At 66.4% G+C, this 115343-nt stretch carries 98 protein-coding genes (1 of these 98 cut by a window edge); 55 read left to right on the top strand and 43 right to left on the bottom strand.

The features are described 5' to 3' along the window. Both AC4D6D_RS16955 and AC4D6D_RS16950 read right to left on the bottom strand, forming a co-directional pair. Nucleotides 1–2896: the 5' portion of a TonB-dependent receptor domain-containing protein gene (locus AC4D6D_RS16955; protein ID WP_491328238.1), read on the bottom strand. Its footprint begins 107 nt before the window's first position; 2896 of the gene's 3003 nt are visible here — the first part of the coding sequence; its start codon is at nt 2894–2896; its stop codon lies beyond the left edge, outside the window. A 149-nt stretch (nt 2897–3045) separates the two neighbouring features. Further along, nucleotides 3046–4509, bottom strand: a complete 1464-nt coding sequence (locus tag AC4D6D_RS16950; RefSeq protein WP_491328237.1) for a S10 family serine carboxypeptidase-like protein — start codon at nt 4507–4509, stop codon at nt 3046–3048. 168 nt (nt 4510–4677) lie between these two features. Between AC4D6D_RS16950 and AC4D6D_RS16945 the strand changes: the two genes are divergently transcribed. Then, nucleotides 4678–5946, top strand: coding sequence for an aminotransferase class V-fold PLP-dependent enzyme (locus AC4D6D_RS16945; protein WP_491328236.1), 1269 nt, complete (start codon nt 4678–4680; stop codon nt 5944–5946). A 31-nt stretch (nt 5947–5977) separates the two neighbouring features. After that, nucleotides 5978–7498 (top strand): S10 family serine carboxypeptidase-like protein, encoded by a 1521-nt coding sequence (locus AC4D6D_RS16940; protein ID WP_491328235.1) that lies wholly within the window; start codon nt 5978–5980, stop codon nt 7496–7498. On the opposite strand, the gene AC4D6D_RS16935 is transcribed toward AC4D6D_RS16940, so the two are convergent. Together AC4D6D_RS16935 and AC4D6D_RS16930 are read right to left on the bottom strand one after the other, a co-directional pair. Continuing rightward, entirely contained in the window at nt 7499–8344 is an 846-nt protein-coding gene (locus AC4D6D_RS16935; protein ID WP_491328234.1) for a hypothetical protein, read from the bottom strand. Nucleotides 8345–8452: 108 nt separating this feature from the next. Further along, nucleotides 8453–9373, bottom strand: coding sequence for a LysR substrate-binding domain-containing protein (locus tag AC4D6D_RS16930; RefSeq protein ID WP_491328233.1), 921 nt, complete (start codon nt 9371–9373; stop codon nt 8453–8455). 106 nt (nt 9374–9479) lie between these two features. Between AC4D6D_RS16930 and AC4D6D_RS16925 the strand changes: the two genes are divergently transcribed. The 3 genes from AC4D6D_RS16925 to AC4D6D_RS16915 all read left to right on the top strand — a co-directional run bounded on the left by AC4D6D_RS16925 (nt 9480) and on the right by AC4D6D_RS16915 (nt 12793). After that, the gene (locus AC4D6D_RS16925) at nt 9480–10775 is read left to right on the top strand and encodes an N-succinylarginine dihydrolase (protein WP_491328232.1); all 1296 of its coding nucleotides are present in this window, start codon (nt 9480–9482) and stop codon (nt 10773–10775) included. 125 nt (nt 10776–10900) lie between these two features. Beyond that, nucleotides 10901–11821: a M14 family metallopeptidase gene (locus AC4D6D_RS16920; RefSeq protein WP_491328231.1), complete on the top strand. Its 921-nt coding sequence runs from the start codon at nt 10901–10903 to the stop codon at nt 11819–11821. Between the two features lie 183 nt (nt 11822–12004). Then, on the top strand, nt 12005–12793 hold the full coding sequence (locus AC4D6D_RS16915) for a MipA/OmpV family protein (RefSeq protein ID WP_491328230.1): 789 nt from the start codon (nt 12005–12007) through the stop codon (nt 12791–12793). A 49-nt stretch (nt 12794–12842) separates the two neighbouring features. On the opposite strand, the gene AC4D6D_RS16910 is transcribed toward AC4D6D_RS16915, so the two are convergent. The 8 genes from AC4D6D_RS16910 to AC4D6D_RS16875 form a co-directional block, all read right to left on the bottom strand. Then, complete coding sequence (locus tag AC4D6D_RS16910; protein WP_491328229.1) at nt 12843–14282, bottom strand: NAD-dependent succinate-semialdehyde dehydrogenase; 1440 nt, start codon at nt 14280–14282, stop codon at nt 12843–12845. 154 nt (nt 14283–14436) lie between these two features. Next, nucleotides 14437–14643 carry a hypothetical protein gene (locus AC4D6D_RS16905; RefSeq protein WP_491328228.1) on the bottom strand — a complete coding sequence of 69 codons (207 nt, stop codon included), beginning with the start codon at nt 14641–14643 and terminating at the stop codon, nt 14437–14439. Nucleotides 14644–14695: 52 nt separating this feature from the next. Continuing rightward, nucleotides 14696–17095, bottom strand: coding sequence for a DUF3772 domain-containing protein (locus AC4D6D_RS16900; protein ID WP_491328227.1), 2400 nt, complete (start codon nt 17093–17095; stop codon nt 14696–14698). 138 nt (nt 17096–17233) lie between these two features. Next, a complete protein-coding gene (locus AC4D6D_RS16895) occupies nt 17234–17626 on the bottom strand; it encodes a hypothetical protein (RefSeq protein WP_491328226.1) in 393 nt (130 codons plus the stop codon). 91 nt (nt 17627–17717) lie between these two features. Next, nucleotides 17718–17879 (bottom strand): hypothetical protein, encoded by a 162-nt coding sequence (locus AC4D6D_RS16890; protein ID WP_491328225.1) that lies wholly within the window; start codon nt 17877–17879, stop codon nt 17718–17720. 64 nt (nt 17880–17943) lie between these two features. Further along, the gene (locus AC4D6D_RS16885) at nt 17944–20943 is read right to left on the bottom strand and encodes a TonB-dependent receptor domain-containing protein (RefSeq protein WP_491328224.1); all 3000 of its coding nucleotides are present in this window, start codon (nt 20941–20943) and stop codon (nt 17944–17946) included. Between the two features lie 124 nt (nt 20944–21067). Then, nucleotides 21068–22063, bottom strand: a complete 996-nt coding sequence (locus tag AC4D6D_RS16880; RefSeq protein ID WP_491328223.1) for a glycosylasparaginase — start codon at nt 22061–22063, stop codon at nt 21068–21070. A gap of 259 nt (nt 22064–22322) precedes the next feature. Next, the gene (locus AC4D6D_RS16875) at nt 22323–24659 is read right to left on the bottom strand and encodes a GH92 family glycosyl hydrolase (protein WP_491328222.1); all 2337 of its coding nucleotides are present in this window, start codon (nt 24657–24659) and stop codon (nt 22323–22325) included. A 547-nt stretch (nt 24660–25206) separates the two neighbouring features. Between AC4D6D_RS16875 and AC4D6D_RS16870 the strand changes: the two genes are divergently transcribed. From AC4D6D_RS16870 to nagE, 5 genes are all read left to right on the top strand, one after another. After that, nucleotides 25207–25950, top strand: coding sequence for a copper homeostasis protein CutC (locus tag AC4D6D_RS16870; RefSeq protein WP_491328221.1), 744 nt, complete (start codon nt 25207–25209; stop codon nt 25948–25950). A 216-nt stretch (nt 25951–26166) separates the two neighbouring features. Then, nucleotides 26167–27213, top strand: a complete 1047-nt coding sequence (locus tag AC4D6D_RS16865) for an SIS domain-containing protein (protein ID WP_491328220.1) — start codon at nt 26167–26169, stop codon at nt 27211–27213. Beyond that, nucleotides 27210–28343, top strand: coding sequence for an N-acetylglucosamine-6-phosphate deacetylase (nagA, locus tag AC4D6D_RS16860; RefSeq protein ID WP_491328754.1), 1134 nt, complete (start codon nt 27210–27212; stop codon nt 28341–28343). Before AC4D6D_RS16865 ends, nagA begins: the two co-directional genes overlap by 4 nt. Before the next feature lie 28 nt (nt 28344–28371). Continuing rightward, entirely contained in the window at nt 28372–30966 is a 2595-nt protein-coding gene (gene ptsP, locus AC4D6D_RS16855; protein WP_491328219.1) for a phosphoenolpyruvate--protein phosphotransferase, read from the top strand. Continuing rightward, a complete protein-coding gene (gene nagE, locus AC4D6D_RS16850) occupies nt 30963–32687 on the top strand; it encodes an N-acetylglucosamine-specific PTS transporter subunit IIBC (RefSeq protein WP_491328218.1) in 1725 nt (574 codons plus the stop codon). Before ptsP ends, nagE begins: the two co-directional genes overlap by 4 nt. A 59-nt stretch (nt 32688–32746) precedes the next feature. On the opposite strand, the gene galA is transcribed toward nagE, so the two are convergent. Beyond that, nucleotides 32747–35677: a beta-galactosidase GalA gene (gene galA, locus AC4D6D_RS16845; RefSeq protein WP_491328217.1), complete on the bottom strand. Its 2931-nt coding sequence runs from the start codon at nt 35675–35677 to the stop codon at nt 32747–32749. Then, nucleotides 35674–36414: a GntR family transcriptional regulator gene (locus AC4D6D_RS16840; protein ID WP_334183702.1), complete on the bottom strand. Its 741-nt coding sequence runs from the start codon at nt 36412–36414 to the stop codon at nt 35674–35676. Before AC4D6D_RS16840 ends, galA begins: the two co-directional genes overlap by 4 nt. Nucleotides 36415–36592: 178 nt before the next feature. Here AC4D6D_RS16840 and AC4D6D_RS16835 point away from each other — a divergent pair, with 178 nt between their 5' ends. From AC4D6D_RS16835 to AC4D6D_RS16815, 5 genes are read left to right on the top strand one after another with little or no spacing between them, the layout of a single operon-like run. After that, nucleotides 36593–38989, top strand: a complete 2397-nt coding sequence (locus AC4D6D_RS16835; protein ID WP_491328216.1) for a beta-N-acetylhexosaminidase — start codon at nt 36593–36595, stop codon at nt 38987–38989. Between the two features lie 17 nt (nt 38990–39006). Continuing rightward, nucleotides 39007–41586 carry a beta-mannosidase gene (locus tag AC4D6D_RS16830; protein WP_491328753.1) on the top strand — a complete coding sequence of 860 codons (2580 nt, stop codon included), beginning with the start codon at nt 39007–39009 and terminating at the stop codon, nt 41584–41586. Next, the gene (locus AC4D6D_RS16825; protein WP_491328215.1) at nt 41586–44168 is read left to right on the top strand and encodes a glycoside hydrolase family 3 C-terminal domain-containing protein; all 2583 of its coding nucleotides are present in this window, start codon (nt 41586–41588) and stop codon (nt 44166–44168) included. The genes AC4D6D_RS16830 and AC4D6D_RS16825 overlap by 1 nt, the downstream gene beginning before the upstream one ends. Continuing rightward, on the top strand, nt 44168–45625 hold the full coding sequence (locus tag AC4D6D_RS16820) for a glycoside hydrolase family 125 protein (RefSeq protein ID WP_491328214.1): 1458 nt from the start codon (nt 44168–44170) through the stop codon (nt 45623–45625). The genes AC4D6D_RS16825 and AC4D6D_RS16820 overlap by 1 nt, the downstream gene beginning before the upstream one ends. A gap of 24 nt (nt 45626–45649) precedes the next feature. After that, complete coding sequence (locus AC4D6D_RS16815) at nt 45650–47581, top strand: alpha-L-fucosidase (protein ID WP_491328213.1); 1932 nt, start codon at nt 45650–45652, stop codon at nt 47579–47581. Nucleotides 47582–47605: 24 nt separating this feature from the next. Here AC4D6D_RS16815 and AC4D6D_RS16810 read toward each other — a convergent pair whose 3' ends face one another. The 3 genes from AC4D6D_RS16810 to AC4D6D_RS16800 all read right to left on the bottom strand — a co-directional run bounded on the left by AC4D6D_RS16810 (nt 47606) and on the right by AC4D6D_RS16800 (nt 50234). Then, nucleotides 47606–48355 carry a class I SAM-dependent methyltransferase gene (locus AC4D6D_RS16810; RefSeq protein ID WP_491328212.1) on the bottom strand — a complete coding sequence of 250 codons (750 nt, stop codon included), beginning with the start codon at nt 48353–48355 and terminating at the stop codon, nt 47606–47608. Continuing rightward, a complete protein-coding gene (locus tag AC4D6D_RS16805; RefSeq protein WP_491328211.1) occupies nt 48355–49188 on the bottom strand; it encodes a hypothetical protein in 834 nt (277 codons plus the stop codon). The genes AC4D6D_RS16810 and AC4D6D_RS16805 overlap by 1 nt, the downstream gene beginning before the upstream one ends. A 119-nt stretch (nt 49189–49307) precedes the next feature. Then, a complete protein-coding gene (locus AC4D6D_RS16800; protein ID WP_491328210.1) occupies nt 49308–50234 on the bottom strand; it encodes a LysR family transcriptional regulator in 927 nt (308 codons plus the stop codon). 145 nt (nt 50235–50379) lie between these two features. Between AC4D6D_RS16800 and bdcA the strand changes: the two genes are divergently transcribed. From bdcA to AC4D6D_RS16785, 3 genes are all read left to right on the top strand, one after another. Continuing rightward, a complete protein-coding gene (gene bdcA, locus AC4D6D_RS16795; RefSeq protein ID WP_491328209.1) occupies nt 50380–51093 on the top strand; it encodes an SDR family oxidoreductase in 714 nt (237 codons plus the stop codon). 345 nt (nt 51094–51438) lie between these two features. Further along, entirely contained in the window at nt 51439–52167 is a 729-nt protein-coding gene (locus AC4D6D_RS16790) for a DUF1134 domain-containing protein (RefSeq protein ID WP_491328208.1), read from the top strand. A gap of 225 nt (nt 52168–52392) precedes the next feature. Next, a complete protein-coding gene (locus AC4D6D_RS16785) occupies nt 52393–53571 on the top strand; it encodes an amino acid aminotransferase (protein ID WP_491328207.1) in 1179 nt (392 codons plus the stop codon). A gap of 207 nt (nt 53572–53778) precedes the next feature. On the opposite strand, the gene AC4D6D_RS16780 is transcribed toward AC4D6D_RS16785, so the two are convergent. The 6 genes from AC4D6D_RS16780 to AC4D6D_RS16755 are packed head-to-tail and all read right to left on the bottom strand — an operon-like array spanning nt 53779 to nt 57780. Beyond that, the gene (locus AC4D6D_RS16780; protein ID WP_491328206.1) at nt 53779–54396 is read right to left on the bottom strand and encodes a riboflavin synthase; all 618 of its coding nucleotides are present in this window, start codon (nt 54394–54396) and stop codon (nt 53779–53781) included. Between the two features lie 2 nt (nt 54397–54398). After that, nucleotides 54399–55385, bottom strand: a complete 987-nt coding sequence (gene ribD, locus AC4D6D_RS16775) for a bifunctional diaminohydroxyphosphoribosylaminopyrimidine deaminase/5-amino-6-(5-phosphoribosylamino)uracil reductase RibD (RefSeq protein WP_491328205.1) — start codon at nt 55383–55385, stop codon at nt 54399–54401. Then, entirely contained in the window at nt 55382–55873 is a 492-nt protein-coding gene (locus AC4D6D_RS16770) for a hypothetical protein (RefSeq protein ID WP_491328204.1), read from the bottom strand. The genes ribD and AC4D6D_RS16770 overlap by 4 nt, the downstream gene beginning before the upstream one ends. A 33-nt stretch (nt 55874–55906) precedes the next feature. Then, complete coding sequence (locus AC4D6D_RS16765) at nt 55907–56632, bottom strand: M48 family metallopeptidase (RefSeq protein WP_491328203.1); 726 nt, start codon at nt 56630–56632, stop codon at nt 55907–55909. Nucleotides 56633–56635: 3 nt separating this feature from the next. Beyond that, nucleotides 56636–57178, bottom strand: a complete 543-nt coding sequence (locus AC4D6D_RS16760) for a YcgN family cysteine cluster protein (RefSeq protein ID WP_491328202.1) — start codon at nt 57176–57178, stop codon at nt 56636–56638. Continuing rightward, nucleotides 57166–57780, bottom strand: coding sequence for an SCO family protein (locus tag AC4D6D_RS16755; protein ID WP_491328201.1), 615 nt, complete (start codon nt 57778–57780; stop codon nt 57166–57168). The genes AC4D6D_RS16760 and AC4D6D_RS16755 overlap by 13 nt, the downstream gene beginning before the upstream one ends. A gap of 100 nt (nt 57781–57880) precedes the next feature. On the opposite strand from AC4D6D_RS16755, the gene AC4D6D_RS16750 reads away from it, so the two are divergent. From AC4D6D_RS16750 to AC4D6D_RS16725, 6 genes are all read left to right on the top strand, one after another. Next, nucleotides 57881–58513: an ankyrin repeat domain-containing protein gene (locus AC4D6D_RS16750; RefSeq protein ID WP_491328752.1), complete on the top strand. Its 633-nt coding sequence runs from the start codon at nt 57881–57883 to the stop codon at nt 58511–58513. An 8-nt stretch (nt 58514–58521) separates the two neighbouring features. After that, a complete protein-coding gene (locus tag AC4D6D_RS16745; RefSeq protein ID WP_491328751.1) occupies nt 58522–59175 on the top strand; it encodes a COQ9 family protein in 654 nt (217 codons plus the stop codon). A gap of 225 nt (nt 59176–59400) precedes the next feature. Then, the gene (locus tag AC4D6D_RS16740) at nt 59401–59640 is read left to right on the top strand and encodes a FeoA family protein (RefSeq protein ID WP_147217665.1); all 240 of its coding nucleotides are present in this window, start codon (nt 59401–59403) and stop codon (nt 59638–59640) included. After that, complete coding sequence (gene feoB / locus AC4D6D_RS16735; RefSeq protein ID WP_491328200.1) at nt 59637–61481, top strand: ferrous iron transporter B; 1845 nt, start codon at nt 59637–59639, stop codon at nt 61479–61481. Before AC4D6D_RS16740 ends, feoB begins: the two co-directional genes overlap by 4 nt. A gap of 82 nt (nt 61482–61563) precedes the next feature. Further along, nucleotides 61564–62163, top strand: a complete 600-nt coding sequence (ssb, locus tag AC4D6D_RS16730; RefSeq protein ID WP_491328199.1) for a single-stranded DNA-binding protein — start codon at nt 61564–61566, stop codon at nt 62161–62163. A 377-nt stretch (nt 62164–62540) separates the two neighbouring features. After that, nucleotides 62541–63164 carry a carbonic anhydrase gene (locus tag AC4D6D_RS16725; RefSeq protein WP_491328198.1) on the top strand — a complete coding sequence of 208 codons (624 nt, stop codon included), beginning with the start codon at nt 62541–62543 and terminating at the stop codon, nt 63162–63164. Here AC4D6D_RS16725 and AC4D6D_RS16720 read toward each other — a convergent pair. Next, the gene (locus AC4D6D_RS16720) at nt 63128–64342 is read right to left on the bottom strand and encodes a sensor histidine kinase (RefSeq protein ID WP_491328197.1); all 1215 of its coding nucleotides are present in this window, start codon (nt 64340–64342) and stop codon (nt 63128–63130) included. The two genes, AC4D6D_RS16725 and AC4D6D_RS16720, sit on opposite strands and share 37 nt — an antisense overlap. A gap of 295 nt (nt 64343–64637) precedes the next feature. Between AC4D6D_RS16720 and AC4D6D_RS16715 the strand changes: the two genes are divergently transcribed. From AC4D6D_RS16715 to AC4D6D_RS16640, 16 genes are all read left to right on the top strand, one after another. Continuing rightward, nucleotides 64638–66998 (top strand): FdhF/YdeP family oxidoreductase, encoded by a 2361-nt coding sequence (locus tag AC4D6D_RS16715; protein ID WP_491328196.1) that lies wholly within the window; start codon nt 64638–64640, stop codon nt 66996–66998. Between the two features lie 12 nt (nt 66999–67010). Further along, complete coding sequence (locus tag AC4D6D_RS16710; RefSeq protein ID WP_491328195.1) at nt 67011–68399, top strand: cytochrome ubiquinol oxidase subunit I; 1389 nt, start codon at nt 67011–67013, stop codon at nt 68397–68399. Beyond that, nucleotides 68396–69403, top strand: coding sequence for a cytochrome d ubiquinol oxidase subunit II (locus AC4D6D_RS16705; RefSeq protein WP_491328194.1), 1008 nt, complete (start codon nt 68396–68398; stop codon nt 69401–69403). The genes AC4D6D_RS16710 and AC4D6D_RS16705 overlap by 4 nt, the downstream gene beginning before the upstream one ends. Before the next feature lie 131 nt (nt 69404–69534). Beyond that, on the top strand, nt 69535–70365 hold the full coding sequence (locus AC4D6D_RS16700) for an alpha/beta fold hydrolase (RefSeq protein ID WP_147217647.1): 831 nt from the start codon (nt 69535–69537) through the stop codon (nt 70363–70365). A 142-nt stretch (nt 70366–70507) separates the two neighbouring features. Then, on the top strand, nt 70508–72901 hold the full coding sequence (locus AC4D6D_RS16695; protein WP_491328193.1) for a TonB-dependent receptor: 2394 nt from the start codon (nt 70508–70510) through the stop codon (nt 72899–72901). A 96-nt stretch (nt 72902–72997) separates the two neighbouring features. After that, nucleotides 72998–74053 (top strand): serine hydrolase domain-containing protein, encoded by a 1056-nt coding sequence (locus AC4D6D_RS16690; protein ID WP_491328192.1) that lies wholly within the window; start codon nt 72998–73000, stop codon nt 74051–74053. 163 nt (nt 74054–74216) lie between these two features. Continuing rightward, a complete protein-coding gene (locus AC4D6D_RS16685; RefSeq protein WP_491328191.1) occupies nt 74217–74498 on the top strand; it encodes an STAS domain-containing protein in 282 nt (93 codons plus the stop codon). Continuing rightward, nucleotides 74495–74863, top strand: coding sequence for a response regulator (locus AC4D6D_RS16680; protein WP_313438372.1), 369 nt, complete (start codon nt 74495–74497; stop codon nt 74861–74863). Before AC4D6D_RS16685 ends, AC4D6D_RS16680 begins: the two co-directional genes overlap by 4 nt. Further along, on the top strand, nt 74860–76848 hold the full coding sequence (locus tag AC4D6D_RS16675; RefSeq protein WP_491328190.1) for a chemotaxis protein CheA: 1989 nt from the start codon (nt 74860–74862) through the stop codon (nt 76846–76848). Before AC4D6D_RS16680 ends, AC4D6D_RS16675 begins: the two co-directional genes overlap by 4 nt. A gap of 5 nt (nt 76849–76853) precedes the next feature. Then, the gene (locus tag AC4D6D_RS16670) at nt 76854–77369 is read left to right on the top strand and encodes a chemotaxis protein CheW (protein WP_491328189.1); all 516 of its coding nucleotides are present in this window, start codon (nt 76854–76856) and stop codon (nt 77367–77369) included. Nucleotides 77370–77383: 14 nt separating this feature from the next. Next, complete coding sequence (locus AC4D6D_RS16665; RefSeq protein WP_491328188.1) at nt 77384–79069, top strand: methyl-accepting chemotaxis protein; 1686 nt, start codon at nt 77384–77386, stop codon at nt 79067–79069. A gap of 66 nt (nt 79070–79135) precedes the next feature. After that, a complete protein-coding gene (locus AC4D6D_RS16660) occupies nt 79136–80926 on the top strand; it encodes a methyl-accepting chemotaxis protein (protein ID WP_491328187.1) in 1791 nt (596 codons plus the stop codon). Further along, nucleotides 80923–81414, top strand: coding sequence for a chemotaxis protein CheW (locus AC4D6D_RS16655; RefSeq protein WP_491328186.1), 492 nt, complete (start codon nt 80923–80925; stop codon nt 81412–81414). Before AC4D6D_RS16660 ends, AC4D6D_RS16655 begins: the two co-directional genes overlap by 4 nt. Before the next feature lie 91 nt (nt 81415–81505). Next, complete coding sequence (locus AC4D6D_RS16650) at nt 81506–82318, top strand: CheR family methyltransferase (RefSeq protein WP_491328750.1); 813 nt, start codon at nt 81506–81508, stop codon at nt 82316–82318. Between the two features lie 4 nt (nt 82319–82322). After that, complete coding sequence (locus AC4D6D_RS16645) at nt 82323–83411, top strand: protein-glutamate methylesterase/protein-glutamine glutaminase (RefSeq protein ID WP_491328185.1); 1089 nt, start codon at nt 82323–82325, stop codon at nt 83409–83411. Between the two features lie 38 nt (nt 83412–83449). Then, nucleotides 83450–85192, top strand: a complete 1743-nt coding sequence (locus tag AC4D6D_RS16640) for a hypothetical protein (RefSeq protein WP_491328184.1) — start codon at nt 83450–83452, stop codon at nt 85190–85192. An 87-nt stretch (nt 85193–85279) separates the two neighbouring features. Here the strand turns inward: AC4D6D_RS16640 and AC4D6D_RS16635 are convergent, their stop codons facing one another. The 8 genes from AC4D6D_RS16635 to AC4D6D_RS16600 all read right to left on the bottom strand — a co-directional run bounded on the left by AC4D6D_RS16635 (nt 85280) and on the right by AC4D6D_RS16600 (nt 92744). Beyond that, a complete protein-coding gene (locus AC4D6D_RS16635; protein ID WP_491328183.1) occupies nt 85280–85759 on the bottom strand; it encodes a Ros/MucR family transcriptional regulator in 480 nt (159 codons plus the stop codon). Between the two features lie 173 nt (nt 85760–85932). Next, nucleotides 85933–87108: an MFS transporter gene (locus AC4D6D_RS16630; RefSeq protein ID WP_491328182.1), complete on the bottom strand. Its 1176-nt coding sequence runs from the start codon at nt 87106–87108 to the stop codon at nt 85933–85935. Nucleotides 87109–87211: 103 nt separating this feature from the next. After that, complete coding sequence (locus tag AC4D6D_RS16625) at nt 87212–87877, bottom strand: hypothetical protein (RefSeq protein WP_491328181.1); 666 nt, start codon at nt 87875–87877, stop codon at nt 87212–87214. Between the two features lie 99 nt (nt 87878–87976). Beyond that, the gene (locus AC4D6D_RS16620) at nt 87977–89026 is read right to left on the bottom strand and encodes an NAD(P)-dependent alcohol dehydrogenase (RefSeq protein ID WP_491328180.1); all 1050 of its coding nucleotides are present in this window, start codon (nt 89024–89026) and stop codon (nt 87977–87979) included. A gap of 138 nt (nt 89027–89164) precedes the next feature. Then, complete coding sequence (locus AC4D6D_RS16615; RefSeq protein ID WP_491328179.1) at nt 89165–90073, bottom strand: LysR family transcriptional regulator; 909 nt, start codon at nt 90071–90073, stop codon at nt 89165–89167. 40 nt (nt 90074–90113) lie between these two features. After that, a complete protein-coding gene (locus tag AC4D6D_RS16610; protein ID WP_491328178.1) occupies nt 90114–91229 on the bottom strand; it encodes a zinc-binding dehydrogenase in 1116 nt (371 codons plus the stop codon). A gap of 37 nt (nt 91230–91266) precedes the next feature. Then, nucleotides 91267–91764: a DNA-deoxyinosine glycosylase gene (locus AC4D6D_RS16605; RefSeq protein WP_491328177.1), complete on the bottom strand. Its 498-nt coding sequence runs from the start codon at nt 91762–91764 to the stop codon at nt 91267–91269. Continuing rightward, nucleotides 91761–92744 (bottom strand): MBL fold metallo-hydrolase, encoded by a 984-nt coding sequence (locus AC4D6D_RS16600; protein ID WP_491328176.1) that lies wholly within the window; start codon nt 92742–92744, stop codon nt 91761–91763. The genes AC4D6D_RS16605 and AC4D6D_RS16600 overlap by 4 nt, the downstream gene beginning before the upstream one ends. Before the next feature lie 140 nt (nt 92745–92884). Here AC4D6D_RS16600 and AC4D6D_RS16595 point away from each other — a divergent pair, with 140 nt between their 5' ends. The 3 genes from AC4D6D_RS16595 to AC4D6D_RS16585 are packed head-to-tail and all read left to right on the top strand — an operon-like array spanning nt 92885 to nt 94241. Next, nucleotides 92885–93160: a metal/formaldehyde-sensitive transcriptional repressor gene (locus tag AC4D6D_RS16595; RefSeq protein WP_491328175.1), complete on the top strand. Its 276-nt coding sequence runs from the start codon at nt 92885–92887 to the stop codon at nt 93158–93160. Nucleotides 93161–93171: 11 nt separating this feature from the next. After that, nucleotides 93172–94074 carry a CDF family Co(II)/Ni(II) efflux transporter DmeF gene (gene dmeF / locus AC4D6D_RS16590; protein ID WP_491328174.1) on the top strand — a complete coding sequence of 301 codons (903 nt, stop codon included), beginning with the start codon at nt 93172–93174 and terminating at the stop codon, nt 94072–94074. Continuing rightward, nucleotides 94071–94241: a DUF1289 domain-containing protein gene (locus tag AC4D6D_RS16585; protein WP_491328173.1), complete on the top strand. Its 171-nt coding sequence runs from the start codon at nt 94071–94073 to the stop codon at nt 94239–94241. Before dmeF ends, AC4D6D_RS16585 begins: the two co-directional genes overlap by 4 nt. A gap of 6 nt (nt 94242–94247) precedes the next feature. On the opposite strand, the gene AC4D6D_RS16580 is transcribed toward AC4D6D_RS16585, so the two are convergent. Together AC4D6D_RS16580 and AC4D6D_RS16575 are read right to left on the bottom strand one after the other, a co-directional pair. Further along, a complete protein-coding gene (locus tag AC4D6D_RS16580) occupies nt 94248–94934 on the bottom strand; it encodes a response regulator transcription factor (RefSeq protein ID WP_491328172.1) in 687 nt (228 codons plus the stop codon). A 204-nt stretch (nt 94935–95138) separates the two neighbouring features. After that, complete coding sequence (locus AC4D6D_RS16575) at nt 95139–96155, bottom strand: LLM class flavin-dependent oxidoreductase (RefSeq protein ID WP_491328171.1); 1017 nt, start codon at nt 96153–96155, stop codon at nt 95139–95141. A gap of 207 nt (nt 96156–96362) precedes the next feature. On the opposite strand from AC4D6D_RS16575, the gene AC4D6D_RS16570 reads away from it, so the two are divergent. After that, a complete protein-coding gene (locus AC4D6D_RS16570; RefSeq protein WP_491328170.1) occupies nt 96363–97406 on the top strand; it encodes a phosphatase PAP2 family protein in 1044 nt (347 codons plus the stop codon). Here AC4D6D_RS16570 and AC4D6D_RS16565 read toward each other — a convergent pair. Then, nucleotides 97370–98398: a bile acid:sodium symporter family protein gene (locus tag AC4D6D_RS16565; RefSeq protein WP_491328169.1), complete on the bottom strand. Its 1029-nt coding sequence runs from the start codon at nt 98396–98398 to the stop codon at nt 97370–97372. The two genes, AC4D6D_RS16570 and AC4D6D_RS16565, sit on opposite strands and share 37 nt — an antisense overlap. Before the next feature lie 97 nt (nt 98399–98495). On the opposite strand from AC4D6D_RS16565, the gene AC4D6D_RS16560 reads away from it, so the two are divergent. From AC4D6D_RS16560 to AC4D6D_RS16545, 4 genes are all read left to right on the top strand, one after another. Further along, a complete protein-coding gene (locus AC4D6D_RS16560; protein ID WP_491328168.1) occupies nt 98496–99356 on the top strand; it encodes a LysR family transcriptional regulator in 861 nt (286 codons plus the stop codon). A 165-nt stretch (nt 99357–99521) separates the two neighbouring features. Beyond that, nucleotides 99522–100487 (top strand): methionine ABC transporter ATP-binding protein, encoded by a 966-nt coding sequence (locus tag AC4D6D_RS16555; protein ID WP_491328167.1) that lies wholly within the window; start codon nt 99522–99524, stop codon nt 100485–100487. Further along, nucleotides 100484–101149, top strand: coding sequence for a methionine ABC transporter permease (locus AC4D6D_RS16550; RefSeq protein WP_491328166.1), 666 nt, complete (start codon nt 100484–100486; stop codon nt 101147–101149). Before AC4D6D_RS16555 ends, AC4D6D_RS16550 begins: the two co-directional genes overlap by 4 nt. An 8-nt stretch (nt 101150–101157) precedes the next feature. Continuing rightward, on the top strand, nt 101158–101955 hold the full coding sequence (locus AC4D6D_RS16545; protein WP_491328165.1) for a MetQ/NlpA family ABC transporter substrate-binding protein: 798 nt from the start codon (nt 101158–101160) through the stop codon (nt 101953–101955). A 3-nt stretch (nt 101956–101958) separates the two neighbouring features. Here AC4D6D_RS16545 and AC4D6D_RS16540 read toward each other — a convergent pair whose 3' ends face one another. Continuing rightward, nucleotides 101959–102357, bottom strand: coding sequence for a hypothetical protein (locus AC4D6D_RS16540; RefSeq protein WP_491328164.1), 399 nt, complete (start codon nt 102355–102357; stop codon nt 101959–101961). 180 nt (nt 102358–102537) lie between these two features. Here AC4D6D_RS16540 and AC4D6D_RS16535 point away from each other — a divergent pair, with 180 nt between their 5' ends. Further along, nucleotides 102538–103137, top strand: coding sequence for a hypothetical protein (locus tag AC4D6D_RS16535; RefSeq protein ID WP_491328163.1), 600 nt, complete (start codon nt 102538–102540; stop codon nt 103135–103137). A gap of 153 nt (nt 103138–103290) precedes the next feature. Here AC4D6D_RS16535 and AC4D6D_RS16530 read toward each other — a convergent pair whose 3' ends face one another. Continuing rightward, entirely contained in the window at nt 103291–103824 is a 534-nt protein-coding gene (locus AC4D6D_RS16530; protein WP_491328162.1) for a YceD family protein, read from the bottom strand. Continuing rightward, nucleotides 103821–104336 carry a ubiquinol-cytochrome C chaperone family protein gene (locus AC4D6D_RS16525; protein ID WP_491328161.1) on the bottom strand — a complete coding sequence of 172 codons (516 nt, stop codon included), beginning with the start codon at nt 104334–104336 and terminating at the stop codon, nt 103821–103823. The genes AC4D6D_RS16530 and AC4D6D_RS16525 overlap by 4 nt, the downstream gene beginning before the upstream one ends. Before the next feature lie 169 nt (nt 104337–104505). On the opposite strand from AC4D6D_RS16525, the gene AC4D6D_RS16520 reads away from it, so the two are divergent. From AC4D6D_RS16520 to AC4D6D_RS16495, 6 genes are all read left to right on the top strand, one after another. Beyond that, the gene (locus AC4D6D_RS16520; protein WP_186829936.1) at nt 104506–105000 is read left to right on the top strand and encodes an outer membrane protein assembly factor BamE domain-containing protein; all 495 of its coding nucleotides are present in this window, start codon (nt 104506–104508) and stop codon (nt 104998–105000) included. Nucleotides 105001–105148: 148 nt separating this feature from the next. After that, nucleotides 105149–105718, top strand: a complete 570-nt coding sequence (gene hslV / locus AC4D6D_RS16515) for an ATP-dependent protease subunit HslV (protein WP_334184565.1) — start codon at nt 105149–105151, stop codon at nt 105716–105718. Nucleotides 105719–105731: 13 nt separating this feature from the next. Continuing rightward, the gene (gene hslU / locus AC4D6D_RS16510; RefSeq protein ID WP_491328160.1) at nt 105732–107030 is read left to right on the top strand and encodes an ATP-dependent protease ATPase subunit HslU; all 1299 of its coding nucleotides are present in this window, start codon (nt 105732–105734) and stop codon (nt 107028–107030) included. Nucleotides 107031–107132: 102 nt separating this feature from the next. Then, nucleotides 107133–107531, top strand: a complete 399-nt coding sequence (locus tag AC4D6D_RS16505; protein WP_491328159.1) for a GFA family protein — start codon at nt 107133–107135, stop codon at nt 107529–107531. Between the two features lie 26 nt (nt 107532–107557). Beyond that, nucleotides 107558–108235, top strand: coding sequence for a phytanoyl-CoA dioxygenase family protein (locus AC4D6D_RS16500; RefSeq protein ID WP_491328158.1), 678 nt, complete (start codon nt 107558–107560; stop codon nt 108233–108235). A 25-nt stretch (nt 108236–108260) separates the two neighbouring features. Next, nucleotides 108261–108461: a DUF1737 domain-containing protein gene (locus tag AC4D6D_RS16495; RefSeq protein ID WP_021235064.1), complete on the top strand. Its 201-nt coding sequence runs from the start codon at nt 108261–108263 to the stop codon at nt 108459–108461. Nucleotides 108462–108696: 235 nt separating this feature from the next. Here AC4D6D_RS16495 and AC4D6D_RS16490 read toward each other — a convergent pair whose 3' ends face one another. The 5 genes from AC4D6D_RS16490 to AC4D6D_RS16470 form a co-directional block, all read right to left on the bottom strand. Further along, nucleotides 108697–110517 carry an ABCB family ABC transporter ATP-binding protein/permease gene (locus tag AC4D6D_RS16490; protein WP_491328157.1) on the bottom strand — a complete coding sequence of 607 codons (1821 nt, stop codon included), beginning with the start codon at nt 110515–110517 and terminating at the stop codon, nt 108697–108699. 74 nt (nt 110518–110591) lie between these two features. Next, nucleotides 110592–111617: a retropepsin-like aspartic protease gene (locus AC4D6D_RS16485; protein WP_491328156.1), complete on the bottom strand. Its 1026-nt coding sequence runs from the start codon at nt 111615–111617 to the stop codon at nt 110592–110594. A 65-nt stretch (nt 111618–111682) separates the two neighbouring features. Continuing rightward, a complete protein-coding gene (locus AC4D6D_RS16480; RefSeq protein WP_491328155.1) occupies nt 111683–112591 on the bottom strand; it encodes a beta-1,6-N-acetylglucosaminyltransferase in 909 nt (302 codons plus the stop codon). 3 nt (nt 112592–112594) lie between these two features. Further along, on the bottom strand, nt 112595–114046 hold the full coding sequence (locus AC4D6D_RS16475; protein WP_491328154.1) for an oligosaccharide flippase family protein: 1452 nt from the start codon (nt 114044–114046) through the stop codon (nt 112595–112597). Nucleotides 114047–114051: 5 nt separating this feature from the next. Then, entirely contained in the window at nt 114052–115044 is a 993-nt protein-coding gene (locus AC4D6D_RS16470; RefSeq protein WP_491328153.1) for a glycosyltransferase, read from the bottom strand. Between the last annotated feature and the right edge of the window lie 299 nt (nt 115045–115343).

Below are 115343 nucleotides of genomic sequence, written 5' to 3'. Positions count from 1 at the left end.
GCAAGGTGATCCGGCCCGCCTCGACTTGCGCCGAGATGGAATGGGTCAGGTTGCTGTCGAGCAGGGGATTGGGGTTGGTTTCGACCGTGGCGTCGTAAGCCGCCCGGGTCTTGTCGAGGTAGTAGGCCTGGTAGCTCACGCGGACGGGGCCTTTGGTCCAGTCGAGGTTGAAGCGGCCTTCCCAGGTCGGCTTGAGGTAGGTGTTGTCGGTGCGGATGAAGTTCTCGCCGGTGACAGACGTGGTCAGCAGCGTGTTGTGGGTGGCGTTCACGCCGAGGTGGAAGGCGCCGACCCGCCCGGCCTCGAAGCTGTAGTCGACGGCATAGACTTCGCCGCGATACTTGATCACGCCCGCGTTGAAGGTGGTCGTCGTCCCTGCGAGGATCGTGCCGCCGGGGCTCACACCGTCAGAGGCGGCAATGCGGCTGAAGGCATTGCAGACCGCCGGGTCGGGATCGGTGTTATCGTAGCAGGCGGCGGTGAAGTCCTCGGTGGTGAAGGCCGAGAGGCCGTCCTTGAGGTCGATCTCGATACGGTCGGCACTGATCGTCAGGCCGGGGATGAATTTGGGCTGGAGGACGATGCCGTAAGTGAAAGTGTCCGAGATCTCGTTGCGCAGGTTTGCGTTGCCGCCCGTGGTGATCGTGGCGCGCTCGAAGTTCTCGGCCGGGTCCTGGAAGCGGGCGAGGCGTTCGGCGGGGCTGAGACCCGCATTGGTGCCGTCCGCTTCCACGCCGTAGTTCGCGTTGGCGGTGAAGGCGGCCAGGCAGTTGGCGTAGCGGACGGAAGGGTTGGAACCGCTGTTGATGCGGTCCGCGTCACAGGGATCGTAGCCGACCGAGCCGAGCGAGGTCGTCGTCGGGGCGAACAGCATCGCCAGTGTCGGCGCGCGGAAGTTGCGGCTGCGGCTGACGCGCAGGGTCACGCCGTCCGCCGGCTGCCAGCGCAGGCCGAGATCCCAGACCTTTTCCTTGCCTGCAATCGAGTTATCGACGAGGCGGCCCGCCGCACTTGCTTCCAGCATGCGCACGATCGGTACATTCATCGCGCTGTCGATCAGCGGGATCAGCAGCTCGCCGGAGAACTCGTCGGTATTGTAACCGGCGGACTGGGCGACTTCCAGAGTGCCGCCGCCGAACAGGCCCTGCCGGTTGGCCGCGAGCGGGGTGTAGGACACCTGTTCGTCGCGGTGCTCGTAGGCGAGGCTGAACTTCACGGTGCCGCCGGGCAGATGGACCACGTCGCCGCCGAGCGTGGCGAGGAAGTCTGTCTGTTCGTTGCGATAGTCGAGACCGGCGCGGACGCTCACGTACTTCTGCGCGGCGCTGGAGACATTGCCGTCACCGAACGGATTGATCGGTGCGCAGGCGGCGTCGTTATTGGCGAGGTCGGCATCGGCATTGATGCCGCAGACGATCTGGCCGCCCGAGAGCACGGCGTTGATGGCGTTCGCGTACTTGGCGTTGTCCACTTCCCAGCGGCGCTGCGAACCGTCGACGCGGGCATAGCTGCCCGAGACCGACCAGTAGAAGTTGCGGCTGCCTGCCGAGAATTCGCCGTCGACGCCCAGCAGGGCGCGGTAGGTGTCGGTCTTGTAGCGCTGGAGGTTGTCCGGCGTCAGGTCGTTGAAGTACTTCGACAGGAACAGCGGCGCACCGGCCGCGAAGGCCGGACGGGCTGCCGAGAGCGTCGCCTTGGCCTGGTCGGTCAGGTAGGGATTGTTGATCGTGAAGATCACCGGCCCCGCATACGTGCCGTAGTTCAGGATCGTGCGGCTCTGGCCCTGCGGGATTTCGGTGCCCTCGGTATGGGCATAGAGAAGCTCGGTGCGCAGGGTGATCGCATCGGTCAGATCGTAGTGCGCGATCAGGTTGCCGGTGAAGCGCTGGACGCCGGTGCGCAGGCCCGCGAGATCGCGGTAGGAGAAGCCCTGACCGCCGCTGGAGAAGGGAATGCCGACATCGGTGCCGGGGTTGTAAGGCACGACATTGCCGGTGGAATCGAACTGTAGCGGGGTGCCGTTGGACTGGGTGAGGAAACGCGTGAAGGGCGCGGGCGTGTTGAACAGCACGCCGTTGGTGTTGAACTCCCAGAAGTGCGCGTCGAGCAGTTCCTTGACCGAGGGGATGCCGTCGCTCGGCCCGGTATCGGCGGGGTTGCTCACGGTCAGGCGGCCGAGTGCCGAAAGCGGGCGATCCGCGAACATCAGCGACGGCGACCTGGCATAGTTCACGTCGATGGCGACATTGCCACGTCCGTCGGCGAAGTTCTTGCCCGCCGTGCCGCGCAGGCTGTAGGTGCGGTAGTCCCCGCGCGAGGAGATGCCGTTCTGGGCGTCGAGTTCGAGGCCGTCGAAGCTTTCCTTCAGCACGTAGTTGACGACGCCGGCAATCGCGTCGGAGCCATAGACGGCGGCGCCGCCGCCCTGGACGACCTCGACACGCTCCAGCAGGCCGAGCGGGATGATATTGGCATCGACCTGCGCGTCGCCGAGGCCCGACGAGCTGGTAACCATGCGGCGGCCGTTGAGCAGCGTGAGCGTGCGCCCGGCACCGAGGCCGAAGAGGTTGGGGAACTGCTGGCCCGAGCCGCTGCCTTCGCCGCTGCCGTCGGCCTGGTTCAGCATCGGACTGTTCGAGGTGAGCTGGTTCAACGCGTCCGAGGCGCTGATATAGCCGCGATCCGCGATCGTCTGGCTGTCCACCACGGAGAGCGGGGCGGTTTCGTCCGATGCGTCACGGCGGATGCGCGAGCCGGTGACCACGATGTCCGTGGCGGCCTCTTCGGCTCCTGCCGCAAGGTCTTGCGCAAAGGCCGGCGCGGCGAGCAGCGCAGTGGCGGCGGTGGAAACCAGAAGCGCCTGTAGACCGGCCCTCCCCATGCGTGACTGGATCATCGAACTACCCCTCATAGCTTTACGCGTTTTCAATCCCTGGAGGCGAACTTAGCGCAAGGCGGCGGCGAGGAGGTTGCGTTGTAGGATGTCTCGACAGGCTCGTTTGAATTGAAATTTCATGAGAGGAAGATGGAGGGAAATTTTTAGCCTCACTTCCGCATCTTCGGTGCATTGCGGAAGAAGGTTGAGAGGTCTCTTGTGAATTGCACGGCCTCTGCCGGTTCCTCGTACATCATGTGCCCGCCGCGATAGCAGTGCGCCGCGATCCGCACCGCGAGCGCCTGCGGAAAATCGGCAGCGGCCTGCCGGTTGGCGGCGCAGCCGTTGAGGGAATCGTAAAGGCCGGTCGCGACCATGACCCGCATGGCCGGGGCCTTCTCCATCGCTCGCAGCACCCAGGGCTGTGAAGCGCTGGGCGGGCCTTCCCCTGCCATGGCGCGTGCGAGGGACTCCTTGGTGATCGCAGACTGATCGTATTGCCAGTCGTTGCCTACGGGCAGTTCCGGGATCTCGATTCCGGCATACCGGCCTTGGCGATAGCCCAGCGTGTTTCGGTAGAACGCGAGGATTGCGGCATCTCCGGCCTTTTCATCGGTCGAACTTGCGGTACCGGGCGCAGTGCGGCGCATGTCGAAGATGCCGAGTGTCTTGCCTTCGGATGCCAGCAGTCTGGTGCGAAAGTCGCGGGGCGAGACCCAGAGCGTCTGCGTGTCGATCGCGGCCGGTGCGAGGCCGGTATAGCGTGCGAGACCGGCCACGGCTTGCGCACGGGCGCCATTGTCGAGCGCTTCGGGGCGGGCGAGGGCAGGATACCAGACATCGCGCGCCCATTTCTCGGCCGCGGCGAGGGTCCTGGTCGGGTTCGCCGACAGGGCAGGATCGAGTTTGCCGAGGGCAAGCGCGGTGGCCGTGCGATTGGGCAGGGTCAGTGCCCGCATCAGCGCGCGGTCGCGCTCCTCGCCCATCGGGATGCCGCCCGAGACCAGCGCGATCCCGGCGACCGGTTGGCCTTCGTCGATCAGGATTTCCGCCACGCTCGCCGCGCGCCAGGTGCCGAAGCTTTCGCCGACGAGATAGACCGGCGAACCCTGACGCCCTCGATTCCGCAGGAACGTCAGGATGAAGGCGGCGGTAGCATGGCTGTCGGCGAGGGTGGCATAGAGCCTCTTCGCCGCTTCCGGCGAAGTCGCCCGGCTGAAGCCGGTTCCGGCCGGGTCGATAAAGACCAGATCGGCGGCGGCCAGCGGACTGTTCGGATTGTCCGCCAACTCGGCTCCGCGCAGCGTTTTCGGGCCGAGCGCATGGAACTGGAGCAGGCGGGAATCGGCACCGGGGCCGCCGTTCCAGATGAAGGCGATAGGCCGGGCTTCTGGACGCGCGGTCTTTGCGAAGTAGGCGGTGTAGAAAAGGTCGGCCTGCTTTGCGCCCTGGCCGTCGCTGATCGGTATCGTCCCCGCGCAGGCGGCATAGTCCCGTTGCCCGAGCTTGGCCGAAGCACCTGCTTCATCGGCATGGCACGATCTCTCCGCCGCCTGCGCAGGGGCCTGGGGGCAGGCTGCAAGCGCGGCAAGCGTGAGCGCGGTTCCCAGCAGGCGGACAGGTTTGGTGGGCATGGCGGGCCTTTCGCGGTTTCTTCGGTGCACTCTAGTCGAGTTGGACAGGCAAGATTATGCGCGAACACCTGGCGGCGCTCCATTCCGTACCGGGGCGGCGGGAGAAATCGCGGCGAATTTGCCGAAATGCGCAATTCTTATGCGCAAGTCTTTGCCTAGGATGCGTAAATGCTCCAGCGATCCGATTCGACTTCCGAGTCCGCTTTTTGCCGACGCGCCGTGCTGCGCGGATCGGCGCTGCTGCCGTTAGTCCCTGCGATGACGGGAGAGGCGCTCGCCGCTTCGCCCGCATCGGCCGTTTCTCTCGCGCGGACGGGCGATTTCGCGCCGATGGCGAAAGTCTATCTCGATTCCGGTACGATGCACCCGGTGCCGCTGCCCGCCAAGGCTTCGGTCGATGCCTATTTCCAGTCGCGTGCGGAAATGCGCGAATGGTCGAGCCACGATACGGAGATGCGGATCAAGGCCGCTTTCGCGCGCCTGATCAACGCCGCGCCTGAAGACCTTGCCTTCGTCCAGAGCACCACTGCCGGTGAGCAGTCGATCGTCGACGCGCTCGACCTGCCTGCCGCGAAAGGCAGTGTCGTCACCGACACGCTGCATTTCTTCGGCTCGTTCTGGCTCTACGACCAACTCGCCAGGCAGGGTGTCGACGTGCGCTGGATCCGGCCGACCGGGGGACGCATCGATCCCGATGCCTACGAGAAGGCGATCGGCCCCGACACGCGGCTGGTCAGCCTCTCGCTGGTTTCGACCTACAACGGTTTCGAGCACGACCTGAAGCGCATCTGCGAGATCGCCCATGCCCGTGGCGCTCTGGTCTATGCCGACATCATCCATGCGGCGGGCACCGTGCCGATCGACGTCAAGGCAAGCGGCGTCGATTTCGCCGCGACCGCCAGCTACAAGTGGCTGATGGGCGACTTCGGACTGGGCTTCCTCTATGTCCGCCCGGACCGCCTGGCGCGCCTCAAGCGCAAGCGTTTCGGCTATTATCAGCTCGATGGCTTCAAGCCGCATGTCTATCCCTATGACGAGCCCGGCGAGACCATCGCCGACATGACGCCGCGCGCCGATGCCGAGGGCCTGTTCGCCATGGGCACCCATTCCCACGCGGTGATGGCGCAGCTCGACTGGTCGCTGGCGAAGCTGCTCGAACTCGGCGTGGGGCGGATCATGGCGCACCGGCAGCCCCTGTTGCGCCGCCTGCACGAGGCGCTGCCTGCCAAAGGCTACGAGGTGGTGACGCCGCGCGACAGTCGCAGCCCGCTGTTCACCTGCGTGCTGCCGGACGCGCACGGGAAGCTGTCCGAGCCGCTGAACCGCGCGGGCGTGGCGATCACGCTCAGCCGCAACCGGTTCCGGATCTGTCCTTCGTGGTTCAATTCGCTGGACGACATCGAACGCCTGATCGCTGCCCTGCCGACGTTATCCTGAGCCCACTTCCTCCTGATCGGAACCAGACGCCATGTCCGCCAAGAAGACCGTTTTCGTGCGTTCCAGCCTGCTCGCTCTCGCTGCCCTTCTGCCTTCGGCGCCGCTGATGGCGCAGGATGACAGCCTGCCAATGCCGCCGGTGTTCCTCAAGGCCATGGAGCCGATGGTGGAGCGCGAGGCCGCCAGCGACCGGGTCGTGCCGACACGTCATTCCGGCACTTTCGGCGGCAGGAAGCTGGCCTATGACGCGATCGTCACCGAAACGCCAGTCGCCGATGCCAAGGGCCGGACGGCAGCGGTGGTGGTCACTTACGCCTATGTCGCGCGCGGCGTGAACGGGGGGAAGGGGGCGAGGCGGCCGGTGCTGTTCTTTTTCAACGGCGGTCCGGGAGCCTCGTCCTCGCCGCTGCACATGAATGCCTTCGGGCCACGCCGCATCGTCGGCAAGGGCGACGCGGCGCGGCTGGAAAACAATCCGCACAGCCTGCTCGACGTTGCCGATCTGGTGTTCATCGATCCTCCGGGAACGGGCGCGTCGATGCCTGTCAAGGGCGCCGATGCCGCCAGCCTGTTCTCGGTCTCGGGCGACGCGGCGGCGGTGGCGGACGTGGTCCAGCGCTGGCGCCGGGCCAATGGCCGCGGCGATGCGCCGTTCGCGCTGGTGGGCGAGAGCTACGGCACCGCGCGAGCGGCGGCCATGCTCGATGCCGAGGGCAAGGCCGGGCTGCCGCTGCCCGACGGCGTGGCGTTGTTCTCACTTTCGCTGGGTGACAACGACGGGCCGGTGATCTCCGACGTCTCGCTGCTGCCGACGCTGGCTGCCGTCGCCTGGTATCACGAGGCGATCGACCGCAAGGGCAAGTCGGTAGACCAGCACTTCGCAGAGGCGCGCGCCTTTGCCGGGAACGACTATGCCCGCGCGCTGATTGCCGGGGCCTCGCTGCCCGAGACCGAGCGCGCGAGGGTTGCTGCCAGAATGTCGGAGCTGATCGGGCTTCCGGCCGCCGGACTGGAAAAAGACGGTCTGCGACTGGACCGGCAGGCCTTCATGCTCGGCCTGCTTTCCGCCAAGGGGCTGCGCACCGGCCAGCTTGACGGTCGCGCGACCCGCGCCATTGCGGAATCGAACATGCATCCGCCGTTCGACGATCCCTCGATGACGCTGGGTGCGGAAACCGGCCATCTGATTGCCGACTACATCGGCAAGGATCTCGGTTATGCGCTACCGAGTGCCTATCGCACGCTCAATCTCGGCATCAACTTCAAGTGGGACTGGGGACGCGGCGAGGTCTACCGAACCGTTCGCTTCGCGCCGTTCCTTGCCAAGGCCATGGCCGACAAGCCGGGCATGAAGCTGATGACGGTGGGCGGTATCTACGACATTACCACCCCGGTCGCCGCCGGACAGTTCGCGCTGGACCATGCCGGGATCGGGCTTGATCGCCGCACCTCGAAGACTTACGCGGCGGGCCACTCGGTGTTCGAGGACGAGGGCGAACTGGCCCGTTTCGCGGCGGACATGCGCGTCTGGGCAGGGACGCTCGGCAATTGACTAGTCCGGGCTGCCTGCCTGCTTTTCCCGTACGATGGACCTGGCGATATAGTCTCGCTTGGTCATCGGCCAGAGATCGCCGCGGCCTGAGTAGAGTCCTTTGAGGTAGCCCCGGTCGAGCGCCGTGAGTCCTTCCGGCGCCCGGCTGTCACCTTGCGGCGTGAACAGCGAGAGGATCGAGCTTGCACCCAGTTCGGCGCGGCTGCGGGCGCCGGTCAGCGCGCGCATTGCGGCGTAGTCGGCGATCTGCATCAGGTTGCGATCCGCAACGGCGTCTCGTTCGATCAGCACCGTCGCGCTGAGAATGTCGCGCCGGATGGGCATCGAAAGCCGCGTCGATGTCGAGACTCTGAGGCTCGGCGGGTTGTTCGGAGTGTCCTGGCTCTGCAGGTCGCCGTCGCGGCTTTTCACCGCCACTTCGGTCCAGGCGCGGGCCTGACCCGCTTCCCCGACGATCCGCCGGATATCGGCGCGGGACTGGCTGGCGACCGCGCGCGATCGGTTCTGGTGCAGTCGCTGCACGGCGGCAGGGGTGTCGGTGTCGAACACCACCATCAGGTTCGGCGCGCAACCGGGTGCGCCGGTGCGCAGGCCGACCGATGCGGCGATCTCGCTGATCCGGTCGACGATGACTTGCGCCGCATCCGCCGGAAGCCCGGCGCTGCCGACGCAGACGGGATCGGTGTAGCGGGCCAGCGGCTCGTCATTGGGCTGCGAGACAGGCTCGATACGGTTTACGAATTGCTCCGCGAATTCCGAGGATGCGTCCGGCGTTACGGCGATACCCGGATCGACGCCACCTGCACCGGCCTGCAACAGGGCAAGAGCAAAGAGAGAAATCGCCAATGTCGAGCCTCCGGGATCTGGATTTACACGAATCGCGTGAAGCGAAGGGTAGATGAATATGTTCCATGATGCCGGAGCCTGTCGATCGGAAATTCGATTAAATCTCTGCTACTGCTTGATTTCCTGTGCTTCATCCGATCGACATTCCTGGGACAGCCAGTGGCGGAAGCATGTCAGTGCCTGGGTCTGGCGCGGTGCTTCGGGCCAGGCGAGCCAATAGCTGCGCTGTTCGGTCAGGGGCGCATCGACCGGGATGACGAGTTCGCCGCTTTCCAGTTCGGGTTCGATCAGGAAACTCGGGATCAGCGCAGCGCCGCCGCCCGCCTTCACGGCCTGCGCCAGCATGAGGAAATGGTCGATGCTGGGCAGGGCGTCGATCTCCGGTCCCGGCCTGCCGAACGTAGCGAACCACCGCGACCAGGCATCGCGGCGCTGGGACTGCACGAACAGGGGGATGCGCAGGAAGTCCTCGGGCGCGGCAATCCCCTCAAGATCGCGAAGGGTCGGGGAGACGACGGGAACGACGCTCTCGGGAAACAGCAGGTCGTGCCGCGCGCCGGGCCAGTCGGGGGCACCGACGTGGATCGCGGCATGGAACGGCTCGCGGGCGAAATCGAAGATGTCGGCGCGGGCGGTGATGTTGACCACGAGTTCGGGGTGCTTGCGGCTGAGGCGGGGCAGTCGCGGCGCCAGCCAGCGCATGCCGAAACCGGGGAGGACGGCCAGTTCGACGACATGTTCGGACTGGGGCTCCATCAGTCGTCCGGTCGCGCGCCGGATGGCGTCGAGGGCGGGCGTGAGGTCCTCGTCGAACTGTCGCCCTGCGGCATTCAGCGCGATCCGGCGGCCGTTCCGGTCGAACAGGGTGACACCGAGCCATTGTTCGAGGTTGGCGACATGGCGGCTCACCGCGCTTTGCGTGAGGCCCAGTGCCAGCGCCGCGCGCGAGAAGGAGCCGAGCCGGGCCGCCGCCTCGAAGCAGTGCAGCATGGCCATCGGCGGCAGGCGGCGGCGGTCGTCATGTTTCATTCCGAAAACTCACAAGCTCATGCGCGGTTTTGGGCTTTTTACGCGAAAGAAAATCTCCGATCATGCCAAATCTGCATGAAGGCCCTTGAAGGAAATGGCGGAACCGATGCGCGAGATCAATTTCGACGGGCTGGTCGGCCCCAGCCACAACTACGCCGGGCTGTCGCTGGGCAATATCGCTTCCGCCAGCAATGCCGGCGCGGTTTCGGCGCCGCGAACGGCGGCCTTGCAGGGCGTGGGCAAGATGCGGCGGATGCTGGCACTCGGCCTGCCGCAGGGGCTGTTGCTGCCTCATGCCCGGCCCGATACCGCTTGGCTGCGAGAGCTGGGCTTTGCGGGCGATGACGATGCCGTGCTGCGCAAGGCCTGGAGCCGGGAACCGGCGCTGCTGCGCAATGCCTTCTCGGCTTCGGCCATGTGGACGGCAAATGCCGCCACGGTCTCTCCCGCGCCGGGCACGGCCGACGGACGCTGCCATTTCAGCGTCGCCAACCTTTCGACGATGCTCCACCGCAGCATCGAGCACGCGCAGACCTTGCGCCAGCTTCGCCTCGCTTTCGCGGACGAGCGTTTCTTCGCCGTGCATCCGGCGCTTCCCGCCGGTCTTGGCGACGAGGGCGCGGCCAATTTCATGCGGCTGGGCACCGGCCATGCCGGGTGCGGGCTGGAGGTCTTCGTCTATGGCGAGCGACCGGCAGGCGGCGGCGCTGCCTTCCCGGCCCGCCAGCACCGCGCGGCCAGCGCCGCCGTCGCCCGCCGCCACGGGCTGTCGGCGGTCGAACTGGTGCGGCAGAGCGAGGTCGCCATCGCGGCGGGGGCGTTCCACAACGACGTGGTGGCAGTCGCCAATGAGAACGTCCTTTTCACCCACGAGCAGGCTTTTGCCGACCGCGATGCCGTATATGACGCCGTGCGCGAGCGCGTGCCCGGCGCGGTGATCGTCGAGGCTCCGGCCGCGCGGATCGGTCTCGACCTGGCGATCCGGACCTATCTATTCAATTCGCAGCTCGTTACGCTGGCGGGCGGTGAGATGGCGCTGATCCTGCCGCAGGAAGCCCGCGAAGCACCCGCCGTGTGGGACTGGCTTGAGGAAGTGCGGGCGGCGGAAGGCAATCCGATCCGCCGTCTCGAAGTCGTCGACGTGCGGGAATCGATGCGCAACGGCGGCGGTCCGGCCTGCCTGCGCCTGCGCGTCGCAGTGAGCGAGGAGGCCCATGCCGCGATCGATTCGCGCTTCCTGCTCGACGAACGCGTCTGCGACCGGATCGAGGCGGTGATCGAACGCGAATGGCCGGAAAGCATCGCGCCGGACGATCTCGGCGAGCCGGACCTCTGGCACCGCTGCCGCAGCGCGCGCGCGGCCCTGTTGTCCGCATTGGGCTTCGCGGCGGGAGAATTGTGAGCGCAACGCGGCCGGGCAGAACGCGACAGGGCCTCCTGCGCGGCGGCGTTCTCTCCGCTACAGGGAAGTCCACGGGCGATTCCGGAAGCGGGACGTCCGACGTGCAACCTGCCAGCGAGAACGCCATGACCGACACTGCATTCTATCCGATCGGCACGCCCGGCCAGCCCTGGGGCGAGGCGGAGCGCGACGCATGGCGCGCGCGTCAGATTCGCCGCCGTCGCTACGACGAGGACGTGGTGCCGCGCATCGAGGCCCTCGCGCAGCGCTATGAGCGGATCGCCTATGGCGCGCTCGACTATGCGGGGGAGCGTTATACGCTTTTCGCCTTGCGCAGCCTTGCCTACGATCCCGCCTTGCCGACCGCGCTCGTGACCGGCGGCGTGCACGGCTACGAGACCAGCGGGGTGATGGGCGCGCTGGAATTCCTCGAAAAGCGTGGGGGCGACTATGCGGGCAGGGTCAACCTGCTGGTGGCGCCTTGCGTCAGTCCCTGGGGCTACGAGCGGATCAACCGCTGGAACTACGATGCCGTCGATCCCAACCGTAGCTTCCGCGCGGGCAGCGAGGCCGGTGAAGCGGCGGCGCTGATCGATCTCGTCGCCGCGCAGCCGGGGCCGTTCCTTCTCCATATCGACCTGCACGAGACCACCGACAGCGACGAAGGCGAGTTCCGTCCCGCGCTCGCCGCGCGCGACGGCAAGGTCTATGAGCCGGACGTGGTGCCCGACGGTTTCTATCTCGTCGACGATGCCGAAAATCCGCAGCCGGAGTTCCAGCAGGCGATCATCGCGGCGGTGGCGAAGGTCACGCATATCGCCCCGCCGGACGGCAACGGCGACATCATCGGCACGCCGGTGGTCGCGCATGGGGTGATCGAGTATCCGCAGGCGCGCTATGCCATGTGCGCTTCGGTGACCGGCGCGCGCTTCACGACGACCACCGAAGTCTATCCCGACAGCCCCCGCACCACGCCGGAGGAATGCAATGCGGCGCAAGTCGCGGCGGTCTGCGCGGCGCTGGACCACGCGCTGGCGCAGGCGTGAGTTCGTTACGGTGATTTCATGGAGCCGCCACGCAGGGGCAAGCCGTGGCCTGCGAAAGCGGCACCCATGGTCATCCTGTACAGACGTCCGCTGCGGCGCAAAACCGCGATTGCTGCATTTCATGCGTTAGCGGTCTGCGCCGCCGCGGCGGGGCTCTGCGCCCGGCCCGCCGCGGCGCAGGACGTGTCCGGCCGACCGGACGACCTGAAGATCGGCGGCGACCGGGTTTCAGTGGGACTGGGCATCGCGTCCACTCCGACTTATGTCGGGTCCGACAGTTCCCGGATCGTGCCGATGGCGGCGATCCAGGGGGAAGTTTCCGGGATCAGCATCAATACCCAGGGGACGGCGATCTATGTCGACGCGGTGCCGTCCACCGGCAAGCCCGGCTGGAAGCTGGAACTCGGCCCTCTGGCGGCGCTGCGACTGGAGCGGACCGGGGCCTTCGGCAATCCGGCGGTGCGCGCGCTGGGCAAGCTCGACAAGGCGGTGGAACTGGGCGGTTCGATCGGCGTCCAGCGTACCGGCGTCCTGACCAGTCCCTACGACACGCTCTCCCTCAGCATGTCCTGGCAGCACGACGTGGCGGGCGCCCATTCCAGCTATGCCGCCAGCCCCGAGATCGATTACGACACGCCGTTGTCCGAACATGCCTTCGTCTCGTTCTCCGCTTCGGCGGACTATGTCGGACGGGGGTTCGGGCGCTATTACTACGACGTGGACGATGCGGGCAGTCTGGCGAGCGGGCTTCCTGCCTACGACGGGGCCGACCGGGCCGGGTGGAAGGACTGGAACCTAAGCACGATGGCCGTGCATTCGATTTCCGGCAACCTGCTCCACGGCGTGGGAGTCTTCGTCACCGGCGGCTATCAGCGGCTGCTCGGCGCCTATGCGCGATCGCCGCTCGTTGCCGATGTCGGCAACCGCAACCAGTGGAGCGGCGCGGTGGGGCTGGAATATACGTTCCGGTGATGCGCGGAGGGAAGAAGAGCCGCCCCTTGCGGAGCGGCTCTCCGGTCAGTCAGACGTTCGCGATCACGACGGCGCGGGTGTTGAGGTAGTTGTCCAGCGCTTCGGGGCCGCCTTCGGTGCCGTAGCCGGAATCCTTGATCCCGCCGAAGGGCAGTTCCGCCGTGGAGGCCGCGGGCGTGTTCACCCAGAGCATGCCCACTTCGACGCGCCGGGTCAGCAGGTCGGCATTGGCCAGCGAGCGGGTGAAGGCATAGCCCGCCAGTCCGAACGAGAGGCGGTTGGCCTCGGCGATCGCCTCTTCCAGCTTGTCGAAGCCGCGAATGCCTGCGACCGGGCCGAACGGCTCGTCGTTGAACAGGCGGGCGTCGAGCGGCACGTCGGCCAGCACGGTGGGCTGCCAGAAGTTGCCCGCCTCGCCAATGCGCGCGCCGCCTGCGAGCACGCGGGCGCCGCGCGCCACGGCGTCCTGCTGGAATTCGGCCATGGCGGCAAGGCGGCGGTCGTTGGCGAGCGGACCCATCTGGGTGCCCTCGTCCAGACCGTCGCCCACGACGACGCCCTTGGCCAGGTCGGCCAGAGCTTCGGCGAACTGTTCCTTGACGCTGTTGTGGACGAGGAAGCGCGTCGGCGAGATGCAGACCTGACCGGCATTGCGGAATTTGGCGCGACCGGCGCTACGCACCGCGAGGTCGATATCGGCATCCTCGCAGACGATGACCGGGGCATGGCCGCCGAGTTCCATCGACACGCGCTTCATGTACTTGCCCGCCTGCGCGGCGAGCAGCTTGCCGACCGGGGTGGAGCCGGTGAAGGTGATCTTGCGGATCACCGGGCTGGCGATCAGGTACTCGGAAATCTCGGCGGGATTGCCGTAGACGAGGCCCAGCACGCCCTCGGGAATGCCTGCGTCCTGGAAGGCGCGGATCAGGGCGGCGGGGCTGGCCGGGGTTTCCTCGGGCGCCTTGACGATCATCGAGCATCCGGCAGCGAGACCGGCACCGATCTTGCGGACCACCTGGTTGATCGGGAAGTTCCACGGCGTGAAGGCAGCGACCGGGCCGACCGGGTCCTTGATGACCATCTGGCGCACTGTGATGTCGCTGCGATGCGGGACCAGGCGGCCGTAGACACGGAAGCCTTCCTCCGCGAACCAGTCGATGATGTCGGCGGCGGCCATGGCCTCGCCCTTGGCCTCGATCAGCGGCTTGCCCTGTTCCTGCGTCATCACGCGGGCGATCTCGTCGGCGCGATCGCGCATCAGGGCGGCGGCCTTGCGCATGATCGTGCTGCGCTGGGCGGGGGTATAGTCGCGCCAGATTTCGAAACCGCGATCCACGGCCTCCAGCGCAGCATCGAGGTCGGCGCGACCGGCATGGGCGACGCGCCCGATTTCCTGTCCGTTGGCGGGGTTCTCTACCGGCAGCGTCTTGCCATCGGCAGCATCGCGCCATTCGCCGCCTATGAAAAGCTGGGTATCCGGATAGGCCATTCAAGAACTCCTTTGCGCATAGCCGGTGAACCGGTCGGTCCGGTCATATTGGGAGCCTCAGGCGTGCCCGCAACCGGATGGGCCATCATTGGACCGTGCGATTGGAGTTCAAGGGTTTGCTCTTTTTGCATCTTCCTCGATGCAAACGAGAACGTCAGGACGGTTTCCCGCTCCGGCGCTTCTCGGCGATCTTCTTCGCGGCATAGCCGCCGAGCGCCGCCGCGGCGATCCCGGCCAGCCCGAAGCGGCGCAGCACGGCCGCGGCCACGACCCCGGCTATCGCCCCACCGGTCTCGTCCACCCCGGATACATGCTTTGCGATGCGCTTGCCCGCGATTCCGCCGATGATCTTGCCCAGCATATCGTGATCTCCTTTGCCGAAAATAGCGCGCGACGCGGCCGATGGTTCCGTCTCAGGCAGCGGGGTCGGAGGCTTCCGGCGGTGTAAAGGACAAGTGCTCGCCCGGTGCGAGTTCGAGGCGCTGCGCGGCGGTGCCGATATCGATCCCGGCCTTGGCAAAGCGCCTGAGCAGTTCGATGAAGATCCGGCTGCGGGCGCGGTAGACCTCGCGCGGGGAGCCGACATGGGCGAAGCAGTTGAAGAAGACCCGCCCGTCGGTGATGGAATCGATGTAGGCGGCTGGCGCGGGTGCTTCGATCACCGCGCTCTCCCCGGCGAATGTGCCGAGGACAATGCCCAGCACGGTGTCGATATCGGTGCCCAGCGTGACCGAGAACTGGATCTGGATGCGGCCGAGCGGGCTGGAAAGGGTCTTGTTCAGCACTGACTTGGTGATGAGTTCCGAATTGGGAACGATCAGCGTCGAATGGTCGGCCAGGGTGATTTCGGTGGACCGCACGCTGATGCGCTTCACGTCGCCTTCGTCGGTGCCGACGCGGACCCAGTCGCCGATCTTGATCGGGCGTTCGGCCAGCAGGATGAGTCCCGAAACGAAGTTCTGGGTGATCGCCTGAAGGCCGAAGCCGATGCCGACCGAAAGGGCGGAGAGCAGCAGGGCGATGCGTTCCACGCCGATGCCGAGCGAAGCCAGTGCCCAGATGATCGCCAGCGCAATGCCGACGTAGCGCGCCACCAGACTGGCCGAGTTCTGCGCCGATCCGTCGAGGTCGGTGGCGGGCAGGTAGCGCTTCTCCAGCCAGCTCATGAAAGCGCGGACGAGAGCGAGGCCGATCGTCAGCACGACGATGGCCCGCAGGATCGCGCCCGGTGAAATCGCCACCCCGCCGATGTCGATGCCTTGCGCCGCCGTGGCGACACGGCCGAAGACGCTGCCGATACCCTCGCCGCCGCCGAAGGGCTGCATCATCAGGGCGAGCGCCAGCAGCACCAGCGTGAGGCGCAGCACGCCGGAAACGAGTACGCCGAACTGGTCGACCAGGCTGCCGCGCAGGCCGACACTGCGGACCAGCGCCACGCCGAGCCGGCTGTCGCGGCTGAACAGCAGGGTCGCGGCATCGTCGGCAGTGCCCAGCAGCAGATAGAGCGCGCCGCCGACCATGCCGAGCCAGATGACGATGCGCGCGGTGAACAGGCTGAGACTGACGTAACCCAGCGCAAGGGCGAGCAGGGCGAGGATCACCAGCGCCCATGTCACCAGCGTCACCATCGCCAGGCCCGCGCCGGTCGGCTGGTCGCCCTGCTCCTCGCGGGCGGCGCGCGCCGCGCGCATCCGGCCCAGCACCAGCAGGAAGGCGCCGATCCACAGCAGATGGAGCAGGGCTTCCACCATCTGCCAGGCGCCGATCGTGGCGCGGCTGACATCGACGGACTTGTTGAAGGACTCGACCAGAATGCTCGCGAAAGCGATTCCCGCCAGGATCCAGGTCAGCGGGCGGATCTTCGCGGCGGTCTCGTCACTGATCGGGACGATGCGCCAGGACGCCTGCCCGCGCATCAGCAGCGCGCCGGTGAGCGAGGCGGTGAAGGCGGCAAAGCCCGTCGCCGCCACGAAGCCGCCGGTCAGGTCGCTCCATCGCTCCGGGAAGAGGCCCGCCCAGCGAAAGCCCTGCACGAGCGTCACGGCGGCGAGCAGCGGTGCGATCGTGCCGACGACGATCCGCCAAAGTGCGAAGACCGAGCGGCGGATGCGGTGGCCCGGTGCGCTGCCGATCAGATGGCGCTGCCCAAGCTTCCGCGCGGCCAGGCGCAGCGGGAACAGCAGCAGGAAAGCGAGCACCATGCCGAGCAGTGCCTGCCAGGGCAGGCCGCCGCGCCCGTGCCTGGCGATCTGGTCGACGCCCTGGGACAGGAACAGGTCCACCTTGCGCAAATCGCGGGGGAAGGCGTCGAGCAGGTCGCCCCAGAAGGTCGGGGCGAGGGGGGAATCGATGCGGGTGGTCAGCGTCTCGTTGAGCTGCTCCGTCTGGCTGCGATCCATTTCGTCGATCAGCTGCTGCGCTTCGACATCGGCGAGACGGCCGCGCTTGATCGCGGCATCGACTATCGCCCGCTCACTGGCGAGGCGCTTGCGCTGCTGCTGGATTTCGGGGGCTTCGGTGACGCCTTCGGCGACCGGGCCGAGGCCGGCGATGCGCGCGTCGACGAGCGCCAACTGGTCGTCGAGCTGGCTTGCCGACGACTTCGCGGCCTGTTGGGCCGCGACAGCCCTGGCCCGGAGGTCTGACCTCTCGTCGGACGAAAGCTGGTTGTCGAGGCCCCGGTCGATCGTGCGCAGTTCCGTTTCGGCCTGCACGATCTGGGTTGCCGGATCGACGGGCGGCGCGACCTGCGCCGCGGCAGGCAGGCTCGCTGCGGCGACAAGCAGGAGAATCGCACGGAAAAGGAAGCGCATCTGCAAAGTATCTCTAAGGCGAACAGCGAAACCTGCGCCAAAGCATGGGTGCATGGCAAACACCAGACTCACGCGTCGCGCAGGCCCCGCAATACGACTTGATGGCGTTGGGGTACGACGAGAAACCTGTGGTGGGGCTTATTCGAAGCCCCAGTCGTCGAGCGCTACTCCGGGCGTCCCGGTTTTTGCGGCGGCCTCGGCGCTGCCCCTGGCCGCCACGCGCAGGACCGCATCCTCGTCCGGATGGGTGAAGGACATCAGGCAGGTGCCGTCCGCGCAGCGGTCGAGTTCGGGAAGCGCCTTGCAGGCCTGGGCACCGGCGCTTTCCGCGCAATCCTCGCTACCTTCCGCCTGCCAGCCTGCGGCGAGCACCTGCTTGCGGAACTGGGCATAGGCCATGCCCTTGCGGGCCTTGGCCTCGAACCCGCGAGCCGCTGAGCCGTGCGCGGGTGCGCGATCCTGTGCGGCGGCGGGCACGCCGCTCGTCATGACGAGCAGCCCGGCGAGAGCGAGTAAAGGTCTTGCGCGCATCGATAACTCCTGGCTGTCGCAGAGAACTATCTCCGCTTGGCACAAAGGAGCCGGTTTTCAAAGCACTGGAAGGTGATCCGCGATGCGGGAATCAGAAGTCCGGATCGAGGGGCGCCACGGCGCGAAGTTCGAAGCGCCGGCGGTTGGCGGATATCTTGTCTTTTTCGGTATTCGGTTTCTTGGCGACCTGTTCGGTCGAATGCACGGCATCGGAAGGTCCGCTGTCCCGTGCGGTCTGCTTGTCTGGATTCATGATATCTCTGGAAGGCGTTTTCCCGAGCCGGAACGCGTGGGGGCGTTCCGGCTCGGGATCACGATCAGAAGTTGACGGTCGCGCCGACTGCGATCTGGCGGCCGAGCGAGTCGTAGCGGGCCGAGAGCGTATTGCTGCGCGACAGGCCGTAGCCATACGAGTTCGGCAGCAGCGGCGGGCGGCGGTCGAGGATGTTGTTCGCGGAAATGCGGAACGAATAGGCCGCATCGACGCGGAACGTCAGCGCGAGGTCGAAGTAGTTCTGCGCGCCGAGGCGGTAGAACGTCTCGCGCTCGCTACCCGGCTTCCAACCCAGTGCCGGATCGCCCGAGTTGCTCACGTTGGTCAGCGAGCCGACATAGCGCCAGTTGAGCGAGGCGTTGAAGAAGCGATCCTCGGTCGTGTAGGTGGCGCGCAGGCTGTGGGTCCACTTGGGGATCAGCTGGCCGCAAGTGCCGCCGTAGTATCCGGCACAGTTGTACTTCGGCAGGATCGGCGAATCCTGGCCGCCCGCCAGCGTCGTCAGCGAGCCCGCGAAGTCCAGCGCGAGGGTGCCGTACTTGCCGAGACCGGTCGAATACTGGCCCTGGAAGTCCCAGCCATGCGACTTGCTCTTGTAGTAGTTGGTCGTGCCGCCGCGGATGTAACCCGCGGTCGGGTTGGTGCTCGGGTTGCTCGACAGCGTGCCATCGGCATTGCGGACGAACATCGAGCAGAAGAACTCGCTGCCCGTCTGGAGGCAGCCGTTCGAGAAGTAGTCGTAATCGTTGTAGCCGATCGAATCGTTGAGATCGATCAGGAAGCGGTCGGCCGAGATGACGAGGCCGGGCAGGAACGACGGCTTCAGCACGACGCCGAAGGTCTTGGTATAGGCGGTTTCCGGGTTGACCGTATAGCCGCCGCGGCGAACGGTGCAGCCCACGTCGGTCGGACAGACCAGGGTCGGGCTGCCGTAGAGGCTGTCGGCCAGGCCGGTCGCGGCGCAGACTTCACGCGATGCGGCGGGTGCGCCGTAGACGGGAACCTGCTGGCCATTGGCACCGGTCGTATAGGAGACGGTCGGCGCGCAGATGTCGTTGAAGGTCGGCGTGATCCGATCATAGCTGATGTTGGAGCCCTGATAGGCTTCCACCACCGTCGGCGCACGCTGGGCCTTGTTGATCGAGCCGCGGAAGGTGATGTCCGAGATCGGCGACCAGATCGCCTCGGCCTTCCAGGTCGAGAAGGTATCCGGGTTGGAGCTGTACTTCGACAGGCGGAACGCGCCATTGAACTGGAGCAGGTCGGCGAAGGGCTTGTGCTCGATGATCGGAACCTGAACCTCGACGTTGCCTTCCCAGGCGTTCTGGGAGAGGTTGCTGTTCGACCCACCCCAGTTTTTGCGCCAAACGTCGTCGGCGTAGCTCTTCAGCTTGTCCTCGCGGAACTCGGCACCCAGCGCAATGGCCACGCCCTGTTCGGCCCAGGGCGACTGGATGCCGTAAGTGCCCAGATCGCCCTGTACGGTTGCAACCGCGTTGTAGAGGGTGTTGATCGTGGTGCTGGTGCCGAACTCGGTCAGGTAGTCCAAGAGCGCCTGGCCGTTGGTGGCCGAGTTGGCGCTGAAGGCGTCGAAGGGAAGGCAGCCGTCCGCCGAGCCCGAGGCGCACTGGAGCTGGCCGTTTACGTTGACCACATTGAGCGCATTGTTGACACGCTCATAGTTGGGTCGGCCCCAGGTCGTGTCCATGCGATTGCGGGCGTAGACGCCGCCCACGTCGTAACTCCAGCCCTGCGCGAACTGGCCGCGTACGCCAGCGGTCGCGCGCAGCCCCTGGTTGAGGTAGGAATCCGATATGGGGCGTGCATTGTTGAAGCGATAGCGAACGTCGAGCGGAGCGAGAGTATCGGTGCCCGCACTGGCGCCGCAGATGGTCTGCGCCTGCGAGGCTGACATCAACGGATTGTTGCAGTTGACGAGGTATGTCTTGCCTTCGCCATAAGTCTCGGCATTCAGCACGCGGGCCGGATAGGGATTGGAAGAGCGGTCGCGGAACCACATGACGCTGCCGTAGAGTTCGGCGGCGTCGGACAGTTCGAAGGAGGTAAAGCCGCCCGCATTCCAGCGCTTGTCGGCGCGTTGGAATGAGTAACCGTCGTAGGGATTGGCGGCATAGGCGTTGCCATAAGGCAGGAGAGTGCGGGAGCCGTCCGGATTGTTGACGAACTGCTGGCCGTTGGCTGCTCCCGAGCGGGGCGAAATGTAGCCGTAGGGCGTATAGGTCGACACCGAGCAGCCGAGGGGGCCGTCTTTGCCGGTCTGAATCAGTTCGCAGCCTGCCGTCTCGCGCGCCGAGAACGGCACCAGGTCCGCCTCGCGGTAGTTGGCATAGCCGCTGATGTGGAAGCGGCCGTCGAACAGCTTCTTGCCGAAGGTCAGCGAGATGTCGCTGCGCCCGCCGTCGATGGCGGTGCCGCGCGCGGGCTGGTCGAAGCCGTACTGGCTGGCGACGTCCGAGATCAGCGTGCGCTTGTTCTTGTGCAGGTAGAAGTTGTAGTTGCCGTTGAGCTGGATGCCTTCGAAGTCGTCATCCATGATGAAGTTGACGACGCCCGCGACCGCGTCCGAGCCGTAGACCGCCGAGGCGCCGCCGGTCAGCACGTCCACGCGCTTGATCAGCGAGGTCGGGATCATGTTGGCATCGATGCCGTTCATGGTGCCGACGCGCTTGCCGTCGACCAGGACCAGAGTGCGTTCGAAGCCGAGGTTGCGCAGCTTGATGCGCTGGCGGCCGTCGGAGTCCGAATAGTTCTGCTGGCTGTCCGGCGAGATCTGGGGAATGCGGTTCAGCACTTCCTCGATGTTGACCGCCGCCTGGGCGCGGATCGCATCGTTGGTGACGGACGTGATCGGCGCGGCGGCCGTGGAGTTCGGACGGTTGATGCGCGAACCCGTTACGACGATCGAGCCGGAGGAACCGGCACCCGCTTCGGCATCGGCCGGCGCATTGTCCTGCGCCAGCGCCGGGGTGGCGAGGCCGGTGATGCAGGTCGTGGCCAACAGAATTCTGGTAATCTTCCTCATGCGATAGCCCTTTTCTTCCCTGATACGTTGTGGGCCCGAAGCGTTTTCGGCCCGAATTTAGGTTGTCTTGATCCGTTGCCGGTCGTTACCGGCATGTACTCTTGCGTCGCTTGCAGGCGCGCGCTCAGGTGCGGCGGAGGCTTTGCGACGGGTGGACCGTGGTGCGTCCGCTCGCGTCGGTCACCGCGTAAGTGAAACCGGGCTGGATCGCGAAGGCGCCGACCTCGCCGTCCTTGTCGATCGCCAGGAAGGCGACCTGGGCGTCCTTCACGGCATCCCCGCGCAGCTTGACGATGTGCTCCACTGCCTCGCGGCAGGCCGCCATGGCCGACATACCCATGCGCATCGAACCGACGACGCGCGCCGCTCCGGCGATGCGGGTCACTTCCTCGCCGACGCCGGTGGCAGTGGCGGCGCCGACGCCGGGTTCAACCAGCAACCCGCAGCCCGACTGGGGAGAATCGCCTACGCGTCCGCGCAGCTTGAAGGCCATGCCCGAGGTGGTGCAGGCACCGGCAAGACGGCCGTCCGGGCTGCGTGCAAGGATGCCGATCGTATCGTGATCCAGGGCCGAGCCGCGCTGGTTCTCGATATTGGCGATCGGCTTGTATTCGGCTGTCTTGAGCCATTCCTTCCAGGCCGCTTCCGCTTCGGGCGTCAGCAGGTCCTGCGAAGCGAAGCCCTGCTCGCGGGCGAATTGCGCGGCGCCTTCGCCGACCAGCATCGTGTGCGGGGTTCGCTCCATGACGCGGCGGGCGACCGAGATCGCATGGACATAGCCTTCGAGCGCGGCGACGGCGCCTGCATGGCCGCGATCGTCCATGATGATGGCGTCGAGCGTGACATGGCCGTCCCGGTCGGGATAGCCGCCCATGCCCACGGAATGATTGGAAAGGTCCGCTTCCGGGACCTGGGCACCTGCTTCGACGGCGTCGATCAGCGTGCCGCCGGCTTTCCAGCGGCTATAGGCGGCGGCGTTGGCGGCGGCACCGAAGTCCCAGGTGGAAACCACGAGTGCTGTCTTGCCCGCATTCTTCGCAGGAGCCGCAGCGCGTGCCGTTCCGGCGACGGCCGCTCCGGCCAAGGCAAGCCCCAAGGTATCGCGACGCGAAATTCCCATGCCCATTCGTCCCAAGCCAATGCGACCGCTTCGATGTTCGGCTGCTGAAAGCGGCCCGCCCTTCCCGAAGCTTGCCCTGAAACAAAGCTGTCATAGGTATTAAATAAATTCAATTCCAAAAATCAAATTGGCATTACATTTTTGCGATTGACCCTGAAATATGTCGCAAATTGGTCTCACGCGCAGTGCGAAAGCAGCAAAAAACCCGCCGGAAGAGGCGTCTCTCCCGGCGGGCTTCGCAGCGTGGTCGTGTTTTGGTTCAGCCCTGTCGCGGCGGTCGATTCCGGAGGGCCTGGCCGAAGGACGGCTCCGGCACGTTCTGCATGTGGAAGGTCAGCCTGCCGCCCTTCATGAGTTCCTCGTGGCTGATCCAGCTCCGGTCGTGCGCTTTGCCGTTCCATTCGACTCGGCCGTAGTAGGGCCGGTCCGAGCGGTTGCCCGGCGCGCTGACGATGAGTTCGCGCCCGTTGCCGAGGCGCACACGGGCTTCCTCGAACAGCGGGCTGCCGAAGATGTAGATGCCGCTGACCGGATCGACCGGATAGAAGCCGAGCGCCGAGAGCACGTACCAGGCGCTCATCTGTCCGCAGTCGTCGTTGCCGATCACACCCGCCGGTCTGTCGCGGTACATCAGTGCGAGCAGGCGGCGCACCATCGCCTGGGTCTTCCAGTGTGCGCCGGTCCAGGCATAGAGATAGGCGACGTGGTGCGAAGGCTCGTTGCCGTGGGCATATTGCCCGACCATGCCGCTGATGTCCGGCGGCGCGTTCTTCGGCAGGGTCGAGGGCGCGTTGAAGAAGGCGTCGAGCTTGGCTTCGAGGCCCGCCGGGCCGCCCATCGCCTCGGCCAGGCCGTGGACGTCGTGCTGGTTGAGGAAGGTCGCCTGCCAGCCGTTGCATTCAGTGAAGTCTCGCCACTTGTCCCAATGGCCCAGTTCGACCGGATCGTAGGGTTCGGTCCAGGCACCGTTGTCGAGGCGCGGGCGGGCGAAGCCGGTTTGCGTGTCGAACACGTTTTTCCAGTTGCCCGAGCGCGCCTTCAGCCGCGCCGCATCGTCCGCGGCGCCTGCCGCTTTAGCGATGTGTGCGGCGGCATAGTCGTCGTAGGCATATTCGAGCGTACGGCTGACGCTTTCGAACACCTTGTCGGCGGGAACGTAGCCCTTGGCGTCATATTCCGGAATGCCGCGGGAATTGTCGAGCACGGGCATCGTGAAGTCGAACGCGCGGCGGCGGATATTGGGCCAGGCGGCGGCGTAGTCGCCGGGGATGCCCTTGGCCATGGCCTCGGCCAGCACCGGCACCGAGTGCCAGCCCATCATGCAGCCGGTCTCCACGCCCTGAAGCGGCCAGACCGGCGGGCCATAAGGGCTTTGCTGGGTCTGGCGGATGAGATCGGCGACGAATTCCTCGACCCGCGCAGGCCGGATCAGCGTCTGCAAGGGGTGGAAGGCGCGGTAGGTGTCCCAGAGCGAATAGGCGCTGTAGGCCTTCTCGCCGGGGGCGAGCTGGTGCACCTTGCGGTCGAGGCCGATGGTGCGCCCGTCCACATCGGAGAACAGCGTCGGCCCGATGGCGGCATGATAGAGCGAGGTCGCCATGATCGTGCGCTGTTCGGCGTTGCCGCCGCTCACCGCGATATGCGACAGCTCCTCCGCCCATGCCCGGCTGGCGGCCTGACGATAGGCGTCGAAGTCGAAGTGAGTCGCTTCTGCCGCGAGATTGGCGCGGGCGCCTGCGACGTCCACCGCCGAGACGGCGGTGCGCACGATGATCGGCGCGCTTGCGGCATCGTCGAAGTGGACGGCGGCCTTCAGGCGGCGGCCCTTGACCTGCTTGCTGCCCTCGGGTTGCGGCGCGTCCTTGTCCCCGAAGAATTCCACGCGGCTCGGCGGGCGCGAGAACTGCATCGCGAAATAGATGTGGCGGCCCTTGGCCCAGCGGAACACCCGCCGCTGGCCGGTCAGCGTGCCGTCGGCGTCCAGCGCCATTTCCGCATCGTCGATCAGCGGATACTTGTCGGACGAGTCCTGCACGAGGTGCGAGAGGTCGATCAGCAGGTGGGCCGAACTATCGGCTCCGCCTGCCGGGTAGACGTGCCGCTGGATGCCGGCGCGCAGCGTTGTTGTGAGTTCGCTGGTGACGCCGTTTTCAAGCTGGACGCGGTAATAGCCCGGCTCCGCCACCTCGTCGCTGTAGCGCAGGCGATAGCCTTCGTCGGGGCGGTCCAGCGGTCCGGGCTGGAGGCGCACTTCCCCTCGGCAGGGCACGACGAGCACGTCGAGCATGTCGCCGATACCGGTGCCGGACAAGTGCGTGTGGGAGAACCCGAGCAGCGAGGCATCGCCGTGGTGATAGCCCGAGCAGGTATCCCAGCGTGCGGTGTCGGTATCGGGGCTGAGCTGAACCATGCCGAAGGGCAGGGTGGCGCCGGGGAACGTATGGCCGTCGCCGCCGGTGCCGATGAAGGGATCGACTCTCGCGGCAGGCCCGGTTTCGGCGGCAATCGCACGGGTTGCCCCGGCTGGCACGGCGGCGGCCAGCAGGGCAAGGCGGCAGGAGCCTGACATCAGGCGGCGGCGGCTCAAGGCGGTCATTTCCGGCATCCCAGTTTATATAGGGCCCGTTTCATGAAGCCCCGTTTTATAAAAGGACGGCGCCTGTCCGCAGGGTCAAGAACCCTGGGACAGGCGCCGGCCCGTGTGCATGCAGGTCTTAGTGAGGAGGAGAGGGACCTGCACGCCTTTGCACGGGACTTAGAAGCTGAATTGGGTCGTTGCGGCCAAGGGCATCGCGCGCAGGGATTTCATCGTCGTTCTCCTCATGGTCCGAAATCCGTGCCGAACCGGCGACGAATCCCGTGAATGCGCGCCGACTTGTCCTGTTGCAAGGCCAATATCATACCAATATCGCGATTTAATGTCACCAAAATAGGTTATTTTGTCCATTGGAATTTTTTTTCCGTATCCGATGGTCCGTGATTTGACGCTCCGTCCTGCGGAAAAGCGTTGCAGCTGGCTTTCGCCGGGCTATCCGTCGGACAGGGCATGGGGTGGTGTGGCAGGCCAAAGTATGTCCAATTCGCGTTCTTGCGAATCGCCCTGGCGTGAACCGTGCAGGGCGGAATGAGAGGAGAATCGGCGAATGCTTGAAGTCTGTGTCGAGGATCCGGCGGGCATTGCTGCAGCGGTTGCGGGCGGCGGCGATCGCATCGAGCTTTGCAGCGCGCTGGCGCTGGGCGGTCTCACGCCGCCCCGGTCGCTGGTTCGCCTCGCTGCGGCGGCGCCGATTCCCGTGCATATGCTCTGCCGCCCGCGCGAAGGTGATTTTGTCTACGATGCCCGCGAAGTCGCGCAGGTGCGGGACGATATCGATCTGGCGGCGGAGGCCGGTCTTGCGGGAATCGTGATCGGCGCTGGGTCGTCACGCGGGTTGGACCTTGGGATTCTGGGCGAGTGGCTGGACCATGCCCGAAGCGCCGGGGCCGCGCGGGGCGCGCGCCTGTCACTGACCCTGCACCGGGTATTCGATTTGCTGGACGATATGGAAAACGGTCTGGAACAGGCGGTGGCGATGGGTTTCGATCGCATCCTGACGTCGGGCGGTGCGGTGCGGGCGCCCGAGGGCGCGCGAATGCTGGCGCATCTTCAGGAACTGGCGGCAGGCAGGATCGTGATTCTTGCCGGGGCCGGCGTCTCTGCCGAGGCGGTTCCTGTATTGCGCGAGGCTGGGGTCGTCGAATTCCATGGCTCCTGCCGGAAAGTGGGCGGCGTGGTCGATGTCGCTGCAATGGCACGACTGGAGGAACTGGGCTTCCAGAAAGCGGCGAGGGCGGTCACGGATTCGGGCGAAGTGGCCCGTCTCAAGGCGGCAATCGCCCGGACGTGAGGCTCCGGCGGCAGTCGCTGGCATCCTTTCCTCTTCGGGCAAGTCCGCAGAAGGTGCGGGAGAGGAAAGAAAATCGCCGCACCTGAGCGAAACCAATTGCGCATCGCTTGGAGTTCGGGAATACCAATATAGAACTTATACCGATATTGGTAAGCAGTCGTTCCGGTCCGGCGCTTCTTTCGCCGACCGGGTTCGATATGCAGGAGAGCCCTAGACATGCCGTCCGACGCCGCAAATCCTTCGCTTTCCCTGATGGCTCGCGAGGCCGCCGAGGCTCCGCAGGCCGTGCGCAGCTTCCTGCAGAACAACCGCACCGTTCTGATGAAGCTGGCCCAGGATCTGCGCGACGATCCGCCCTCGGTGGTCGTTACCTGCGCGCGCGGCTCGTCCGACAATGCGGCGACTTACGCCAAGTATCTGATCGAGACGCTGGCAGGCGTGCCGGTGTCCTCGTCGGCGCTCAGCGTCTCCTCGGTGTTCGGCGCCGAGATGCAGCCGGGCCGGGTGCTGGTGATCGCAATCTCGCAGAGTGGCCGCAGCCCGGACCTGCTCGCCGCCGTCGAAGCGCATCGCCGGGCCGGGGCCCGCGTCGTCGCGCTCGTCAACGACGAGACCGCGCCGCTGGCCGATCTGGCGCACTGGGTGCTGCCGCTCCACGCCGGTCCCGAAAAGTCGGTGGCGGCGACCAAGTCCTATATCGCCTCGCTCGCCGGGGTGGCCGCGCTGGTGGCGCACTGGACCGGCGATGCCCCGCTCGGCCTCGCGCTGGAGCGCCTGCCGGAAGGGCTGGAAGTGGCTGCCAACACTGCGCCCTTCGATCTCGTCGGCCAGCTGTCGCAGGCGAACAATCTCTTCGTGATCGCGCGCGGATACGGTTTCGGCATCGCCCAGGAAGGCGCGCTGAAGCTCAAGGAAACCTGTGCGCTCCACGCCGAGGCCTATAGCGCCGCCGAAGTGCGCCACGGCCCGATGACGATCATCAACGAAGGCTTCCCCATCGTCGCTTTCGCCACCTCCGACGCCAGCGGCGAGAGCGTGCGCGGGGCCGCTGCGGAATTCGCCGGTCGCGGCGCGCAAGTTGCGCTGCTTGATGCCGAGCAGCCGTTCGGTGACAGCACGCTGGCAGCACTGGCCGGCCATGCCGCGCTGGAGCCGCTGCTGATGATCCAGACTTTCTATCCGCAAGTGAACGCACTTTCGCTTGCGCGCGGGCTCGACCCGGACAATCCCGCCCACTTGCGCAAGGTTACCGAGACTCTCTGATGAAAATCGCCTTCGTCAACGGCAACGTCTATCTGGATCGCGCCTGGGCGCGCGATGCCGTGGTGAGCGTGGAGCAGGGGCGCATCGTTTCGGCGCAGCGTGGAATTGAGGCCGACGAAGTCGTCGATCTCGACGGTGGCTGGCTGGTGCCGGGCTTCATCGACGTGCAGGTCAACGGCGGCGGTGGGGTGCTGCTCAACGACGCACCGACCCCGCAGGGCATCGCCACGATCGCCGCCGCGCACGCGCGGTTCGGCACGACCGCGCTGTTGCCGACGCTCATCAGCGCGACGCCGGACGTGATAGCGCGCGGCCTCGACGCCACCGACGAGGCGATTGCGGCAGGCGTGCCCGGCTGCATCGGCATCCACGTCGAAGGTCCGGTGCTCAATGTGAAACGGCGCGGCATCCATTCCGAGGGCAACTTGCGCAAGCTGGACGACGAGATGGTCGACCTGCTGACGCGGCCTCGCGCGGGCAAAGTGCTGTTCACGATCGCGCCCGAATATCTCCACGCCGATCAGGCCAAGGCACTGATCGCGGCCGGGGTCGTGCTGGCGATGGGCCATTCCGACGCCGATTACGAGACCGCGCGTGCCGCCTTCGACATGGGCGTAACCGGCGTGACGCACTTGTTCAACGCGATGTCGGCGCTGCATCACCGCAATCCCGGCATGGTCGGCGCGGCGCTGGAAAACCGGACGGTCTGGTGCGGACTCATTGCCGACGGCTATCACGTCCACCCCGCCGCGATGCGCGTCGCGCTGGCGAGCCGCCCGCTCGACCGCTTCGTGCTGGTGACGGACGCGATGTCCTGTGTCGGCACCGATCTCACCAGCTTCGAGCTTGACGGCCGCGAGATCATCGTCGCGGAAGGGCGCTGCGTGGGTGCGGACGGCACGCTGGCGGGCGCTTCGCTCGACATGGCCGCTGCCGTGCGCAATGCCGTGGACATGGCGGGGCTTTCGGTGGGGCAGGCGGTCGACATGGCCAGCGTGCAACCGGCGGAATTCCTGGGCCTCGGCTCGAAACGCGGCGTGATCGCCGCTGGATATACCGCCGATTTCGTCCAACTCGACCGCGCCATGGCGCCGCAGGCGACCTGGATCGCCGGCGAACGGGCATTCTGATATCGATTCCTGGAGACAAGCCACAATCATGACTGCCTCCGTTTCTTCCATGACTGCCGACCGGGCCATGACACCCGCCGAGCACACCATCGCCATCAAGGCGCCGCTGGAGGGCTGGCTGGCGCCGCTCTCCGAAATTCCCGATCCGGTCTTTGCCGGGGGAATGCTCGGCGACGGCGTGGCCATCGATCCGACCGGCTCGGTGCTGCACGCGCCTTGCGCGGGCATCGTGGCTTCGCTTGCCGCGACCGGCCATGCCGTGACCCTGCGCCTTGCAGGCGGGGCGGAACTGCTGGTCCATCTCGGCGTCGATACCGTGGCGATGGGCGGGCGCGGTTTCACGCCGCTCGTGGGGCAGGACCAGAGCGTGGCGGCGGGCGATCCGCTGGTGCGCTTCGACCTCGACGCCGTGGTGACGGGCGCGGCCAGCGCGATGACGCCGGTGCTCCTGCTCGCCAGCGAGGAATGGGCGCTGGAATCGAAGCGCGATCCCGGCCCGGTAAAGGTCGGCGATACGGTGATGACGCTGCGCCGGGTGGCAGGCGAAAGTGCCGCCACGGCGGAAGCCTCTGCCTCGTCCGACGAGGAGCAGGTGCGCGAACTTTCGGTTCCGCTGCGCCACGGCATTCACGCTCGCCCGGCCGCGCGCCTGCGGCAGGTTGCGACGTCGTTCGACGCCGTGGTGCGCATCGAGATCGCGGGCAAGACCGCCAGCCTGCGCAGCCCGGTCGGCGTGCTGGCGCTGGGGATCAAGCTTGGCGACCGCATCTCGCTCCACGCGCGCGGAACGCAGGCCGGTGAGGTGCTCGACGCGCTGGAGGCCCTGATCGCCAGCGGCATGGGCGAACTGGCGCATGGCGACGAACAGCCCGCACCGCAGCCGGTGCGCGCCGCCGCGCCCGCGCCTGTCACGCGCCGCGTCACGGCGATTGCGGCGGACGGCACGCTGGCAGGCGTCGTCGCCGCGCCCGGCGTGGCGGTGGGGCAGGCAGTCCACTACCGGCTTGGCGAAGTCGAGATCGCCGAAGGTTCGGGCGACCCCGCCATCGAACGTGTGCTGCTGGACCGCACGCTGGCGGAACTGCGCGCCAGAATCGCGCAGGAAAGCCAAGGCGCGCCGGACCATGCGGCCTCGATCCTCGCGGCCCATGCGGTCATGCTGGAGGACGAGGACCTGCTCGCCGCCGCCCATGAGGCCATCGCGAAAGGCGAGAGCGCCGGGGCGGCCTGGCGGCTGGCGATCGGCTCGCAAGTCGATCTCCTGCTGCGTTCGGGCGACGCCCGCCTTGTCGAGCGCGTGGACGACATGCGCGATCTCGAACGGCAGGTGCTGTGCGCGCTGATCGGCGGCGATGCCATCGGCTTCGCGCTGCCTGAGAACGCCGTGGTGATCGCCGAGGATCTGCTGCCGTCGCAGCTTATGGCGCTCGATCCGGAACGGCTCGCGGCGATCTGTCTCGTCAATGGAGGGCCGACTTCGCACGTCGCCATTCTTGCCGCCGGGCTTGGCGTGCCGATGCTGGTGGCGATGGGAACCGCACTCGACGATATTGCCGAGGGTACGGTGCTTGTCGTCGATGCCGCCGCCGCGCGGCTCGAAACCGGGGCTTCGCCCGAGCGGATCGACGGCGTTCGCGAGCAGCTGGCCATCCAGGCCGCCCGCCGCGCCGCCGCGCTCGAAGCCAAGGGGCCGTGCCATACTGCCGATGGCAGCCGGATCGAGGTCTTCGCCAATCTCGGCTCGCTGGCCGATGCTCGTCAGGCGATGGTCAACGGCGCCGAAGGCAGCGGTTTGCTGCGCAGCGAGTTCCTTTTCGTGGAGCGCGCCCAGGCGCCGAGCGCGGCGCAGCAGCTGGAGACTTATCAGGCCATCGCCGATGCGCTGGAAGGCCGCCCGCTGATCGTGCGCCTGCTCGATATCGGCGGCGACAAGCCCGCGCCGTTCCTGCCGATGGCACCCGAAGAAAACCCGGCGCTGGGCCTGCGCGGCATTCGCGTCGGCCTTGCCCATCCCGAACTGCTCGAAGCGCAGGTCGAGGCGATCCTCAGCGTCCGGCCTGTCGGGCAGTGCAAGATCATGGTGCCGATGGTGGCCAGCCTTTCCGAACTGCGCGCGGTGCGGGCGGTTGTGGATAGCGTGGCAGCGCGGCTGGGCCTGGTCGAGCCGGTGTCGCTGGGCATCATGGTCGAGACCCCCGCCGCTGCCGCAACGGCGGACATTCTGGCGCGCGAGGCCGATTTTCTTTCGGTGGGCACCAACGATCTTACCCAATATGCCTTGGCGATGGACCGGGGCAATTCGGCGGTGGCCTCGGCCATCGACGGGCTTCACCCGGCAGTGCTGCGCCTGATCGCGCTGACGTGCGAGGGCGGTGCGCGGCATGGTCGCTGGACCGGCGTCTGCGGTTCGCTGGCCTCCGACCCGCTGGCGGTGCCGCTGCTGCTGGGCCTCGGCGTGGCGGAGCTTTCCGCAACCCCCGCCCAGGTGCCGGACATCAAGGCGCTGGTGACGGGTCTCACCATCGAAAGCTGCCGCGCGCTTGCCGCGCAGGCGCTGGAATGCGGCTCGGCGGCGGAAATCCGTGAGCTTGTACGCGAATTTCTGAAGGAGCAGGGGGCATGAGGCGGGTTCTCGAAACGTTGCAGCCACTGGGCCGTGCGCTCATGCTGCCGATCGCGGTGCTGCCGGTGGCGGGGCTGCTGCTGCGGCTCGGACAACCGGACCTGCTGGATATCGCACTGTTGAGCGCGGCGGGCGATGCGCTGTTCTCGCACCTCGGCCTGCTGTTCTCGATCGGCGTCGCCACCGGCTATGCGCGCGACGGCAATGGCGCCGCCTGCCTTGCAGGCATCGTCTGCTTCCTCGTCGCCACCGAAGGCGCCAAAGTGCTGATGCCGGTGCCGCCGGGGATCGACCCTGCGCTGGCCAAGGACGCCTTCGCGGCGGCAGTGGCGGCGGCCAAGAGCCAGGCCATCGGGCGGCTCGACGTGCCGATCGGCATCATATCGGGCCTTGTCGGCGGGCTGTTCTACAACCGCTTCTCGGCGATGAAGCTGCCGGAATATCTGGCCTTCTTCGGCGGGCGCCGCTTCGTGCCGATCGTTTCGGGCGTGGCCGGTCTGGTGATCGCCAGCGTGGTCGGCCTCGGTTTCCAGCCGATCGTCACCGGCATCGACGGGGTGAGCCACGGCATCACCGGGCTCGGCGGCTTCGGCCTGTTCCTGTTCGGCCTCATCAACCGGCTGCTGCTGGTGACAGGCCTGCACCACGTCTTCAACAACCTGTTCTGGTTCGTCTTCGGCGACTATAACGGCGCCCACGGCGACATCCGCCGCTTCTTCGCGGGCGATCCCACCGCCGGGAGCTTCATGACCGGCTTCTTCCCTGTCATGATGTTCGGCCTGCCCGCCGCCTGTCTCGCGATGTACCGCGCGGCGCGGCCCGAGCGGCGCAAGGCGGTTGGCGGCATGTTCTTCAGCCTCGCGCTGACCTCGCTGCTGACCGGCGTGACCGAGCCGATCGAATTCAGCTTCATGTTCCTCGCCCCGGTGCTCTACGCGATCCACGCGGTTCTGACCGGCGCTTCGATGTGGCTGACCGACGCGCTGGGCATGCACCTCGGCTTCGGGTTCTCGGCGGGCCTGTTCGACTACGTGCTGAACTTCGGCAAGGCGACGCGCCCGCTGCTGCTGGTGCCGGTGGGGCTGCTCTACTTCGCGGTTTACTACGGCGTGTTTTCTTTCGCGATCCGCAAGCTCGATCTCAAGACACCGGGCCGCGAGGACGAGGACCTTGCAGCACCTGCGGAGGCGGAGGCATCGACGGAAGCAACCCGCGGGCATGCCTATCTCGCGGCACTGGGCGGCAGCGGCAACCTTGTGGAAGTTTCCGCCTGCACCACGCGCCTGCGTCTCATCATCGTCGATCACGGCGCGGTGGACGAGGCGCGGCTCAAGGCGCTCGGCGCGCGGGGCATCGTGCGTCCTTCGGACAAGGCGCTTCAGGTGATCCTCGGCCCGGTGGCGGACATCGTTTCGGTGGAAATCCGCGAGGCCATCGCGGCTGGCCCTGCGGCGAGCGCCCCGCGTGCGGCTCCCGTGGCTGCTGCCGAGAGTGTGGCGCAGATGGCGCTTCCGGCGAACCTCGTGCAGGCGCTCGGCGGTGAAGGCAATGTGCGCGGTGCGGCGCGCTATGGCAATCGCCTGCGGGTCGAACTGGCGGATGCCACGGTGATCGACGAAGCAGCGCTGACTGCCGCCGGAGTCCGTGCCGTCGGTGCGACCGAGGGCGCGGCGATCCATCTGCTGTTTGCCGTGGCCGACCTCGACCGGATTGCCGCCTGAGTTAGTCTATCGAGCCGCCCGCACTCCGCTTAGTTGCGGGGTGCGGGCGGCTCGATGAATCAGGCCGAGACGTAGACCCTGCCGGTCAGCCCGCTGGGCTGGCCTTCCGCCGCCTGAACCAGAACGACGAGGGTTCGCGCACCGCTGCCCGCAGGGATCGTCGCGGTCAGAGCACCCGCAGCGGCATCGGTCTTTCGGGCGGCCAGTTTGCCGTCGAGCCAGACTTCCGCCGCGCCGGTGATCCCGGCGCAGTGCAGGGTGCCGCCCTCGGCCGCGACTTTCTTCCACGGCGTGAAGCGGGTGCGATAGCTGCGCCATCCGGCGCTTCCCGCAGGCGCGGCCACGCCCGAACGCACGAAGTCCCACGAGTTGTTGTCGCCGTCCACCGGGGCGAGCGCCGGATCGGGTTTCTGCGGGAACAGGGCTGACCTACGCCAGTCGGTGATCGGCATTTCCGCCGGGACGACCGGCACTTGCGCGCGTGGGTCGCGCGGCGCGCGGGCGAGGCTGAGGCGCGCGGAACGCAGGCCGCTTGCGCTCGCCGCCAGCGTCAGCCGCTGGCCGCTGGCATCGCCTTCGACGATGACCTGGGCAAGGCCGTTGAACAGCGCACGCTTGCTACCCTTCTCGCTCGCATGATCGTTCGGATTGCCGTTGCCGAGGCCGATGATACGCCCGCCGGAGATCGTGAAATCCACCAGCAGGTTGGCGGTCGGCACATGACGGCCGCGTGCGTCCACGCAGTCCACGGTGATCGCCTGCACGTCCTCGCCGTCGCTGGCGAGGGCCTGCCGCGCAGGCGTCAGACGCAGGGCGACCGGCGCGCCAACGGTCTCATGGACGGCACTGGCGACGACCTTGCCGCCGCGCAGCGCCAGCGCCTCGATCCGGCCGGGGCGATAGGGCACCTGGAAAGTGTGGCCCATGATCCGGTCGGCGGCGGGCACGCGCTCGATCACTTCGCCGTTGAGGCGCAGCTCGATGGCTTCGGCATTGGTGATCGCGAAGACTTCCAATGTCTGCCCTTCGCGGCCTTTCTGTTCGTATTCGGGCCATGTCCAGTGCGGCGCCAGCCAGATCACCGGGGCATCGTCGCGCCAGTGGGCGGAATGGATGCCGAAGGCGGTCTTGGGGAAGCCGCAGAGGTCCATCACGCCGAAGAAGCTGCTGGTCGAGGGCCAGGGATAAGGCGTCGGCTCGCCGTGATAGTCGAAACCGGTCCACACGAACCCACCCGCCACGAAAGGCCGCTCGGCGATCATCTTCCACGTCTCGCGGTGGGTCGCGCCCCAGGAGGCCGCTTCCTTGTCGAACGAGGTGATCACCTGCTGCCCCGGAATGCTCTCGAAAGCGCCGCGAGTCTCGTAGGCGCTGGTGTCTTCCGAACTGGTGATCGGCTTGTCCGGGTGCAGGGCGTGGAACTTGTCGTAGTCGGCCTGGTAGTAGTTGAAGCCCATGACATCGACGACGGTGGAGACGTTTTCGGGATTGTAGAACGAGCCGTTCATCGCCGCCGTCACCGGGCGCTGGGTGTCGAGCCGGCGCACGGCCTTGCGCATGCGGCGGACCATCTCGACGCCCGCATGGGTGCCCTGCATCGGCTCCTCGTTGAACACCGACCAGAGCACGATGGAGGGGTGGTTGCGGTCTCGCCGGACCATCCATTCGAGCTGCGCCAGATAGTCCGGCGCGGGGTTGAACAGACGGTTCTCGCCCATGACCACGAAGCCCAGCCGGTCGCACCAGTCGAGCACTTCCTTGGCGGGGGCATTGTGCGACATGCGGATGGCGTTGCAGCCCATCGCCTTCAGGCGTTGCAGGCGCCAGAGCGCCAGCGCGTCCGGAATCGCGGTGCCGACGCCGGTGTGGTCCTGGTGGATGCATACGCCCTTGAGCTTGGTCTCGATGCCGTTGAGCACCATGCCGCGCGCGGGGTCGAAGCGCACCGTGCGGAAGCCGATGAATTGGCGCCGGGTGTCCACGACTTTGCCCTCGTGCAGCAGCTCCACCTCGACGCAGTACAGCACCGGGCTGTCCGGCGACCAGAGCTTGACTGCACCGGGGGTGAGCTGGGCAGTGACTTTCGCCTGTTCGAGCGGCGCGACTGCAGCGCTGCCGCCTGCGCGGTGGATTTCGCGGCCTTCGGGATCGAGCAGGCGGGCGGCGATCTCGGCCTGTCCGGTCTCTTCGCCGACGTTCGACAGGCTGACTTCCACCGGCACGCGCCAGGTGCCGTCGTCCTGATGGACCGGGTCGCAGTAGACGCCGTCCGTCTCGATCGACAGGGCAGGGCGGCTGACCAGCCAGACGTGGCGGTAGAGGCCCGCGCCTTCGTACCACCAGCCCTCGCGCGCCGTGGCATCGACGCGCACGGCGATCCAGTTCACCTCGTCGCCGAAGCGGGCGAAGGGGGTGAGATCTACGATGACGCTGCTGTAGCCCGACCACGAATGGGCCACTTCGCTGCCGTTGATCCAGATCGTGGCATGGGTGGCGATGCCGTCGAAATGGAGTTCGAGGCGGCGGCCCTTCTGGCTTTCGTCCAGCCGCAGCAGGCGGCGATACCAGCCGATCCCGCGCGGGCGGTAGCCCTGCGAGACATTGGCGCTTTTGCTCACGTCTTGCGCGATGGCCCAGTCATGCGGAAGATCGACCGTCTGCCAGTCGGAATCGTCGAAGGCCAAAGCCGCCGCACCGCGTGCATTGCCTGCCTTGACCGAGAGGTAGGTGGCATTGTGGTCGGCCGGTTCGGCAACCGTGACATCGCCCTCGTGGAAGCGCCAGCCGCGTTCGAGCAGGGTGCGCGAGGGGTCGGTCTCGGGCAGGCGGGGCGAGGGGCCGGGGAGCGGCGCGGGCATCGGCAGTCCGTCCGGCAGGCCGGGTCCGAACTCAGGTTTGGCAGCCGCAAAAGTGGAAGTCGAAAGGGCGGGCAACAGGGTAGCGACGGCGCCGGTGGAGGCGCCGCGCAGCAGCAATTCGCGTCTTTTCATGAACCCTCGATCAGCTCGGCAACGAAGTCGTAGGAGTCGCCGCGATAGTAGGAGCGGGTGAATTCGACGATGCGCCCGTCACGCAGGAAGCCGTGGCGCTCGATCAGCAGACCGGCGTGGCCGGATTCGACACCCAGCATCTTGGCGTGTTCGGTGCCGAAGGGCACCGCGCGCAGGCGCTGGAGTGCGCGGACCGGGCGGTTGCCGCTCTTTTCCAGTGCGCTGTAGAGCGAATCCCCGACGACATCGAGGCTGGCAAGGCAGTACCCGGCGATCGTCGAGATTTCGAGCGCGAGCGGCTCGTCGTCGGCATAGCGGATGCGGGTGAAGCGCAGCACCGTGCTGCCGGGCGCGAGGCCCAGCGCCATCGATTCCTCGGGATTGACCGCGCCGGTCATGCGCGAGACCCAGGCGCTGGAGGCGCGCTTGCCGCGCGCGGCCATGTCCTCGCTGAACGAGGTCAGCTTGGAAAAGCTCTTCTCCACGCGCGAGGCGACGAAGGTGCCTGCCCCGCGCCGCCGCGTCAGCAGGCCTTCCTCGACAAGCCCCGCGATCGCCTTGCGCACGGTGATACGCGAGACATCGTACTCGATCGCGAGGTTGCGTTCCGGCGGTATGGCCTCGTTCTGGTCGAGCACGCCTTCGGATATGGCATCACGGATCAGCTGCTGGAGCTGGATGTAAAGCGGCGCAGCATTGTCTTCGCGCAGACGACCAATCCGGTCGGAAAATGACATTCGATCCCCCTTCGGCCCATTCTTTGCGAATGGCTTTACATTGGTCCTGTCAGGCTGACAATCGCAGCAAATGGTCGCAATTCAACCTCAATTTGCAGGAAAGGAATAAGACCTATTGCGGGAAAGGATATATTTTGGTTACATATCCGCTCAAGGCACAAGACAATGAGGGGCAGCGATGGGCACCAGAACCAAGGAACAGCAGGCGTTTCGGGCAGGGGCCATGGCGACCGCTTCGATCCTTGCCGGGCTGGCTTTCTCGGCGCCCGCGCAGGCGCAATCGTCTCTTCCACTGACGCCCTGGCCCGCTTCGGTGGAGCAGGGTAGCGGCAAGCTGCTGGTCGCTGCGGGATCGGCGGTCGCGGTCCCCCCCGGCGACGCGGATGCCGCCGAGGCGGCAAAACTTCTTGTCGATCATGCGAAGCGCGCGAACGGTTTCGTGCTTTCGACCACTTCGGCGAACACGGCGCCGATCCGCTTCGAGCGCGATCCGGGGATCTCGGGTGCCGAGGCCTATCGGCTGACGGTGACGCCGACTGGCGCGGTCATTGCCGCTTCGGGCAAGTCCGGCTTCCTCTACGGCGCGATGACGCTGATGCAGTTGCTGACGACCGAACCCGGAACGGCGGTCAGGCAGGTTTCGGTCCCGGTGCTCACCATCCAGGATTCGCCGCGCTTCGCCTGGCGCGGGGTGATGGTCGATCCCTGCCGCCACTTCCAGCCGATCGAATCCGTCTATGCCATCGTCGATCGCATGGTCGAGGTGAAGCTCAACACTCTGCACTTCCACCTTTCCGACGATCAGGGCTGGCGTTTCGAGGTCAAGCGCTACCCCGAGCTCACCCGCATCGGCGCCTGGCGCAACGCCCCCGACACGGGCCATGGTCCCGGTGCGCGCAACGGCGGCTTCTACACGCAGGAGCAGCTGAAAGCGCTCGTCGCCTATGCCGCTGCACGCGGCATTACCGTCGTGCCGGAGATCGACCTGCCGGGCCATGCACAGGCGCTCGTCGCCGCCTATCCCGAACTCGGGGTGCCGGGGGCTCGCCCCGAAGTGTCGAACGGTTGGGGCATCTTCCCCTGGCTGTTCAATCCCAACGAGGCGGGCATGACGTTCGTGCGCAATGTTTTGGACGAGGTGATGGAAGTGTTCCCCTCGCAGTACATCCATCTCGGCGGCGACGAGGCGGTGAAGGACCAGTGGGAACGCTCGCCCGAAGTCCAGTCGCAGATGCGCAAGCTCGGCATCAAGAGCGAGAACGCGATGCAGAGCTGGATGATCGACCGCTTCGGCGAATATCTCGCGCAGCATGGCCGCCGCCTGATCGGCTGGGACGAGATCCTCGAAGGCGGCCTGCCCGCCTCGGCCTCGGTGATGAGCTGGCGCGGCGAGCGGGGCGCGGTCGATGCGGCCAATGCCGGGCACGACGTGGTGCTCTCGCCCGCGCCGACGCTCTATCTCGACAATCTGGAATCGAGCCTGCCGGACGAGGCGCCGGGGCGCATCTCGATCCAGTCGATGGAGACGGTCTATCGCTACGATCCGATGCCCAAGGGGATCGACGCGGCCAAGGCGAAACATGTCATGGGCGTGCAGGGCAATGCCTGGAGCGAGTACATCGTCACGCCCTGGCAGTTGCAGCACAAGCTGTTCCCGCGCGTCGGCGCCCTGGCCGAGACCGCCTGGTCGCCGGCAGTCGCGGGCACGAAGGACTATGCGGGCTTCCTCGCGCGCCTGACGCCGCAGATCCGTCGCTGGAAGCAGGACGGTTTCGAAGTGTCCGACAGCGCTTTCGCCGTGGCCTTCACCCCCGCCCAGACGCGCGGCGCGGCGCTCGATGCGAAGCGCCTCGGCGTGACTTTGGCGACGCAGGCGCCTTACGGCACGATCCGCTACACGCTGGACGGCAAGGCGCCGGGCGCGAAGTCTCCCGCATATGCCAAGGCGCTTGTCGTGAAGCCGGGCACGGTCGTCACTGCCGCCAGCTTCGCGCCGGACGGTTCGCCCCTTTCCGCGCCGCGCCGCTACGATACCGCGCGCGAGACGCTGCTGACGTCGACCGCATCGACGCTCACCGCCTGCCCGCGCGGCGCGCAGGGTCTGCGCATCCCGCTGAACGCCGATGCGACGAGCAACGGCCCGGCCTACAACGTCAATATCTTCGACACCTGCCAGGCTGACGACCATGCGCCGCTGGCCCATGCGAAGAAGATCACCGTCTCGGTCGCGCGCCTGCCGCGCAACTGGGGCCTCGCGCATGAGGAATCGGCGGTGATCGGGCACTATGCCGTGACCCCGCATGGCGAACTCGTCATCAGCGCAGGCTGCCGCGCGGCGGAAAAGAGCGCCGATCGCAAGCAGAAGGAGCACGCACCCATGCCGGGTGCGACCGTGCTCGCCACGTTCCCGCTGCCCGATCCGAAAGTAGCGCCGCAGCAGTTCACCTTTACCGCAGCCCTGCCCGATCGTCCCGAACTCGGGGATGAGACGGATGTCTGCTTCCAATTCACATCGCCGCTGTCCGATCCATTCTACGCGGTTGAAAAAGTCGTTTACGGGGAGAAGGCGAAGTGAAATTCGCAACTAAGGTTATGGCGCTCTGGCTCGCGAGCGTTTCCGGTGCGGTCATGGCTGCGCCGCCGTCGGTCATGTCGCTGGACGGCGACTGGCAGGTCCGCGTCGCGCCGAGCGATGCCGATGCGGTCAAGGCTCACCCCAAGGCGGCCCGCTGGTTCCGTGCGCAAGTGCCGGGCACGGTACAGCAGGACCTGATCGCCACGCGCCAGGTGCCCGATCCTTTCCTCGGCACCAACGAGGCCGCGATCCAGTGGGCGGGCCTGACCGACTGGGAACTGCGCCGCACGCTGGACGTGAGCGCCGAGGCCATGGGCCGCGAGCATCTCGACCTCGTGTTCGACGGGCTGGATACCTTCGCGACGGTCTTCATCAACGGCAAGCAGGTGCTCAAGGCCGACAACGGTCACCGGCAGTGGCGCGTCGCTGCCAAGGAATTCCTGAAGCAGGGCCGCAACGAGATTCTCGTGCGCTTCGCCTCGCCGATCCGCACCTTGCAGCCGATGGTGCTGGCCGAGGCGCATCCGCTGCCGGGCGAGTACGATTCCGCCTTCGGGGATGAGCCGAAAGGCAAGCAGACTTCCGCCTATATCCGCAAGGCCAAGTACCATTACGGCTGGGACTGGGGTCCGCGCATCGTCAACCAGGGCATTTCCGGGCCGGTGCGTCTGGAAGCCTGGGACGAGGCGCGGCTCGGAGCCTTCGAGGTCGTGCAGGAAGCGCTCGGCAAGGACGAGGCGCGGCTGGTCGCGAAATTCCGCGTCGTGGCCGACAAGCCGGGCAAGGCGCATTTCACCGCGCGCGTGACCGGACCGGACGGGCAGGCGCTCGCCCCGGTCTCGCGCGAGGCCTCGTTCGATGCGGGCGAGAGCGTCGTCACCGTGCCGCTGACGGTCGCCGCGCCGAAGCGCTGGTGGCCGGTCGGCTATGGCGATCAGCCGCTCTACAAAGTCTCGGGCGAGATCGCTTCCGGCGCCGGTGCCGGAGCCAAGGCGGCCCGTAATATCGGTCTGCGCGAGGTCGAACTCGTGCGCGGGGGCGGCGCTTTCGGCTTCCGCGTCAACGGCGTGACGGTCTTCGCCAAGGGCGCGAACCTCATTCCCTTCGACATGTTCCCCTCGCGCGTCACCGACGCGAAGATGCAGTCGCTGTTGGAGGATTCCCGCGCGGCGAACATGAACATGATCCGCGTCTGGGGCGGCGGCTACTATCTGCCGGACAGCTTCTACGACATGGCGGACCGCATGGGCCTGATGGTCTGGCAGGACTTCATGTTCGGCGGCGCGGTGCCGCCTGCCGACGTCGCCTACCGCGAGAACGTGCGGATCGAGGCCGAGCAGCAGGTCGAGCGGCTCGGCTCGCACCCCTCCATCGTGATCTGGGCGGGTGGCAACGAAGTGATCTCCGGCTGGGAGACCTGGAGCGACCGCAAGGCGTGGAAGAAAGCCGTCGGCGCCGACGAACACGAGCGCATGGCGATCTCTATGACAGTCCTGTTCGACCGCGTGCTGCGCAAGGCGGTGACCGATCATTCGCCGACGACACCGTACTGGCCGGGCTCGCCTTCGACCGATTACGAAGGTCCGGTGGATACCGATGCCGCAGGCGACCGCCACTTCTGGGACGTCTGGTCCGGCTCGAAGCCGGTCGAGAACTACACGCTGTCCTGCCCGCGCTTCATGTCGGAGTACGGGTTCCAGGCGATGCCGGTCATGGCGACGATCCGCGGTTTCGCGGGCGACGCCGCGCAGGCGCCGGACAGCCCGGTGATGAAGGCGCACCAGAAGTTCCTCGCGGGCGAGGGCAACGAACGCCTGAAGTTCTACCTCGACGCAAGGCTGCGCCCGGCGAAGGACTTGGCGGACTTCGTCTATCTTACGCAGGTAAACCAGGCGCAGGCGATCGATATGGCCGCGCGCCATCACCGCGTCTGTGCGCCGGTGACGCTGGGTTCGCTTTACTGGCAGCTCAACGATGTCTGGCCTTCGATTTCGTGGGCGAGCATCGATTACGACGGCCGCTGGAAGCTGCTGCACTACGCCGCGCGGCGGTTCTTCGCCCCGCAGGCGGTGGTGGCCGAGCATAAGGACGCTGCGACCAAGGTCACCTTCGCTTCGGACGCGACGAGCCCGGTCGCAGCCGAATGGCGTCTGACCGGCTATGCCATGGACGGCAGCAAGCTGGGCGAAGCGGGCGGGGCGGTGACGCTCGCTCCGACGACGGCGACTACCGTTCCCGATGTGTCGGACGCGCAAGTCTTCGCAAGTGTTCCGGCTGAGGCGAGCTACGCGGTGGCGGAACTGTTGATCGGCGGCAAGACCGTCTCGCGCCAGATCGTCGAGCGCGCCTTGCCCAAGGCCATGGCCTATCCCGCACCCGGCCTTTCGGCGACGTGGGACGGCAAGGCAGTGACGATCACCGCCAAGGCGCTGGCCCGCGCGGTCATGCTTGATTTCGGCGCGGTGGATGCGCAGGCCTCTGACAACGGCTTCGACCTGTTGCCGGGGGAGAGCGTGCGCATCGAGATCACCTCGAAGGCCGATGCGGCGGCGCTGCGCAAGGCGCTGGTGCTGCGTACTCTGGCGGGAGAAAAGTGATGAAGGCCCTGTTCCCGATCACCCTCGGCATGGTTCTGGCGGCGCCGCCGGTCGCGGCACAAGAGGCTGACCCTGCCGTGATCGCCGCCATTGCCAAGGCCGATCTGGCCGAGAAAGCCGACCAGCTCCAGAGTACCGCGCCTGCCGCCAAGGCCATGGGCCTGCCCGCCTACGACTGGTGGAACGAGGGCCTTCACGGCCTCGCCCGTAATGGCGTCGCCACGGTGTTCCCGCAGGCGGTCGGCCTTGCCGCGACTTTCGACCCGGCGCTGATGGAAAAGGTCGGCACCGTCGTCTCGACCGAGGCGCGCGCCAAGTTCAACGCCAAGCCCGTAGGTGCCGACCGGCGCATCTACGAGGGCCTGACGATCTGGTCGCCCAACATCAACATCTTCCGTGACCCGCGCTGGGGGCGGGGGCAGGAGACTTACGGCGAGGACCCGTTCCTCACCGGCTCGCTGGCGGTCGGCTTCATCAAGGGGCTGCAAGGCCCCGATCCGTTGCACCCCCGCGTGATCGCGACGCCCAAGCACCTCGCTGTCCATTCCGGTCCGGAGGCCGGGCGCGACAGTTTCGACGTGGACGTCAGCCCGCAGGACCGCGAGGCGACGTATCTGCCCGCTTTCCGCAAGGCCGTGACCGAGGCGAAGCCGCTCTCGCTGATGTGCGCCTACAACTCGACGCATGGCGTGCCGGTTTGCGCCGATAGCGCGCTACTCAACGATACCTTGCGCGGCGACTGGGGCTTCAAGGGCTTCGTCGTGTCGGACTGCGATGCGGTGGCGAACATCTGGATGTTCCACAATTACCGCTACGACGCCGCCGAGGCTTCGGCTGCGGCGATCAAGGCGGGCACCGACTTCGACTGCGGCACGACCTATGCCGCGCTCACCCAGTCGGTGGCGCGCGGACTGCTCACCGAAGCCGAGGTGGACCGCGCGCTCGCCCGGTCGCTGGAGGCTCGCTACAAGCTCGGTATCGCGTTCGGTGCGAGCAACCCGTGGGCGAAGATCAAGCCGAGCGAGGTCAATACCCCCGCGCATCGCGCTCTCGCGCTGGAAGCCGCGCGCAAGTCGGTGGTCCTGCTTCAGAACGAGAACGGCCGCCTGCCGCTGAAGGCCGGAACCCGCCTCGCGGTGATCGGCACCAATGCCGACGACCTGTCGGTGATCGAGGCCAACTACCACGGCACCGCCGCTGATCCGGTGACGCCGCTGGAAGGCATCCGCCGCCAGTTCGGCGCGGCGAACGTCGCTTATGCGCAAGGCTCGGTGCTGGCCGAGGGCGCGCCCGTCGTCGTGCCGGAAACCGCGCTGGTTGCGGACGGCAAGCCGGGCCTGCGCGCCGAATATCTCGACATGTCGGGCAAGCGCGTGTTCGTGCGGCAGGATCGCCGCGTGGACTTCAACCTCACCCGCACCGCTCCAAAGGGCCTCGACGCCAAGGGCTTCAAGGTGCGCTGGAGCGGCTCGCTGGTGCCGCCGGGGGCGGGCACTTATCGCCTCGCGCTCGACATTCCGGCCTGCTGGAAGGACTGCACGCGCCACGACGACGTGCGCCTGAGCATCGGCGGCAAGGAACTGCACAGCGGCGTGCTCGGCAAGCAGCGGGTCGAATTCGACATCGCATCCGACGGCTCGCCCCAGCCGATCAGCCTCGAACTCGACCATTACGGCGAGGACGAAGGCCTGCGCCTCATGTGGCTGCCGCCCGCCGAGGCTCAGCGCGCCGAGGCGGTGAAGGCCGCTTCGCAGGCGGACGCCATCGTCGCCGTGCTCGGCCTCTCACCCGATCTCGAAGGCGAGGCGCTTCAGGTACAGGTGCCGGGCTTCGTCGGCGGCGACCGCAGCGATATCGCGCTGCCCGAGCCGCAGGCAGAGCTGCTGGCGGCGCTCCATGCCACCGGCAAGCCGGTGATCGTCGTGCTCACCAACGGCAGCGCGGTCTCGATCGATCCTGCGATGGCCGATGCCGTGATGACCGCATGGTATCCGGGCGAGGCGGGCGGCACCGCCATTGCCGAGACGCTGGCCGGGACCAACAACCCCTCGGGCCGTCTGCCGGTGACCTTCTACAAGTCCACCAGCGATCTGCCTGCCTTCGTCGACTATTCGATGAAGGAGCGGACCTATCGCTACTTCACCGGCAAGCCGCTCTGGGGCTTCGGCCATGGCCTGAGCTATACGACTTACGGCTACGAAGGCGCCAAGGTCTCCGCACCCGCTCTCGGGCAGCCGGTCACGGTCACGGCCACCTTGCGCAATCTCGGCAGCATGGCGGGCGAGGAAGTGGTGCAGGCTTATGTCGTGCCGCCGGTGATCGAGCAGCGCCCGATCATGACGCAGGGCGTGTTGCAGCGCCAGCTTGCCGCCTTCACGCGCGTTCCGCTCGCGGCGGGCAAGTCGCGGGACGTCACGCTGACCCTCGATCCGCGCAGCCTCTCGGTCGTGGACCGCCGGGGCACGCGCAAGGTCGTTCCGGGCGACTACAAAGTGTGGATCGGCGGCGGACAGCCGGGTGACGGCGCGGGCGCATGGGTCTCGTTCACCCTGACCGGACAGGCACAGGAGCTGCCGAAGTGATGAATGACACGATGAACCTCGACCGCCGCAGCACGCTGGCCGGTGCGCTGGCGGGTGCTGGCGCGCTCGCCCTTCCGGCCACGGCCCGCGCCGCGACCATCCCCATGCCGCAAGGCGGAGGCCGCCCGCCGGTCTCGGAACGCCGCTACGTCAGCCGCGCGGTGGAGGCGGAGATCGACCGCGTATCGCGCAAGATCGCCGATCCCAAGCTGCGCGCGATGTTCGTGGGCTGCTATCCCAACACGCTCGACACCACGGTCTACATGGACAGCGTGGACGGCCGCCCGGACGCTTTCGTCATCACCGGCGACATCCCCTGCCTCTGGCTGCGCGACAGCACGGCGCAGGTCTTGCCCTACCTCCATCTGGTGAACAACGACCCGGCGCTGACGGCGCTGTTCCGGGGGCTGATCGCCCGCCAGTCGCGCTCGATCCTGATCGATCCTTATGCCAACGCCTTCATGCGCGATCCGTCTGCGAAGACTAATCTGTCCTGGGCGCTGAAGGACCAGACCGAGATGAAGCCCGGCGTCGCCGAGCGCAAATGGGAGATCGACTCGCTTTGCTATGCGATGCGGCTCGGCTTCCGCTACTGGCGCCAGACGCGGGACAAGCTGCCCTTCGACCAGACCTGGGCCGAGGCCTCGCGCGCCTGCGTGCGCACTTTGCGCGAGCAGCAGCGCAAGGGCTCGCCCGGACCCTATCGGTTCCTGCGCACCAGCAACCGGCCGACCGAGACCATGCAGCTTGACGGCTGGGGCGCACCGAGCCGTTCGGTCGGGCTGATCCATTGCGGTTTCCGCCCCTCCGACGATTCCTGTACTTATCCGTTCCTGATCCCGGCCAACCTCTTCGCGGTGACATCACTGCGCGAGATGGCCACCGTGGCCGAGCAGGCGCGGGGCGACACGGCGCTTGCCGCCGATGCCCGCGCTCTGGCGGACGAAGTGGAAGCGGCGCTGCGCCAATGGGGTACGATGCTGCTGCCGGACGGGCGCCGGGTCTGGGCTTACGAAGTGGACGGCTTCGGCAACGCGATGTTCATGGACGACGCCAACGTCCCCTCGCTGCTGGGCCTCGCCTTCCTCGAATGCGTGAGTACGACCGATCCGCTCTGGAAAGCCACGGCGGATGCCTGCTGGTCGGAAGCGAACCCCTACTTCTTCTGGGGCTCGAAGATCGAGGGTATCGGTGGGCCGCATGTCGGGCTTGGGCAGGTCTGGCCAATGAGCCTGATCGTGCGCGCTCTGTCGAGCAGCGACCCGCAGGTGATCCGCCCGATGCTGCGCATGCTGCGCGATACCGATGCGGGCACCGGCTTCATCCACGAGGCGGTGGACAGCAACGACCCGTCGAAATTCACGCGCGACTGGTTCGCCTGGGCCAACGGCCTCTTCGGCGAACTTCTGGTCAAGCTGGCCGATACCCGGCCCGAACTGCTTTCCGCGCCGCTCTGACGCGCGCGTATCAAGGACTCATCGATGGACTTCTCCCGCCGCCGCTTCCTCGCCACTTCCGCCGTCGCGGCGACTGCGCTTGGCGCCGATGCCGCGCAGGCCGCGCGCCGCGCTGCCGGTGAAGCCGCCGCGCCGCTGCCCTCGGGCGCCGTTCCCTCGGCGCGGCAGTGGAACTGGCACGCTCACGAGATGTACGCCTTCGTGCACTTTGCGATGAACACGTTCACCGACAAGGAATGGGGCTACGGCGACGAGGACCCCAAGTGGTTCAACCCGACCGACTTCAACGCCGACCAGATCGTCGCGGCGGCGAAAGTCGCGGGGATGCGCGGCGTCATCCTGACAGCCAAGCACCATGACGGCTTCTGCCTTTGGCAGACCCAGCTTACCGAGCACTCGATCCGCAACAGCCCCTACAAACAGGGCAAGGGCGATATCGTTGCCGAAATGTCGGAAGCCTGCCGCAAGGCGGACATGCTGTTCGGCCTCTACCTCTCGCCCTGGGATCGCAACCACGCGGAGTACGGCCGCCCGGCCTATATCGACTATTACCGCAAGCAGCTCACCGAACTCTGCACCCGCTACGGCAAGCTGTTCGAAGTCTGGTTCGACGGTGCCAACGGCGGTGACGGCTACTACGGCGGCGCGCGCGAGGCGCGCAAGATCGACGCGCCGAAGTATTACAACTGGCCCTCGATCGTGAAGCTGGTCCACGAACTCCAGCCCGATGCCTGCACGTTCGACCCGCTCGGCGCCGATGTGCGCTGGGTCGGCAACGAGGACGGCGTGGCAGGCGATCCCTGCTGGCCGACGATGCCGAACGTCCCCTATGAGCAGGCCGTTGGCAACTCGGGTCTGCGTGGCGGCGAGATCTGGTGGCCGGCGGAAACCGACGTGTCGATCCGTCCGGGCTGGTTCTATCACGCCGACGAGGACTCCAAGGTCAAGAGCCCGGCGCGCCTGATCCGCCTCTACGACGAATCCGTGGGCCGGGGCACGAACCTCAATCTGAACCTGCCGCCCGACCGGCGCGGCCGGATCGCCGACCAGGACGTGAAGATCCTGAAATCGTTCGGCGATGCGATCCGCGCGACCTTTGCGAAGGACCTCGCGCAGGGCAGCGTCGCCCATGCCAGCGCCTCGCGCGGGAGCCGCTTCGCGCCCGCCAACGTGCTGGATGGCCAGCGCGAGACCTACTGGTCCACGCCCGACGCCGTGCTCACCCCGACGCTGACGCTCGACCTTGCGCCGGGCACGCGCTTCGATGTCGTGCGCCTGCGCGAATACCTGCCGCTCGGCATCCGCGTGACCCGCTTCGCGGTCGAGGCGGAAATCGACGGTCAGTGGCAGCGTCTGGCCGAGAAAGAGTGCATCAGCGCCCAGCGCATCATCCGCCTGCCGCAGCCAATCGCGCCGCGCCGGGTGCGGCTGGTCGTGCTCGAAGGCAGCGCGGCTCCGGCGATCTCCGAGTTCGCGCTCTTCGCCAGCGTCGCACCCGTCGATGTCCCGGCGATCGTCTCGACTGACCCGACCGTGCTCGACACCACGAAATGGTCGATCGTCGCAGCCAGCGCACCGGGCGCGGAACGCCTGCTGGACAACGATGCGGCGACCATCTGGAAGCAGCCCGCGCCCCAACCGGGCAAGCCAGCGCGCGTGACGGTCGATCTCGGTGCGCGCACTGCGCTCGCCGGTTTCACGCTGACGCCTTCGCGGCAGGTCATGGCCGATTCCGCGCCGCCCAAGGGCTATGTCGCGGAGACCAGCCTCGACGGCAAGACCTGGACGCGCGCGGCAACGGGCGAGTTCGGCAATATCGCCTATGCCCTTGCCACCCAGCGGATCGCTTTCGCCAAGCCGGTGACGACGCGTTACCTTCGCCTGACGTTCGCGGAAACGGCGCTTCCGGCAGGTAATCTTGCGGTTGCCGGAATTGGCGGTTTCGTCGCCCGGTGAGTGCCGGGACGCGCCCTGGAATAGTCAGGGCGCGTCCTTTATCAGGCGGTAGAAGTAGTAGTCCGTGCCGTCGCGCCCGTGTTCGACGAGTATCCTGACGTCGATCCGCAGCCCGAGCTTGCGGAAGATGCGCTGGACCGTATCTCTCTCGTGCTGGATGGTGTGGGGCGCTTGGCCGAGCGGATGGCGCAGCAATCGTCTTGCTGACCGCCTGAAACCGAGCAGATGTCTCGTCGCGAAGCGGCGCAGGCCGTCGGGTCCCTTGAGCAGCAGTTCCGCCGTGGGAACCTTGTGACGAATTCCCACGATCAGGTAGCGGTTCGAGACCCGGCGCAGTTCCCCGAGAACGTCCTCAAGCCCGCGTGCATCCACCCAGTTGAGGAAGCGGCTGCTGAGTGCGCAGTCGTAAGTGTCGTCGCCGTCCGGGATGGCGCGGATGTCGCCGAGTTGGAGGGAACAGTCGGTCCAGCCCGTTTCTCCGTTTCCGCGCAGTTCTTCCAGTTCGTCGACTTCGTCCAGCTTCTCGCGCGCGGCTTTCAGCATGTCGGGTGAAATGTCGCGGCCCACGACCTTGATGCCGCGCTTGTGGTAGAACTTGAGAAATCGTCCTGTTCCAACCGGCATGTCCAGCACGGTGGCGCCGGGAGGAATGACCCGCAGGAGTTCGCCGACGGCGCTGTCTTCGCCCAGCCATTTCGTGGTGGGCGCGCGCCGTGCATCGTAACCTTTTGCTGCCGCGCCGGTATAGGCGGTGCTCAAAGCCTGGAAATCCATCACTTGCTCTCCTGCTGAAGAACCCTGTTCCGCAAAAATGCCGCAACTTGCTCCGCCGCTTCCGGCAGATCGGCTTCGCCATCGACTTGGAGCACGGGCACTCCGCGGGCGCCCAGCAGTTCGGCGGCAAGCTGGAAGGCTTCGGCGGCGCTCGTCGTGGCGGCATGAAGTTCGCTTGGTGTGAGATCGATGTGGGCATTGATATTGCGCTCCCGCCCGCGCAGACGCTCGACGATCACTTCGGGGCGCGCCGTCACCACGACGACGGCGCCGGGCTTTGGAACGGAAGAGAAATAGGCTTCCCGCAACTGGCGGGCGCAAGTCCATCCTTTCTGGACGAGAGCGTCCTGCTGGAGGATCTGCACGGCACCGGGAAGGCGGTTCCAGAGGTGCAGGTCGCGCAAGTGTTCCAGCATGATCGGCAGGCGCGCGAACCGGGCGAAGGCATCGCCGACGCCCGTTCTCGCCAGTTCGATGCAGCATTCCAGAAAGTCCGCCTGGCCACGCAGGGTATGCCGGAACGAGTCCTCCGTGGAGGTCACGGCCAGTCGGCGGGCATAGACCTCACCGATCCGGGGCAGCCGGAAGGCCGAGCGATAGGAGATCCGGCGCAGCGGACTTACCCGGTCCAGGTTCGCCATGGCCGCCAGAAGCCTGCCCTCCTGTACGGTACGGTAGCTGTGCCGGCGTTCCAGCCGCGTCTGGACGGCGTGATAGATGGCGGATTTTCCGACGCCGGGAGGTCCGACGAATTCGATCTGCCGCTCGGATCCGGGAAATGCCGGAGCCTTCGCCTGTGGCGTTTCGGCATGGGGAATGGACGAGCGTTTCACTCTCGCATCCTTGATCCTGGAGGGATGCCCATGGCTTCGCCGGGGCATCGTGACCGGCGCGCTTCCGCAAGCACCGCCTTTTCAACCAAAAAGGTAGAGAATAAAAAATCGCGGTCAATCTACCCGGAAGGGGTAGCGCGGCGAGTGCTTTCGCGCTCCCAGTAAGGCGGATTGCCGAAGCTCCTGCGCAGGCTTTCGGCCAGGGCGCGGATCTTGGCGGCGGCGCCGTGATCCCGCGGATAGGCGAGGAAAAGTTCGGCCCCTTCCGCCTGCAATCCGATGTCGATTTCGACCAGCGATCCCTCGGCAAGCGCCTCGTGGACGAAGAAGCTGGGCAGCAGGGCGATACCCAGGCCTGCCACCACGGCATCGCGCATCACCAGGCCGTTGTTGACCCGGAGTGCCGACTGGGGGCGAATCACCGACCAGCCGGTCGGCGTGGCGAAGCGCCAGTCGCCGGTGCGGTTGGCGTAGAGGATGCCCTTGTGTCCCTCCAGCTGCGCAAGCGAGGCGGGCGTGCCCGCCTGAGCCAGATAGTCCGGCGCGGCGACAAGGACGCGGCGGCTCGTGGCGAGACGGCGTGCGATCAGGCGGCCGTCGCCGATCGCCCCGTGGCGCAGCACGGCGTCGAACCCGCCGGTCGCGGCATCGACGAAGCTGTCGTCCAGTTCGAGCGAGACCTCGATCTCAGGATAATCGCGAAGGAACGTCGCCAGGGCAGGGCCGAAGTGCAGGATGCCGAAGCCGACCGGGGCGGAAAGGCGCAGCGGCCCTGCCAGTTTGCCACTCTGCGCCCCGAGTTCGGCTGCGGCTTCTTCCGTCTCGCGCAGGATGCGCTGCGCGCGCGGCAGGAACGTTTGCCCGCTGTTCGTCAATGACAGCTTGCGGGTCGAGCGCTGGATCAGGGTGGCGCCCAGCGCGCGCTCCAGTTCGGCCAGACGCTCGCTCACCACCGATTTGGCCAGATCGAGCCGACGCGAGGCCGCACTGATCGATCCGGCTTCCGTCGTCGCGAGGAAAGCGGCGATGCCGTCGAGTTTGATCATCGTTCGGATATCCCGTCATCAAGGTTCAGAATAAGCCGGCTAGTCCGAACGATGCCTGCACGGCATCTTCAAGTCCAGAGGGCGCGGCGGCCTGCCGCACCGAAAAGCCGGTCGAGACCATTCCGCCGGAAAATGGAGACAGATCATGAGCGATTTTTCTGACAAGAACATTCTGGTGCTGGGCGGCAGTCGCGGCATCGGCGCGGCTCTGGTGCGCCGCTTCGCGAGCGACGGCGGCAAGGTCGCCTTCACTTACGCCGGATCGCGCGAGGCGGCGGTTACCCTGGCGCAGGCAAGCGGGGCCGAGGCGATCCGGACCGACAGCGCCGACCGTGACGCCCTGACCGCGACCGTCGCGGGCCGGGGAAAGCTTGACGTCCTCGTCATCAATGCCGGTGCGCTGGTTCTCGGCGATCCCCTGACCCTGGATGCCGATGCGATCGATCGCATGATCGACGTCAATGTCCGGGCGCCCTATCACGCTGCCGTCGAGGCCGCGCGGCAGATGAACGATAACGGCCGCATCATCGTGATCGGATCGGTCAACGGCGACCGCATGCCCTTCGCGGGCGGCGCGGCCTATGCCCTTACCAAGGCCGCCATGCAGGGAATGGTTCGCGGACTGGCCCGCGACTTCGGTGAGCGGGGCATCACCGTCAACAGCATCCAGCCGGGACCGACCGACAGCGACATGAACCCTGCGGAAGGCCCGATGGCTGCCACCATGCACAGCTTCATGGCGATCAAGCGCCACGCTAAGCCGGACGAGATTGCCGAATATGCGGCCTTCATCGCCGGGCCGCACGGCGCCATGATCACCGGGTCGATGCAGACCATCGACGGCGGCTTCGGAGCATAAGGGCAGTCTTTTCACATCGGGCGCGATGTTCTGCTATCCGACCGCACAAGCCAGCACCTGATCGCGCCCTTTGTCGAAAAATTCTCCTGGCGGGAGTTTGCGCCAGCCATGGTTTCCAGTCGATTCAGTCTGCCGCAAAACGGAGTCGATCTGCCGCCCGTTCATTGCGGGGACATGCGCTATGGATTCTCTAGTGACATGCGGTACTGCGCGTGATGAAGCGCGCCTGCCGCGCGAATTACGGGATCGCCATTGGAGGGCCACCAGATGTCATTCACCACGCAAATCGCCGCCAGGGGAGCGACGGTTAGCTTGCACCGGAGAATTGGCGGGGCCATCGCAGCCATGCTGGTTCTCGTCGCGCCGCTCGCGCCTGCCATGGCGCAAGTAACGACCGTAGACCCGGATGCCGCTATCGACAGCGACCTGGGCGGCAACAGCCGCGCCGGCACGAGTTATTCGCCCCCCGCCGAATCGCAGCCGCCCGTCGATGCGCCCTCGCCTTATCCGGGCAACGGAACGCCGGTCGAATCGCCCACTAACGGCACGGCTTACGCCCCTCCGGCCACGCAGGCACCGAACGACAGTTCGACGACCTACCACCAGGACGATCTCATCGGCGCGGCCGAAGGCGTGTTCGGCAAGGGCGCCAAGGGACTGGCCGGAGTGATCGAGGACCTGCTCAAGAAGCAGGGCGAGCCGAACGGCTATATCATCGGCCGCGAAGGCGGCGGCGCGCTCGCCGTCGGCCTGCGCTATGGTTCGGGCACGCTCTACCATAAGGTTGAGGGCGAGCAGCCGGTCTACTGGACCGGGCCGTCGATCGGCTTCGACGCCGGTGCCAATGCGGGCAATGCATTCGTGTTGGTCTACAACCTCTACGACACCGAGGATCTCTATCACCGCTTCGGCGCGGGCGAGGGGCAGGCCTATCTCGTCGGCGGCTTCACCGTCAGCTACCTGCGGCGCGGCAATATCGTGCTGATTCCGGTGCGGGCCGGCGCGGGCCTGCGTCTCGGCGCCAATATCGGCTACATGAAGTTCACCCACAAGCAGAGCTGGATGCCGTTCTGAGGCGGTAGACTGCCGCCTGCGGCAATATGCGGCATCTGCTCAGGCCGGTGCCGCATCACCGTCTTCAAGACGGTCCCGATGTTTGCAATCTTTCACGGGTTCCAAACAAAATTTCCTCGTGCCTGATGTCCACGGTTGCCGGGCGCGATAATTTTGCGGTTCTCGGCAATTCCCGGTCGATCCGGCATTGCGCGCTCCGGCGGCTCGGTCTAAGGCCCGCCCGCCATGCTTACGAACCTTCAGCAACAGCCCGCCGACGCGCTTCTTGCGTTGATCAAGCTCCACAACGACGATCCGCGCGCGGACAAGATCGACCTTGGTGTCGGCGTCTACCGCACCGGTGAGGGCGACACGCCGGTGTTCCGCTCGATCAAGGCCGCAGAGGCCAAACTCGTCGCCGAGCAGGATTCGAAAGCCTACCTCGGGCCAGAGGGCGACATGGGCTTCGTCGAAGCGCTGATGCCCTACGTCTTCGGCAAGGCCGACCCCTCCATGGGCGGTCGCATCGAAGGCATGCAGACCCCCGGCGGCACCGGCTCGCTGCGCCTCGCGCTCGCCATGGTAAAGCGTGCTGGTTACCACCGCATCATCGTCGGCGTTCCCAGCTGGCCTAACCACGCCCAGATCTGCGCCGATCTCGGCCTTGAAGTCGTTGAATTCAACCACGCCCTCGCTTCGGGCACCACCGACATGGACGCGCTGCGCGGCGCCATCGCGAACGCCCGGGAAGGCGACGCCATCCTGCTGCACGGCTGCTGCCACAACCCCACCGGCATCGACTACAGCAACGAGCAGTGGGACGAGATCGCGGGCCTGGTCGCCGCCTCGAAGATCCTCCCCATCCTCGACCTCGCCTACCAGGGCCTGGGCAAGGGCATGGAAGAAGACGCCTACGGCCTGCGCCGCGTGCTCGCCGCCGTGCCGGAAGCGCTGATCTGCTATTCGTGCGACAAGAACTTCGGCCTCTACCGTGACCGCGTCGGCGCGCTCTATGCGATGGTTGCCGATCCGGCTGATCTGACCAAGGTCATGTCGAACGGCCACAACCTCGCCCGCGCCAACTGGTCGCAGCCGCCAGACCACGGCGGTGCTGCTGTCCGCCTCGTCCTCGAAGACGCGGCGCTGACCGCGGATTGGCTGGCCGAGCTGGACGAAATGCGCGACCGTATGCGCGAAGTCCGCGCGAAGCTGGCCGAAGCCGGCACCGCCGGTTCGGCCGACCTGACGCCGATGGGCGGCCAGAACGGCCTGTTCTCGATCGTGCCGCTGAACAAGGACCAGGTCCTTGCCATGCGCACCAAGCACGGCGTCTATATGGCGGGCTCGGGTCGCATCAACGTGGCGGGCCTGACGATGGGCAACATCGACAAGTTCATCGCCGCTGTTGCGGACGTGACGGCTTGAAGAACAAGGATAAGGCAGGGGGTCTAGACCCCCTGCCCCCCCATTACCGTCTGCGTCGCGCGCGCAGATTCGACGTGTGCTCCTTGCGGCGTAGCCAATAAGTCTCCCGACGTAGCCATGGGCGCACGACGCCGTCGGCCCGCATGACCTCGACAGTCCTGGGGGTGCAGGGGGGGGCTATGCTCCCCTGCTTTTACTTTCAGTTCTTCACCCGCGAAGCGACTGCATCCGCTGCAAATACCGCGCCAGCACGTCGATTTCGAGGTTCACCCCGTCCCCCGCCTTGAGTGCGCCGATGGTCGTCACTTCGGCGGTGTGGGGGATGATGTTGAGCATGAAGTGGCAGGTGCCGTCGCTCTGGTCGGCCACGTCGTTCACGGTCAGCGAGACGCCGTCCACCGTGATCGAGCCCTTGGGCGCCAGGTAGGGCGCCAGTTCCGCCGGTGCCGCGATCACGAAGCGCAGCGAATCGCCCTCCGGCGTGATGCTCACCACGGTGCCAACGCCATCGACATGGCCGGTGACGATGTGGCCGCCCAGTTCGTCGCCCAGCTTCAGCGCCTGTTCGAGATTGAGCGGTGTACCCTCTGCCCAGCGGTTCGCGACGGTGCGCGACACGGATTCGGCGGAGATGTCCACCGCGAACCAGGCGTCGCCCGCCACGCCGCCCTTGTCCACGACCGTCAGGCAGACGCCCGAGCAGGCGATCGAGGCGCCCATGGCGATATGGGCGGGATCGAAGGGGCAGGTGATGACGGCGCGCAAGTCGCCGGTCTGGCGGGCTTCGCGGATCTGGCCGACGGCGGTGACGATTCCGGTGAACATGGCTACCTTTCGAGCGGCTGCTCTGATGAATGGGTGGTCTCGTAGACTTCCAGCGTGTCGCTGCCAAGCTGGCGCCGTTCGGCAAGGCGCCATTGGCCATGGGCCTGATGGAGGCGCGCGAGACCGAAGTCGGAGAGGGCGGGGCGGCCGCCGACGAGGATCGGGGCGCGGTAGATCAGCAGGCGATCGACCAGACCTGCCCGCAGGAACGCCGAAGCCGCACCGGCGCCGCCTTCGACGAAGAGGTACTGGATGCCCTCCATCTCCGCGATCGCTTGCGGCGAAGGGAGGCGGTTCCAGCCTTGCGGGACTTCGCCTCGGGTCAGCACCCAGCGCTGGGGGCTGCGATCTTCAAGTCCCGGCAGTCGCACGTCCAGGCGCGGGGTGTCGGCGCGCAGGGTGCCGCCGCCGACCAGGATGGCGTCTGCTTTCGCGCGCATGGCATGGGTATGGGCGCGGGCCTGTGGGCCGGTGATCCACTGGCTCTCGCCGCTGGCGAGGGCGATGCAGCCGTCGAGCGAGAGCGCGAGCTTCAGCGTCACTTCCGGTCGGCCGAGGCGCCTGGAGATGAGATAGCCGGTCAGGCTGCGCTCGCAGGCGGGCGAGGGCAGGTATTCCGCCGCGATGCCTGCTGCCCGGATACGGGCGAGACCGGCGCCGGACGTGCGCGGATCGGGGTCCATGCAGCCGATCACGACCCGCGCGACGCCGGAAGCGCAGACGAGGTCGGCGCAGGCGGGGCCGCGCGGCGACTGGTGGGCGCAGGGTTCGAGCGTGACGTAGAGGGTGGCGCCGCGTGCAGCATCACCGGCGGCGGCCAGCGCCACCGCTTCGGCATGGGGACGGCCGCCGGGCTGGGTCCAGCCGCGCGCGACGACTTTGCCATGCTTCACGAGCACCGCACCGACGCCGGGATTGGGGCGGCTCGCAGGCCGGGCGCGCGCGGCGAGGGCCGCCGCGGCGGCGAGCCAGCGGGCGTCGTCCGTCACTGCTGTGTGGGAACCTGATCGACTTGCGGCAGGGTGCGGCCTTCGGGCAGGCGCGGTTTGCCGATGCGGTCGGCCTCGGCCTTCTTGCGCGCGGCTTCCTCGACTTCGGCGTCGCGGGCGATCTTGTCCACGTCCATCCCCGAATAGCGGCCGATGGTCTTGTAGATTTCGCGCACTTCCTTGTCGCGCTTGGCCTGCTCGGCGGCCCAGGCTTCCTTGCGCTTCTGGTTCTCGATGTTCGAGGCCAGGATCTCGGCGTCGGTGCGGTGCGCGGGCAGGACCGAGATATAGGTGATCTTCGGCGGCGGGTGCGGCCCGCGCGCCTCCTGGGTCGACATCAGGTAGAAGACCGAGAACGTGCAGGCGCCGGACACCGCGGCGATCCGCCAGCGGTTGCCGCCCGCCTGCTTCCACACCTCGCGGAAATCCGCGATCATGCCGACGGGGTTTACGTCTTTCCAGTAACCGGAACGCTTGAACAGAGCCATGACGCGCTATGTAGGGACTAATGCGCGCGAACGCTACCCGAAGGGTACATAGAGAGATCGGCCGTTTTCCTTCAGCCAGCGATTGGCGGAAGGCACGCTGCCTTCGAAGATTTCGCCCAGAAAATCATGGAATGCGGGCGAGTGGTCGAAGTGGACGAGATGCGCGACTTCGTGGGCGACGACCGAACGGCGCACCGCGTCGGGCGCCATGATGAGCCGCCAGTTGATGCGAATCGAGCCGTCGGCGGCGCAGCTTCCCCAGCGCCGCGCGGCGCTCGACAGCGAGAGCGAGGGCGTCTGCTGTCCGGCGCGCTCGCAATATTCGGTAAGATCGGTGGCGAGTACGTCGCGTGCCTCGCCTTCCAGCCAGCGCTTGAGCCGCGCGGAGAGCGAGCTTTCCGGCCCGCCGACCAGCAGGAAGCCGTCGTCGGGCACCGGGCGGCGGGGCAGGGCGCTGTCGTGGCGGATCGTGAAGCGGTGGCCCCGGAAATCGAGCATGGCGCCGTCCGAAAGCACGCGCGCCTCGGGCAGGGCCTCGATCTGGATGGCCAGCCAGGATCGCTTGGAACGGGCGAATTCGAGCGCGTCCTCGCTGCGGGTCCAGCGCGGGACCGAAATGCGGACTTCGCTGCCGTCCGGCGCGAGGCGCATGGTCATGCGGCGGGCCTGCGCCAGCCTGCGGATCACCACCGGGACCTGCCGCCCGGCGAGTTCGATCATCGGCTCTTCGGTGGGGTCTCGGCGCAGCCAGTCGAGCACGGGTCAGTCGGTCTCCCGTTCGACTTCACCCTGTTCGACTTCCCAGGGTGCCGGGCCTTCGGCTTCCAGATATTCGTCCTCATCTTCGCCGTAGGGCCAGACGATATGGTTTTCGAGCGGACCGGCGACTGTCTCGCTGATCGCCTTGCCCGCCACCGACATGCCCGCCTTGTGCACCGCCTCGCGGTCGCCGCAGACGAGGTAGTGCCATTCGGGCAGCGGATCGCCGTCGGCGCGGAGGCGATAGGCGCAGCTCGGCGGCAGCCAGGCAAGATTGCCCGCCGACTTCGGGGTGAGCTTCAGGCAATCCGGCACGAACTTGTGACGGCGGGGGTAATCGCTGCACTGCGCGGTCTTGAGGTTGAGCAGCTTGCAGGCGACGTTGGTGTGGTAGATTTCGCCGGTATCGGCATCTTCCACTTTGTGCAGGCAGCACTGGCCGCAGCCGTCGCAGAGCGCTTCCCACTCCTCGCGGTTCAGCGTCTCGATCGGGCGTTCCCAGAAGGGCTTGGTCCCGGAAGGTTTGACTGCGTTCACTTCACCCACTTCGCCAGTTCGGCCGAAACCGCTTCCGGTCCCTTGTCGACCGGCAGCATCGCGATCGGCTTGCCGTCCGGGTCCATCAGGTAGGCAATGCGGCTGTGGTCCATCAGATAGCCGCCCGGAGTCGATTCGCCCTTCTTGTAGTACACGGCAAAGGCGCCTGCCGCCTGCTTGATCTGCGCAGGCGTGCCGGTGAGGCCGTAGAGACGCGGGCCGAAGGCGGCGGTCCATTCACCGACGACTTCGCGGGTGTCGCGCTCGGGGTCGATGGTGATGAAGATCGGCTGCACTTTCGCGGCCTCGGCGGCATGGGCCTTCTCGAACAGCGCGAACCCGCGCATCATCGCCTGGACATCCATCGGGCACGCATCCGGGCAGAAGGTATAGCCGAAGTAGACGACCCGCCACTTGCCCTTGAACGTGTCCCAGGTAACGGCCTTGCCGTCCTTGTCGCTGAGGGTGAAAGGCCCGCCGATCTGCGCGCCTTCCAGCGGCGGCGCTTCGGTGGCGCTCTGCTGGCAGGCGGCAAGGGTAACGCTCAGCGAGAGAGCGAGTGCGATCGGTGCAATGCGGCGCAGCAGGTATGTCATGGCGCCGCGCTTCATGCTCTGCTAGAGCCTGCGGTGCAAGGGTGCGATGCCGGAAGGGAAGGCCGGTTTTCACGGCCCCTCTGTCTGTCTGGAGGTAATGAAGGTGTCGAAGACCATGTCGCAGCGCTCGCGCGGAATCCTGAAAGCGGGTCCTGTCAGGGCCGTGCTGGCCGCATTCGCGGCAAGCGTGCTGTTCGCTTCCCCGGCGCACGCCGATTTCTCCGACGGCTACAAGTTCCTGGAATCTGTGAAGAAGAAGGAAGGCGAGAAAGTCGAGCAGGCGCTCAGCGAAAACAGCCAGATCGTCAATGCCAAGGACGTGTCCACCGGCGAGACCGCGCTGCTGATCGTCACCAATCGCCGCGATGCCACCTGGCTGGGCTTCCTCATCGGCAAGGGCGCCAATGTCAACGCCGCCGACGATCGCGGGCGCACGCCGCTCGCTGTCGCGGTCAGCCTGGGCTGGCGCGAGGGCGTGACGCTGCTGCTGGAGCAGAAGGCGAATCCAGACACCTCGAACGACGCCGGTGAAACGCCGCTGATCTTCGCGGTCCACCGCAAGGATGCGGACATGGTGAAGGCGCTGCTCGAAGCCGGCGCCAACCCCAACCGCGCCGACAATTCCGGCCGCAACGCGCGCGACTACGCGGCGCTGGAAGCGCGCGGCAGCTCGCTCGCCAACCTCGTCGAGGAATATGCGAAGAAGAACGCGGGCAAGGCCAAGGCGATCTACGGCCCGACGTTTTGAGAACCATGATGGAACAGCCGGAAACTCTTGAGGCGCTGCGCCGTCAGCTCGCCCCCGCCATTGCCGACGCCGCCGTGTTCGATGGCTGGACGATGGACGCGGTGCGCCAGGCCGCCGCGATGGCCGACATCGACACCGCGCTTGCCGAATTCGCATTCCGCGACGGGCAGATGGCGATGATCGCCGCCTGGGTCAGCCATGTCGACGAGCAGATGGAGCGCACCACCCCGGCTTCCTCGCTGGCGGGCGTGTCCATCCGCGAGCGTATCCGCCGCCTGGTGATGGCGCGGCTCGATGCCGTTGCGGGCCGCGAGGAAGCGCTGAACCGGGCGCTGACGATCATGGCGATGCCGCAGAACCTGCGCACGTCGCTGCGGCTCGGCTGGCACAGCGCCGATGCCATGTGGCGCCTGGCGGGCGATACTGCGACCGACTACAACCACTATACCAAGCGCACGATCCTGGGCGGCATCTACGCCGCCACGCTGCGGGTCTTCGCTTCCGACAAGAGCGAGGACAAGGCCGAGACTCGTGCCTTCCTCGACCGCCGGATCGAGGGGATCATCCGCTTCGAGAAGACCAAGGCGCAGTTCCTCCGCGCGCCGGAAGAACGGATCAGCCTGGTGCGCCTGCTGGGTCGGCTGCGTTACCCCGCGCGCTGATCTGAGGTTTCGTCGTCAGAAACCCCTTCGTCATTGCGAGCGTAGCGAAGCAATCCAGAGCGGCTCTGCAAGGACTCTGGATTGCTTCGCTACGCTCGCAATGACGAGACTGTAAGGAAGCGATGCTTCCGCAGACGGCGCTGCCGATGCGATCCGATCGAAGTCAGGTTCGTTAGTTATTGCGAACAAGTTGCAATCGCTGCGCCGATCTGGCAGCGGAGCCGCATGACTCTCGATCTGCTCCCCATCGACCAGCGCGCTCGAATCGTCGCAGTGGACTGGAATGCCCTTGTTCCCGAAGAAGCCAAGCGCCTGCGCGCACTCGGACTGGAGGAAGGGGCGACCGTTTCCGTGGCGCATCGCGGAGTCGCGGGGGGCAGGGATCCTATCGCCATCGCCATCGGCCGCATGACCATCGCCGTGCGCCGGGCCCATGCCCATGCCATGGAGGTCTCGCCGCTATGAGCCGCCAGCGCAAGATCGCCCTCGTCGGCAACCCCAATGCGGGCAAGAGCGCGCTGTTCAATGCGCTGACCGGCGCGCGCCAGAAGATCGCCAACTATCCGGGCGTCACCGTGGAGCGCAAGTCGGGCCGCATGGTCCTGCCGACCGGCGAGCCGGTGGAAATGACCGACCTTCCCGGCGCCTACGGTCTCGACGCCACCAGCCCGGACGAGGAAGTGACCTCCAAGGTCATCGCCGGAAAGTTCGCCGGGGAGGCCGAACCGGACGTCCTCGTCATCGTCCTCGATGCCTCCAACCTCGAACAGCACCTCGTCTTCGCGCAGGAACTGCTGGCGCTGGGCAAGCCTTCGGTGGTGGCGCTCAACATGGTCGATCTGGCCGAACGCGACGGGCTGGTGCTCGACGCCGCGGTGCTGGAAGAGGAACTCGGCGTGAAGGTCGTGCCGACCGTCGCGGTGCGTCGCCGCGGCCTCGTCGAACTGGGCGAGGCGATCGCTTCCGCCGAAAGCCGCCATGCCGGGCCGGGCCTTACCGACCTCGGGCCGACCGAGCGCCGCGTCGCCGCCCATGCCATGGCCAATGCCGCGATCCTCTCGGAATCGAAACAGCACCGGTTGCACGCGCGGCTCGACAGTGTCCTGCTGAACCCCTGGCTCGGGCCGATCATTCTTTTCGCCTTCCTCTTCGTGGTGTTCCAGGCGGTCTTCGCCTGGGCAACCCCGCTGATGGACGGGCTGGATGCGGGCGCGGGCTGGCTGCACGACACCGTAAAGGGCGCGATGGCGCCCGGCCTCGTGCGCGACCTGCTGACGGACGGGGTGATCTCGGGTGTTGGCTCGGTCGTGGTGTTCCTGCCGCAGATCGTCATCCTCTTCGCCTTCATCCTGGCGATGGAAGCCTCGGGCTACATGGCTCGCGCGGCGTTCCTGATGGATCGGCTGATGGCCTATGTCGGGCTTTCGGGGCGCAGCTTCATTCCGCTGCTCTCCAGCTTCGCCTGTGCCATTCCCGGCATCATGGCGACCCGCTCGATCACCGATCCCAAGGACCGGCTGACGACGATCCTGATCGCCCCGCTGATGACCTGTTCGGCGCGCCTGCCGGTCTATGCCGTCATCATCGGCGCCTTCATCCCCAATACCAACCTTGGCTGGGGGATCGGGCTTCAGGGCGTGGTGCTGTTCGGCCTCTATGTGGCGGGCATCGTCGGGGCCATGGTGGTGGCACTGCTGCTGCGCAGTTCGATCACCAAGGGCGCGGCTTCGGGCTTCATCATGGAGATGCCGAAGTACCAGTTGCCCCGGCTCAAGGACATGGCGATCGGGCTGTGGCAGCGGGCCTGGATCTTCCTGCGCCGCGCCGGCACGATCATCTTCACCGTCACCGTGGTGCTCTGGATCCTGCTCAACTTCCCGCAGGCCAAACCGGGCGAAAGCCAGGTCGATGCCTCGATCGCGGGCAAGCTGGCGAATGGCCTTGCCGTCGTGGTCGAGCCGATCGGCTTCAATCGCGACATGGCGCTGGCGCTGATCCCGGCCATGGCCGCGCGCGAAGTGGCGGTCTCCTCGCTGGCTACGACCTATGCCGTCGATGCCGGCGACGACGAGGACGCGCAGGCCGTGGAACTGGGCGACCGTCTGAAAGGCCGCTGGACCCTGCCGATGGCGCTGGCGTTCCTGGCCTGGTTCGTCTTCGCGCCGCAGTGCATGTCGACCATCGCCGTCACCCGCCGCGAGACCAACGGCTGGAAGTGGCCGGTCTTCATGCTCGCCTACCTCTTCGGCCTTGCCTATGTGGCGGCGGGTGTGACTTACTGGATCGCGGTCGAGGCTGGGTTGTAGACAACCCGCTTCGACGGACTCGCGCGGGGACGCCCCATTCGCTAACCCGTTCGCCGAATTTATACAGGAAAGCGATTCCCTCATGGCAGGCAGCGTCAACAAGGTCATTCTGATCGGCAACCTCGGAGCCGATCCCGAAGTGAAGTCGTTCCAGAACGGCGGGCGCATTGCCAATCTGCGCATCGCCACCTCGGAAAACTGGAAGGACCGCGCCACCGGCGAGCGCAAGGAGCGCACCGAGTGGCACTCCGTCGTGATCCAGAGCGAAGGCCTGGTCGGCGTGGTCGAGCGGTTCCTGCGCAAGGGTTCGAAGATCTACATCGAAGGCCAGCTGCGCACCCGCAAGTGGCAGGACCAGAACGGTAACGATCGCTACACCACCGAAGTTTCGGTTGGCGGCATCGGCGGCGTGCTGACCATGCTCGACGGCGCCCAGGGCGGCAGCGGCGGTGGTGGTGCACGTGGCGGTTCCGGCGGCGGCTGGAACGAAGGCGGCTCTTCGGGCGGCGGCTACGGCGGCGGCCGTTCGGGCGGTTCGCCGGCCGGTTCCTCCGGTGGCGACGACTGGGGCCGGAGCGGCGGCTCGTCCTCGGGCGGTTCGTCCGGCGGCAGCGACTGGGGCCGCACGAGCAGCAGCGGCGGCGGTTTCGGTGACGATCTGGACGACGATATCCCGTTCTAAGGCGCACCTTGCAGCGCATCTGTGGTTTGAGGGTCCGTTTCCGAGAGGGAACGGGCCTTTTTTCCTATCGACACTTTCCTTCTGGGGCTTCCCGGAAGACAGAAGCGATCACGCCCCCGACCGACATCCGAGAATCTGCCAGCACTCGCAAGTACCGGTCCCGAGGCGAAGCAGGTGCAAGTTCTTTCGGTCGTCCTCAGGCCGTACACCTGACAGCGAACGTCTTGTGTTCGCCGGAATGGGCGCGCAGGCTGCCAAATTGAAGCTTGCGCAATGGCCGTTTCGTCGGACATCAATCGTCACAAACGAGCCAATCGCTTGTGATCGAAGATGACCATCTCCCGGTCCGTTCGCGCAAATCAACGAGGAGAATTCTCATGGCGACAAGCGGTATGCTTCCAGCTCAGCCGACACCGGACGAGGCGCTGCAGCGGCTGATCGAAGGCAACGACTCTTTCGTGGCTGACCGGCCTGCGGAATCCGACATATCGCGTGAGCGCCGCCTGGCGCTTGCGGAGGGGCAGCAGCCTTTCGCGACCCTGGTGGGGTGTTCGGATTCGCGCGTCGGCCCCGAACAATTGTTCGGCGCAGGACTCGGTGAACTGTTCATCGTGCGAACCGCCGGCAACAACGTGGACGCTGCGGGGATGGGGTCCATCGAGTACTCCGTGGCCGTCCTGAAAGTGCCGCTGATCGTCGTCCTGGGCCATGAAAAGTGCGGAGCCGTCGCGGCGGCGGCAGACGTGGTCACGAAGGACGTCCGCTTTCCCGGCAGCATCGGCCGCATGGTGGAGCCCATCATTCCGGCCGTCCTCGCGGCGCAGCGCAATGCCGGAGAAGAAAAGCTGGTCGACGCGGCCATCGAAGAGAACGTTCGGCGCATGGTCGAACGCTTGCAGACCTATTCCGAACCGATGCTGCTCGATCCGCAGGCGAGCGGCGAGTTGAAGGTTGTCGGCGCAGTCTACGAGCTTGCCACGGGCCGGGTTCGCTGGCTCTGAAGTAATTCTCCATGCAGGGATGCGCGGCCGGTTGGCCGCGCATCCCCGTCAGGTTCATGATGCGTTTTCGGCCACCCGCGTACTGGCAGGGTGAAGCTCACCGTCGTGCCCGGCCCTTGCGAGGTCGAGACCCAGATTTCGCCGCCATGGGCTTCGACGATGTTGCGGCACACCGCCAGACCCACCCCGACATTGCCGGACTTCGTGGTGAAAAGGGGTTCGAATATGCGGTCGGCGATATCCGGTGCGATCCCGTTGCCTTGATCGGCGATGGAGACGACCACTTGCGCATTGTCTCCCATCCCAGCGGAAAGCCTGATCGGGGCGAACTGTTCGGCGTCCTGATGCGCGTCCATGGCATTGAGAAGGAGATTGAGCACGACCTGCTGCAGTTCGATGCGGTCGGCCGTGACTTGGGGAATGTCGGCGATATCGACGTGCAGGCTTAGGCCGCGCTTCGAAAGTTCCCCCTCGAGCTGCGTCATGACATGCGCCACCACGTCCGAAAGGGTCACCATTTCGCGTTCGCTTTCCCGCTTTTCGGCAAAGTCGCGCGCCTGCCGGATCATCTCGGCGGAGCGCGATGCCGCGATCAGCATGCGTTCGATGTCAGCCCTGAGGTCGGCGCATTCATGGTTGCTCTCTGACAGTCTGGTCAGTGCCGCACGACCGCTGAAGAGAATGCTGGTCAACGGCTGGCTCACCGCATCGGTCACGCTGCGCGCGAGATGGACCATGCTCATGTCGCGCGACGCCTGTTCGAGCCGGCGGCGGGCGAGGCTCAAGTCGGATTCTTCGCGCCGATAGCGGGATATCTCCATGACGCTCATCACGACGGGGGCAAGCGGCTCGCCGGATGCAGGAAAGGACAGCGAGAGATGGAACCATGCCACTTCATCGCCGAACGCGATCCGCACATCGTGGTCGAACCCGGGGCGGCCCGCAAGACGGGCCTGAACCGCGCCTGCCATCGCGCTGCCGTCCATCGGCAAGACCAGTTCCGCATCGCAGGCTTGCGTCAGGATCGCGAGCCGTTCCATCATTTCGTGCGCCCTGCGGTTGCAGGAAATCAGAGCCGATCGTGGAACGACGCGCAAGGTCGTTGTAGCCAGCGCCGTGTCGGCGAAAAAGAGCGCGGGATCCAGTTCCCAGATCGCCGTGCAGATCCGGTCAAGCATTCCGCTTCTCGCCCTGTCCGGGAACGGCGGATCTGTAACCGATGTGCAGTGAGATGCGGTGGAACGGCGAATGGGGCACGGTGGTTTCCGGTTTGGAGGAGGCCGACAGCTATCCGACGATAGTCGTCATCCTGTATTGGACGATTCTGCGGTTCCGAAACGAAGCCCGTGCGGCACTGACCGTCGATCGCCCTGCAATGGACAGTTCCGTTCTCCGCCTGATTCCGCATCGGTTCCGTGACAAGATGCGGCTTATCTACAAGCGATGGCAGGGTCGGCGCCTCACTTGTCATGCATGGACAGGAAACGCCCCGATGGAATTCGCGAGTACGACGAACCAGCAGGTGGTTGGGACGCGCTGAAGGCCGTCGCGATCGCGCTGAAGCGGGAGCAGATCGTCGCTCAGGGAACCCGCACGCTGCTGAAGAACAATCAGCCGGACGGGTTCGACTGTCCGGGCTGCGCCTGGCCTGATCCCAAGCATACCTCGGCCTTCGAGTTCTGCGAAAACGGTGCCAAGGCCGTCACCTGGGAATCGACCGCCAAGCGGGTTCTGCCCGAATTTTTCGCCGAGCACAGCGTCTCGCAGCTATGGGAAATGCCCGATCACTGGCTGGAAGGGCAGGGGCGCCTCACTCATCCTCTGCGCTACAACGCCGAGACCGACCATTACGAGGCGGTCGAGTGGGACGAGGCGATCACGGATATCGCCGCGCGCCTGAACGCGCTGGACCGCCCCGACCAGGCTGAATTCTACACTTCCGGTCGCGCCTCGAACGAGGCGGCCTTCCTGTTCCAGCTGTTCGCGCGCGGGTATGGGACCAACAACTTCCCCGACTGCTCGAACATGTGCCACGAGCCGACCTCGGTGGGCCTGCCGCGCTCGATCGGCATCGGCAAGGGCACGGTCACGCTCGAAGACTTCGACCACTGCGATTTCATCCTTTCGATCGGACACAATCCCGGCACCAATCACCCGCGGATGATGACCTCGCTGCATGCGGCGTCGCGGCGCGGGGCGACGATCGTGGTGATGAACCCGTTCAAGGAACGGGCGCTCCAGCGCTTCCAGGCGCCGCAGGAGCCGCTCGAAATGGCGACGATGACATCCACGCCGATCGCCTCGACCTACTTCCAGGTCAAGGTCGGCGGCGATGCGGCGGCGCTCAAGGGCATCTGCAAGGCGCTGGTGGCGATGGACCGCGAGGAAGTGGCCGAGGACGGCGCGAGGGTGCTCGATCACGATTTCATCGCCGGGCACACCGCCGGGTTCGATGCTTTCGTGCGCGACCTCGACGCCGCGCTGTGGAAGGATATCGAGGCATCGAGCGGACTGTCCCGCGCCGATCTGGAAAGCGTCGCGCGGGCCTATGCGCGTTCGACGGCAGCGATCGTCTGCTACGGCATGGGCATCACCCAGCACCGCACCGGCACCGCGAACGTGCAGCAGATCGCCAACCTCCTGCTCCTGCGCGGCAACATGGGACGGGTCGGCGCGGGGATCTGCCCGCTGCGCGGCCATTCCAACGTCCAGGGCAACCGGACGGTCGGCATCACCGAACTGCCGTCACCGGCCCTGCTGGAGGGCATCCGGCGCACGTTCGGTTTCGAGCCGCCCGTGAACGACGGCCATTCGGTGGTCCATGCCATCGCCGCCATGCGCGACGGCGCTTCGAAGGCGATCATCTGCCTCGGCGGCAATCTGGCCGTGGCCGCGCCGGACCCCCATGCCTGTTTCGCCGCCTTCCGCAATCTCGATCTGGCCGTATCGATGGCGACCAAGCTCAACCGCACGCACCTGTTAACCGGAAAGGCGACCTACATCCTGCCGGTACTCGGACGCAGCGATGCCGATATCCAGGCGACCGGCATCCAGTCGATCACCGTCGAGGATTCGATGTCGATGGTCCATGCCTCGCGCGGTTTCCTGAACCCGCCTTCGGGCGAACTGCGCTCGGAGCCGTGGATCATCGGCAAGCTCGCGCAGGCGACGCTGGGCGACAGGGTGCCGGTCGACTGGGACGCGCTGATCGGCGACTATGCCCTGATCCGCGACAAGATCGAGGGCGTGTTCCCGGACTTCGCCGGCTACAATGCCCGGATCAGGCAGCCGGGCGGGTTCCAGCTGGTCAATTCGGCGGCGATGCGAATCTGGAAGACGCCGACCGGCAAGGCCAATTTCCTGCTCTTCGACCATCTGGAGGAAGACCTGGCAGCCGAGGACCGCGATGTCCTGCGGCTGGCCAGCATGCGCTCGCACGACCAGTACAACACGACGATCTACAGTCTCGACGACCGCTATCGCGGCGTCTTCGGACGGCGCGACGTGCTGTTCCTCAATGAACGCGACATGGCGCGGCTGGGCTTTGCCGAAGGCGATCTGGTCAATGTCGAGGCGGCGCTTAAGTTCGCGCGCCCGGACCGCATCGTCCGCGCGCTGACGGTCGTGCGCTACGACCTGCCCGACGGCTGCTGCGGGGCCTATTATCCCGAGACCCAGCCGCTCATTGCGCTGGAGCATCACGATCCCGACTGCCTGACGCCGTCCTACAAGTCGATGCCGGTGCGCCTGCGCCGTGCCGGTCCGGAAGACGCGGCACGCAGCACGGTCGTGCGTGAGGGTCTCGTCGGCCGCGCCTCGAACGCCGCCGCATAGGAGCGCCTCTCGATGTCTGCCCTGATCCTTTCGCGCCTCCAGTTCGGCTTCACCATGGGATATCATATCCTCTGGCCCGCCTTCACCATCGGCCTGGCGTGGTTCATCGTCTTCCTCGGCATTGCCTGGCTGCGCACCGGCGATCCGGCCTATCGCCAGCTCCAGCGCTTCTGGATCCGCATCTTCTCGCTGGCCTTCGGCATGGGCGTGGTGACCGGGGTGGTGATTTCCTACCAGCTCGGACTCAACTGGTCGAACTATGCGCGCATGACGGCCGACGTGATCGGCCCGCTCTTCGTGCTGGAAGTGCTGACCGCCTTCTTCCTGGAGGCAGGCTTCGTCGGCGTCATGCTGTTCGGACAGGGCCGGGTCAGCGACCGGTTCCATCTCGCCGCCTGCGCCATCGTCGCGACCGGCACGGTGATCTCGGCATTCTGGATCATCAGCGCCAACAGCTGGATGCAGACCCCCACCGCTTTCACGATCGCGCCGGACGGCCGCTTCGTCGCCACCAGCTTCTGGGGCGTCGTGTTCAATCCGTCGATGCCGTTCCGACTGGCGCATATGCTGACCGCCAGCTTCGTGACGGGATCGTTCGTCGTGGCAGGCGTCTCGGCATTCTGGCTTTGGCGCGGGCGCGAGGAGGAGCAGAACGCGGCGCGGGCCTGCTTCTCGCTGGCGCTGTGGCTGGCGGTCGTGCTGGTGCCGCTGCAGATGGTCCTCGGCGACCAGCAGGGTCTCAATACGCGCCAGTACCAGCCGATGAAGCTGGCCGCGATCGAGGGGCGCTGGGAAACGATGTCGCGCGCGCCGATCAACCTGATCGCCTGGCCGGACCAGAAGGCGCAGAAGAACGATTTCGCTCTCGAAGTGCCGCTGCTCGGCAGCATCATCCTCACCCATTCGCTCGACGGCACGATCAAGGGCCTGAAGGACGTTCCGCCCGGTGAGCAGCCGCCGGTGCTGCCGGTGTTCTTTGCCTTTCGCGTGATGGTCGGCTGCGGCATGGCCATGCTGGCGATTGCCGTGACCGGGCTGGTGCTGCGATTGCGGCGGCGTCTCTTCGCCTCGCGGCGCTTCCTGCTGGTCTGCATGGCAGGCGTGCCGCTGGGCTTCATTGCCACGATCGCGGGCTGGATGGTGACCGAAATCGGACGGCAGCCTTATGTGGTCTACGGCTTCCTGCGGACTTCCGACGCGGTTTCGCCGGTGGCAGGCGGCGCCGTCGCCACCTCGCTTGGTATCGCGCTGCTGCTCTACAATCTGCTGCTGCTGGGCTTCTTCTTCTACGCCGGGCGCATGGTGTTCAAGGGCCCGGCCAGTCCCGGCCCGGTCGCGCTCGTCGGGCGCAAGGCCGGGGCGATCGGCCTGACTTCGCCCCGGAAGGATGCGGACCAATGAGCTGGATCGATTTTCCGACGTTCTTCGCCTGCGCCGCAGGGGTGGTGATCGCGCTCTACGTCACGCTGGACGGCTTCGATCTCGGCGTCGGCATTCTCTTCCCCTTTGCGCCGCGCACGAGCGACCGCGACGTGATGATGCGCTCGCTCGCCCCCATGTGGGACGGCAACGAGACCTGGCTGGTGCTGGGCGGCATGGTGCTGCTGGCGGGCTTTCCCGTCGCCTTCTCGATCCTGCTTCCGGCGTTCTACGTGCCGCTGGCGCTGATGTTGCTGGGGCTGGTGCTGCGCGGCGTGGCGTTCGAGTTCCGCGCGCAGGAAGGGTTCCTCGAACTCGTCTGGTCGATCGCCTTCACTGCCGGCTCCGTGCTGGCCGCGTTCTGCCAGGGCGCCGTGCTCGGTGCCTTCATTGGCGGTGATATCCGGGTGACGGACGCGCATTTCTCGGGCGGACCGTTCGACTGGCTCGGACTGTTCTCCTGCCTGACAGGCCTTGGCGTCGTCGCCGGCTATGCGCTGCTGGGCGCGGGCTGGCTGATCTGGCGCACCGAGGGCAATACCCAGATCTTCGCGCGCGAGATCGCCCGTCCGGCACTGCTGGCGACCGGCGCCGCCATCGCGCTGGTCAGCATCTGGACGCCGATCATGTTCCCCCACGTTGCGGCGCGCTGGTTCGCGTGGCCCTCCGCCCTGCTGCTGGTACCGCTGCCGATCGCGGCCGTCCTTGCCTGGCTTGCCGTGTGGCGCGGGTTGTGGGGCGAGCGGCAATGGCTGCCCTTCGCGGCGAGCATCGTAATGTTCGTCGTTTCCCTCGCCGGGATCGGGGCGAGCATTTGGCCCGACGCGATCCCCGGCGTGATGACGATCCGGCAAGGCGTCTCCGCACCGCGCACCCAGGCCATCGTGGCGGGCGCGGTAGTCGTGATCGTGCCGGTGATCCTGGCCTATGTGAGCTACAGCTACTGGGTGTTCCGGGGCAAGATCGGCCCGCGCGAGACGCTCTGAGAACTGGGCGGCTATACGAAAGTCCAGTTCCGGTGATGCTCGCGCATGGCTCGCCGAATGGAATGTCCTGCTCACATGGAAGCTTGTCGGTTCGCACCGACCGTCAACCAAGAGCCAAGGACAGCTTCGATATGCCCACCATCACAGTCGCCGACGGCACCGAAATCTTCTACAAGGACTGGGGTCCGAAGGACGCGCAGCCGATCGTGTTCCACCACGGCTGGCCGCTCTCGTCGGACGACTGGGACGCCCAGATGCTCTACTTCTTGGGCGAAGGTTTCCGCGTGATCGCCCATGACCGCCGCGGCCATGGCCGCTCGACCCAGACCGACACCGGCAACGACATGGATACCTATGTCGCCGACGTGATCGAACTCACCGATCATCTGGACCTCCGGAACGCCGTGCACATCGGCCATTCGACCGGCGGCGGCGAAGCCGCGCGCTATGTCGCCCGTGCCAAGCCGGGCCGCGTCGCCAAGGCGGTCCTGGCCGGAGCCGTGCCGCCGATCATGGTCCAGTCCGACACGAATCCGGGCGGCACCCCGCTCGCCGTGTTCGATGGTTTCCGCACCGCTCTCGCCGCCAACCGCGCGCAGTTCTACAACGACGTCGCGAGCGGGCCGTTCTACGGCTTCAACCTGCCCGGCGCCAAGGTCATCGAGGCGACCGTCCATAACTGGTGGCGGCAGGGCATGGCGGGCGGCGCCAAGGCCCATTACGACTGCATCGCGGTGTTCTCCGAAACCGACTTCACCGAAGACCTGAAGGCGATCGAAGTTCCTACCCTCGTCATGCACGGCGAGGCGGATCAGGTCGTGCCGATCGCCGACGCCGCGCTGCTCTCGATCAAGCTGCTGAAGCGCGGCGTGCTCAAGACCTACCCCGGCTATCCGCACGGCATGCTGACGATCCATGCGGACGTGCTCAATCCGGAAATCCTGGCCTTCATCAAGGACTGACGCGGATCTGCGATGGCGGGGAGGGGGCTGCCTTCTCCGCCATCCTAAACCATGGAAGGGGTGCTATATACGACCGAATATATTTATCCCTCTACGGACATCGGCCAAGACAGCCGCCGTACAGGGAAATATGGGCTCTATCATGAAATCGCACCTGCTTCGTTCGACCGCGTTCACTCTCGCGGTGGCGACCATCGGTCTGGCATTTCCGGCTCAGGCTGCCGAAGCGGAACGGTCCGGATCGGCAGGGGAACCGGCGGAGCAAACGACAGGGGAGGGCCTGACCCCGATCGTCGTCTCCGCCCGCCGCCGCCTCGAAGATGCGCAGGACGTGCCCGCCGCAATCTCCGTCGTCAGCGGCGCGCTGCTGGACCGGTCCTACACGGTCAACACCAACCTGCTGAGCCAGCTCGTACCCAGCCTCAACTACAGCTCGGCGAACCCGCGCAACACCGCTTTCACCATTCGCGGTCTCGGTTCGAGCGTCGTCGCGGTGAGTCAGGCGAACGACGGGCTCGAACCCGGCGTCGGCTTCTACATCGATCAGGTCTACCACGCCCGCCCGGCGACCGCCGCCTTCGACTTCTCGGACATCGACCAGATCGAAGTGCTGCGCGGCCCGCAGGGCACCCTGTTCGGCAAGAACACGACGGCGGGCGCGATCAACATCACCTCGCGCCTGCCGACTTTCACCCCCGAGGCAAGCGAGGAAATCTCGCTGGGCGAGAACCGTTTCGTGCAGGTCAAGGCCTCGGGTTCCGGCCCGATCACCGACACGCTCGCCTTCCGCATTTCCGGTCTCGTGACCCGGCGCGACGGCGTGATCCGCAACGTGGCGGACGGGCGCGACCACAATGGCATCGGCAACCAGGCGGTGCGCGGCCAGTTGCTCTTCGTTCCCACCGACAGCTTCAAGCTGCGCCTGACCGCAGATTTCACCCGCTTCCAGAGCGATTGCTGCACGCAGGTCTATCTGCGGGTCGGCCAGAGCCTGCGCAATCCCGCCCGCCAGTATCCCGCGCTTGCCGCCGGGCAGAACTACACCCCCGCCAGCACCAACCCCTACGACCGCGTGACCGATATCGACGGGCCGCTGAATGTCGATACAGAGGAAGGCGGCGTCTCGGCCATCATGGACTGGGACTTCGGCGCGGCAACGCTCACCTCGGTCAGTGCCTGGCGCTTCTGGAACTGGGATGCCGAGAACGACCGCGACTATACCGGCTTGCCGATCCAGATGTCGCAGCACATCCCCTCGCGGCAGGACCAGTTCAGCCAGGAACTGCGCCTCGCCTCGAACGGCGACACGCGGCTCAGCTACGTGCTCGGTCTCTATTACTTCCGCCAGAAGATCACCGGGCGCCCGATCAGCATCTACGGCCCGCTTGCCGCCTACTGGCTGATCGGCCCGACGACAGGCGCGAACAACACCCCGGTGCCGGGCAACCTGCTCGACGGCTACGGCACCGACGGGCGCACCCGCTTCGTGACCGACAGCTATGCCGCTTTCGGCGAACTCAACTACAAGCTGACCGACCGGCTGACCCTGACCGGCGGCCTGCGCTATACTTACGAGACCAAGGACGGCGACTATAGCAGCACCGTCTATGGCGGCCTCGCCACGACCAATACGGCGCTGATCAATGCCAAGCTCTCGGTCCTGCGACCGCAGAGCTATTCGGCGAGCGACAAGGACGGCAGCCTTTCCGGGCGCGCCAACCTGGCCTGGACCGTGACCGACGGCCTGATGGCTTACGCGGGCTATGCGCGGGGCTTCAAGTCGGGCGGCATCAACATGTCGGGCCTGCCGCTCGACAACACCAACCGGCCGGTGCTGTCCACCGCAGTCATCAAGCCGGAGAAGAACACGACCTACGAAGTGGGGCTGAAGTCGACGCTGCTGGACCGGCACCTGATCTTCAACCTGACCGGCTACTGGACCGACGTGACCGACTTCCAGGCCACCATCGTCGACAGCACGCAGACGGTGGCGCTGCGCGGCTATCTTTCGAACATTCCCAAAGTCACGGTCAAGGGCATCGAGGCCGATGCCACGGCGCTGCTGGCGCCGGGGCTGACGGTCCGCGCCTCGGGGTCCTATGCCCACGGCGAATACAGCGACTATCCGGCCGGCCCTTGCCCGCTGGAGCTGCAGAGCGCGGCGACGACCGCCTGTTCGCTGACCGGCCAGCGCCTGTCCGGCCTGCCGCGCTGGGCGGGGTCGCTCGGCATCGACTACATCCTGCCGGTTTCCGAGAGCGGCAGCCTGGTCCTGCACAGCGACACCAGCGCGCGCAGCGGCTATTACGGCGATCCCAGCCTTTCGCGCTACACCTGGGTCGGCGGCTATACCGTGACCAATGCCGTTGTCGGCTATCGCTCCGAGAACGGCTGGGAAGTGGATGTCTTCGCCCGCAACCTGTTCAACCGCAACTATATCCAGAACCTGACGATCCAGGCGGGCAACTCCGGCCTCATTCTGGGCACGCCGTCCGACCCGCAGATGTTCGGGATCACCTTCAAGGCCTGGCAATAGCAGCCCCAGCCCCAGCCCCTGCCTGTCTTCGGGCTGACACGGGCCGGTGGGATGCTATCCTCCCGGTCCGCCGAGTCGGCGAGGGGGGGAAGGCGAATGCAGGCGAGCGGTGGTATCGTTCTGATAGCTGCGGTCACGGTCTGCGCGGCCGCGATGCCTGCCCTTGCAGCGAGCCCCGATGAGGTCGCGGCGGTCCTGGAGCGCTGGGACCGCGACGACCACCCCGACTTGCGCGGCGTGGTCGTGCTGCGCGGGGGCAGGCGGATCGCGGAACGCTACTACAACCGCGCCGCGCCCGGCGAACTGCACGACATCCGCTCCGCCGGAAAGAGCGTGACGGCGCTCGTCACGGGGGTTGCGGTCGATCGCGGCGCGATCCACGCGCTCGGCGATCCGGTGTCGCGCTATTGGCCTGTCTTGGCAGGCAGTGCGATCGGCCCGGTGCCGCTGCGTGACGTGTTGACGATGCGCTCGGGCCTGGCCGCCTTCGACGAAGACCCCGCTTCCCCCGGCAACGAGGACCGGATGGATGCCGCGCCCGATCCTCTGGCCTTCGTGCGCGGCGTGCCTCGGGCGGACCCGCCGGGCACGCGCTATCGCTACAATTCGGTTACCGCCTATGTCGCGGGACTGGCCGTCGCCGGTGCGACGGGATCGACGATGGCCGAATTTGCGGGACGGCGCCTGTTCGCGCCGCTGGGGATCGCGCGGTGGCGCTGGGACGCCGATGCCGCAGGCATGACCAAGGGACAGGGCAATCTCCGGCTCACTGTCCGCGACCTTGCCGTGCTGGGCGAGATGGTGCGCAATCGCGGACGCTTCCGGGGCAGGCAGGTGGTCAGCGCGCGGTGGATCGCCGACATGACCGCGCCCCACGTGACCATCGCTGCCGACGATGCCTATGCCGACAGTTACGGATACTTCTGGTACGGCAAGACCCATCGCATCGGTGGAAGCGCCATCGACGTTTCCTTCGCCTCGGGGAACGGGGGCAACAAGATCTACGTCGTTCCCGCCTGCCGCCTTGTCGTTGCCATTACCTCTTCGGCCTATGGCAAAGGCTATGGCCAGCGCCGTTCCGAAGCGATCCTGAAGGCCCTGCTCGAAACCGAAACGGCGGCAGGCGGATGCCGGACCTCCTCTCGGAGGTAGAAGCGAACTCCCGGCGGAGGGGCGAAAAAATACGGGCGGAACGTCCGTATCTCCCGGAATTCCTCTAGAATCAGAACATCCCCCCGTTCGCGCCGATGCGATTTCTTCCGTCGGCGAAATTCCAGAGGAAGTAATGCGCCAGTCCTTGGTAGTACCGGATTCGGTGACGGTGCGTTCCGCTCACCAGTTCGCAGGTATTCTCTCCGCCGAGTACGATGCGGAGGGCGATCTGGATCTTGACTTGTCTGCACTGAACGAAGTCGATCTTGCCTTTGTCGAGATCGTTTACTCTGCTCGCGATCAGTGGACGCGGGCAGGGCGCGACCTGCGCCTGGTGCATCCTGCCGGGGGTGCGGTCGCCGCGCTGCTCGACCGCGCGGGCTTCCTCACGGACCTCACCCCTCAGGACCTCGAATTCTGGTTCCACGGAGACCTGCCGCAATGACTGCCTCTATCCTTACCGTCGACGATTCCCCCAGCCTGCGCATGGCGATCCGCATCGCACTGACCGGTGCGGGCTACGACGTTACCGAAGCGGGCGACGGCGTCGAGGGGCTGGCCGCGGCAGGCGCCAAGCGGTTCGACCTCATCATCACCGATCTCAACATGCCCAACATGGACGGGCTGACGATGATCCGCGAACTGCGCAAGGCGCCGGAGCAGGCGGGTATCCCGATCATCTTCCTCACCACCGAGAGCGACGATTCCATGAAGCAGCAGGCCAAGGCCGCCGGTGCCACCGGCTGGCTGGTCAAGCCCTTCGTTCCCGAACAGCTCATCAAGGTTTCGCGCAAGGTGCTGGGCCGGTGAGCACGCAGGACCCGATCGCGGCGTTCCGCGTCGAGGCGGGCGACCTGCTCGACCAGATCGAGCAGGGGCTTCTGGACCTCGGCCACCGGCTGGACGACCGGGGCCTGATCGACGAGGTATTCCGGGGCCTGCACACGCTCAAGGGCTCGGGCGCGATGTTCGGCTTCAATGCGCTGGCCGATTTCACCCACCACTGCGAAACCGCCTTCGACCGCGTGCGCAAGGGGCTGGCCCCGGCGACGCAGGAACTGGTGGCGGTGATCCTCTCCGCGCGCGATCACATGCGCGCGCTGATCGAGGGCGACGGTGCCGGTCTGGAAAGCGCGGGCGCAGCGATCCTCGCGCAGCTTCAGGCCGCGATCGACGGGGCCTCCGATGTGGTGCCCGCCGCAGCCGCTCCCGCCGCGCCGAAGGGCTGGCGCCTGTTCTTCCGCCTGCCCGCCGAGGCCATGGCCAATGGCACCAACCCGCTGATGCTGCTCGATGAGTTGCGCGATCTCGGCGAGTGCCGGATCGTCGCGCGCACCGACACCATTCCGCCGCTGGCGGACCTGGTGCCGACCGAGTGCCATATCGGCTGGGACGTCGAACTGCGCGGCGACATCTCGCGCGACGATATCGACGATGTGTTCATCTTCGTGATGGACGACATGGAACTGACCATCGAGCCGCTGGAAGTCGAGGCTTCCAACGCACCGGCGGCAGTGCCTGCCGAAACGGTAGCCGATTTACCCGCCGCCGATCTGCCCGCAGCAGTGCAGGACAGCGCGGTGAGCCGCACCTCTGCCAAGCCCGCCGGGGAAAGCGTCCGCGTGCCCGCCGAGCGGCTTGACGAACTGATGGACCGCGTCGGCGAACTCGTGATCATCCAGAGCCGCCTCTCGCAGCTTGCCAGCGGTCACGGTTCGGCGGTCGGCAACGAACTGGCGCTACGCTCGATCTCCGAGGAAATCGAGCGGCTCGCGGGCGAGTTGCGCGATACCATGATGGTCCTGCGCATGGTGCCCGTCGCCAGCCTGTTCAGCCGCTTCCGCCGTCTTGTCCACGACCTCGCGCGCGAGACCGGCAAGACCATCGAGCTTTCGACCGAAGGCGAGACCACCGAAGTCGACAAGACCATGATCGAGCGCCTCGCCGATCCCATGGTCCACCTGATCCGCAACGCCTGCGATCACGGCCTGGAAACCCCCGAGGACCGCTTGGCCGCAGGCAAGCCCGCAGCAGGACAGGTCCGTCTCTCGGCCCATCAGGCGGGTGGCGAGGTGCTCATCACCATCCGCGACGACGGGCGCGGCATCGACCGCGTGCGCGTGCGTGCCAAGGCCGAGGCGCAGGGTCTGATCCAGCCCGGCCATCCGATTTCCGACCACGATCTGCTCCAGATGATCTTCCATCCGGGCTTCTCCACGGCGGCGCAAGTCACCAACCTTTCGGGGCGCGGCGTCGGCATGGACGTGGTGAAGCGCACGATCGAGAGCCTGCGCGGCACTATCGACATCACTTCCGCGCCGGGCGAAGGCTCCACCGTGGTGCTGCGCATCCCGCTGACGCTGGCGATCATCGACGGCTTGCTGGTGCGCGTCGGCGAGAGCCGCTACGTGATCCCGCTCGGCGCGGTCGAGGAATGCCTCGAACTCAGCCTTGAGGAAGATCTGCGTTCGCGCGGCCGCAGCTTCATCACCTTGCGCGACCGGCTGGTGCCGTTCCTGCGCCTGCGCGAGATCTTCGACACCGGCACGCGGCCCGATCCGCACCAGAAGATCGTCGTCATCGCCACCGGCACCGAGCGCGTCGGGCTGGTGGTGGACCAGATCATCGGCAGCCACCAGACGGTCATCAAGTCGATGTCGCCGCTGCACCGCGATGTCGCGACATTCGCGGGCGCCACGATCCTCGGCGACGGCGGGGTCGCGCTGATCCTCGATGTCGCCCAGCTCGTTATGCTCGGCCAGAACCAGGAGGAGCGGCTGCGCGCCGCCGGATAAGCATCATGCCCGAACAGACCGCTACGCAGTGGGATGGCGAAGGCCGTCTTGAAGTGCTGACTTTCAACCTCGGCGAGGAGACTTTCGCGCTGGAGGCCACGCTGGTCCGCGAAATCCTCGACCTCCTGCCCGAAACCCGCGTGCCGGGCGCCGCGCCGCTGCTGGGCAGCGTCGTCAACTTTCGCGGCAAGATCATCCCGATCGCCGATCTCCGGCTGGCCTTTGCCATGCCGGCCGCCGAAGCGACGCTCGACAGCCGTATCGTCGTGATCGAGACCGAGGCCGAAGGCGAAGCGTTCCAGATCGGCATCCGCACCGACAAGGTCCACGAAGTGGCGACGCTCGACCGCGCTGCCAGCGAGGAACCGCCCGCCGTCGGCATGCGCTGGCGCCGCGATTTCGTCCGCGAACTGGTTCGCCGGCAGGACGGCGTCGTCGTCCTGCCCGACCTTGCCGCGATCTTTCGTTCGCTGACCGGAGCAAGCGATTCCGCTGCCGGCCAGTCGTCCACAGTCCATTGAGCCGGGGGGCTACCATGCGCGCAACCATCAAGCTGAAGCTCTGGGGAACCTTCGGGCTCCTGCTGATTATCCTCACCGCGACCATTCTGGTCGGCATTTCCCGCCTCACCACGCTCAATGATGCCATCGGCGAGATCGTGACGGGGCCTGCTAAGCAACTCGACCGCGCCCGCGCGATCGACGGCGGCGTGAGCATGATGGTCCGCTCGGAAAAGAACCTCGTCCTTGCCGACGACCCGGTAGAGCGCCGCGAGCTGGAAACGCGGATCACCACCTGGCGCGACAAGGTCGAGCAGGAAGTCGAGCAGGCCAATGCCGCGGCGTCTGAAGACACGCGGGCAGCCTGGGCGCAACTGCGCGACCAGTGGAACGCCTTCAAGCCGGTGAACCAGCAGGTGAGCGAACTCAGCGGACGCGACAAGGCCGCCGCCGCCGCGCTGACCATGGGCGAATCCCGCGATCGTGCCCAGGCGGTGACCAAGACCGTCGAAGGGCTGGTCCAGGCCCAGCAGCGCAAGATGACCGAGGCCGACGACGAAACCGAAGTGACGTACGATTCCGCGCGCACGCTGATGATCGGCATGGGCGTGGCTGCCGTGCTCATCACGGTCATTGCCGCCGCCTATCTGGCGCTGGTCATCTCGCGCGGTCTCAAGGCGGCGGGCGACGCCATGCGCCAGGTTGCGGACGGCGATCTGACCCGCACTGCCGAAGTGACCTCCAACGACGAGATCGGCGACCTGCTCGGCCATGTGAACACGATGATCGAGCGCCTGCGCGGCGTGGTCGGCGATGCTGGCGTGGCGGCCGAGAACGTCTCGGCGGGCAGTCAGGAGCTTTCGGCCAATTCCGAGCAGGTCTCGCAGGGTGCGACCGAGCAGGCCGCCGCCGCCGAACAGGCTTCGGCATCTATGGAAGAGATGGCCGCCAACATCAAGCAGAACGCCGACAACGCGGCCCAGACCGAGAAGATCGCCCGCCAGTCCTCGAAGGACGCGGAATCGAGCGGTGTCGCCGTGAACCGCGCGGTGGGCGCGATGCGCACGATTGCCGAGAAGATCGGCATCGTCCAGGAAATCGCCCGCCAGACCGACCTCTTGGCCCTGAACGCGGCGGTCGAGGCGGCGCGTGCGGGGGAACATGGCCGCGGCTTTGCGGTCGTCGCTTCGGAAGTGCGCAAGCTGGCCGAACGCAGCCAGCATGCCGCCGCCGAGATCGGCGCGGTCTCGACCGAGACCGTGCAGGCCGCCGCCGAGGCGGGCGAGATGCTCGCCAAGCTGGTGCCCGACATTCGCCGCACCGCCGAACTGGTCTCCGAGATCAGCGTCGCCTGCCGCGAACAGGACATCGGTGCCGCCCAGATCAACGAGGCGATCCAGCAGCTCGATCAGGTGACCCAGCAGAACGCCGGGGCTTCCGAGCAGATCTCGACGACTTCTGAAGAGCTCGCCGCGCAGGCGGAAGAGCTTCAGGCCTCGATCGCCTACTTCCGCACCTCCGACAACGGCAGCCGCCGCGCTGCCGCTCCGGCGGCGATCCGCAAGCCGGTCCCGGTGGCGCGCAAGGCCGCCGCGCCCGCCCGCAATCCGCGCTCTCTTTCGGTCGCCGACCAGCAGGCGCGCGCACGGGGCTTCGCGCTCGACCTCTCGATCGGCGGTCCCGACAGCGAGGACGCGGCGTTCAGCACCCACGCGGCCTGACGCTTCCGCCGGACCATTCTCGATTACCGATTTTCCCCCCATCCCGTTTTCAGGGTTCCCATTGCCATGCGCGCAACGATAAAAATGAAGCTGGGCGTGACCTTCGCCATCATCCTGATCCTGCTTGCAGTCGTCGTCGGCGTCAGCCTGACGCGCCTCAGCACGCTCAACACCGCGATTACCGACCTTATCAACGGCCCCGCCGCCCGCCTCGACCGCGCGCAGCAGATGCAGTCCACTTTCGGCAATCTCGCGCGCAACGAGCGCAGCATGACGATGACCAACGACGTTCAGACGGTGAAGGAACTCGACGAGAAAGCCACTGCCGCGGTTTCCAGCTTCGAACGCCTGCTGGACGAGGCGGACGCCAAGGCCGTGCCGGAAACCAAGCAGACCTTGCGGGAAATCCGCGCCGCGTTCGACGCCTTCAAGCCGATGGATTCGCGTATTCGCGATCTGGCCAAGGCGAACCAGAACGAAGAGGCGGCGGCGCTGTCGCTCGGTTCCGCGCGTGAAATCCTCGACCGGGTCACCAAGCAGACCGACGCCCTCGTGGAGCGTGCCCGTGACGACATGGGCCAGGTCGATGACGAGACCAATGCGCTCTATTCCTCGGCGCGGGCCACGCTGCTGACCGTTGCCGCCATCGCCATCATCGGCGCGCTGGTCGGTGCGATCTGGATTTCGCTGATCGTCTCGCGCGGCCTTGGCCGGGTAAGCAATGCGATCAATGCAGTGGCCATCGGCGATCTCGACAACGACGTCGAAGTGACCTCGAACGACGAGATCAAGGACCTCGTCGATACCGTCAACAAGATGACCGCGAACCTCCGCGTCAGCGCTGCACTGGCCGACAAGATCGCCGACGGCGACCTGACCGTCAGCCACAAGCCGCTGTCCGAGCAGGACAAGCTGGGCCATGCGCTCGTCCGCATGATCGAGCGCCTGCGCGGCGTCGTCGGCGATGCCACCGTCGCTTCCAACAACGTCGCCAGCGGTAGCCAGGAACTGTCCTCGACGTCCGAGCAGGTCTCGCAGGGCGCCACCGAGCAGGCTGCCGCTGCCGAGCAGGCCTCGGCCTCGATGGAAGAGATGTCGGCCAACATCAAGCAGAACGCCGAGAATGCGGCGCAGACCGAGAAGATCGCCCGCCAGTCGGCACAGGACGCCGAAGCCAGCGGCATTGCCGTCGACCGCGCCGTCGGGGCGATGCGCACGATTGCCGAGAAAATCGGCATCGTCCAGGAGATCGCCCGCCAGACCGACCTGCTCGCCCTCAACGCAGCCGTCGAGGCGGCGCGCGCCGGTGAGCATGGCCGCGGCTTCGCAGTAGTGGCTTCGGAAGTGCGCAAGCTGGCCGAGCGTAGCCAGGGCGCCGCAGCGGAAATCAGCGCGGTTTCGTCCAACACCGTCGATGCGGCGACCGAGGCGGGCGAGATGCTCTCCAAGCTGGTGCCCGATATCCGCCGCACCGCCGAACTGATCTCGGAAATCAGCGCCGCCTGCCGCGAGCAGGACATCGGTGCTGGTCAGATCAACCAGGCGATCCAGCAGCTTGACCAGGTGACCCAGCAGAACGCCGGGGCTTCGGAGCAGATCTCCTCGACCTCGGAAGAACTGGCGGCGCAGGCCGAGGAACTTCAGGCCTCGATCGCCTACTTCCGCGTCGAGGATGCCGGGAAAGCCGTCCGCAGCGTGGGCGCGCGCAAGCCGGCGCCGATCAAGGCCGCGATCAAGGCGCCTGCCAAGCGACCTTCGGCGGCCAATGGACAGGCTCGCACCAACGGCTTCGCGCTCGACCTCGCCATGGGCGGCCCGGACGACCACGACGACGCCTTCGGGATGCACGCGGCATGAGCGACGGGCCAAGAAGCCAGGAGGCCGAAATCCAGGCCGTGACGTTCGGTCTGGGGGCGGAGATCTTCGCGGTGCCGGTGGCACTGGTCCGCGAGATTCTCGACTACCGCGAAACCTTCCGCGTTCCGGGCGGCCCGGATTACCTGCTCGGCCTTACCGACATGCGCGGCGAGGGCGTGACGACCATCGACTTCCGCCTGCGGCTCGGCCTGCCGCCGGTGGAGCCGACCCCGGCGACGCGCATCCTGGTGGCGGACATTCCGCTGGAAGACCGCGTGCTCGTGCTCGGGCTGGTGGTGGACCGGGTGATCGAAGTCACCAGCTTCCGCGCCGACCAGATCGGCGGCGCGCCGGATGTCGGCGTGCGCTGGCCTTCCGAATATATCGGCGGCGTGGTGAAGCGCGACGAGGGCTTCACCGTGCTGGTGGACATGGCGCGCATCTTCTCCGCCGAGGAAGCCACGCGCCTGTCCGCGGCCGCTGCCTGAAGACCCTCCTGTTTCCGGAACCGCCCAGATGACCGCAGCCGCCCTGGCCAATCGCAGTTCGCCTTCCCCGCAGCCCCATGGCAGCGACCCGATGAGCAAGCGCAACTTCGCGCGGCTGGCGGCCTACATCTACGACTATTCCGGCATCAAGATGCCCGAGAGCAAGAAGACCATGCTCGAAGGCCGCTTGCGCCGCCGCCAGCGGGCGGCGGGCGCGCAGACGCTCGACGAGTACTGCGACTACATCTTCGCCGCGGAGAATCTCGCGGAGGAGGGGCTGTCGCTGATCAATGCAGTCACCACCAACAAGACCGACTTCTTCCGCGAGCCGGGCCACTTCGACTATCTGAGCAAGGTCATCCTGCCGGAAATGACCGCGCGCGGCGTCCGCTCGATCCGGGCCTGGAGCGCCGCTTGCTCGACCGGGCCGGAGCCCTATACCCTGGCCATGGTACTGGACGACCATGCCGAGACCCATGGCGGCCCGGCTTACGGCATCCTCGCCACCGACCTCGATACCGACGTGCTCGAAACCGCGCGCAGCGGCATCTATCCGCGCGAGCTGGTCGACCCGGTCCCCGATGCCCTGCAGCGCAAATACGTGATGTTCCCGCGCGATGCGGCGCGGCGTGACGTGCGCATGGTGCCTGCCTTGCGCAGCGCGATCGGCTTCGCCCGGCTCAACCTGATGGACGATCGCTATCCGGTGGGCGAGCCGATGCATCTGGTCTTCTGCCGCAACGTGCTGATCTATTTCGACAAGCCCACGCAGAAGCAGGTCGTTTCCCGGCTCGTCGATTGCCTGAAGCCGGGGGGCTACCTGTTCCTCGGCCATTCGGAATCGATCACCGGCCACGGATTGCCGCTGACACAGGTCGCCAATACCGTGTTCCGGAAGGGCTGAGGCGATGCTGGCAGGCAAGAAGATCCGCGTTCTCGTCATCGACGATTCCGCCAGCGTGCGCCAGACGATGACGACGATCCTCCAGGAAGACCCGGAGATCGAGGTGATCGGCTCCGCGCCCGACCCGTTCAGCGCCGCGCGCCGGATTCAGGAGGAAGTGCCCGACGTCATCACGCTCGACGTCGAGATGCCGCGCATGGACGGCATCACTTTCCTGCGCAAGCTGATGTCGCAGTGCCCGGTGCCGGTGGTCATGTGCTCCTCGCTGACCGAGGAAGGCTCCGAAACGCTGCTTCAGGCGATGGAAGCGGGCGCGGTGGACGTGATCCTAAAGCCGCGCATCGGCGTGGCGGACCATCTCGCCGAGCACAACCTCCAGATTCGCGACGTGGTGAAAGGCGCTTCCCGCGCCCGCGTTCGCGGACGGCCTGCCGTCCGCGAGGCAAAACCGGAAGGTCCGCAGAAGAAGTTGACCGCCGATGCCGTGCTGCCCCCGCCGAGCGGCCGGGCCATGAGCCGCACCACCGAGATGGTGGTCTGCCTCGGCGCCTCGACCGGCGGCACCGAGGCCTTGCGCGAAGTGCTGGAAGCGCTGCCCGCCAATGCGCCGGGCGTCGTCGTGGTCCAGCACATGCCGGAAAACTTCACCCGCGCTTTCGCCAAGCGGCTCAACAGTCTATGCGAAGTGGACGTGAAGGAAGCCGTCGACGGCGATCCCGTGCTGCGCGGCCATGTTCTGATCGCGCCGGGCGGCAAGCACCTGATGCTCGAACGGCAGGGCGCGCGCTATCACGTCACCGTGAAGGACGGCCCGCTGGTGTCGCGCCATCGTCCGTCGGTCGACGTGCTGTTCCGCTCCGCCGCGCGCTCGGCGGGATCGAACGCGGTGGGCGTGATCATGACCGGCATGGGCGACGATGGCGCGCGCGGACTGCTCGAAATGAAACAGGCCGGTGCCCGTACTTTCGCGCAGGACGAGGCGACCTCGATCGTCTTCGGCATGCCCAAGGAAGCCATTGCGCGCGGTGCGGCGGATCGGGTGATCCCGCTCGGCTCGATCGCCCGCGAAGTGCTGGCGGCCACCAGCCGATGATGGGCACGCCAGCAAATACCCCAGAACAGAGATCACCGATGACCGACATTGCCTATTTTCCCGAAGCCGCGCTGGAGCCTGCCGCACCGGCATCTGGAACCGGACCTTCGCTGGTGGAACTGAGCGAGGCCATCGCCGCCATCGCCGCGGGCCTCGACGCGCGTTTCGTGGCGGCGGGCACGGCGCTGGCGCGGGCCTATGAGATCGTCGAGGGGCTGATCGGTGCCCTTGAAAACGTTACCAATGCCTTCGAGCGCGAATCTGCCGATGCCGCCGTGGGCAACATGCGTGGCACTGCCGACCGATTGATGCAGCTGCCCGCGATCCAGGCCGCGCGGAAAGAGGCGCTCGTGTCGATCGAACGGGCCAGTTCGGCGCTCTCGCACCAGATCGACCAGGTCAATCGCACGCTCAGTTTTCTGCGGATCTGCGGGCTCAACATCAAGGTGGCGGCGGCGGGATCGGGAGACTTCTCCGGGTTCGCCGATACCATGTTCGTCAAGCTGGACCTCGGCGAAACCGAAATGGAAGGCCTCTCGCGCGAGATCGCGTGGCTGGCCGAAGCCGTGCCCGCCATGTTCGAAGTGGAGCGGCAGCTGGCCGGGGAATGCACGCAAGTGATCCCACATGTTCCGCGCAAGCTTTCCGAGGATGCGGTGGCCTTGCAGCGGCACCAGATCGATCTGGCCGAACGTGCGCAGCGGATCGCCGAAGTCGCCCGTCATATCCGCGCCCAGGTCGGCACCGCGCTCGGCGCGCTCCAGGTCGGCGACAGCACCCGCCAACGGTTGGAGCATCTGGCGGACGGGCTGGTCGATATCGACGCCTTCATAGCCGCGCCGGGCGACCTACCGGAGGATGTCGCGGCGGTAATCGCGGACCATGCCGTGGCGCTGATCTCGGCGCAGGCGGTGGACACCCTGGAGACCTTCCAGCGGGAATCGCGTCTGCTCACGGGCAGCTTGCGGGGCATCGGCCCCAGTGCGGCAAGCCTGCTCGAACTGCGGGACGGCGGGGACGGGGAGGGCGACGGCGTCTTCCTCCACCGGCTGGAGCGCAGCGTGGCCGACGTGGCCAGCGTCACCGAGCGCCTGCGCGAGGCCGATGCCCGTTCGAATCGTCTGAGCGGGCTTGCCTCGACGACCGCCGAGAACCTCGCGCAGCGATTGGCGACGGTCCACCGCATCACCAGCGACGTGCAGCAGATGGCCTGGAACACCGACCTGCGCTGCTATCGCATGGGCGACGAAGGGCGCGGGCTGGCCGTGGTCGCGTCCGAAATTCGCGGTTTCGCCGCAACTCTGGCAACGATCGCCTCGGGCATCGCCCAGTCGTTCGACGGGCTGACCGCTGCCGCTGCGGTCATTCGGGGGTCCGAGGACGATGCGCCCGTCGACGCCGGGGCGGCGCTGACGGAATCGCTGGGCTGCATTCGCGAGGGCGGCGAACGCATGCGCTCGGGCCTCTCGGACCTCGACGAAGGCGCGGTTTCCGTGACCGCGATCCTGGAAGAAACCACCGGCGCGATCGATTGCGAGGAAGACGTGGGCGGCCCGCTCGCGGCGATTGCCGAAAGGCTCTCCGGCCTCGGCCGCGAGGCTGCGGAAATCCCCGAGGCGGGGCAGGAGACCTTCGGTGCCCTCCTGGGTACGATCGCGGCCCGCTATACGATGGCCCGCGAACGCGAAGTGCACCGCGCATTCCAGCCCGGCGCCGAGGCCGCGCCGAGTTCCGACCCGTTCGACCTTGATGATGACGACTTTGACGACGGCCTGTTCTGAGAATTCAGGCAGACGTGAAATGGGGCGTTTCCACACTCTGTGGAAGCGCCCCATTTTACTTGCGATGGCTCTCTGTTCGCGGTGGGATCAATTGGCCGCGATGCCGAGCTTGCGGCGTGTCCTTGTCTTGGGCTTTTCGGCTGCGACTTCTGCTTGAGGCACGGCTTTCGGCTTGCGACCACCCTTTTTGCCGAGACCGATTTCCACGGCGAGGGCCTGGCGTTTGGCCGCATAGTCGCTGCAGACCATCGGATAGTCCGGCTTCAAGTTCCAGCGTGCGCGGTAGTCGTCCGGAGTAAGGCCATGCGTAGTCAGAAGATGGCGCTTCAGCGATTTCAGCTTCGTGCCGCATTCCAGGCAAGTAATGGCATCGGGTTTGATTGACGAGCGGATCGAGACAGCGGGCGAAATCTGTTCCTCGACAACCTCAGGCGTCATTCCCAAGCCTGCGAGCGAGGCATATACCGAGGCGATCAGTTGCGGGAGCTGTTCCGTCGAGACGGAATTGTTACCGACATGGGCCGTAACGATATCGGTGGTGAGTTCCAGAAGCGCTTCTTGTGGCATATCGATGTGTTACCCGCCTGTTTTTGAGAGCTTACCCTGACAGATAACAAACACCGTAATCCTCGCGGTGCAATACTTTTATGCTAGTTTTTCTTGATTTATCTACAGCGGGATTGCCGAATAGAGTGCGTGCTCGGCAGTTCTGTTTCCCTTCGAAACAATATGTGTACGGCCTATTTCTGTGGCCAACTTCGTGCCGCCCCTTCGGCGAAGCCGAGCAAAGCGAGCATCAGCAGTGCCAGAAAGGCGATCGCGCCGCCGAGCGCCGTCCAGCCCAGGTCTTCGACAATCAGGCCACCCAGCGGCGGGCCGAGCAGCGCGCCTCCGGCTCCGAACTGGGTTAGCAGGCCGTTGGCCGTCGCGATGCGAGGGTCGTGAGGGCTGTCGGCCCCGGCCAGGACCGGTAGCCGGGCGAACATCAGCGGCGGGACGAGACCGCTGACCAGCACGGCAGCGACCACGACCGCGCTCGTCGCGGCAAGCCCGGACGACGTGGCGAAGGCCGGTGGGACCAGCAAGGCCGTCACCACCAGTGCGGGAACGGCGATGAAGAGAAGGCGTCGGGCGTCAAGGCTGCCGTTCCGGATCAGGAGGACCGCCAGCCCCGAAGCGGGCAGGGCGGAGAGCGAGGCCAGCGAGGCGACAAGCCCGGCCTCGCCCAGCGTCGCGCCGTGGATTTCGGTCAGGAAGCTGGGTAGGAGCATGGTCAGCGCGCAGAGAAACAAGGTGTAGATTCCGAAGGCGAATGTCGAGATCCAGGCAGCCGAGGCGGGCAGCACGATCCGCCGCGTACCGCCATGGCCGAGATGGAGACGCGATGTAGGCGCGATGGCGAGGGCCAGCAGGATAGCCCAGAGGAACAGGATGCCGTTGAGGCCCATGCGTGTTGCACCGCTGCCGGTCACGGCGCTGCCGATCGCGATTCCGACCGGAACGAAAGTGCTCCACAGGGCCAGCGCGCGGGGACGGCTGCGATCGTCGGCGACGGCGGCGATCGCGGTGGGCGCGGCGATGACGACGAGCAGGTAGCCGATCCCTTCCACGGCTCGCGCCGCGAAGATCATCGTGGGATCTGTCGTCACGGCTTCCAGCAGGCTCATGGCGGCCAGTATCGCCATGCCGCCGATCAGCGAGCGCCGGAAACTGATCCAGCCCAGCGTCAGCCCCGCCACGAACCCCAGCGTCGCGCCGCCCACTTCGAGCAACGAGATCAGCAGGCCGGTTTCCGGCAGGGTCAGCGCCAAGCGAGCGCGCAGCAGCGGCGCGATCGTCGAGAATTTCGCAAGCTGCGCCGCCGCGAGCACTCCGACGAGCCAGAGAAACAGGATGGTGCGCCAGGGTCTTTGCATGGCGTGCGCGCTAGAGCATTTTCAAGCCGGGTGGAATCACCCGGCGGCTCGGAAAATGCGTTTATCCGAGGCTGCCATTTTCAAACTGGGCGGACCTGCCTTCCTATTTGTCGGAAGCGGGGTTCGCCGGAAGCAGTTTCTTCCAGCGGGCATCGAGCGCCGTCTGTGCTCCGTTCTCACCGACCCGCGAGACCAGCGATACACCGCGCAGGGTGATGCTGTGGCCGCCCAGCCAGTGGCCCGAGATGCTGTAGCCGATATCGTAGATCGCCACGTCCGCGTGCGAGGCGCCGTCGACCAGGAAGCGGGTGGTGACGAGGACCGGCAGGCGTTCGTCGCCGCGGCTGTCGTCGGGCAGCTTCGCTTCCTTGCGGGCCTTCTTCAGCGCGCGTTCGAACCACGCGCCTTCGATCCGGGGTTCGCCGGTGGTTTCGGCGGGCGACAGGGCGAGCGCGCTGGGGAAAGTCACGCGCTGGCTCTGGACGGACTGGTCGGCGGAGGCGGGCTTCAGGACGAGATCGTCGCCGGAGCCGGTGGCCGTGAGCACGAGCATTGCCGCCCGTGTCGAGGCGCGGCGGGCATCGGCGCTCCTGGAGGCTTCGGTTTCGCTGCGCTGGCTCCAGTTGTTCCAGAGCGTCAGGCCGGAAATGGTAACGGCAATCACCGTCAGCACTTCGCCGAGAGTGATCCAGCGGCGCCGGATCGCGGCGGCTTCGTCGGCGCGGGCTTCGGCTTTCGCCTTGGCTTCGGTCTTGGAGTCATCAGTCACGGGGCCGATTCAACACCGGCGGCCCGCGCCGTCAAGCGCAAGCTGTGCACCCGAGGACGGCTCCGGCGTCATGAACGCCGAAGCCGCCAGGGGAAGCGATCAGTTCGCCAGCGTGGCGTTGTCGATCACGAAGCGGTACTTCACGTCGCTCTTCAGCATGCGCTCGTAGGCCTCGTTGATATCCTTGATGTCGATCATCTCGATATCGGCGACGACGCCCTTCTCCGCGCAGAAGTCCAGCATTTCCTGTGTTTCGGCGATCCCGCCGATCAGCGAGCCGGCAATGGCGCGGCGGCGGAAGATCAGCGCGGCGACGGTCGGCGAAGGGTGGGCATGCTCGGGAACGCCCACCAGCGTCAGCGTGCCGTCGCGCTTGAGCAGCGCGGTGAAGGCATCGAGGTCGTGGCTGGCGGCGACGGTGTTGAGGATGAAGTCGAAGCTGTTCGCATGAGCGGCCATCTCGTCCGCATTGCGCGAGACGACGACTTCGTCGGCGCCCAGTTCCAGAGCGGCTTCGCGCTTGCTGTCCGAAGTCGTGAAGGCCACGACATGGGCGCCGAGGGCATGGGCGAGCTTCACGCCCATGTGGCCGAGGCCGCCGATACCGACGATGCCGACCTTCTTGCCGGGGCCGACGTTCCAGTGGCGCAGCGGCGACCAGGTGGTGATGCCCGCGCAGAGCAGCGGCGCCACGGCGGCGAGCTGTTCGGCCGGGTGGCTGATCTTCAGCACGAACTTGTCGCTGACGACGATGCGCTGCGAATAGCCGCCCAGCGTGTGGCCCGGCGCATCGGCGGTCGCGCCGTTGTAGGTGCCGGTGAAGCCGTTCTCGCAATACTGCTCCAGGCCCTCGTCGCAGGACGAGCAGTGCTGGCAGCTGTCGACCATGCAGCCGACGCCGACCGTGTCGCCGACCTTGAAGGTGGAGACTTCGCTGCCGATGGCGCTGACCGTGCCGACGATCTCGTGGCCGGGAACGCAGGGGTAGAGCGTGCCGGCCCATTCGCCGCGCGCCTGGTGAAGGTCGGAATGGCAGACACCGCAATAGGCGATGTCGATCGCCACGTCATGCGCGCCGGGGGCGCGGCGTTCGATGTCCAGCGCCACGAGCGGCGTGTTCTCGGTGACGGCACCATATGCTTTCGTCATCGTTGCTTGTTCCTTGATCGGGGAGAGGAAGGGGGGGCGGAAGGAACCGCCACGGAGCCCCAGATAGGCCGCCCGGGAACGGAGATCACCCCCGCGCGCGTCGAATAAGGCGATGAATGGAATTCATCATTGCAGCGCTCAAAGCCCTAGCGGCCGCATCTCGCGGATGAGATCGATCAGCAGGCGCAAACCGGAGGGTAGCTGGCGGCGGCTGGAGTAGTAGACATGGAAGGCGCCCCCCATCGATCCCCATTCGTCGAGCACCACCCGCAGCCGTCCGGAAGCCACGTCCGCCGCGATCGTCGGCTCCGCCGCATAGATCAGCGCGGCGCCGCTGCGGGCCATGTGCAGACCGATACTGGAGTTGCCGATGGTGATCGGGCCTTGTACGGCGATGACTTGCGTCTCGTCGTCCTTGTCGAACTCCCAGTTGTAGATGCGCTCGTTCCCGAGCCTGATTTTCATGCAACGATGGCGGGCGAGGTCCTGCGGCATTTCAGGCACCCCGAAGCGCTCGAAATAGGCGGGCGATCCGGCCACGACCCAGCGCAGCGGCGGGGAGATGCGCTGGACGATCATGTCCTCCGGCACGGTGCCGCCGTAGCGGATGCCCGCATCGAAACCCTGCTCGATCACGTCGACCATGCGGTTGTCGATCGAGAGGTCGATCTCGATGTCAGGATAACGCTCGATGAACACGGGTAGCACCGGGGCGAGGATCAGTTCGGCCGCGTCTTCGGGCACGTTGAGGCGGATGCGCCCGGCGGGCGCGTCGCGGAAGCGGTTGAGCACTTCGGCGGCATGGTCGATGGCGTCGAAGTGCTCGGATATGGCGTCGCGAAAGGCTTCGCCCGCCGTCGTCAGGGTGACGCTGCGGTTGGTGCGGTTGAGCAGGCGCACGCCGTGGCGGTCTTCCAGCCCCTTCAGCGCATGGCTGAGCGCAGAGGCGCTGATCCCCAGTTCCAGGCTGGCGCGGCGAAAGCTGCGATTGCGGGCGATGGCCAGGAAATAGGCGAAGTCTGCCAGATCGGAACGGCTGAATTTCATGTCAGCCGTCTTCGATCCTCCACGCAGCCTTGTCCAGCGTCTATCCCAGTCGGGGATCGATCAGGAACTTCTCCCCGGTGGCCTTGCGCTCATACTGGCGCAGGACATCGGGTTGCAGCGCCTGCGCAAGACCGACGACCTGGGTATAGCGGCTGGCGAACGTCGTGGTGAGTTCGTCCAGCACTCGCGAGCGGAAGCGAGCGATGACTTCCGGCCCGGCCTTTTGCAGGAACGGGAAGAGCAGCCAGCCGCCTACGCTCCACTGGAAGCCGAAAGTCATGCGGTTGAGCGTGGTGGGCGCGAGATCGAGCGCGCCGTAGATATAGAGCTGCTTGAACGTGTCGGAGCCATAGCGGCTGTAGCTGCCCGCGTTTTCCACGGCGGCGCGTTCCATCGCGCGCAGGATGTCGCTGCCCAGCGTGCCGCCGCCGATGGCGTCGAAAGCGATCGTCGCACCGGTCTCGCGGATCGCGGCGGTGAGCTGTTCGGTGAAGTCCTCGTCCCGGCTGTTGACGACATGCTGGGCGCCGATCTCGCGCAGGATCTGCGCCTGCTCCGGCGAGCGGACTACGTTGACCAGCGGAATCCCGTCTGCGAGGCAGACCTTCTGGAGCATCTGGCCAAGGTTCGAGGCGGCGGCGGTATGGACGATGGCCTTGTGGCCTTCCCGGCGCGCGGTCTCGACGAAGCCGAGCGCGGTCAGCGGGTTCACGAATATCGCCGCGCCGTCGGCGGCTTCGGCGCCTTCGGGTAGCGCCACGACGTCCTTCGCCGCGATCCTGCGGTAGTCGGCATACATGCCGCCGCCGATCATGCCGACGCGCTTGCCTTCCAGCGCCTTGGCATTGCGCCCGGCGGCAACCACGGTGCCCGCGGCTTCGTTGCCGATCGGCAGCGATTGGTCGATCCGCCCGCTCACGCTCGGTAGTCGGTTTTCGGGCACCTGGAAGCGCAGCGAGCCGTCCGCTTCGGTGAGCGTGGCGAGGTCGGCGGGGCCGAGGAGCAGGCCGAGGTCGCTGGGATTGATGGGGGCGGCTTCCACCTGCACGATCACTTCGTCGTCGCCCGGTTCGCCGATCGCGAGGTTCTCCAGCGAGAGCGTGAGGGTTCCATCCTTGTCGATGTGGGTGCGCATTTCGCGTCCGGTCAGCGTCATCCTTGGAGTCCTTTGTTCTGTTCGTCCTCGAAGGTAGTTACGCCAGATAGGCTTGCAACTGCTTCCAGACGGAGAGTTTGTCCACTCGGCCGAGACTGGCGTGGGCGGCGCTGGACGAGGGGAGGTCGATCAGGTCCCATGCGAGCTCCGTGCCCCGCAATTGCCTGCGGCCGCGCTGGGCGGCGCTCTTGCCGTTGAACGCTATGGCCCGCAAGTTGGGGAGGCTACGTGCGAAGAGGGCGAGGTCTCGGTGTTCGGCGTCGCGGATGGCGGTGTCGAGACTGCCCTTGCGGCTGGCGCTTTCGATCACGTCCCAGAGGCCAAGGCCATGGGCCAGCAGGCGGGGCAGGCGTTCCTCGTAAGGCCGCTGCGGCAGGTCGCTCTCGCCGAGGACTTCGCCGATGAGCCACCAGAAGGCGTTGGAGGGATGGGCGTAATATTCCCGCGCGGCAAGCGAGCGCTCTCCCGGCAGGCTGCCGAGTACGAGCACCCGCGTCTTGGCGTTGACGCAAGCCGGGAGGGCGGATTTCCTCAAAATTCGGCGACCTGCGCGGGCAGCATCGCGGCAAAGCGCTGGGGATCGATGCCTTGCGCGAGCAGGCCCGCGTGGAGCCGCTCGGCGGGGTCCTGCCAGGGTTCGTCGGTCAGCTTGAACGTGCCCCAGTGCATGCCGAGCGCGGCGCGGGCATCGAGGTCGAGCATGATCCGGATCGCATCCTCGGGATCGGCATGTTGGGCCGCCATGAACCAGCGCGGGTCGTAGGCGCCGATCGGCAGGATCGCGAGGTCCACGGGGCCGAACTGGGCGCGCAGGCGGCGGAAGATCGCGCCGGAGCCGTAGCCGGTGTCGCCCGCGAAATAGACCAGCCTGCCCGCCGTCTCGACCATGAAGCCGCACCACAGCGCCATGCGCCGGTCCCTCGGCCCGCGCGAGGACCAGTGCAGGGCAGGGACCACATGGGCGGTTACGGCGGGGTTCACGGCGATCGCGTCGCCCCAGTCGCCGGTGGCGATCCGCGCCTCGGGGATGTGGCGGCGGACGATGGCGTCGTTGCCGAGCGGGGTGACGATCAGTGGGCGATGGTGGGCGTGGAGCGCCTTCAGGATGGCGGTGTCGAGATGGTCGTAGTGATTGTGCGAGAGCAGGATCGCGTCGATCGGCGGCAGGTCTTCCAGCGCGATACCGGGCACGTTCACGCGCTTCGGCCCGGCGAACGTCACGGGACTGGCGCGGTTCGACCAGACCGGATCGGTCAGCAGGTTGCAGCCGCCGATCTGGATCAGCAGCGTGGCATGGCCGACCATGGTGACGCGCAGGCCCTCTACCCGCGCATCCGGCACTACCGGCGTGACCGGCGTGGTCTTCGGCCAGGGATTGTCGGGCGCGGTGCGCCGCCACTTAAGCACTTCTCCGAGCGAGCGGTCGGTTTCCGGTTCATCGCGCAGGTTATGGAAGCGCACCCCGTCGAAATGGTCGCTGACGGGGCCTTGGTAATAGGGATTCTTCGCGGGCATCCGAAATGCGGCCTCCAGGTTCGAACCGCCTATTTCGGCAGGATAATCCGGCATTCAAGCACCGCCGACCGGGATTTCTTCTTTCCGGTGCTGGCGGGCACTGCTTGACGCTCCGAAAAATAGGGGTAGGGGGTATGGGTATGTCACATCTCCACGAATCGAAGGACAGCCTCATCGCGCGGGTGCGCCGGATTGCCGGTCAGGTCGCTGCGGTAGAGCGCGAGCTGAACGGCGACGCCTCCTGCGCGACGGTGCTCCACCGGGTCGCTGCCGTGCGCGGCGCCGTGAACGGGCTGATGGAAGAGATCATCGCCGACCACCTCGAAGCGCATGTCTCGCGTCCGGGTCTGACCGACGCCGAGCGGGCCGAAGGGGCCGAGGAACTGCTGGCGGTGATCCGCCGCTATGCGAAATAGGACGAGCTGCCATGACCATCGATCCCTCGGGACATACCCACGATCACATGTTCCTCGGCGCCGCCCATGACGAGAACGCGCGGCGCACGGTCTGGGTCGTGGCGCTGACGGCGGCGATGATGGTGGGCGAGATCGTTGCCGGATACTGGACCGGCTCGATGGCGCTGCTGGCCGACGGGTTCCACATGGCGACCCATGCCGGGGCGCTTTCGGTGGCGGCGGGGGCCTATGCTTTCGCACGGCGCCATGCCAGCAACCCGCGCTTCAGCTTTGGCACCGGCAAAGTGGGCGATCTGGCCGGTTTTGCCTCGGCGCTGGTGCTGGGGATCGTCGCCATCGGCATCGGCGCGGAATCGGCGCTGCGGCTGCTTCAGCCTGCGACCGTCGCTTTCGGCACCGCCACCTGGATCGCGGTGCTCGGCCTGCTGGCGAACATCGCCAGCGCCTTCCTGCTCGGTGGCGGGCACTCTCATGGGCATCATCACCACGGCCATGGACACGACAACAACCTGCGTTCCGCCTATGTCCATGTCCTGGCCGATGCCCTGACCTCGGTGCTGGCCATCGCCGCGCTGCTGGCGGGGCGCTATCTCGGCTGGGTCTGGATGGACGCGGTCATGGGCATCGTCGGCGCCGTGGTGATCGCGCGCTGGTCGTGGACTTTGCTGCGCGACACGGCGGCGATCCTGCTCGATACCGCCGATGCCCATGTCGCCGGGGAAATGCGCGAGCTGGTCGAAGGGCCGGGCGACGCGCGGATCACCGACCTTCACGTCTGGCGCGTCGGGCCGGAAGTTCATGCCGGGATCGTCAGCGTGGTCGCCGCGCCGGGTCTTTCGGGCGAAACGATCCGCCAGCGCCTGCGCCCGGTCCACGAACTCGGCCACCTGACCGTGGAGATGCGCCCGGCATGAAGTCCCCCTGCATCGAACTCTGCGTGTTCGACGGCAAGACCGGATGGTGTCGCGGCTGCGGCAGGACCAAGCCGGAATGCCGCACCTGGAAGAAGGCGCAGCCGCATCAGCAGCGCAAGGTCTCGGCTGAACTGCCTCGTCGCCTGCAGAAGCTGGCGGCGAAGTAGGCCTTCTTACACCATCGCCGGGTCCAGCGCCTGCGAGGCGCGGACGAGATCGGGCACCGAGCGCAATTGCATCTTGCGCATCAGGCTGGAGCGGTGGAGCTTCACCGTGATCTCGCTGATCTCCAGCTCCCAGGCGATCTGCTTGTTCATCAGCCCCCGCACCACGCAGGCCATGACCTGCCGCTCGCGCGGGGTCAGCGTGTCGAAACGCTGCTCCACGGCATGTCGCTGCCGGGCATCGGCGCGGCGGGCGTGGTTTCGTTCCAGCGCCTGATCCACGGCATCCAGCAGGTCGTCCTCGTTGCAGGGCTTGGAGAGGAAGTCGACTGCACCGGCCTTCATCGCGCGGACCGAAAGCGGAACGTCGGCATAACCGGTCAGGAAGATCACAGGGACCGACTCGCCGCGTTGTTTCAGGCGTTCCAGCAATTCCAGCCCGTCGATTCCGGGCATCTTCATGTCCGCCACGATGCAGCACGCCGTATCGGGAAGCGTCGAATCGAGCAGGGCTCCGGCAGAGGCGAAGCAGGCGACCGCATGGCCTTCCACCCGCAGCAGTGAGCATAGTGCTTCTCGCACGCCCGGATCGTCGTCGACGATCAGGACCCTGCCTTTACCTGCACCTTTGCTGGCCGCTGTCTCGGGGGCGTGAATCGCGGTTTCTCCTGCCGGGCAAGGCAGCAAATGGCGCATAGTGAACACAGGCGGCAAGCCCCCCTTTCGGGGGGTATGCCGTCCATGCGAGCTGATTTTGCGGCAGGCCGTTACAAGCCATGCAAACGTTTCCCGAGGGAAACACGTGTGGTCATGTCTGCTGTCCGCTGCTTTCAGGAATTGTCTTTGTTCTCTGGTGCTTACCGATAATGGTATCGGTCGGGTGCACGTGCGGGACCGAACTCAGCGCCAGCCCAGGGCCGGAGCGACATGGGTGAGAATCGCCTCCAGGACATGGGCATTGTAAGCGACGCCGAGCTGGTTCGGCACGGTGAGAAGCAACGTATCGGCCTCGGCGATCGCCTCGTCGGCGCGCAGTTGCTCGATCAGGCGATCCGGTTCCGCCGCATAGGAGCGTCCGAACACCGCGCGCATGTTGTCGATGATGCCCACCTGGTCGCTGCTGTCGCCGCGCCCGAAGTAGGCGCGGTCCTGATCGTTCATCAGTGCGAAGATCGAGCGGGATACCGAGACGCGCGGCTCGCGGGCATGGCCGGCGTCCTTCCAGGCCGCGCGATAGGCGCGGATCTGACGGGCCTGCTGGACATGGAACGGTTCGCCGCTCTCGTCGGCCTTGAGCGTGGAACTTTGCAGGTTCATGCCCATCTTCGCTGCCCAGACCGCCGTGGCATCGGCGCCGGACCCCCACCAGATCCGTTCGCGCAGCCCTTGCGAATGCGGCTCCAGGCGGAGCAGGCCGGGGGGATTGGGGAACATCGGGCTGGGATTGGGCTGCGCGAAGCCCTGGCCCTTGAGCAGTTCCAGGAAGACTTCCGCGTGGCGGCGGCCCATGTCGGCATCGCTCTCTCCCTCGGCGGGCGCGAAGCCGAAGTAGCGCCATCCGTCGATCACCTGTTCCGGCGAGCCGCGACTGATGCCGAGTTGCAGGCGACCCTGGCCGATGAGATCCGCCGCGCCGGCGTCTTCCGCCATGTAGAACGGATTCTCGTAGCGCATGTCGATGACGCCGGTGCCGATTTCGATACGGCGCGTTTTCGCGCCGACCGCCGCCAGCAGCGGAAAGGGCGAGGCCAGCTGCTGCGCGAAATGGTGCACACGGAAATAGGCGCCGTCCGCGCCGAGTTCCTCTGCGGCGACGGCAAGGTCGATCGACTGGAGCAGCACGTCGCTGGCCGACCGGGCGCCCGAGGAGGGCGATGGGGACCAGTGCCCGAAGGACAGGAAACCGATTTTCTTCATGGGGATGATCTACCTCGTTAACGGCGTCAACGTGGTTTCGCCACCCTGGAATCGCAAGGGAGAAACGGTTTCGCCGCCAGATGGGCGGGTCGGGACATGCAAAGATGTCGCATTTCTCCGGGGCGTGGTTCATGGGCGCTTCATCGAGATTCGGGTTGGTCGCCGCGCCCGGTGATCCGCGTGCGAAGTCTGCCTGGATAGTATGAAATGACAATGACACAGGGGTCGTGGCCCGTCCCTTCTTCCCCGGCTGCGAATTCACGGGGAGCCACTCCGCCGGGGCTGAACGTCATCCTGAAAGCGGATGCCGAGGCGCCGCTTCCTGCGCCGGAATCGGGCGAGGGATGGTATTTCCTGCGTCGACACCTGTTCCTGGCCATGACGACAAGCCTGATTGCCCTTTACGCGCTCATGCATTTCGCGGAATTGCGCATCGACCCCTGGCGTGCGAGCAATGTGCCGTTTGCTGCCGCCGGTCTGCTTACGCTGGGGTTGCGCTTCGGCCTCCCCCGAACCGGTTGGCGCCATGCTGCGCCGCTGGCGCATTTCAGCGAATATGCGGCGCTGTTCATGCTGATCTCGCTGATGGGCGCGACGGCCAGTTATCCGGTCTCCGGGCTGACTCACGGTTATGCCGATGCGAAGTTGCAGCGGATCGATAGGGCGCTCGGCTTCGACTGGATCGTCTGGTACAAGTGCGTCGCCGCGCACCCCGCGCTGCAAGTGCTGGGAACGGTGGTCTACCGCAGCATCTACGTGACGCCCGCGCTGCTGCTGGGCGTGGCGGCGTGGACGGGGCGCCACGACCGCGCCTACCACTTTCTCGCGACGTTCTGGCTGGCGGCCGTCATCACCCTTTGCCTGTTCAGCCTGATGCCCGCGGTCGGGCCGTTTTCCTATTTGTGGCACGGGCCGATCATCTACATGCCGGAGAGCGAGCTATGGCAGCCCGGCCTGATCCCGGCCCTGCGCGCTCACTCGGTGCATGTGGTGGACCTGGGGCAGCTGCGCGGGCTGGTCTCGGCGCCGAGTTTCCATACGGCGGCGGCGGTGCTCTACATCGTCGCGGCTTGGCGGGTGCCCTCGCTGCGCTGGCCGCTGCTGACGCTCAATGCCTTGATGCTGCTGTCCACGCCGGTCGAGGGCACGCACTATCTCAGTGACATGATTCTCGGCGCGATCGTCGCCGTGACCGCGCTGATGCTGGTCGGCTTCTACCGCAATTGGCTGACGGAAACCGGCAGGGCCTGACGGGCCTCGTCCCGCCGGGCGTAGCGACGGGCCATCGTCGCGCAGACGAACAGCTGGGCCTGATGGAACAGCATCAGCGGCAGGACGATCAGCCCCACGGCATGGCCGGGGAACAGGATCGTCGCCATGGGAATGCCGCCTGCCATGCTCTTCTTGGAGCCGCAGAAGACCACGGCGATCTCGTCCTCGATCGGGAAGGACAGGGCGCGGCTCGCCAGTGTCGTCGCCAGAATGACCAGCGCCAGCACCGCCAGCGAAATGCCGAGGATCGCTGCCAGTCCCGGAACCGACATCTGGTTCCAGATTCCGGCGACCATGCCCGCGCTGAACGCGGCATAGACCACCACCAGCACCGAACCGCGATCGACCACCGAAGTCAGCACCGGGTGGCGCTTCAGCCGGTCCGCGATCCACGGACGCACGACCTGTCCGGCGACGAAGGGCAGCAGGATCTGCAGGGCGATGTCCTCCAAGGCCTTCAGCGAGAAGCCGCCGGTCGCGGCGGGGAGGAGCTGCGACACGAGGATCGGCGTCAGTACCACGCCGAGCATGTTGGACAGCGAGGCGCTGCACAGCGCCGCCGGGACGTTGCCGCGCGCGATCGAGGTGAAGGCGATCGAGGACTGCACGGTCGAGGGCAGCAGGCAGAGGAACAACAGCCCCGTCACGACATCCTGCGGCAAGTGGCCGCGCACGGCGAGGGCAACGGCGATCCCGATCAGCGGAAACAGCACATAGGTGCTCGCGAAGACCAGCGCCTGGAGCCGCCAATTCGAAAGTCCGTTCCAGATCGCCTCGGGCGCCAGCCGCGCGCCATAGAGGAAGAACAGCGCGGCGACGGCGGCAACCACGGCCTTTTCCGCCAGAACGGCGCCTAAGCCCTCGGCCGGGAGCCACGCCGCCAGCGCGACGGTGGCGATCAGCAGGATCAGGAAGCGGTCGCCGGGAATGCGCGAGATCAGCGCGGCGGCGGAACGGAACGGTGTCGTCATGGCAGGGCTTTCTTTGTGCAGGCCCCAAGTAAATGCCACTCCCCACATTCACAATTACGATGGATCAGATAACAGTCATCATGTAAGGTGATAATCCATGGAACTCATCCCCGTAGATCTTATCCAGACTTTCGTCGCCGTGGCCGAGGCGGGCAGCTTCACCGGCGCGGCGCGCGCTCTGGGGGTGGGGCAATCGACCGTCAGCCAGCAGATCCAGCGGCTGGAGCAGCGCACCGGCCGCCGCTGCATCGATCGCAGCACGCACCGGATGGCGCTCACGGCAGACGGAGAGGTGCTGCTGGCCCATGCCCGCTCGATCCTCGACGGCCATGCCCGATTGCAGAGCTACCTTTCAGCCGTGCCGCTGCGCGGGCGGCTGCGGCTGGGCGCTTGCGAGGACTTCGTGCTCTCGGCCCTGCCGGACGTGCTGGCCGCTTTCGTGCGCCGCCACCCGGACGTCGATCTCGAACTGCGCGCAGGTCTCAGCGAGAACCTTTACGAGGCGTTCGACGCAGGCCTGCTTGACCTCATCTTCGTCAAGCAGCGCGAGGGCGACCGGCGCGGCACGGTCGCCTGGGAGGAGCCGATCGTCTGGTCTGCCCATCCCGATTTCCGCATCGACCCGGAAGTGCCTTTGCCGCTCCTGCTCTATCCGCCGCCGAGCGTGACGCGCATGCGCGCCGTCGAGGCGCTGGAGCGGGCGGGGCGGACATGGCGGGTGGCCTTCACCAGCGCCGGACTGACCGGCCTGAGCGCGGCGGCGCGGGCAGGGATCGGGCTGTTGCCGCATTCGGCGCGGCTGCTGCCGCCGGGCCTCGTCGTGCAGCCGAGCCGCAGCGGATTGCCCGAATTGCCCCGTATCCGCTTCGTGGTGATCGGGCCGGGCGGTGCGAATCCGGTCGTCGATGCGCTCGTGGCGACGATCCTGCAATGGTCGGGTGTTCAGGGAGGCCGGTAATCCCGCCTTTGCGACTTATGAGAAAATTTGAATCGGCGGGCGTCCGCCGGGCACTGGATGCTGGGGCCATGCTTCGCTATTGGCGCTCTTTTCCCATGTTTCTGCCGGTTCGGAGATAATGCGCGTTTTGATCCAGTTTCCTCAATCCTGCCGGGTGATCGGCGCATGATCCGTCTTGAAGGCGTCCACAAGGCGTTCGGCGGCACCCATGCGGCGCTGGCCGGTGTCGATCTGGAGATCGCGCGGGGCGAGGTGTTCGGCATCATCGGCCGCTCTGGCGCGGGCAAGTCCACGCTGGTCCGCCTGTTGAACGGGCTGGAACGACCGACCTCCGGGCGGGTGCTGATCGATGGCACCGATGTCGCCGCGTTGGACCCCGCAGGACTGCGGGCGCTGCGGCGGCGCGTGAGCATGATCTTCCAGAACTTCGGGCTGCTCTCCTCGCGCACGGTGTTCGACAATGTCGCCCTGCCGCTGCGCATTGCCGGAGCCTCGAAGGCGGAGATCGCCGCGAAAGTCCCGGCGCTGCTGGCGCGCGTCGGCCTTTCCGATCATGGCGGCAAGTACCCGGCCCAGCTTTCCGGCGGCCAGAAGCAGCGCGTGGGCATTGCTCGCGCCCTCGCCACCGATCCCGAAATACTGCTCTGCGACGAGGCGACGAGCGCGCTCGATCCCGAGACCACGCGCTCGATCCTCGCCCTGATCGCCGATCTCAACCGCGAACTCGGCCTGACGATCGTTTTCATCACCCACGAGATGGACGTGGTGCGACAGGTCTGCGACCGGGTGGTCGTGCTCCATGCCGGACGCGCGGTGGAGACCGGGACGGTCGCCGACGTGTTCCTCCGCCCGCAGGCCAGCGAGACCCGCGCGCTGATCGACGAATCCGGCGAGCATGCCGAACCGATCGGCTTCGATGGCCCGATCGTGCGGCTGACCCTGCATGGCGGCGCCGTGCTCGACCCGGTGCTGACGCGCATCGCGCGGGATACCGGCACCGACTTCATCATTCTCGACGGCCGCATCGGCCGCCTCAAGGACACCAGCTTCGGGAGATTGACACTGGGCCTGCTGGGGGGCGACACCGCCCGTGCCATTGCGGCGCTGCGCGAGAAGGGCGACGTGGAATGAGCACTTTCTTCGTGAACGTCGATTGGGCCGAGATCGCCCAGGCCTGCCTCGATACCCTGACCATGCTCGGCGGATCGCTGGCGCTGACCGTGCTGCTGGGCCTGCCGCTCGGCGTCTTGCTGTTCCTGACCGGGGCGGGTCAGGCCTGGGAGAACCGCTGGAGCCATGGCGCGCTGGCGTTCGTGGTGAACCTGCTGCGCTCGGTGCCCTTCATCATCCTGCTGATCGTGATGATCCCGCTGACGGTGCTCCTGATGGGCACCTCGCTGGGCGTGGCGGGCGCGATCCCGCCGCTGGTGGTGGGCGCGGCGCCGTTCTTCGCGCGCCTCGTCGAGACCGCCCTGCGCGAAGTCGACCGCAATACCGTGGAAGCCGTGCAGGCCATGGGGGCAACCACGCGCGACCTCGTGTTCCGCGCGTTGCTGCCCGAGGCCCTGCCGGGGATCATCGCCGCCGCGACCGTCACCGCCATTGCGCTCATTTCGTTCACCGCCATGGCCGGTGCGGTCGGCGCGGGCGGGCTGGGCGACCTCGCCATCCGCTTCGGCTACCAGCGTTTCCAGACCGATGTCATGCTGGTGACGGTCGTGCTGCTGCTCGTTCTCGTCCAGTTCCTCCAGGCCGCGGGCGACCGTCTCGTCCGGCATTTTACCCGTAAATAGGATTTCCCATGCAGCGACGCTTGCTCCTTGCCGCCTTCGTCTCCCTGCTGCTTGCCGGTTGCGGCAAGTCGGCCGCGCCGAGCGATCCCAATGTCCTGACGGTGGCCGCCACGGCGGTTCCCCATGCGGAAATCCTGGAAGTCGTGAAGCCGGTCCTGGCGAAGGAAGGCCTCAAGCTCGACGTGAAGGTCTTCAACGACTACGTCCAGCCCAACGTCCAGGTCTCCGAAGGCCGGATCGACGTGAACTACTTCCAGACCGGGCCTTACCTCGACGAGTTCAACAAGGCCAAGGGCACCCATCTGGTGCCGATCGCCGGCATCCATGTCGAGCCGTTCGGCGCCTATTCGCGCAAGTGGAAGAAAATCGACGCGTTGCCGGACGGCGCCACCGTCGCCATTCCCAACGAGCCGAGCAACAGCGGCCGCGCCCTGCAATTGCTCGCCAAGGGCGGCCTCATCACCTTGCGCGACCCCAAGAGCATATCGGCCACGCCCAAGGATGTCGTCGCCAACCCGAAGCACCTGAAGTTCCGCGAGATCGAGGCTGCCACCCTGCCGCGCGTGCTGGGCGAGGTCGATCTGGCGATGATCAATACCAACTATGCGCTCGACGCCGGGCTCAACCCGGTGCGCGACGCGCTGCTGATCGAGGACAAGGACAGCCCTTACGTCAACTTCGTGGTCGGCACTGAGAAGGCCAAGTCGGATCCGCGCGTCGCCAAGCTCATTGCCGCGCTGCGCAGTCCGGAGGTGAAGGCCTTCATCCAGCGCAAGTATGAAGGTGCGGTGCTTCCGGCCTTCTAAGTCTCAGTATACGCAGATCCGGCGGCTGGTTCCCTGGACCCAGCAGGCCGGATCGCGCTTGCTGCGCGTGAAGAGGCCCTGCGACACGAGGCGGGCGCCGTTGTCGTAATCGACCACGACCTGAGACGAAGAGGTCTTGTCCGCGTAATAGGCAAGGCCGTCCACGTCGATGGCGAAGCTGCCGTCGCCGTTGCGGGGGTAGAACGTGCAGAGCCGCCGCGCGCCGTCGTCGATCCTGCACTGGGCCGCGCGGCCCTTGCTGATGGTGCCGCCGTTGTAGTCGGCCACGGGCTTCAGCGGCCTGCCGACAGTGAGTTCGTTGCCGTGGCTGTCCTTCACTTGTGCGCCTGCGGGCAGGGCGAGTGCAGTGAGGGAAAGGGCCAGAAGGGCAGGCAGGCGCATGGGCTTTTCTCGCTGTTTGCAGGCGGTTGCGACAGGTGATCTCACCGACGCCGGGCGGCGGCAAGTCCCCAACAGCAAATGTCATGACTCGAAACGGCCGGGAATCCCGCCTTGGCCCGCCGGGGAAGCTCCTCTAAGGGGCCGGGCGAAGAGCGCTACAGCAGGACAAGTTCTAACAAGATGACAGTGGCAAAAGACCTGATCCAGCTGGGCAAGCTGGTCGCCGCCCAGCACGGCTGGGCCGAGGCCAAGGCGTTCAAGGCCTACGAGATGGCCGATGCCGACAAGGCGCGGCTGGCGGCTTCGGCGGTAGAAATCCTGAAGGTCTTTCCCAAGGCCGAGGCCAGCGAAGGCGCGCCGATGGCGGCGTGGCTCAGCGCGGCTCTGGCGGTCCAACTCGAACGGCACCTTTCGGCGCCGGTCCATGTCGTGGCGGGCGTGCTCGCGGTGGACGGAGTGCCGGTCTACGGCCGCCGTGCGCCGGTGGACGGCGCGGCCGTGTTCGGCGCCGAGGACCTCCTCTGGAGCGGCCACGTCTGGGTCATGGTGGGGCCTTACGTGGTCGATATCGGTCTGTTCCGCGCCGCCTATTCCACCGATTGCCCGGCGGAACTGGCGCGCCACGTCCATTCGGTGTTCGGGCAGGACAAGGGCCTCTACGTCGACCTCTGGCGCCGGACCCGCCATTCGGGCCTGAGCTACGAGCCGCAATATGTCCTGAGCCGCGAGGAAGTGACGCGGCTCATGGGCGGCGCTTACCGGCTCATCGCGCCGGATTGAGTTCGTTTGGAAAATGCCCTTTCGGGCATTTTCGTAGCAGCACCGGCCCTCTCCCCCACCCGACCTCCCATCAGGATACACTCGTGGGAGGTCGGGTGGGGGAGAGGGCCGGTGCCGCTGAAATTCGCGTGCCGCGAATTTCCAAACAGACTCTTACTCCTTCTGGCCGAACCCCTTCAGCGCCGCGAAGGGGCTGTTGTCCTCGGGCGTACCGATTCCGGCGGCCTTGCGGGCGCTGTCGGCCTCGGGGCCGGTGAGGAACGGGTCGATCGACAGCGCCAGACTCTGCGCAACCGCTTCGCCGATGTCGATGTGGCTGCCGCTATAGTCGATCTCGTCGCAGTCGTCCGCATCGAGTTCGATCTCCTCGTCGGGAGTATGGTCGTCGGCTTCCGGCACGAAGCGGAAGAACACCGGCTCGTCCAGCGAGACCGCAATATCCTCGGCGGAGACGGCGCAGGCCTGTATGTAATCGGCGCGGATCCGTCCGCGCGCCTCGACCTTGCGGTCCTTGCGTTCGAGTTCGAGATCGGCATCGAGCCGGTCGATCCGCACGAGGCCGAAGCGCGCGGCGAGGGCCTCGCGCTCGGCGGCATCGGCCTCGACGATGTGATGGGCCTTGCCCTCGGCCTGACGGATGTCGACGGTGCGGGAGAATTCGGGGGTATGGGCGGGAATATCGGTCATCGCGCAATGCTCGCGTTCAGGAGGTCATGGTCGGTAACGGCATCGAGCCGGCGGGCCAGCGCCTGCACCTGTCCGGCAAGAGCGAGACGGTCGGCGCCTTCGATCAGCGTCATGTTGCGGCCGAGCACTTCGGCCAGCGCCGCGTCGCCCAGCGGAAGCGCTTCGCGCAAGGCGCCGATGCGCCCGCCGAGCACGCTCATCAGCTTGCCCATGCGCTTGCCCACCACGAGGTCGCCGACGCCCGACTGGCGAAGCTGCCCGTCCATGTCGTCCACGAACAGCTCGGTCAGGTGCACGGAAGGCGTTATCAGCGTCTTGTCGCGCTCCATGCGCAGCATGACGAGGGCCAGCACCAGCGTCACTGCATCGAAGCGGCCCGCCACGGTGTCGGCCACGCCGAACTCGGCATACCAGGGCTTTTCGCGGGCGATCTCCACCACGCGGTGCCATAGGGGGCGGACTTCGCCGCGCGGATCGGAACTCTTGCCGACGAGACGGGAAAGCAGGGACATCGGACAGTCTGACCTTTCGTTCATCGGCAATTCAATCGACCTGTCCCAACGCCCATTGCGTGACGGGCTGGCGGGCTTTAAGGCTCGGTGCCGTTATCTGGCCGATATATGGGCCCTGCGCCGGGTGGCAATGCCCGAGGCAGGTCCAGGCCTCGAATGGAGTGGGAAAATGCGCAGTTACGGTCACATGGCTAAGGCGGCAGGCATCGCGCTGGCGCTGGCTGCGCTGACGGCAGGATGCACTTCGGTGCGCGATCACCGCGGTTACCTGATCGACCAGACGCTGCTCGATTCGGTACAGCCCGGCATCGACAACCGCGTTTCGGTGGAAAAGACCCTCGGCCGCCCGACGTTCATCAGCCAGTTCGGCGAGAAGGATTACTATTACATCTCGCAGACGGTGAAGACCCCGCCGTTCCGCCGCCCGCAGACGTCGGAGCAGACCGTGCTGCGCGTGCGCTTCGATACGGCGGGCAACGTCGTCGGTGTCGACAAGCGCGGCATGGAGCAGGTCGCGCGGATCAGCCCCAATGGCGACAAGACGCCCACACTCGGCCGTCATCGCGGCCTGCTGGAAGACCTGTTCGGCAATATCGGCCAGGTCGGCGCCTCCGGCATGGGCGCTCCGGGAGGTCCGACCGGACCCGGCCCGAACGGCAGCTGATCCTGACAGGAAACGCCGGGGACGAATCGTCCCGCAAAAACGTCCGCGAAACCACATGGGTTTCGCGGACGTTTTTTGTTGCGAATAGGACATGCCGCTGTGCGTCTTCGGTGGTTGAACCCTGCGAATGGCGCCATATATCCGCGGCATGGATAATAGCGCGGCCAGCCACGGCCTGATCCAGTGGCACGGAACGACCATCATCGGCGTGAAGAAGGGCGGCAAGACCGTCATCGCCGGTGACGGACAAGTCTCCATGGGCAATACGGTGATGAAACCCAATGCGCGCAAGGTGCGCCGCATCGGCGATGGAAAGGTGATCGCGGGCTTCGCGGGCGCCACCGCCGACGCCTTCACCCTGTTCGAACGGCTGGAGCGCAAGCTGGAGCAGCATCGCGGCCAGCTCATGCGCGCCGCCGTGGAACTCGCCAAGGACTGGCGCACCGACAAGTACCTCCGCAACCTCGAAGCGCTGATGATCGTGGCCGACGCGGACACGCTGCTGGTGCTGACCGGCAATGGCGACGTGCTGGAGCCGGAAGGCGGCCCGGAAAGCCAGATAACCGCGATCGGCTCGGGCGGCAACTATGCGCTCGCCGCCGCCCGCGCGATCGACGGCTATGAAACCGATGCGGAGCAGATCGCCCGCCGCGCCATGGCCGTCGCCGCCGACATCTGCGTCTTCACCAACGACCGCGTGACGGTCGAGACCATCTGAGATCATCGACATCATGAAAGACAACCTGACCCCCAAGGCGATCGTCCGCGCGCTGGATGAGCACATCATCGGCCAGACCGAAGCCAAGAAGGCCGTCGCCGTCGCCCTGCGCAACCGCTGGCGCCGCCAGAAGCTCTCGCTCGAACTGCGCGACGAGGTGACGCCGAAGAACATCCTGATGATCGGCCCGACGGGCTGCGGCAAGACCGAGATCAGCCGCCGCCTCGCCAAGCTGGCCGATGCACCCTTCGTGAAGGTGGAAGCCACCAAGTTCACCGAAGTCGGCTATGTCGGCCGCGACGTGGAGCAGATCGCGCGCGACCTCGTGGAGGAAGCGATCCGTCTTGAGAAGGAGCGCCGCCGTGAATCCGTGCGCGAGGCGGCCTCGAAGGCGGCGATGGAGCGCTTGCTCAACGCGCTCGTCGGCGAGGGCGCTTCCGAGGCCACACGCGCCTCGTTCCACCAGCGCATCACCGAAAACGCCATGAACGAGACCGAAGTCGAGATCGAGGTCGAGGACAGCCCCTCGGCGCCGATGGAGATTCCCGGCATGGGCGGCTCGGTCGGCATGATCAACCTGTCGGACATCATGGGCAAGTTCGGCGGCCAGAAGCTGACTCGCCGCAAGATGAAAGTGCCCGATGCCTGGGACAAGCTGGTCGACGAAGAGTCGGAAAAGCGCCTGGACCAGGACGACGTCGCCCGCACCGCGCTGGCCAATGCCGAGACCAACGGCATCGTCTTCCTCGACGAGATCGACAAGATCGCCGTCTCGGACGTGCGCGGCGGTTCGGTCAGCCGTGAAGGCGTGCAGCGCGACCTGCTGCCGCTGATCGAGGGCACCACCGTCGCCACCAAGTACGGCCCGATGAAGACTGATCATGTGCTCTTCATCGCCAGCGGCGCCTTCCACGTCGCCAAGCCGAGCGACATGCTGCCCGAACTCCAGGGCCGCCTGCCGATCCGGGTCGAACTGAAGGCGCTGACCGAGAAGGACTTCGTGCGCATTCTCTCCGAGACCCGCGCGAACCTGGTGGCGCAGTACAAGGCGCTGCTCGCCACCGAGGAAGTCGCGGTGGAGGTTACCGAAGGCGCCGTGGTCGAGATCGCCCGCATCGCCGCACTGGTGAACGAGAGTGTCGAGAACATCGGCGCTCGTCGCCTCCAGACGGTCATGGAAAAGCTGCTGGAGGAACTCAGCTTCGAAGCCGAGGACCGCAAGGGCGAGACCGTGACCATCGACGAGGCCTATGTCCGCGACAAGCTGGACGGTCTGGCAGGCAATGCCGACCTGTCGAAGTATATTCTCTAACACTCTTTGCGCCGTCTCGGAGATGATCCGGGACGGCGCATTTGTTCCTTGAATGTTCTGACTGATCGGTTAGCCTCTCCTGCATCGTCAGGGAGATTCGCAATGAAGTTGGAAGGTGGATGCCAATGCGGCGATGTTCGCTACACCGTCGAGGGTGAGCCGGAGCACGTTGCGCTTTGCCATTGTGCCGACTGCCGCAAGTCGTCCGGCGCACCGACAGTGGCCTGGGCCGCATTCAAGACATCGGAGTTCGCACTGATTTCGGGCCAGCCGACGGTCTACAATTCCAGCGGTGAGGCCATGCGTCATTTTTGCCCGCGTTGCGGCACCGGTCTTCTTTATACCAACGAGGCCTATCTGCCCGGCCTCGTCGATATCCAGGTCGCCACGCTCGATGACCCCGATGCCCTGCCGCCCGGCGCCCATATCCAGGTCGCCGAGCGCATCGGCTGGATGAAGCATCTCGGCGAGCTTCCCGAATTCGATCGTTATCCGGGGTGAGTGCCTCGACCGGCCTTTGCGCAGCCATGTCCGGCGCGCGGTCGCTGGAACTGGAGCGCGACGGGGCGAGTGTCCAGCGGGGGCTGGCGCTATCGATGCTGGAGGCACTGGCCGAAGTCCTTGCGAAATGGCCGGACGGCCGCGCGGGAACCCGCATCGCCGGAGACGCCGGACTGGCGCATCTGCTGGGTCCGGACCATCCGGTCGGTGTGGCGGTTGCTGAACTTGCCGATACCCCTGTGCGGCCGGTCAGGGCGGTGCTGTTCGACAAGAACGAGCGGGCCGACTGGTCGCTCGGCTGGCATCAGGATCGGACCATTGCGGTTCGGGCCGCAGCCGATTTGCCGGGCTTCGGGCCATGGACGGTCAAGCAAGGCATTCGCCACGTCGAGCCGCCTTTCGCGGTGATCGAGGCCATGCTGACGGTGCGGATTCACCTCGATCCGGTCGATGCCGGAAACGCGCCGCTGTTGATCGTGCCGGGTTCGCACCGGCTTGGGCGCATTCCTGTCGGTGACGTGGAGGCGGTGGTCGCGCGGGCGCCGGTCTTTTCCTGTCTGGCCGAGGTAGGGGACGTCTGGATCTATCGCACGCCGATTCTCCATGCCTCTCATGCCGCAGAACCGGGGCGCCGCCGCCGCGTCCTGCAAGTCGATTACGCGGCGGGGGACTTGCCAGCACCGCTGGAGTGGCTAGGCATCTGATATTCGATAGCGAAAGAGATGCCCGATGTACCAGACCCCCGAGGACCGTCCGATCTACCGCCTGCTCACCGGCGCCGACGACCGAGCCTTCTGCGAGCGGGTCTCGGAAGCGTTGGCGCAGGGCTGGCGGCTCTATGGTTCGCCGTCGCTGTCATGGGATACGGCGGAAAACTGCATGAAAGCGGCGCAGGCCGTCGTATGGCATGAGGCCGATGTCGTGAAATGATCGGGAGCGGCTCCAGCCGTCTCTCCGGGCCGAAATGTCTTACGAGCCGAAAAGTACGCCGGGTATAAGCGCTGCGGAAATCAGCGGCGTCAGTGCGGCCATGTGCAGCAGAATGGCGGAAAGCGGCGGGAATCTCACGAGGTGGCGGGCTCCGGTTCGGGCATGTCCGGGCGTTTCCCGGATATGTTGCATCCCTTAACCAGCAAGCCGCCCCTGCGTTCCCGCCGTTTCTCGTCTATTGTGCGGCTTCGATCATCGCTTCGGCCTCCGCTGCCTGACGCGCCCACATTTCGGCGTAGAGGCCGTCCTGCCGGAGGAGTTCTCCGTGCGTGCCGCTCTCGGAGAGCCGCCCCTCGTTCAGCACGAGAATCCGGTCCGAATCCGCGATCGTCGAAAGGCGGTGGGCGATCGACAGGCTCGTGCGGTTTTCCGAGACGCGGTGGAGCGTGGCGAGAATGTCCTGCTCGGTACGGGTATCCAGCGCCGAAGTGGCCTCGTCCAGCAGCAGGATCGGCGGGTTCTTCACGAGCGTCCGGGCAATGGCGACGCGCTGCTTCTCGCCGCCGGAGAGCTTGAGGCCGCGTTCGCCGACTTCGGTGGCGAAACCCTGCGGCAGGCGGTCGATCAGGCCCATCAGCGCGGCGCCGCGCGCGGCGAGTTCGATATCGGCTTGCGTGGAATCGTCTCGGCCGTAGCCGATGTTGTAGCCGATGGTGTCGTTGAACAGCACCGAATCCTGCGGGACGATGCCGATCGCGGCACGCAGGGATTCCTGCGACACCCCGGCGACGTCCTGCCCGTCGATCAGGATGCGGCCTTCCTGCGGGTCGTAGAAGCGGAAAAGCAGCCGCGCGAGGGTGGACTTGCCCGCGCCCGAGGGGCCGACGACGGCGAAATTCTGCCCGGCGGGGACCTCGAAGGACAGGCCCTTGAGGATGCGGCGGTCGGGCTCATAGCCGAACACCACATTGTCGAACACGATCGAAGGCTGCCGGATCACCAGCGCCGGAGCGCCGGGCTTGTCGGAAACTTCCTGAGGCTCGTCGAGCAGGCGGAACATCTCCGCCATGTCGATCAGGCCCTGCCGGATCGTGCGGTAGACCATGCCCAGCATGTCGAGCGGGCGGAACAGCTGGGTCAGGTAGGTCTGCACGAAGACGAGCTGGCCCGCCGTGTAGTTCCCCTTGTACCAGCCCCAGACGGTATAGCCGAGCGCGCCCGCCATCAGCAGGTTGATCACCACGCCCTGGGCGATGTTGAGCAGGCCCAGCGAGTTCTCGCTTTTCACGGCGGCGACGGAATAGGCCCGCGTCGCCTGGGCGTAACGCTCCTGCTCGCGGTGCTCGGCGGAGAAGTATTTCACCGTTTCGTAGTTGAGCAGCGAATCCACCGCGCGGGCGAGGGCCTGTCCGTCGAGCCGGTTCATCTGCTCGCGCAGCTTGGTGCGCCATTCGGTGATCGTGCGCGTCACCCAGATATAGGCGGCGATCGCGACGGCGGTGGCGATAACGAGTCCGGGGCCGAAGTTGATGTAGAAGATCACCGCCACGACCAGCAGTTGCAGGATCGTCGGCGCGATGTTGAACAGCATGAAGTAGAGCATCGTGTCGATGCTCTTGGTGCCGCGCTCGATCGTCTTGGTCACTTCGCCGGTGCGGCGGGCGAGGTGGAAGCGCAGCGAGAGGCGGTGGAGCTGGCCGAACACGTTCTCCGCCAGTTCGCGCGTCGCGTCCTGCCCCACGCGCTCGAACACGATGTTGCGGAAATTGTCGAAAGCGGTCTGGATCAGGCGTCCCGCCGCGTAGCCGAGCACCATGAGCATCGCCAGCTGCACCAGCTTCGGACCCGTCGCGCCCATCAGGTCGACCGCCCACTTCATCAGATAGGGCAGGGCGAGCTGGGTCGCGGTGGAGAGCAGGATGAACAGGCAGGCCCAGACGATCCGCCAGCGCAGCGCCGGATTTCCAGCCGGCCAGAGGTACGGCATGAAGCGCAGCAGGGTGCGCCAGCCGTCGTGGCGGGCGCGCGAATCGTTGACGGCGGTGTCTGGTGGCATCGGCGCTATTTAGGGTGCCGGGTGCGATAGACAATCATGCGGTTGGCGAATGCGCCATGGCTTGCAGACGTTCCTCACGATCCCTTGGAATTCGGTACCCTCGAATCCGACCCTCCCTTCTTCGGCACGTCGAACAGGATGCGCCGGGTCGGGAAATCGATGGCGACGCGCCGGAAGGCCCGCAGCTCGTGCATGCCGAGGAAGATCGCCGGGCGCTTGACCAGCTTCAGTTCCTTGAAGGCGGGCGCATCGGCGAAGGCGATCAGCACGTTCGACAGGAAGGCATCGTCGATCTGCAACTTCTCCGCAAAGCCGAGACCAGCTGGCAATTCGTGTCCCGTCACCGAAAGCAGAGTGGTCTGCCCGGCGAACCTGTCGCGCACCGCGCGTTGCAGGGCGAGGTTGCCGATCGTGGTACTGGAGCCGGTATCGATCACCACGTCGACGCGGATGCCGTCGATCGTGGCATTGGTCATGATCAGTCGCCCTTCCTTCTTGCGGGCGCGCACGACGATCTCGTAACCGCTGCTGCCGCCGAGGCTCTGGGCGTCGCCGATGGCGATCGTGTTCTTCGTGAAATCGAGCACCACGCGCTGGTTCTGCAGGCTGTCGGTGCCGACAATGCCGTCCGCGCCGATATGCTGGCGGTCCAGCAGCGGCACGGTGAGGTCGAAGTAGGATTGCAGCCCGATATCCAGCGATTCGAGGCGGGCAGTGGCGACGCGGGTGGTGCCGCCCATGCTGATGACCGTCACCGGCGGTCCCTGCACCAGCCCGAGCGCTCCGGCCAGCGCCGAGGAAACGACGGTGGCCTGTGAGCCGGTATCGATCAGGAAGCGGTAGGTGCCGCGCCCCTGGAGGCCGACGGGAACCGTCATGCGATCATCGTTGTCGGTCTGGCCCTGGATCGGGGCGTCCATATCGGTTTCCAGATGCGGGATCCCGGCTCTCGGGGTCTGGACCGCAAAGGGCACGGGCTGAGCAGGCGCCGGTTGCACCGGTATGGGCTGAACAGTCGAAGGCTGTGAGGGTACAGGCTTGGCGCCCATAATCGCCAGTTCGGCGAAGAGGAGCGTCAGCCCGAGGGCTGCTCCTGGCATCGTTCTCTCCTGCGCACCGCTATTTTGCGGATGTCGCAGGGCCGATCATACCACCGTGCGGGGTGCTATCCTAACGTTTCCGCACCCCGTGCGTCCCGATCCGGGGCATCTGGCGCAGCGGGCAGCGCGAGGAAGAACGGATCGTGCTTGAGCGAGACCTTGCGCATGAACCAGTCGCCGCTGCCCGCGATTTCGGGAAGGTCGTGGGCATCCAGCAGGCGCGGGCTGGATGCGCCGCCGGGAAACTGCACGAAGCGGCGGTTTCCGGCGATCCGGTTCGGGAAGAAGCGGGCGATCAGGGTCGGCACGACATGCTCGTCGCAGCAGAGCGTGCCTTTCAGCCGTCCGTTGCTGAGCAAAAGCGGCAGTTCGCGGGCTAGCATCTCCAGCGCATCGGCGGGCAGCGACCACCACTGCGAGCCATAGGCCCAGGGGCCGAATGGCTGCGAACGCTCTCGGCCGAACCTGCCGCGCGCCCGGTCGAGCCAGCGCGCGAGGCGGCGAAGTTCCCATGTCGCGGCATAGGAAATCCGGTCCCGCGCGGGATCTAGCCGCAGCCAGCGGGTGTCGAAGCGATAAGTCTGCATGCGCTCGGCCATGTGGCCGGGGCGGACTTCGACATGGCAGAGGCCTTCACCGAGCCTTGCCGCCAGATCGCTGCGTGCGATGATCGGCCAGTCTGCGCCGCTGAGCAGATGAGCATGGTCGCAGCCGAGGCGGACGGCCTCGCGCACGAGCTTTGCTGTGGCGGCGACCTGGCTCCAATGTCCCCAGCGCACCACCACCGGGTCCGTTACGAGATGGACGCGCCCCGCCGGTTCGGGCAGGCGTTGCCGCACGCCATGCCAGAGCGCCGAACGGCGGTCGGCATGGATCACTGCGAAATCCTCCGTGTCTCCGGCAAGCAGGGTTTCGATCAGCCGTTCGAGTTGCTCGGACGCATCGTGGGCCAGCAGCAGATAGGCCATCCGCATGGCTCAGCCCGCGCGGCGTGAAAGGATCGGGCGGGACAGCGCGTCCATCATCATCCGCACTTCCTTCCAGGCGGGATGGCGTGTTGCGGCCAGGGCGGCCAGCCAGGCAAGGACGCCGCTTGCGCTCAGCAGGAGCAGGGCGAGCAGTCCGAGGTCCATGCCTTGCCAGCGCGCGATCATCAGCGGCACTCCGGCGGCGAGCGCGCAGATGCCGCTGCGCATATAAACGGTCATCAGCGCGCCGAAGCGGAACCCGATCAGTCGGCCCAGATAGACCGCGTAGATCACCCACCAGACGAAGCCGTAGACAACGCGGCTGATCCCTGCGGCTTCGAGGCTGATGAAGCAGCCCGCTGTCAGGATCACCACGGCGGCGGCGGTGTCGAGCAGGTTCACCCAGACGAGACGGCGGATCTGGCCGAGCAACAGGGGCACGTCCATCTGCAAGGGGATGGCGACGAAGAAGATCTCGCCCAGCGCCGTCCAGCGCAGCAGCGATGCCGAACCGATCCAGTTGGGGCCATAGAGCAGCATGACCAGCGGCTCGGCGGCCAGCGCCAGCCCGATCATCGCGGCCCAGTTGAGCGCGGTATAGCAGGCGACGAGGTGGAGGTATGGCTCCGCCAGCGGCTCTCCGGCATCGCGCTTGCGGGCGAAAGCAGAGTAGAACACGCTGCCGATCGCCCCGGTGACAAGGGTGGTGAGCTGTCCCGCCAGAGCGCTCGCACGGCTGAACAGTCCGGTCGCGGCGATGCCGAGCAGGCGACCGACGATGAGGTCCTGCGAACGCTGGCCGATCGCGGCGCTGGCGCTCAACACGAAGGACATTGAACTGAAGCCGAGCATGGGCCGTACAGATTCGGTGTCCTTGGGCATGCGCGGGCGCACCGGACGATGGAGATTGGCGATGGCAGCGCGCGCGATCGCCGTCGCCAGCACGCCCCAGGCCAAAGAGGAGGCTCCGAAGCCGCAGGCGGCCAGCGCGATCGCGGTGCCGTTGCCCGCCAGCGCGCTTCCGGCATTGACCTGGAACAGCGTGCGGAAGTCCATCTCGCGCACCAGCAGGGCGGCGGGAACGGTGGAATAGGGGGTGATGAGATAGGAGGCCGCGATCAGCCAGAGCAGCGGCGCGATGGCGGGCTGTGCATAGAAGTGCGCCACGACCGGCGCCGCAACCGCGACGACGGCGGCGACGGTCCAACCGATCGTCACGGCGACGGCGGCGTAATGGGGCAGGGCGGCCGGGCTCATTTCCGGCTGACCGGAGATGAAGCGAGTGATCCCCAGGTCCTGGAAGATCGAGACCAGCATCGCGGCGGCTAGTGCGATCGAAAACAGCCCGACATCGGCGGGCAGCAGGAACAGCCGCGAGATGACGACGCTCGCGACGAACTGGATGGTGAAAGTCGCGTATTGGGCGGCGAGGGACCAGAGCGCGGCGCGGCGAACCGACATGGCGGTCAGTTCCGAGCCAGCGCGGCAGCGAGCCGCAGGGCGCGCACCGGCTCGCCGAACCGCAAGAGCCTGGCTACCGTCCGCCAGAGTCCATCCCGGCGTCCACCGCTGCGCACATGGTCGAGCAGGATGTCGAAACCGCGATCCCGCATCGCGGCAGGAGACCAGCGCAGACCCAGCGCAATTCTCTCGCGGGCCGCATGGGACACGCCCGGGCGACCGAACAGCTCGTCGAGTTCGTCTATGGTTGGAAGGCGGGAGAGATGTTCGGTCGGATCGGGCCGCCCGTCCCGGCGCTCTTCCCATGCGAGGCGGGCGATTACCGAGCCGATCTGCTGCTCCGTCGAATGGCGCGCCGAAACCTGGTCCGGATAGCGGCGATAGCGCAGGAGCCGCTCGGGGATATTGCCCATCCGCGTCACGCTGGACAGCCGCAGCCAGAGATCGAGGTCCTCGCAGTGGCGGAACGCGGCGTGATAGCCGCCCACGGCATGAACGACCTCACGGCGATACATCACGGCGGGATGGCAGATCAGTTGCTCGCCGCTTTCTATAGCGACGAGCAACTCCTCATGGGTGAGCGGATGATCGGCACCGCTGCGGATCAGCGCTTCGCCGTGCTCGCCGATATCCTCGCTCCAACTGCCGACCACGCCGTAATCCGGATGTTCGGTCAGAAATGCTACTTGACGGGCGAAGCGTTCCGGGCGGCAGATATCGTCGGCGTCCATGCGCGCGACCAACGGAGCCTCGGCTAGCGTCAGAAGCTCGTTGAGACTGGCGATGAGGCCACGATTCTCGCGAATGATCGGACGGATGCGCGTATCCGCTGCGGCATAGCGCCTGATGATCTCGGCCGAACCGTCGCACGATCCGTCATCCAGGGCCAGCAGTTCGAAGTCCGTGAAGCTCTGCGCGAGCACACTCTCTAAGGCGAGAGCCAGGAAGCGCTCGCCATTGTAGACGCTCATTGCAACGCTGATCGCCGGCTTCGGCATGAACTTTTCAGGTCTCCGTTCGGGCACTCGTCGAGGATGCGCCTTTCGATTCAGGCCCTAAGCCAGGCTGGTAAAGAAAGCGTGAGGTGCTGTCTCGTACTTCCGAACGGGGCGGGGCGGGGAGCCGTCATGGCGAAAGGTTGATAATCGCCCTTTCGTTCCCATATCTGGTCGGCGAGGAGGTCAACCCCGCTGAAAACGGTCATTTTTCGAAAATGTCGTTTTTTTGAAATTAGGTTGTTGACCGAATCGTGGGTGGGTCTTAGAGGGCCTCTCACCGCAGCGGACCACACGGTTTC

Source organism: Novosphingobium sp. BF6 (assembly GCF_058273105.1).
This window is presented reverse-complemented; position numbering and strand designations above follow the sequence as displayed.

Excerpts from the sequence above, each read along its gene's own strand:
- AC4D6D_RS16950 (WP_491328237.1), bottom strand. The coding sequence starts at position 4,509 with ATGCCCACCAAACCTGTCCGCCTGCTGGGAACCGCGCTCACGCTTGCC.
- AC4D6D_RS16945 (WP_491328236.1), top strand. The coding sequence starts at position 4,678 with ATGCTCCAGCGATCCGATTCGACTTCCGAGTCCGCTTTTTGCCGACGC.
- AC4D6D_RS16940 (WP_491328235.1), top strand. The coding sequence starts at position 5,978 with ATGTCCGCCAAGAAGACCGTTTTCGTGCGTTCCAGCCTGCTCGCTCTC.
- AC4D6D_RS16930 (WP_491328233.1), bottom strand. The coding sequence starts at position 9,373 with ATGAAACATGACGACCGCCGCCGCCTGCCGCCGATGGCCATGCTGCAC.
- AC4D6D_RS16925 (WP_491328232.1), top strand. The coding sequence starts at position 9,480 with ATGCGCGAGATCAATTTCGACGGGCTGGTCGGCCCCAGCCACAACTAC.
- AC4D6D_RS16920 (WP_491328231.1), top strand. The coding sequence starts at position 10,901 with ATGACCGACACTGCATTCTATCCGATCGGCACGCCCGGCCAGCCCTGG.
- AC4D6D_RS16910 (WP_491328229.1), bottom strand. The coding sequence starts at position 14,282 with ATGGCCTATCCGGATACCCAGCTTTTCATAGGCGGCGAATGGCGCGAT.
- AC4D6D_RS16905 (WP_491328228.1), bottom strand. The coding sequence starts at position 14,643 with ATGCTGGGCAAGATCATCGGCGGAATCGCGGGCAAGCGCATCGCAAAG.
- AC4D6D_RS16900 (WP_491328227.1), bottom strand. The coding sequence starts at position 17,095 with ATGCGCTTCCTTTTCCGTGCGATTCTCCTGCTTGTCGCCGCAGCGAGC.
- AC4D6D_RS16895 (WP_491328226.1), bottom strand. The coding sequence starts at position 17,626 with ATGCGCGCAAGACCTTTACTCGCTCTCGCCGGGCTGCTCGTCATGACG.
- AC4D6D_RS16890 (WP_491328225.1), bottom strand. The coding sequence starts at position 17,879 with ATGAATCCAGACAAGCAGACCGCACGGGACAGCGGACCTTCCGATGCC.
- AC4D6D_RS16885 (WP_491328224.1), bottom strand. The coding sequence starts at position 20,943 with ATGAGGAAGATTACCAGAATTCTGTTGGCCACGACCTGCATCACCGGC.
- AC4D6D_RS16880 (WP_491328223.1), bottom strand. The coding sequence starts at position 22,063 with ATGGGAATTTCGCGTCGCGATACCTTGGGGCTTGCCTTGGCCGGAGCG.
- AC4D6D_RS16875 (WP_491328222.1), bottom strand. The coding sequence starts at position 24,659 with ATGACCGCCTTGAGCCGCCGCCGCCTGATGTCAGGCTCCTGCCGCCTT.
- AC4D6D_RS16870 (WP_491328221.1), top strand. The coding sequence starts at position 25,207 with ATGCTTGAAGTCTGTGTCGAGGATCCGGCGGGCATTGCTGCAGCGGTT.
- AC4D6D_RS16865 (WP_491328220.1), top strand. The coding sequence starts at position 26,167 with ATGCCGTCCGACGCCGCAAATCCTTCGCTTTCCCTGATGGCTCGCGAG.
- ptsP (WP_491328219.1), top strand. The coding sequence starts at position 28,372 with ATGACTGCCTCCGTTTCTTCCATGACTGCCGACCGGGCCATGACACCC.
- nagE (WP_491328218.1), top strand. The coding sequence starts at position 30,963 with ATGAGGCGGGTTCTCGAAACGTTGCAGCCACTGGGCCGTGCGCTCATG.
- galA (WP_491328217.1), bottom strand. The coding sequence starts at position 35,677 with ATGAAAAGACGCGAATTGCTGCTGCGCGGCGCCTCCACCGGCGCCGTC.
- AC4D6D_RS16840 (WP_334183702.1), bottom strand. The coding sequence starts at position 36,414 with ATGTCATTTTCCGACCGGATTGGTCGTCTGCGCGAAGACAATGCTGCG.
- AC4D6D_RS16835 (WP_491328216.1), top strand. The coding sequence starts at position 36,593 with ATGGGCACCAGAACCAAGGAACAGCAGGCGTTTCGGGCAGGGGCCATG.
- AC4D6D_RS16830 (WP_491328753.1), top strand. The coding sequence starts at position 39,007 with ATGGCGCTCTGGCTCGCGAGCGTTTCCGGTGCGGTCATGGCTGCGCCG.
- AC4D6D_RS16825 (WP_491328215.1), top strand. The coding sequence starts at position 41,586 with ATGAAGGCCCTGTTCCCGATCACCCTCGGCATGGTTCTGGCGGCGCCG.
- AC4D6D_RS16820 (WP_491328214.1), top strand. The coding sequence starts at position 44,168 with ATGAATGACACGATGAACCTCGACCGCCGCAGCACGCTGGCCGGTGCG.
- AC4D6D_RS16815 (WP_491328213.1), top strand. The coding sequence starts at position 45,650 with ATGGACTTCTCCCGCCGCCGCTTCCTCGCCACTTCCGCCGTCGCGGCG.
- AC4D6D_RS16810 (WP_491328212.1), bottom strand. The coding sequence starts at position 48,355 with ATGGATTTCCAGGCTTTGAGCACCGCCTATACCGGCGCGGCAGCAAAA.
- AC4D6D_RS16800 (WP_491328210.1), bottom strand. The coding sequence starts at position 50,234 with ATGATCAAACTCGACGGCATCGCCGCTTTCCTCGCGACGACGGAAGCC.
- bdcA (WP_491328209.1), top strand. The coding sequence starts at position 50,380 with ATGAGCGATTTTTCTGACAAGAACATTCTGGTGCTGGGCGGCAGTCGC.
- AC4D6D_RS16790 (WP_491328208.1), top strand. The coding sequence starts at position 51,439 with ATGCTGGTTCTCGTCGCGCCGCTCGCGCCTGCCATGGCGCAAGTAACG.
- AC4D6D_RS16785 (WP_491328207.1), top strand. The coding sequence starts at position 52,393 with ATGCTTACGAACCTTCAGCAACAGCCCGCCGACGCGCTTCTTGCGTTG.
- AC4D6D_RS16780 (WP_491328206.1), bottom strand. The coding sequence starts at position 54,396 with ATGTTCACCGGAATCGTCACCGCCGTCGGCCAGATCCGCGAAGCCCGC.
- AC4D6D_RS16770 (WP_491328204.1), bottom strand. The coding sequence starts at position 55,873 with ATGGCTCTGTTCAAGCGTTCCGGTTACTGGAAAGACGTAAACCCCGTC.
- AC4D6D_RS16755 (WP_491328201.1), bottom strand. The coding sequence starts at position 57,780 with ATGAAGCGCGGCGCCATGACATACCTGCTGCGCCGCATTGCACCGATC.
- AC4D6D_RS16750 (WP_491328752.1), top strand. The coding sequence starts at position 57,881 with ATGTCGCAGCGCTCGCGCGGAATCCTGAAAGCGGGTCCTGTCAGGGCC.
- AC4D6D_RS16745 (WP_491328751.1), top strand. The coding sequence starts at position 58,522 with ATGGAACAGCCGGAAACTCTTGAGGCGCTGCGCCGTCAGCTCGCCCCC.
- AC4D6D_RS16740 (WP_147217665.1), top strand. The coding sequence starts at position 59,401 with ATGACTCTCGATCTGCTCCCCATCGACCAGCGCGCTCGAATCGTCGCA.
- feoB (WP_491328200.1), top strand. The coding sequence starts at position 59,637 with ATGAGCCGCCAGCGCAAGATCGCCCTCGTCGGCAACCCCAATGCGGGC.
- ssb (WP_491328199.1), top strand. The coding sequence starts at position 61,564 with ATGGCAGGCAGCGTCAACAAGGTCATTCTGATCGGCAACCTCGGAGCC.
- AC4D6D_RS16725 (WP_491328198.1), top strand. The coding sequence starts at position 62,541 with ATGGCGACAAGCGGTATGCTTCCAGCTCAGCCGACACCGGACGAGGCG.
- AC4D6D_RS16720 (WP_491328197.1), bottom strand. The coding sequence starts at position 64,342 with ATGCTTGACCGGATCTGCACGGCGATCTGGGAACTGGATCCCGCGCTC.
- AC4D6D_RS16715 (WP_491328196.1), top strand. The coding sequence starts at position 64,638 with ATGGACAGGAAACGCCCCGATGGAATTCGCGAGTACGACGAACCAGCA.
- AC4D6D_RS16710 (WP_491328195.1), top strand. The coding sequence starts at position 67,011 with ATGTCTGCCCTGATCCTTTCGCGCCTCCAGTTCGGCTTCACCATGGGA.
- AC4D6D_RS16705 (WP_491328194.1), top strand. The coding sequence starts at position 68,396 with ATGAGCTGGATCGATTTTCCGACGTTCTTCGCCTGCGCCGCAGGGGTG.
- AC4D6D_RS16700 (WP_147217647.1), top strand. The coding sequence starts at position 69,535 with ATGCCCACCATCACAGTCGCCGACGGCACCGAAATCTTCTACAAGGAC.
- AC4D6D_RS16695 (WP_491328193.1), top strand. The coding sequence starts at position 70,508 with ATGAAATCGCACCTGCTTCGTTCGACCGCGTTCACTCTCGCGGTGGCG.
- AC4D6D_RS16690 (WP_491328192.1), top strand. The coding sequence starts at position 72,998 with ATGCAGGCGAGCGGTGGTATCGTTCTGATAGCTGCGGTCACGGTCTGC.
- AC4D6D_RS16680 (WP_313438372.1), top strand. The coding sequence starts at position 74,495 with ATGACTGCCTCTATCCTTACCGTCGACGATTCCCCCAGCCTGCGCATG.
- AC4D6D_RS16670 (WP_491328189.1), top strand. The coding sequence starts at position 76,854 with ATGCCCGAACAGACCGCTACGCAGTGGGATGGCGAAGGCCGTCTTGAA.
- AC4D6D_RS16665 (WP_491328188.1), top strand. The coding sequence starts at position 77,384 with ATGCGCGCAACCATCAAGCTGAAGCTCTGGGGAACCTTCGGGCTCCTG.
- AC4D6D_RS16660 (WP_491328187.1), top strand. The coding sequence starts at position 79,136 with ATGCGCGCAACGATAAAAATGAAGCTGGGCGTGACCTTCGCCATCATC.
- AC4D6D_RS16655 (WP_491328186.1), top strand. The coding sequence starts at position 80,923 with ATGAGCGACGGGCCAAGAAGCCAGGAGGCCGAAATCCAGGCCGTGACG.
- AC4D6D_RS16650 (WP_491328750.1), top strand. The coding sequence starts at position 81,506 with ATGAGCAAGCGCAACTTCGCGCGGCTGGCGGCCTACATCTACGACTAT.
- AC4D6D_RS16645 (WP_491328185.1), top strand. The coding sequence starts at position 82,323 with ATGCTGGCAGGCAAGAAGATCCGCGTTCTCGTCATCGACGATTCCGCC.
- AC4D6D_RS16640 (WP_491328184.1), top strand. The coding sequence starts at position 83,450 with ATGACCGACATTGCCTATTTTCCCGAAGCCGCGCTGGAGCCTGCCGCA.
- AC4D6D_RS16635 (WP_491328183.1), bottom strand. The coding sequence starts at position 85,759 with ATGCCACAAGAAGCGCTTCTGGAACTCACCACCGATATCGTTACGGCC.
- AC4D6D_RS16630 (WP_491328182.1), bottom strand. The coding sequence starts at position 87,108 with ATGCAAAGACCCTGGCGCACCATCCTGTTTCTCTGGCTCGTCGGAGTG.
- AC4D6D_RS16620 (WP_491328180.1), bottom strand. The coding sequence starts at position 89,026 with ATGACGAAAGCATATGGTGCCGTCACCGAGAACACGCCGCTCGTGGCG.
- AC4D6D_RS16615 (WP_491328179.1), bottom strand. The coding sequence starts at position 90,073 with ATGAAATTCAGCCGTTCCGATCTGGCAGACTTCGCCTATTTCCTGGCC.
- AC4D6D_RS16610 (WP_491328178.1), bottom strand. The coding sequence starts at position 91,229 with ATGACGCTGACCGGACGCGAAATGCGCACCCACATCGACAAGGATGGA.
- AC4D6D_RS16600 (WP_491328176.1), bottom strand. The coding sequence starts at position 92,744 with ATGCCCGCGAAGAATCCCTATTACCAAGGCCCCGTCAGCGACCATTTC.
- AC4D6D_RS16595 (WP_491328175.1), top strand. The coding sequence starts at position 92,885 with ATGTCACATCTCCACGAATCGAAGGACAGCCTCATCGCGCGGGTGCGC.
- dmeF (WP_491328174.1), top strand. The coding sequence starts at position 93,172 with ATGACCATCGATCCCTCGGGACATACCCACGATCACATGTTCCTCGGC.
- AC4D6D_RS16585 (WP_491328173.1), top strand. The coding sequence starts at position 94,071 with ATGAAGTCCCCCTGCATCGAACTCTGCGTGTTCGACGGCAAGACCGGA.
- AC4D6D_RS16580 (WP_491328172.1), bottom strand. The coding sequence starts at position 94,934 with ATGCGCCATTTGCTGCCTTGCCCGGCAGGAGAAACCGCGATTCACGCC.
- AC4D6D_RS16575 (WP_491328171.1), bottom strand. The coding sequence starts at position 96,155 with ATGAAGAAAATCGGTTTCCTGTCCTTCGGGCACTGGTCCCCATCGCCC.
- AC4D6D_RS16570 (WP_491328170.1), top strand. The coding sequence starts at position 96,363 with ATGACAATGACACAGGGGTCGTGGCCCGTCCCTTCTTCCCCGGCTGCG.
- AC4D6D_RS16565 (WP_491328169.1), bottom strand. The coding sequence starts at position 98,398 with ATGACGACACCGTTCCGTTCCGCCGCCGCGCTGATCTCGCGCATTCCC.
- AC4D6D_RS16560 (WP_491328168.1), top strand. The coding sequence starts at position 98,496 with ATGGAACTCATCCCCGTAGATCTTATCCAGACTTTCGTCGCCGTGGCC.
- AC4D6D_RS16555 (WP_491328167.1), top strand. The coding sequence starts at position 99,522 with ATGATCCGTCTTGAAGGCGTCCACAAGGCGTTCGGCGGCACCCATGCG.
- AC4D6D_RS16550 (WP_491328166.1), top strand. The coding sequence starts at position 100,484 with ATGAGCACTTTCTTCGTGAACGTCGATTGGGCCGAGATCGCCCAGGCC.
- AC4D6D_RS16545 (WP_491328165.1), top strand. The coding sequence starts at position 101,158 with ATGCAGCGACGCTTGCTCCTTGCCGCCTTCGTCTCCCTGCTGCTTGCC.
- AC4D6D_RS16540 (WP_491328164.1), bottom strand. The coding sequence starts at position 102,357 with ATGCGCCTGCCTGCCCTTCTGGCCCTTTCCCTCACTGCACTCGCCCTG.
- AC4D6D_RS16535 (WP_491328163.1), top strand. The coding sequence starts at position 102,538 with ATGACAGTGGCAAAAGACCTGATCCAGCTGGGCAAGCTGGTCGCCGCC.
- AC4D6D_RS16530 (WP_491328162.1), bottom strand. The coding sequence starts at position 103,824 with ATGACCGATATTCCCGCCCATACCCCCGAATTCTCCCGCACCGTCGAC.
- AC4D6D_RS16525 (WP_491328161.1), bottom strand. The coding sequence starts at position 104,336 with ATGTCCCTGCTTTCCCGTCTCGTCGGCAAGAGTTCCGATCCGCGCGGC.
- AC4D6D_RS16520 (WP_186829936.1), top strand. The coding sequence starts at position 104,506 with ATGCGCAGTTACGGTCACATGGCTAAGGCGGCAGGCATCGCGCTGGCG.
- hslV (WP_334184565.1), top strand. The coding sequence starts at position 105,149 with ATGGATAATAGCGCGGCCAGCCACGGCCTGATCCAGTGGCACGGAACG.
- hslU (WP_491328160.1), top strand. The coding sequence starts at position 105,732 with ATGAAAGACAACCTGACCCCCAAGGCGATCGTCCGCGCGCTGGATGAG.
- AC4D6D_RS16505 (WP_491328159.1), top strand. The coding sequence starts at position 107,133 with ATGAAGTTGGAAGGTGGATGCCAATGCGGCGATGTTCGCTACACCGTC.
- AC4D6D_RS16500 (WP_491328158.1), top strand. The coding sequence starts at position 107,558 with ATGTCCGGCGCGCGGTCGCTGGAACTGGAGCGCGACGGGGCGAGTGTC.
- AC4D6D_RS16495 (WP_021235064.1), top strand. The coding sequence starts at position 108,261 with ATGTACCAGACCCCCGAGGACCGTCCGATCTACCGCCTGCTCACCGGC.
- AC4D6D_RS16490 (WP_491328157.1), bottom strand. The coding sequence starts at position 110,517 with ATGCCACCAGACACCGCCGTCAACGATTCGCGCGCCCGCCACGACGGC.
- AC4D6D_RS16485 (WP_491328156.1), bottom strand. The coding sequence starts at position 111,617 with ATGCCAGGAGCAGCCCTCGGGCTGACGCTCCTCTTCGCCGAACTGGCG.
- AC4D6D_RS16480 (WP_491328155.1), bottom strand. The coding sequence starts at position 112,591 with ATGCGGATGGCCTATCTGCTGCTGGCCCACGATGCGTCCGAGCAACTC.
- AC4D6D_RS16475 (WP_491328154.1), bottom strand. The coding sequence starts at position 114,046 with ATGTCGGTTCGCCGCGCCGCGCTCTGGTCCCTCGCCGCCCAATACGCG.
- AC4D6D_RS16470 (WP_491328153.1), bottom strand. The coding sequence starts at position 115,044 with ATGCCGAAGCCGGCGATCAGCGTTGCAATGAGCGTCTACAATGGCGAG.